This is a genomic window from Litorimonas taeanensis, from assembly GCF_003634015.1.
In the GTDB taxonomy this organism is placed as follows: domain Bacteria; phylum Pseudomonadota; class Alphaproteobacteria; order Caulobacterales; family Maricaulaceae; genus Litorimonas; species Litorimonas taeanensis.
The window spans coordinates 1-115,343 of record NZ_RBII01000002.1; the positions used below are offsets into that span (position 1 = coordinate 1).

Consider the following 115,343-nt stretch of genomic DNA (forward strand, 5'->3'; position numbering starts at 1 on the left):
GCGGCCGTTAGCGTCGTCTTACCATGGTCAACGTGACCAATCGTACCAATATTGGCATGAGGCTTATTACGCTCAAATTTCTCTTTTGCCATTTTACTTCTCACAAGCTGTGGGCACAGACCATTCATCTGCAACCCGGTTTAATGTCTGACCCCTAAGTGGGGCTGCCTCGCTCCGTTTCAAGAGCACCCCTCTTATATGAGACAAGCTCGGAGGGAGAATTTGGAGCGGGCGGCGAGAATCGAACTCGCGTCATCAGCTTGGAAGGCTGAGGTCTTACCACTACACAACGCCCGCGGTAAGTATTTTGTCTTCTGTTGAAGGTGGTGGAGGGGATTGGATTCGAACCAATGTACACATAGTGATCAGATTTACAGTCTGACGCCTTTAACCACTCGGCCACCCCTCCTACCGTATGACTTCATTCTGGCCGCAGAATAAAGTCGGAGTTTCGTTGCCTCCAACAAAAAACGCTCTGTCAGTTAGGCGGTAGCTGTGTTAGCCGCTTCATTCACAGAGACAGTGTTCAATAATTAGCGGACGTATAGAGACCATGACATCATCACGCAATAGCGGATTTCAAAGAAAATCAGGTCGAAAAGGCCGACATACAGGTGAATCTGCAGAGTCTGGCGCCGCAAGGCCCAAAAAGGCCTATGGTTCACGCCAACATGGGGCCACATCACGCCCAAAATCACCTAAATCACGCCATAAAGGCGACTCACCCTCTGCGGATAAACGTCCTCGCCGTGCGGGCGCCAGCCGAGAAGGCGGTGCAGGTTGGATTTGGGGAACCCATGCAGCGCTCGCAGCACTTTCTAACCCGCGCCGAACCATACATGAGGTCTTAATTACAGAAGGCGCTGCAGGCCGAATTCGCCTCCCTCAAGGTACACCGCCGCCAACAGTGGTGATTCCTTCTGTTTTGAATAAGCTCGTGGGCGCGGATACAGCCCACCAAGGGATCGCCGTCAAAGCCGCGCCGCTTGAATGGCCCAATTTGGAACTCCTCGCAGATTCGGATTTTGAAGAGACGAATGGTAATGGCCTTATTTTGGTGCTTGACCAAATAACTGACCCCCACAATGTAGGCGCTATGCTTCGTCTTTGTTCAGCCTTTGGCGTGACGGCCCTTGTGATGCAAACGCGAAAAGCACCGCCCTTATCTGGGGCCCTTGCGAAAGTCGCCGTAGGCTGCCTTGAAACAGTCCCTGTCTGCCTTGAAACCAATATCAGTAACACCTTGCAAAACTTACAGCGCATAGGCTGGATTGTGACAGGCCTTGCTGGCGAAACAGAACTCTCTCTTTCAAAAGCGCTATCAGGCGGCGGGCGGCACGTCATTGTTATGGGGGCAGAAGGCCCAGGGTTACGTGACCGCGTCAGAAAAAATTGTGATCAACTGGCTAAGATTCCAATGCTCAGCAGCAATGTTCCCGGACAAGCGGAGAGCCTGAATGTCGCAACAGCCGCCGGCATTGCGTTATATGAGGCTAGGCGCGACTAAGTCTATATGGATTTGATGTCCTATCGGCGGCATCAAATCACTCGAATCGTATAAAATGACCCGCTAGCCCCGTTTATATTTGGGGTTAGCCCCATAACGGTTTGCCCACCTGTCGCCGTCCTTTACCAAATTATAAAGTATCCAGACAAAATATGCCCAATAAAGCACGGCTAGCACCAATTCGGCGCCGCTCTTTGCCAAGCCACTAACAATAAAATCATCATAACCCGGGATGTACGATATATATGTCAAATAAAGCGGGAGCTGCGCCCAGCCCGTCAACCCGACATCATGAAGCCTGCGCGCCATCAAAGCCGCCATTGGGATTAATGTTACGACCTCAACCAATAAAATAAATGGTGTTAGCCCATCTTCTGCTGAAAGCCCCAAGACGGAATAATCCAGACTGATCGCAACAGCCGTCACCATTATATAAGCAAACTGTACCCACCAAAACTCTGATCGCCGTGAACGCGTTTGAAAATTCGCCCATTGATCAATGAAAGATCGCAATGCTGAGTACATATTCATAAAACAGGCCTAAGCCCTTTTGACGCAAAATCCAAATTTTTGCCTTAGCAACATTTTGCCTTAGCAACGGAATGACATAAAAAAACCCGCCTCAAAGGACGGGTCTTTTAAAGTCATATGGAAGAACAACTTAAGCCGCTTCAACTTCGGCTTGGCTCTTCAAAACAGCTTTTTTGATTTTCTTAGCCTTATCAGTGAGCTTGTGATTCTTTGTTCCAAGAAGGAAAGAATCAAGACCACCTTTGAAATCAACTGTACGAAGCGTTTTCGCTGCAATACGCAGCTTATACTTCTGACCTAATGTATCTGACATCAATGTCACATTACATAGGTTTACTTCAAAACGACGACGTGTGTGCACTTTAGAGTGAGACACGTTATTACCTGACATCGGGCCAGTATCTAATAAATCACAACGACGGGACATAATTGCACCTAAAAACATAAAAGGCCCGCGCAAAGTGGCTGCGGGCAGAATTGAAGGGCGAATTAGAGGCATGCGCCGCGAACGTCAACCCCTTATCCCCTTAGAAACTGCCAAACCTTAAGAGAATTCGCCAAAGACCCGCGCCAGACCCCAGAAACTGTGGCCATTTTGTCACGACCCAGAAAGTAATCCGTAAGACTGCGTTCAGTCTATAGCCACCTAAATTATGTCATGGCAGAAAACAAATAGCTTCACGGGAAAACAATGCCGCTTACAACCTTACAAAGCCTGACAAAAACAAAGGGGTTCAGACGTCTCGCCGCCCCTCTTGCCGCGATGATGACATTGACAGCATTGACATCATCAATACCCGCCTCGGCAACAGATATCCTGCTTTCAGAGCGTAACATCGCAAACCTCAATGCGCGAAACCTCACTGAAACCCAATATACACTGCCCTCCCCCGACCAAAGCGCCACCCAATTTGCTTTCGTATTAAAGGGTTATGTTTTTGGACTGCGTATGATTCGTGCGAACTATACAGGTTGGTATGACGAATCAGATTATGTGCTTTACGCAGATATAAAGACATCGGGTCTGGGGGCCTTGCTCAAGAAAATGGAAATATGGGCCGTTTCTCGCGGTCAACATGACCAAAAAGGCTTTCAACCCGATTTCCACATTCAGCAAAATTTAGATAAAAAAAGTCGGCGCGTCGAAATGAACTACGCCAACCCCGCAGGCCCTGTTGATGTCAATATTATCCCCAGCCTCGGCAGTCAGGGCATACCTCCGGCGAGCCCCGCGGAACGATTCTTAGCTGATGACACGCTTTCTGCGATACTCAATCTTATGATGCGTGGCCCTGCTCAAAAAAATGATTTTTGCCAAGGATCAATCAAAGTTTTTGATTCCAAACAACATTACGCGCTTCGATTAGAACCCAACGGGTCGAAACGGTTGAAATTTGACGGCGAAAAGTTCGAATCTTTGCGATGTGATATATATTATGTACCGATTTCAGGCTTTGACCCAGAAGACCTGCCAGAAGACGAGGAAGAGGCCACACCTGTTAAAGCCTATTTCCAATACAGGCCAGAGCTTGACCTCTATGTCCCTCTTCGGTTCACTTATAAAATTAGCGGTTTTACTGCGGTGGTAAAAGTTGACGAAATCAAGCTTATTGAATCGGGGAGCGACGTCATCCAGAAATTAGATGATTAACCCAGGGCGATTAAGCCTTATTATTGTCTTTGGCTTGTCTTGCTGATGTGAATCAGTGAAAAGACTTCATGCCCTCTCCGCTTAATCCCGCCACAGTAACCGCTGTCCTTGGCCCCACAAATACGGGCAAAACGCATTACGCCGTAGAGCGTATGCTGGCGCGGTCATCAGGCGTTATTGGCCTGCCTCTTCGCTTACTCGCCCGAGAAATTTACGACAGAATTGTGGCTCTGAAAGGCGCCGCGCAATGCGCCTTAATTACTGGCGAAGAAAAGATCTTGCCAAAGACCGCAAGATTCTTTGTGTGCACGGTCGAAGCCATGCCTGTGGATCGTAACTTTGCCTTTCTGGCCGTCGATGAAGTTCAAATGATGGCCAACCCTGAACGCGGACATATTTTTACCGATAGAGTTCTGCACGCACGCGGCATGGAAGAAACATTATTTCTTGGCGCTGAAACCGCGCGTTCCGTTTTAAAAACACTCATACCAAAAATACGCGTGGAACACCGCGAGCGTTTTTCGACCTTAGTATATGACGGCCCAAAAAAACTGACACGATTACCGAAACGCTCTGTCATTGTGGCCTTTTCAGCGTCTGAAGTTTACGCTCTCGCTGAACTGATTCGGCGATATCGAGGCGGCGCAGCGGTTGTTATGGGCGGGCTTTCCCCGCGTACCCGCAATGCACAGGCCGAAATGTTCCAAAATGGGGATGTCGACTTCCTGATTGCCACAGATGCGGTGGGCATGGGGCTCAATTTGGATACAGATCATGTCGCCTTCGCGGGCCTCTCAAAATATGATGGGCGCCGAAAACGATACCTCACGCCAATGGAAGCAGGACAAATCGCAGGCCGAGCAGGACGTTTTCGTAATGATGGAACATTCGGGACAACGGGAGACTGTCCCGCAATGGATGATGAATTTATAAAACGCATCGAAGATCATGATTTCGAACCTCTCGAATATGTCGAATGGCGAAATTCTGACTTAGATTTCTCATCTTTAAACGCTCTGACGGAAACCCTTCACGCCCCGCGCCCTACTTCGCGCCTACGGCGCATAAAAGGGGCAGAAGATGAAGCCGCCTTAGAACGGTTTATGGCCATTGATGAAATCGCATCTGGTATAAAAGTCCCGGCCCAAGTTCGGCAATTATGGGATATTTGCCAAATCCCCGACTTTCGCAATCTTACCATCGATACGCATTTTAAACTTTTACAAGATATATACGGTATCTTAGTCAAAGGGGGCGGCACGCTCTCCACTGACTTTATGATGGGGCGTATCAATCGATTGGACGATATCAGCGGCGGTGTACATCAACTTTCTTCTAGGCTTGCGCATATCCGAACTTGGACCTATTGCGCTTCAAAATCGAATTGGATGCCTAAATCTGAAAGATTAGGCGGAAAAACACTCGCCAACTACGCACGCGAGGTTGAAGACAGGCTATCAGATGCGCTACACGAAAGACTGATTGCGCGATTTGTTGATAAGCGTACGAGTAAGCTATTAAAAGGCATAGGAGCCGACGCCTATATGAGCGCAACTATAAAAGATAACGGAGAGGTCTATGTAGATGACCTCCTCATCGGTCAGTTAGAGGGTTTAACCTTCAAAGCAGATGCGAGTGGCTCAGGCCTAGAAGCCAAGGCTCTTGACGCCGCGGCCGCCAAAGCCGTCGCGCCTGAAATTGATAGGCGCCTAACGAGTCTGTGCGGCGGAACTCACGCCATCTTCACCTTGTCAGATAAAGGCGAAATTCTTTGGGGCGGTATGACCGTTGGACGGATCGCGCCAAGTGGCTCCATCTTTACGCCTGACGCCGAAGTACTCAGTAGTGATTTGGGCAGCCCAGCTCTTAAATCTTTGGCGTCCGATCGCATGCGGGAATTTTTGCGCGCCGAAGTGGCGACGCATCTTGCGCCTCTAAAGGCTTTGAAAGACTTTAAAGACAAAGAAGAAGCCCTGCCCGACGCAAAAGGATTTGCTTATATTCTTCTTGAAGGACATGGCTCCTTAGAACGCCGTGAACATTTAAAAACTATTCAGAATCTAGAACAAGATGCGCGGCGTCAATTACGTGAATTGGGTGTGCAGTTTGGTTTCTATAATGTCTATATGCCAGACATGCTTAAGCCAAAACCCGCGCGGCTCTTAAGCCTTCTCAATGCGTATGGCGCGGGCGGCGATAAAAACCCCTTTATACCATTTGCAGGCATGACATCCCTTGCCAATGACGGCGATATGAAAAGCGATAATTTCGGCAAAGATGCTCTAGCTTTGGCAGGGTATCGCGCTGTTGGCTCTCGTATCGTGCGACTTGATATCCTCAACCGCCTCAGCCTGATGATACGTCAAGCGCAGGAACAATTCTCAAAAATACCGGGAAGTGACACACGCGGACGCCCTTTCCAAATCATGCAAGAAATGCTCTCGCTGATTGGGGGAACCTATGAGGATATGCAAAATGTCCTCAACGCTCTGTCTTATAAATCAGAAATTCGTGAGGATTTACCCGCGCCTGCCAATGCGGCAGAAACGGCGACAGCAGAAACCTCGACAGAAGACTCTCTTACGAAGGGCACCCCTGAGGAAAAACCAAAGACGGAAGAAACATCAGCAACAGACGCCGCCGAAATTACATCAGCCGAAGGCGCTGGGGCCGAAAACCAAACGGCGTCAACGCCCGCAACGCCGCCTGCTAAGTCTTTTGTTTCAAAAAAGTCCAAGAAAGCCTCTGACCTGACATTATATAATAATCGGGTTCAAAATGAGGATGGAACGACAACCGAAGTCATCAACAAAGAAGTCTGGTTAATCCCAGCCAGAGGACAAAAGGGCTTTAACCCCAAGTCTCAAGGCGGACGGCGCAACACCTCTCGCGATAAATTCAAAGGTCGTAACAACAACCAAAGACACGCCGCAAAAACAGGTGCAAATCGTTCTTTGTCTCAGGGCAAAGGTAAAGCCTCGATTAAAAACTCACCTTTTGCTGCCTTGGCCGCATTACAAATAGATAGCGGCGACAAAAAGAAAGATGATAAATCTTGAGCAGAAGCGTGCGAGCGAAAGATACTTCCTCTCACGCCTCTGAAAGTGATGCCTGCCGTCTAGATATATGGCTGTATCGAACTCGGCTTTTAAAAACGCGCGCCCTTGCGGGGCATCTCATATCAAAGGGCAAAATTCGTTTGCGCAGAAACGGGCAAATGGAACGTATAAAAAAGCCTCACGCCCTTATTCGCCCAGGCGATCAAGTCACGTTTATGCGCGGTACGGAATTGATTAATGCCGAAATGATTGCCTCAGGCACAAGGCGCGGGCCTGCATCTGAGGCTCAAACGCTCTATTTAAGGCTAGATGACACAGAATCAGCGTCATAATGTGAGCTTATATTGACAATTCGCTCTCTAATCGGCAGAGGCTAGCCGAAATTTATATTCGGAGATCTCTGCGTGACTTATATCGTCAAAGACGAATGTGTGAAATGCAAATTCATGGACTGTGTTGAAGTCTGTCCTGTTGATTGTTTTTACGAAGGTGAAAACATGCTCGTCATCCACCCTGATGAGTGTATTGATTGCGGTGTGTGTGAGCCTGAATGCCCTGTTGATGCGATCGTTCCTGACACCGAAGATGACCCAGATGGGAAATGGCTGGCTATTAACTCAAAATATGCTGAAATCTGGCCTGTTATCACAGTTAAAAAAGAGCCCCCCGCTGACCGCGAGGACTTCGAATCAGAAACAGGTAAATTTGAAAAATATTTTTCTGAAAAGCCTGGCACAGGCGACGAATAGCTCGAAGTTTCAGGGATTCTCTCTCTCACGACAGAAATGTGACGGGTGAGTCGCTTTTTCTGTTTTTTTATGATATAGACATGTTTCGAAAGCGGTGCCGCTCTCTTTGAGAGGCACCGTTTCTTTATAAATTATACAGCTTACCCGCGGTGGACATACCCACTGGACAAGCAAGTTATGACGAAAAAGGCTGTTCGCTTTATGGCAACTGATAAAAAAACAACGACCTCTAAAAAGAAAGCTTCCGCTAAAAAAACTTCCAAACGTGCCTTCCGACCCGGTCAGCACATTGTTTACCCCGCCCATGGCGTTGGTGAAGTCATTGGCATTGAGCAACAAGTCATCGCTGGTTTTGACATCGAAGTTTATGTCGTTCTCTTTGAACAAGATAAAATGACCCTTCGCGTTCCTACGGATAAAGCCGAAAATTCTGGGATGCGCGCTTTATCAAACGAACTTATTTTGAAAGACTCATTCACAACCCTCAAAGGTCGCGCCCGTATTAAACGCACTATGTGGTCTCGTCGCGCCCAAGAATATGAAGCCAAAATCAACTCTGGTGATTTGATTTTAGTTTCAGAAGTTGTTCGTGATTTACATCGTACAGATGCCCAACCTGAACAAAGCTATTCTGAACGTCAGCTCTATGAAGCGGCCATAGACAGAATGGTACGCGAAGTCGCGGCCATTAAGAAATGTTCCCGTGATGTGGCGCTGGGCGAAGTTTTAGAAACTCTTACGGTTGCCCGTAATCGTCAGGCCGCTAAAGCCGCTAAAGATGCCGAGAAAGCGGCCTCTGAAAGTGATGACGGCGAAGATACAGCCGCCGCGTAAATAGATTTCATTGTTTTGAAAAGGCCCTCAATTGAAGGGCCTTTTTTTTGGCCTCAAAATTTTTGGACTCAATATGGTTCTTTTTTGATAATAAATGCACAATCAATCATAGGGTGTACCCTCTGGCAAAGTTTTTGCAGTGTTATCTGAGAACCCACCTTGCCTCTTCGTAATCTGAAGACGATATTATAATTATAGTAAATGAGCGTTAACTTATGAGACCATCACCCCTGACCTTGTCCACACGAAGCCTTTTAGTAAGCGTGGCCGCCTTTACGTTAACCGCTTGTGGTGGAGGTTCTTCTAGCAGCCCAAGTCAAACACTTCCGCCGCCGCCGACGCCCCCCGTCAGCTCGGCACCGACTTGGACAAAAGGTGTTTTCGAAGACCAGATGCAGTTCAAAAACCGCTGTGAAGTGGTACGCACGGGGACGGATTCCGAAGGGAATAGCTTTCCGGACGTCGCGGGCTCAACACTACAAGAAAACCATTGGCTTCGGTCTTGGTCGAATGAGACTTACCTGTGGAACCGAGAAATCGAAGATCAAAACCCTGCTAACTTTACGAGTCCTGTCGGGTATTTTGCAGAACTGAAAACCTTTGCCACAACGGCCTCTGGTGAGAGCAAAGACGACTTCCATTTCAGCCAACCTACGGCAGACTTTTTAGACAGCCGTAATAATACGGCCAGTTCTGGCTATGGCGTTCGGTTTCGGGCTTTCCAATCCTCTCCGCCCAACCGTGACTTTCGCGTTCTTTACACAGAAAGTAATTCACCTGCCTCAGAAGTCGTCAATGGCAAAGTTCAATTTGCCCGCGGTGCCAGAATATTAGAGGTAGACGGAGCTGACCTGCTTAATGGCAATGATATTGACACTCTCAATGCTGGATTATTTCCGGCCACGGCGGGTGAAACACATACCTTCCGTATCCAAGACCCGGATGGTTCCGCCCCGCGCACAATTACGATTATTTCTGAAGACATAGCCGCAGAACCCGTGAACCGTACGAAGGTCATAACCACACCTACGGGTAAGGTTGGATATATGTTATTCAACACCTTTAGTCCTTATGCCTCTGAAAAGTCTCTGGCGGATGGAATAACGGCCCTTAGCAATCAAGGCGTGAATGATTTCGTATTGGATTTGCGCTATAACGGCGGAGGGCTTTTGGCCGTCGCCGCTCAGCTAGGTTATATGGTCGCCGGCGATGCCAGAACAGCGGGTAAAACCTTTGAGCTTCTTCAATATAATGAAGACGCGAATGGTACTGACCCAACAAGCAGCAGCAATGAGCAAGTACAGCCTTACCCATTTTATGATCAAGGCTTGGGCTTTTCACTGCCGCAGGGCCGCGACCTTGACACCCTCAACTTGCCAAGAGTCTTTGTACTTTCAACTGGCAGTACCTGTTCAGCCAGTGAAGCCGTTATTAACGGTTTACGGGGCATAGACGTTGAGGTCATCTTAATCGGCGATATTACTTGCGGTAAACCTTATGGATTTTTACCGACAAGTAATTGCGGCGAGACCTATTACACAATTCAATTTCGGGGTGTGAACGAGAAGAATTTTGGTGACTTTTCCGATGGATTTGTCCCCAATGATAATAGTTTTGGGTTTGGCGTTCGCTTAAATGGGTGTTCAGTCTCGGATGATCTGAGCACCGAACTCGGTGATGAAAATGAAGCACTTTTAAAAACGGCTTTATATTATCGCGATAATAATAGCTGTCCTACTCAGGCCGTGACGAAGGCGTCTTCGAAATATTTACCACCGCCTTCTATACACAATGATTACACGGATGCGTTTTCAATCTTCGTCCCTGAAGACAGGCCAGAAAATAGCCTTCCAAGACAAATTAAAGATGTCTCAATGCCAGGTGACAGTCGCTAACGACATCAGAGATGCTTAAGAGTCATTGTAAACCCCTCTTCGGAGGGGTTTACTTTTAGATTTAACTCAGAGCTGAGTTTAATTGCTCAATGGCCTGAGGGTGATCTAGCCAAATGACGGGGCCATTATAGAGCTCCACCCAACCTCTAACGCGAAGTCTTAGCCCTTCCATATTTGCCAAATCAAACCCGGCCTTTTCAAAGGTCTTTTTATGTTTTCGGGCAATAGAGACTGTAAAATCAGTCTTATAATTTGAGCCAAAATTCAGATATGTCTGTCCACGGATTTGGGCACTGGAAATAACCAAGCCCTCGACAATTTGAAAGCTATCAACATCCTGCGCTAATATATTCGGAGCAGGTGAGCGAATAGAATAGTCTGCACTTTGCCATAACCCTCTTTGCGCGTCTCTGGCTTGGGCTTCCAATTTCAAGAGTTCATCTATCCGCCAAGCTGTCCCAGCATAAGAGCGTACCCGCGCATAGCCCATTCGTACCATTTCTGCCTGCACCCATTGGTCTGGCGTGCCGTCAGGGCGTAACGTGAAAAGCTGTGCTAACGCACGGTCATATCGGTCTCGCTTGGCGCCTTGATAAAACAAACCAAGGGGGCGCGAATTTAAGAGTGTTAATATCGCATTTTTGGCTTCTGCAGAGAAGTCTGTCTTTAATTCGGGCGCAAAAATATTGGCCAAGCGAACACGTAATCCAGACTTTAAAACGATGCTATGTCCGTTGATGACGCGGGCCAACCGCCCATAGTCTTCGGGTTCAATGTCATCAGCAACACTCAGTTGAGGCAGCGAGGCATAAGCGATACCGCATATTACGACGCCGCGCCGCGTCAGAGCTATGTTGCGTTTCTCTCTCACACCGCCTTATGAAAGCAAAAATGAAAAGAGTCGAATCGCGCATCGCCGAAAATGATAGAGGAAAAGCGGGGCGGATAAGTTAGGCCGCCCCATGAACGGCGTTAATCGGCCTTTTTAAATTCCACCTCGACTGTGATTTCAACATCATCGCCAACATGCGGCACATATTTACCGACATTAAAATCAGAGCGTTTCAAGCTGGCGGTTGCGGAAATCCCAAACATATCGACTTGGCTACGAGAGTCTTTCCCGACCTTGTTCACACGCCCTGAAAAGACAACAGGCTTGGTGACGCCTTTAATGGTCATATCTCCAGTGACAGAGCCAGAGCCCATAAGCACATGGTTTATCTCCGTGCTTTCAAATGTAATTTCTGGAAAAGCTTCGGCTTCGAAGAAATCAGCGCTTTTTAAATGATCATCAAAAGCCGCGACCCCACTATCGATGGACTCAACGGGAATAGTCACTGTCAAAGCTGAGTTCTCTGGGTTGTCATTGTCGAAAATCACTGTCGCATTTGTTTCGCCCCATCTTAAAATTGGTTTTGAATAACCTTGGTGAGAATAGCTAAACGCTACATAGGCATGGCCTTGGTCAGACGTATATGTTCCTGAAGGCAGGGCTTCTAAATCGGCTCCTGGCTTGTCGATTTTCGACGCAATATCTGTTGTGACTTCTGAGGCTTTGGTTTTCGCTGCGGTAACAGCATCTTTTGTTGCTTCGCTCGCAGAAGTCGCCGTCTCTTGTACCTGATCAGCAAAGGCTTCGGCTTGTTGCTCGGCTTGGGAACACCCTATTAAAACCGTAAGGGCCGTACCCGTTACAGCCAGTTTCGATAAACTACTTATTTGACGATTAATATTTCCAAGTTTCATAAATTCACTCCTTTAGTTTTATACGTGACTCAGAGCGTATCGTTCCGAAACATCACATTCATATTGAAGACCTGTCATAGCTATTTAATTTTCCTTCAAAAGCCGTCCAATCATCGTGTTCTGCAATAGGTTCCCATAAAGCCCCTATGTCTTCATAAATAAGGCTCGCTGGCACCTCAGCCATCGGCTTAGCCTTACAAATATCATATGCTGAATAGGCCTGTTTCCAATCCGAAAAAGCGGCCCCGTAAAGACCATCATCTTCGGGCGCGCCGCCGCACCAATCATGCCAAAATTGCGGCCAGCTTACTTGGCTTTCTTCCAGAATTTGAAACGTCGAAAGAACGAACTCTGTATCTGTTTTTAACGCTTTGGGCACAAGGCCGAGGCGCGCAAAGACATGATTACGAAGTGATGTTTGATAGGCCGAAGAATACCGTTCAAGCGATTTCAACAAATCCTGATCATCCACGATTAAAGATAAGCTCTGTGCCAATTGTGCTAAATTCCAATACATAATTTCAGGCTGGCGAGAGAAGCGGTATAAGCCGTTATGATCAAAATATGCCGCAGTCATATGTGGCTTCATTGTTGGCAAAAACCGATACGGCCCATAATCAAAACTTTCGCCCGTTATGTTCATATTGTCCGTGTTCATTACGCCGTGAACAAATCCCGCAGCCATCCATCCTGCAACCATATCGGCACTTGTTTCGCAGACCTGTTCTAAGAGGTCGGCTCCGTTTTTGGCCTCTGGATAAAAATGGCGGATACAATAATGGATGAGGCTCTCTAACCCGTCTACATCTTCTAAAAAAGCCAGACGTTGAAACGTTCCAAACCGTATATGGCTATGATTACAGCGCACCATTACGGCCGAGCGCGTCGGTGACGGTTCATCTCCGCGTATAAGCGCCTCTCCTGTTTCTATGAGGCTAAGCGTACGCGAGGTATTCATCCCTAAATGTTCAAGATAGCGCGTGGCTAAAACTTCTCTCACCCCGCCTAACAGGGTCAAGCGTCCATCACCCCGCCGTGAATATGGCGTTTGTCCAGACCCTTTCGTCCCCAAATCTAACAAACGCCCCTTTGCGTCCAAGAGCTGGGCAAATAAAAACCCACGCCCATCCCCTAATTCTGGATTATATTGTCGAAATTGATGGCCATGATATCGCATAGCCAATGGCTGTGATAAGCTATTCGGCAAGGGCGAGAATCGTCCAAAGTGCTTTACCCAATCACTGTCCGATATCGGCAACCCTAGAGCTGCGGCCAAAGATTTATCAGCATATCGAATTTGGGTTTTCGGGAAATCAGCCGCGCTCACAGGGTCATAAAACCCTTCACCCAATTCATAAATCGCCGTGGAAGGTTGGTAGGTTATACAGAAGCCTTTTTGTCTGAAGTTGATGCCACGTCAGAGGTAGAGCCATAGGTGCCCGCTGGGATATATTTGCGTACGAATTCAGCAACATCAAGCGGGATGGTTCGCCCTTTTGGAAAGGCTCGAGAGAAATTTAAAAAGCCATGTGGCATAGCTTTCTCGTGGTGGTAATGTACCTGAACGCCTTGTCGACGAAGATTATCCGCATAGAGCTTTCCTTCATCACGCAGCGGATCCAACCCACATGTCAAAACATAAGCGGGCGGAAGATTTTTCAAATCGGTTTCGAATAAAGGGGATAAGCGGGTTTCTTTAGGGTCGGCTCCGGCCACATAATGCTCATCGATAAATTTCAAGGCCATAAAACCAAGTTGTAGCCAGTCTTGCGGCCCAGGTTTTGGAGGTTTGAAATTCACCAATTGCATAAGCGGGTACAGCAAGATTTGTAATTGTAAGTCCTTGCGATATTTTTGCGCCAAATAAGCGCTCATATTACCGCCTGCGCTATCACCGCCAATTGAGAGTTGTTTTGGATCTATGCCGTAAGCATCCGCGCCCTTACCCTCTAAGGCCCATTTTAAAACGTGCTCACAATCCATCGGGCCCGCTGGGTAAGGGTGTTCAGGTGCCAAACGGTAATCTACAGATAACACACGTATATTCGCGCCATTGGCAATCCGCAGTGCGATGCCTTCATGACTTTCAATCGAGCATGTAACAAACCCGCCGCCATGTAAGTAAATCAATGTAGGCCCAGCTTCTGCGCTTGCGCCGAATGGAATATATAGCCGCACAGGGACATCGCAATCATCGCAAGCCTCGCTCGGGACATTAAAATCAAGCGTATCCCGCATTTTCGGGCCGGGATGATCAAACTGATTGGTTAAGCGACGTAAATTATTGTGAATCGCATATATACGGTCAGGATCGAATTTTAATCGATCCAATTTTTCTCGCAAATTTTCAGCAAACTCTCTGGGCGTAATCATAGCCTCTCTATACCGTTAAGGCGAATAAGCGCATAGCACGAAGTGCAATAAAGCTACAATTTTGCCAGTTCGACAGTATTAGGGCGCATATCCACCATTCGCTAAAAACGCGTTTTCTTCAGGCGTAGATTCTCGCCCTAATGCCGCATTGCGGTGAGGAAAACGGCCGAACTCTCGAATAAGCTTTCGATGCGCCTTTGCGTGAAATAAGGTATTCGCGTCATCAAGGCGCGCATCGCAAAGCCTGACGCATTGATCTTGCATCCCAATATCTTCGCTATGCATGAACGGCATATAGATAAAAGCGCGCCGCGCTTGGGGAACTTTCAAATCCCATGTTTTATCAACGCAGCGCTGCGCGACACCCAGCGCCAAGTCATCCCAAACAAAGGCGCCCCGCGTGCCGCGATACATATTTCGAGGAAATTGATCGAGGAGAATAACTAAGGCTAGGGCTGAATCAGGCGAGCCTTCCCATTGATGCGTTGCGTGTTTCATCAGTGCCGAGGCCTCGGTCATAGCGGCTGATTCGAAACGACGGCGGATTAATCCATCAAACGCATCAGTCGCTTTAAACCAGAGTTTAGAGTCTATCTCTTCGAACCAAAACTTTAGAACAGACGATGGATTATTCATGATCGTGGATTATTCATGGCGACACATTGACGAATTAAAGCCGTATGTCACCATTATTAATTTTTTCAAATGTCTCCGCATCAATCGGCTTAAACATGCCACTGGCCGTATCAGCATAATATAGTGGCTCGGATACATTAGCAGGATCAAACCCCGCTTTGACCAAATTCGTTTTTTTGAACTTAAATGTAGAGGTCGTATCTGATTCATTTGAAAGACGCAGGAAGACGGGACGCGCATAAAATGGCAATTGAGCGTTAATAATGTCCCATAACTTCTCTAGATCAATTTCGACTTCGCTAACCAGAGATGCCATACCCGCCCGTCCATCATAACCAGGCACTTCAACACCATAGACATTGGCTTGGGTTATACCTTCATACTTCGACAAAACAGCCGCGACTTCGCCTGTTGCCACGTTCTCGGCTTTCCAGCGATAAGTATCGCCAACGCGGTCCATGAAATAATAATACCCCAGCTTATCCCGCTTCATCAGGTCGCCTGTACGGAACCAAGCATCATCCTTTTTGAAAACATTATGTAAGATTTTCTTTTGCGTTGCGGATTTATTCTCATATCCATCAAAACGGAAGCGCGCATCATCAGACCGTATCTCGCCGATAACTTCGCCCACTTCATCAACATCAGCTCTGACGCAGAAACCATCAGACCCGCGCGGGTTTTCTTCTGTGTCCACATCAAATCGGATGATGTCGATATTAAACTTAAACTTCAGATAGTCAGGAACGCGCCCTACCGCGCCAATCGGCCCGTCGACATTAATCAGGCTCACATTGCCTTCTGTCGCGCCGTAAAATTCAATGACATGCGGAATATTAAAGCGTTTTACAAAACCTTCCCATACCTCTGGGCGCAATCCATTACCGATAGCCCATTTGATTTTATGTTCACGCTCCAACGGGTGAGCAGGAGTCGATAATAAAAACCGGCATAGTTCTCCGACATACGTAAATTGCGTCGCACCGTGACGGACTGCTTCGTCCCAAAATTTTGTAGCTGAGAATTTTGATTGAACGATAACAGCGCCGCCATTTGTCAAAGCGCAGCCTACCCCCACCAAGCCGCCCGTGGCATGATAAAGCGGGAGAACCATCATCATACGGTCTGTCGGCCCTGATTTTGCGCCCGATCCAAGCCCGCGCATATAATTCTGAGCCCGCACATGTGTGACCTTGGCCGCCTTTGGCAAGCCTGTCGTACCAGAGGTAAACATTTTCATTGCCATACCGCCCGCTGTCAAACCTTCGCGTAAGGCTTTTTCAGGGCGATGCGGAACGATCTCACTCACGGCGTGATCGAAACTCTCATAGCCGCTTAATTCACCGAAAGCGGCCCACACTTTTAATTCAACTTTCAGCTCTTTCTTGGCCGTTTCCCATTGGTCGACCATTTCGTGATCCATAATCAAATGGGCCGCTTCAGAAATATTGACGCAATGCGCAAGAGCAGAGCCTGAGAGTTGAAAGTTAAGCAAAGCTGGCGTGACACCTAATTTAGATAAACCAAACCAGAGCGCAACATACTCCAGCCGGTTCCTTACAAAAACAGCAACCGTGTCTCCTGCTTTCAAACTTAGTTTTTGCCCCCAACCGGCTACTTTATTGGCATATGTTTCGAACTCATCATATGTCCATTGACGGTCGTCCTCTATAAAGGCGATATTAGAGCCAAACGCATCCACGCGGCGCTCAAGTTCATCGGCAATTAAGTGATTACTCTCTGCATCCACATCTTTAACAGATTTCAGCATTCGCAATAAGCCACCTATATATTTGGCTTCACGTTTTACTGTCTTGAGAATCCCCATGGTTTTTCCGATCAATGTCATATTTACGGGCCATTAAGCCCTGTTTTTTGCGGACAATAAAGCCCTGTGGTAATGGGTCAAGCAAACGGCATTATTCAACACAGCATAGCTTGTGTTCAAAGAGCTATGGCAAATTTAGCTTAAGGTTTGAACAAAGAAAAACCCGGTTGCTTATGCGGGCAACCGGGTTGAATTTCTAACCTAATGAGCAATAGGCTTCAGTGGGAGCTGAAACCCATCGTGAGAATGTCAGAGTTATGCGGCTCCGATATTCCCTTTTATAATTGCAAAGCCCATGCCAAGTTTTTTAGGCGAAAATAATTCAAATTAACGCCCAAAAAGAGAGGGTTTGAACAAAACGGGACAATAGCTGTGCCGTTTTGAAACAAAATCTTACGCTTCTTCAAAAATCTTAGGGATAGCGTCCAGAATCGAGCAAACAACTGCCATCAGGCTGTTTCGTTGACCCAGACGGGCATGGTGCCTGAATAGTGTCAGAGTGAACAGGTTCTCGGTAAACGGGGCGCGAATAATCAGCCCCTGTTACTCGACGTCCTGCTGAAACGGAAAACCAGGAATGAACGGCTTGCTGAAATCCCTCAATATAGTTTGGCGGAATAAAGATAGGATATTCTTGTCCGTTTTGATCGAGCGCCAGAACAGTTAGGCCATCGAAACGCGCGGCATCCAAACGTTCATTTGGTATGAAAATGCTCAGCATTTCTTCCCGAGCGCAATCAACATCAACGCTACGCACAACATCGCGGCTATAGCTTGTGCTCGCAGGGAAGAAATTTAACACGCTGCGGTTTGATATACGGCTGCGGCTTTGCACTGAGTCAGGGCGAGATTTAGGTAGAGACCGCGCCTTAGGCTGCGGACGCGCTTTGGTCTCAGAACGCTGTTTGGGCGCGGAGCGCACTTTTGGCGTCGACCTTACATTTGGCGTTGAACGTGATTTCGGCCCAGAATTAGAGGTCGATGCTTGTCGCCTTGGATGTTTACGATCCGAAACGCCTATATCTCTGTGAACCCGTGTCACCTTAGGCTCTTGGACCCGAGTCGGAGCAACCGTGCGTGTGCGATTATTACGATTTTCTACATTCCGATTTCGGTTTGTATTTCGATTACGACTAGAGCGATCTGTATCATTTCGGCGCGTCCGCGTTTGCGTCCGATTCGTCCGTGTACGAGTGGATGCATTATCACGGCGTTCCGTCTGACGCGCGTCATCGCGGCGATTATCTCTATTTCGTTCATTACTAGCCCGCGGGTTCGTGCGTGTCGTGCCCCGCATATTGCCCCGTCTATCGGTGCGTATCACAGGCGATGGCGTGGTAGTGCGGTTGCGATCGCGCGCGTCTCTGCCCTCTCGATTGTCACGGCGACGATTATCAGAGCGGTCATTACGATTCGAGTCTCTGCGATCATCACGTGTCGCGCGTCCACGATGTGAACCATACCCATAATCGCGGCGAGGAGATGTTCGGCCCCAGCCTGTGTATCGCCCTGCATGGCGATTGCGATAATAAGGCCTATCAAAACGCCCATAGCCTCTATGTCCTGAATAGTGACGATACGGTCTATGGAAACCAAAACTCAAAAATATAGGAGCCGTATAGTAAGTGTGATCATAAACGACATCACGCACATTAGTAGAACACTCTAAAACGCGGTTATCCCGCAAGACAGCCGGCGCAATAGAGCCTGAAAGAAAGGCGATATCGTTAAACCCTCTAATATCATACGGGTCGTTACTGGTTGAATTATAGAAAAAGTTGACGTCTAAAATTGCGCCGTCCTGAAGCGAAACCCCATCAATCGATGTCAGCGGCCCATCAATGGCGCGCAAATTGACCGAGCCAGCCAGAGTACGGTCTTCTTCGAAGGGATCGAAAGTAGGGGCAATAAGCTCTTCCGCCCCAGTGCGTCTATTGACTTCAAGCGTAACGTCACTGGCAATTTCAGAGGGGCTGAGGTTGGGGAGTGAGCTATTCGACTCTTGCGCCAAAGTCCCCGTTCCAAATGCTGTTGAAAAAAGAAGGGCGGAACTAAACAGTCCTGCGCGTATATAAGATAGGTTTTTCATAAACTCTGTCTAGCATAACAGAGTTAGGCCTAGGCTGAAAGTTATGTTCACATTTGGTTCATGAATAGCCTTTGATTCTTTTATGTTTTTTTATTTAACACAGTAAGAAATCTAAAAATTATCCTTGGCTGCGCGTATTTGACCTAAAATTTCAGGGGTCTCAGCCCGCATAAATGGGTTGGTTTCCAATTCTTTCGAAATTGTGGTTGGAATGGTTGGGACAGCCTTAGTGCGTTTCGTTTTCGCATCGCCAAGCGCGGCTCTAAGCGCGGGGTTTTCAGATTCCACTGTTATAGCAAACTCCCCATTAGAAACCGTGTATTCATGGGCACAATAGACTTTGGTTTCTGGTGGCAAGCTCGCCAATTTTTTTAGGCTTTCAAACATTTGAAGGGGCGTTCCCTCAAACAAACGCCCGCACCCCATAGCAAATAACGTATCCCCCACAAAGATAGCCTCTGCATCGGGTACATAATATACGATATGGTCTTTTGTGTGCCCCGGCGTATGCCAGACTTTAACGTCATGATGGCCAAATTGGAAAATATCCGCCTCACCAACACCAATATCCAATCCCGGAATACGGCCCTCAATCATGTTCGGCCCTGTAATATTGACGCCATACTTTTCTTTTAAGGCTAAGTTTCCACCCGTATGGTCCCAATGATGGTGTGTGTTCCAAATATCTGTCAGACCCCAGTTGCGCGCCTCACATTGTCTCGTGATTTCATCTGCATCAGGCGTATCTATCGCCGCAGTCTTCCCAGACTGTGGGTCATGTATCAGCAATCCATAATTATCTGACAAGCAAGGAAAGAGAGCAATTTCGAGTTTAGACATTTGAGCCGCCCTGAATATCCGCTTCTTTAAACTTTGCGATAACACCCATTAATATGACGCAAATAAAGGGCCATACCATAAGGAACATGCTAAGTCCCAAATTGGCCATGCCGTCATTTTTCTCAATCTGATATCCCCAACCTGAAATCGCATATGACATCCACACTAGGCCTGTCAAAAAGGCTGTGACCCACAGCGCGAGCGTTACAGAACGACGAGGCCGCATCACCGCACCGATAACGAGGAAGGGGAAAGCCGCAAAGACTGCATTTCCTATCAAGATGGCAGGGGCTTGCAAAACCTTATCGCTTTGCCCTGACCCGCCAAAGATTATCACATCACATAAAAAGGGCAGTAAAAACACAAATAGGGTGGGTAAGATGGCTTGCTTATTCATGCCTGCCTTATGCTTAACTCTGCGCCTAATAACAAGCCGCAGCTGTTTTTCGCCGACACTATTCGGAATTGACTTCTGCCCCTCGCCGCGCCAAATTAAACCCCAGCTTAAACTTATTATTTCGTCTCCTTTCGAATGGGGTTTGGGCTTGGGCGACAGGGTGGCACCCCTGTCGCCATTTTATCCGGAAAATGGCGCCCCTCCTCTTTTTACTCTATTGCCTTCTATTTTATCGCCTATGTAATCTTGGATAAATCTGATGGTTTTGCGGCTAAAGTGACTTGAATTTTATGACCCTGCCCCCATATCCATCGCTACAAATTATAACCAAAGCCATCAGCATGACAGATTATGCTTGACGCTTTGAGGCTAAACCTTATGGGTCTTGCCTGAACTTTTTTTTGCGAACGGAATGATGATTATGCAAAAATATCCGATGACTGTAGTCGGCCATGCTGCCCTCGAAGCTGAGTTAAAACACTTAAAAACGACGGAACGCCCCGAAATCATTCAAGCGATTTCTGTTGCTCGGGAACATGGCGACTTGTCTGAAAATGCCGAATACCATGCGGCCAAAGAAAAACAGGGCTTTATTGAAGGCCGCATTCAAGAGCTTGAGTCAAAACTCTCTTTGGCACAAGTTATCGACCCGTCTACGATGTCGGGCGACACTGTGCGCTTTGGCGCGACAGTGAAAATTGTCAATGAAGACACAGACGAGGAAAGTGTTTACCAAATCGTTGGTGAAGACGAAGCCAGCATTAAAAATGGCAAAGTTTCTATCACATCGCCCATTGCACGCGCTATGATTTCCAAAGAAGTCGGCGATGTTTTTGAAGTCATCGCGCCCGGCGGCTCAAAAGGCTATGAAATCTTGGAAGTTAGCTTCGGGTAAATATGGCCGATGCAAATGCGGCCTTGTTTGATGACCCCCTTGATTGCTGGGTTATCAGCGATGGTCGGCGGGGCATAGAAAATCAAGCATGGGGACTGGCCGAAGCGCTTTCAGATTTTCGGCCCGTTGAAATTGATAAACATGTCTTAAGGTCGGGGCGTGCCTTCAGCGCCCTTACGCCTCAAATACAATTTGGACTCCAATCTTCGCCCAAAGATTACGGTCTCCCTCAGACTGCACCTGACATAGCCATTGGCTGCGGACGCCAAGCCATAGCCCCTTTGCTCGCATTAAAAAAATCAGATCCAAAATGTTTTACGGTTTATGTGCAAGATCCAAAGATTGCGCCCCATCGATTTGATCTTGTCATCGCCCCTGAACATGATGATTTATCGGGGTCTAATGTAGAAACAATGATTGGCGCGCCTAACCGCGTCACACGTGATCGCATTATCAAAGACACACTGGCTTTTGAAAGCCGCCTCGAAACCCTCCCTATGCCGCGGGCCGCATTTCTGATAGGGGGGCCATCCAAGACGTTTCAATTTTCCAGAGCCGATCACGATAACCACCTCGCCGCCGCCCGTGATTTGGCTAATCAAGGATACAGCCTATTAATCACCCCATCGCGCCGCACGCCTGAATGGGCCATTTCAGATTATAAACAGCTCGCCCAGAGCTTGCCGCATATTTGGCTCCATCAAGATGGCGACGATAATCCCTATTTCGCCTTTCTTGGCGGCGCGGAAATCATCTTAGTCACGGCTGAAAGCACGAATATGCTGACCGAAAGCTGTAGCACCGGTAAGCCCGTATTTATGCTGCCCTTATCCGGCCATGCAGGGAAATTTGAACACTTACACAAGGCGCTAGAATCGCGCTGTAATCTTAGACCTTATAGCGGCAACCCCATTGCGCCTGATTATAGACCGCTTAATGAAACAAAACGAATGGCCGAAAGACTCTGGGCGCATTACGACAAACGCAATGCATCAATTAATTAGGATAGATAATCAGGTCATTAAATGAGACTGAACAGATATTTAATTAGGACAAAAACGTCCTTCTAAATCCACGTCTCTGCGAACCCAAGCCATTGCATTTCTTAGCAAGGTTTGATGTGCTTCGTCATCATAAGCACCGGCCGCATGCCCCAAAGCGGAATAGACCATACGGCCTGTCCCAGTTCTTTGGCCTAAGCATTTTGCCCAGACTATAGGGTGATCGGACGGGTTGGGGCCCATTCTGAGATCAGATATATCCCCATAAACTGTATTTATGGGCGAATAGCTACTCTCATCCAGCCCTGCCAAGACTGTCACTTTGCCCTTCACAGGGCCATCAAAACTATACCATTCATCGATATGTTCAAACCCCTCAGCAAGGCCTTCCATAACAGGATGCTCTGGCGCCAAAGTGACAATGCGGGCTTTTTGCAATTGCGGCGCCATCGGATGAGACGTAAATTTTGTTCCAATGATGTCTTGCAGCCACGGCCATTTTTCCGCAGCGCTCCAATCACCGCTACCATGCAGTAGAATAAGCCCGCCGCCATTGGCCACAAATAATTCTATCGCTTTATGATGCTTGGGCTGCAACACCTCGGCGCCTGTGACAGAGTTTAAAATTATAACAGAGAATTTTTCGAGAGTGTCGGCCGCAAAAATGTCTGGCAATTCTGTTGTGAATAGCCCTGTTCCCATTGAATCGGATTCTTTCGCCCAAAAAGCCAAAGACCCAGAGATCCCTGAATCATGACGCCAATCTTGCGTACCCGAAAAGACTAAAACAGAATTTTCGGGCAGATATTGAAAGCTTCTTGGGCGCTTAAAGGCTGTTTCAGTTTCTATCATGAGGGCGGCTTCAATGGGCTCTTCTATATTGTGCTGTTCTGTGTATTCCTCCTGAATAGAAGGTTGGCACGCGGCCAATAATAACGCGCCGAACAAAGCTACAAAATGGAATAGATTTCTCATAAATCAGACTTTGCAAAAGCCCTCATAAATTGCAAGTCCTAGCACAATACGCGTCTGCCCCGCTTTATCCCCGCTATAATTAAGCACCGAGTTGCGAATCCTAGACCTTATCCCTATTTACAAATGAAAGGGTTTAGCCCCATAGAGTTTCTAAGGTAAAATGACATGAGCGATACGGTTCACCATAAAGTTTTGATTATTGGGTCTGGCCCAGCGGGTTATACGGCAGCCGTCTATGCCGCTCGCGCTATGCTTGAACCTGGAATTGTTGCAGGCCTTCAACCCGGCGGACAATTGACGATTACGACAGACGTTGAAAACTATCCTGGATTCCCAGAAATAATGGGCCCAGAATTAATGGACAAATTCAAAGAGCATGCTTTGAAATTTGGCACCGCTTTTCATGAAGACACCATCATTGATGTCGACTTCACAAAACGCCCTTTCACAATGAAAGGAGATAGCGGGACAGTTTACACAGCTGATGCCGTTATTATTGCCACAGGCGCGCAAGCCAAATGGCTAGGCCTACCTTCCGAAGACAAGTTCCAAGGCTTTGGCGTTTCGGCATGTGCGACATGTGACGGGTTCTTTTATCGTGGCAAAGAAGTCGTCGTTGTTGGCGGCGGCAATACAGCCGTAGAAGAAGCGTTATTCCTTACAAATTTTGCTTCCAAGGTCACATTAGTGCATCGCCGCGACACACTTCGCGCCGAAAAAATCCTTCAAGAGCGACTTTTCAACAATGAAAAAGTTGAAATCCTTTGGGATACGGCCTTAGAAGAAATTCTTGGCGATGAAGACCCACTTGGCGTGACTGGTGTACAATTGAAAAACACCAAAACGGGTGAACTTTTCAAGCGTGATACGCATGGTGTGTTCATTGCAATTGGTCATAAACCTTCGACAGCGGTTTTCGAAGGCCATGTTCAGATGAATGAAGGCGGATATATCACAACAGCCCCGGACAGCACAGCGACAAACATTCCAGGTGTCTTTGCGACTGGCGACGTCTCAGACGAAACGTATCGCCAAGCCGTCACCGCCGCAGGTTTGGGCTGTATGGGCGCCTTAGAAGCCGAGCGTTTCTTAGCAGAGCATCAAATCGCTTCTGTGCAAGAAGCCGCCGAATAGATGCCAGACACCCTCGATTGGGATAAGGTTAAAACCTTCCACGCAGCGGCAGAGCAAGGGTCCTTGACCGCTGCCGCTGATATTTTACGGATTTCCCAATCGGCTGTGTCACGACAGATTACCGCCCTCGAGCAAGAGCTAGATACGTCGCTTTTCCATCGTCATGCGCGCGGCCTGACCCTGACTGAGCAAGGACACATCCTTTATAAAGCGGCACAAGATATGGCGCATAAGGTCGCTTTAGCGCGATCTTCCTTATTAGATAGTCGTGAAAAGCCACAAGGCCTGCTGAGAGTCTCCTCTCCGATATCGCTCGGGTCTAATTGGCTTACCTCTGTCCTGCCTGACTTTATGCGCACTTATCCAGATATTGATGTGCAGCTAATACTAGAGGACGAAGAACACGACCTCTCGGCATTTGATGTTGACTGCGCCTTACGCCCTTGGCCCACAACTGAAGGCGACGTCATTGAACGTAAACTCGGACAAATCACACAAAGCATTTATGCCAGTCATGGCTATTTAGCGGAATATGGCGCCCCCCTATCTGCCGAAGATTTGGACAATCACCGAATTGTCGCTTTTGGTGAACTGATTCCTAAAAATCTCAGAAGCTCTAATTGGCTGTTAGGCGCGGGCACAGCTACGCCACGGAAACCTATTTTAAGCGTGAATAATCTGCACGGCATAATGCGCGCTGCAGAAGCTGGAATCGGCCTTGCAGGTCTGCCAGATTACATGACTGTTCTCTCTCGCCGGCTCGTGAAAGTCCTGCCTTCCGTATCTGGGGAGCCTTTTGACTTGTATTTCGTGTATCCGACTCAGTTACGCGGTTCAGTGCGCGCCAAAGTCTTTCGTGAGTTCTTGCAAACGGCGACTCGAAACTGGGCTAATCGGTCAAATTCCAACAGGCCCAACTAAAAAACACGCGAAAATGCACCGAAAACCCGAGCTATGCTTTTTTGCATAAGTCCTTTGCGGCCCTGTCGGTTCCCCTTTTGAAGAAAATCCTTAGATACAGTCAACGAAACACGGCGGCGTCCTCCCCTTTTGCCGCTATGTTTTTACCGCATACAGTTCTCCCCGATTTGTATAGCGAAGACTTCAAACCAGGTTGCAGATTTCTGCAAACCTGGTTTTTTTTTGGGCTTTGTTAACCTTAATCCTTCAAAGAGAGGCTCTAGAATCATCAATGTGATGTAACTTTAGTTTAGGCTGATCAATGAGCGACACTCCCCCCCTGCCCAAGCAGGTCAGTAAATCAGAAATAGACCAACAGATCTCGCCTGAATATCGCGATCAATTTTTAGATATATTATGTCGACACTTAGATGTCAGTGTCTCCATCTTGGATAAAGACCTCAATTACCAATTTATCTCAGATGCGGCCTATAAACAGCTCGGCATCACTCCAAAACAGTTAAAGGTTGGGGACCCTCTCTCACATTGTCATGATTTGATGATGGAAAACGGGCTACTGACTCAAAAAATTCTCGATAAGAACAAACTCTCTTCTGAAGAACAATCAAAAGCCGAAAAGACAGAGAAAGACGTCAAACGACAACTTATGACGCTCGGTAATGGCAGAACGCATCACCATGTCCGCAAGTCCCTGCCGAATGACTTTACCATTTCCATTTCAGAAGACGTCTCTGACCTCGTAGAAAAAGAGAAAATCCTTGAGCGCTCTTTAGCGATTGGGAACGCGGGATATTGGACATATAATTTCAATACAAAACAGTATCAATTTAGCACTTCACTCGTCACCTATTTTGGCAAAGAGAAAATCGCAATGATCCGCAAATACGGTATTTTGTCGATTGTTGAAGACGACGACAAAGAAAGATACCGTACGGCCATAGCAAACCTCGTAAAGCATGGTAAAAAATTCGACGTTATGGGCCGCTCCAAAACGGTGAATGGGAATGTGCGTTGGCATCACACGACAGCAGAACTCATTCGCGACGCCGCAGGCAGACCTTTACAAATTTGGTCGTTTGTTCAGGACAAAACCAGAGATAAATATCAAGCCGAGGCTCTTGAACACGCAAAAGACAAAGCTATCGCAGCCAGTAAAGCGAAGTCAGAGTTTCTCGCCAATATGAGCCATGAAATCCGCACACCCATGAACGGAATTTTGGGCATGGCAGAACTGCTCGCCAATACTAATATCGATGAACGTCAAAAAGAGTTTGTCGAAGTCATCAATAACAGCGCCGCTGCGCTCTTAACGATTATCAACGACATTTTAGACTTCTCTAAAATCGAGGCCGGCGCGCTTGAGCTGGACCCTATTCCGTTTGATTTGAAGACAGCTATCAATGATGTCACGTCACTCTTGGTGGCCAAAGCTCAAGAAAAGAATTTAGAACTCATTATCAATTACCCTCCCGACATGCCAAAGCATTTTATTGGGGACGGCGGGCGTCTACGCCAAGTGCTTACGAATTTGATTGGCAATGCTATTAAATTCACCAGTGAAGGCCATATTGCCATTAATGTGGATGTTTCCGAACCTAGAGACGGCACATGCTTCATTCGCTTGGATGTCGCCGATACTGGCATTGGTATTCCAAAAGAAAAGCTCGGCCATATCTTTGATAAGTTCACCCAAGCTGATGGCTCAACAACGCGCGTTTACGGCGGCACAGGCCTTGGTCTTGCCATCACGAAAAGCATCGTAGAAATGATGGGCGGACGTGTCAGCCTGACATCTGAACTGGGTGTAGGTTCAGTCTTCTCTGTTCAAGTGCCGCTTCCAATTGATGAGAATGCTGTACACCACCCCCTAAATTCCTCCTCTCTCTTTGGCAAACGGGCTTTGATCGTTGATGACATCAAGATCAACCGTCAAATTTTCACGGAGCAATTACGATGCTGGGGCGTGGACACAGAAACCGCAGAAGATGGTGTGGAAGGTCTTGCAAAACTTAAGACCAGCCTAGAAGAGAACAAACCCTTCGATTTTGTGGTACTCGACTATTTAATGCCGGGGATTAACGGCATTGAGTGGGCGCAAATGATTAGCCAAAACTCGACTATTCCCAATTTGCCTATCCTGATGCTCTCTTCCTGTGACCCCTCTATTTCTTCGGTCGATATGAAAAAAATTGGCATTGTTGGCCACCATGTAAAGCCTGTTCGTGAAGCTCGCCTGCACAAAGCTTTGCAAGAGTTAACCTCTATGCCGAAAATGGCTCAGCCCGCTCCACCGAGCCCGCAACCGCCTGTGGCTGAGACACAGCCGCCCATCGAAGACAAGCTTGAGACACGTATTATGCCGACGCCGGTACCAACTCGGGCCAGCCCAATCGCGTCCGAACAAAATAGCCCGCAAATAGAGGCCAAAGAGCCTGAACAGACGGCGAAGACTGAAATTTTATTTGCAGAAGATTTTCCTCTTAACCAAGAGGTCGTAAGGCTCATGCTCGTAGAATCACCCTACACACCTCATTTTGTCAATAACGGTCAAGAAGCGTTAAACCTTTATAAAGCCGATCCTGCCCGTTTCCCTGTCATTGTCATGGATGTATCTATGCCCGTCATGGATGGTTACGAAGCCTCTGGCCAGATCATAGCCTATGAGAAAGAGATGGGGCTAGAACATACGCCCATTATCGCTTTAACAGGTCACGCGCTCAAAAATGATCGCCAAGCCTGTATTGATGCAGGGATGGATGATTTTCTCTCTAAGCCGGTCAAACAAACTGAATTATTCGACCGGATTAAGTTTCATCTAAATCAGCTTAATGCCAACCCCATAGCGAAAGCGGGCTAGGCATTAAGTCACTAAAAGCTTTAAGTCACATAAGACCTTAAGCCGCTGTTGCGCGAAGCATCCAAGCTGTTTTCTCATGTAAAGTGACGCGCGGCGCAACAATATCAGCCGTAGCGTCGTCCCCTGCCTCCTCGGCGACACGTAACACATCTCTAGCTGTTTTAGCCACTTGTTCATGCCCTTTAGCAAGCGTCGTCACCATTGCTTTCCAGTCTGGACGGCCAGATTCTTCTGTCAAATTCGACAAGGCCGCCATCTCTGCATAAGACCCCGGCGCATAATGCCCTAAGGCACGAATACGCTCGGCCAACTCATCAACGGCAGTCCACATTTCTGTATACTGTTCCATAAATTGAATATGAAGTTGTTGGAAATGTGGCCCTTCGACGTTCCAGTGATAACCATGGGTCTTTAAATAGAGCGTATATGTATCCGCCAAGAGACGACTAACGGCTTCTGCAGACACTTTTCTGTCCGCCGCTTTAATACCAATATTAATATCCATGATTTTTACCTTTCCAATAACTCTCTCTACTTAAACTGACAAGAACCCCGAAACCACGCTGCGAAGTGGGCTTGAAGAATAACAGCCAATGACTTTCAAGAATGACGTATTATTCGCCAGTTCAGACAAAGCTTTTTCACCCAGCTCTGAAAATCGATTGACGGCTATATCCACGTAAAATGTAGGCGCTTCTCTAAGGCCAGAAACCATATAGGTTTCAAGTTTCACCACATTCACATCATTTTCAGCGATAGCGCTCAGGGCCTTAAGTAACGATCCGGGCGTATGTTTCACTTGGAAAATTACAGTCGTAATAGCCCGTAAATTCGCAAGATTGTCGGGCTGTACGGGCTGGCGGCTTAGCACATGGAATCTGGTGTAATTTTGTTTGATATTTTGAATATCTTCCGCGACGACCGATAAATTATAGATATCCGCCGCGCGTTTAGAGCAAATAGCCGCTTTCGTTTCTAATGCGGTTTCGGATACATATTTTGCTGAACTTGCCGTATCTGACATGCTCACAGCTTCGGCGTCTGGTAATTTACTCGACATCCAATCACGGCACTGCATCAGAGCCTGCTTGTGACTATAGACATTTTCGATTTCTTTAAGGTCTATCTCTTTATCTTTGTCCGAAGGTGTTGGCACAGCCAAACAATGCGCAATTTCTACGAAATGTTCCGCCACAATGCTAAGGTTTATCAAATCAAGAATTTGATAAAGATCTGCAACTCGGCCCGCTATGGAATTTTCTACGGGTACGACCCCCTTATCCACCACGCCTTGCTCCGTGGCTTCAACAATTTCATGAATACTTGCAAACCCGACTAACTTTTCGTTTTTAAAAAGTTCCTCGGCCGCTTGATGGGTATAAGACCCTTTTGACCCTAAATACCCAATTCGAGATTGACGCGCATTCATAGTGTTACCTTAATTTTTGACGCTCATTTTTTGCAAGATTTATAGTCTGCATGACACGTTCTGAATCAGAATTCTCAATCGTTTCGACAAAATCATTTACCACTCGTAAAACATCTTTCAAAGACTTAAGAATTTTGCCTTTATTATATTCGAAAATGTCCACCCACATGGCAGGATCACTTTGGGCGATACGAGTAAAATCGTAAAACCCGCCCGCGCAAAAATCAATATAGTCGACACCCTCATCGGTTTTAAACTCTGTGCCAGCCTTCATGTAAGAAAATGCCAATAAATGCGGTAAATGCGACACATAGGCCATTATCTCATCATGAGCATCTGGCGCCATAGAGACGACATCGGCGCCCAGCATTTCGAAAAATTCTACTGTTTTACGACAGGCGTCTTCATCAACAGTCTCAGGCGGTGTGAGGATTATTTTCCGGCTATCAAACATATCTGAACGGCCATGTAATGGGCCAGCCAAATGGCTACCAGCCATAGGGTGAGCGGGAATAAACCGGTTAAATTCGGGCCGTACTTCAAGCAATCTATTATAGACAACGCTCTTTACCGAACCCACATCCAGAACAATTGTCTTTGGCCCAGACAAATCGATAGCTTCGGGTAATATTTTAACGATGGCACTCAGAGGTGTTGCTAAAATTATAAAATCAAAATCTTCGGTTATATCGTGAATATCATTGGAGGTTGCATGGCATAAGTCATGTTCCAAAGCTTGTTTCAGAACATCGTCACTCGCATCGACGGCCAGAATGTGCGCAGAGGTCTCTGCACGCATAACCGCCCTAGCAATTGATGACCCAATCAACCCTAAGCCAATGATTGCGACTTTCATGATACGCCGCTTGGTCTTTCCAGAGAAGATTGCATAGAAGTTGGATAACTTCTCATGAAGTTAAGGTTACACAGGTATTTCGTTGCGACGGCAAAATCTTTCAAAAATTCATCCACGCGTGACATATCCATATCAAGCTGAATGACGTTTCTTGAAATTGTGTTTCTTACGATAACGCTGTTAAAGTCTGACACTTGATCAAATTGAAGCGGCAAGGTCATACCGTCACAGCTGACTGTGGTCGCCAAAGATGACTTCTGAACAACTTCAAATTTACGGAACCGTTCTTCCCCATCAAAAACGCCGCCTATGGAAATACTGGCTTCCGCCACTTCTAAATCAAAAGATGATAGAGTTTGCGTTGACGTCGTTTGTAGGAAGCTTTGAATTTCTGAATATTTGCTCATGCCAGCGATTTCGTCACTACTGTCCAAACCGAGCATGTGACACCACTGCTTTAGATTTTTAAAAGAAGCAAACCCACCGCTTAAGAGAGCGCGGCCATAGTTCAAAGCTCCATAAGATTGCCCATCTGAAAATCTGGACCCGACGCCGACTAAATCAATCAATTTTGTCATACGGCCTGAACCGCTTCCGATTAAGAGATAGTTAGATAACAACATTGAACAAAAGACGACATCCAAGACAGCTTGGCTCGGTTCCGTTATCTTATAGCGAACGACAAGCAAGCGTGAATCACCGTTTGAAAACGCGTTTAAGTCTTCTTTCAATGTCTGGATTTCTTCGCTGGTGTAAGCTTTGGGCCCGTTTTTCATATTGATAAGCTTTGACATAACTTCACCATAATGGGTTCAATGAATAGAATGAGGGTTTGGCCTCTAATGCATTTACCTTGATGGTACAACACTTTGTGGTTACGAAGAACATCAAGTCTGCCCTTAATGTATGGCTGAATTAGGGGAGCATAGGCAATTTAGAGGGGTAAATTTTGTCATGAACAGACAACAAATCAACAGTGCATCTGCCTTTGGAACCTCTTTAATATTAGCGGCTACCTCTGTTATACTGGCTCCGAAAGTCAGCCAAATGGCCCTGCTCCCTCAAATTATATATGCTCTTTTTGCAACGATAGGATTCTATTCGATTTTCACTCTCTTGAAACGAGGGCTCACGCGATATTACTTACGCGGCATTCTTGGTAAATGGTATTATGTGACGGCCCCCTTTAGCTTCTCTTCGTTCAAAGACGCAAATTACGCTGTGATGACGTTTTACATCTCGGCAAAGGGCAATCTTGATTACAAAGTCGATTTATACCCAACAAGAAAAGGGCTAGAAGAGCCGGGTTCAGAGAGAAGCCGCGGACATGCTTATACAAAATCTTGTCGTTATCACGAAGCCGATCGCAAATTAGATCTGGTCTTTAATGTCAATTATGCTGGTGAAACAGGACAGGCGACACGGGACGGCAGATTATTTTTACGCTTTGTTGAAGCGGGACATCTTGAGGGCGATTGGGTCAGTGAAGTGTCTCTGCATACAGATGACAGCCTTCAAGAGAGGCAATTATCAACAGGCCGCATGATTGCGGCCCGGCCCGATAAATTTTTTGAAATCACAGATAAGGCCCTTAAAAACGCCATAGATACGAAAGTGTAACGCCCCATTAAGTCATATCCCTTCATGTCTGACTAATTTTTAACACCCGTTAGAGTATTCTTCTGCCAACACCCTCTTGGCGGATGTTAGACTTACCCTTATGGCTAAGAGATTAGGGTTGCTAATTTGGCGGCGATATTAGGGTTCCAACGCGTGTGAAGGGGTCAATGACATATACTGACCACTACCCCTTGCCTCCTCATCATGGCGATTTCTCTCCCTATTTGGATGATGATCCCGTCATAGATTTCTTTGAGGACGATGCGCAGCGCGTTACATCGATTATCGCAGCTGTTATGGCCGTGCATGTGGCATTGATTTTGGTTCTATCGCCAAATTTCATTTTGCCTGATTTGATAACTGAAGAGCCCGAAGTAGTTCCAGTTCAAATCGTGACTTTTGACCCAACGCCGCCAGAAGAACCAACTCCAGCGCCTGAACCAGAAGTCTTGCGCCCTGCAACCCCTGCTCCAGCCGTGACCCCACGCCCCAAGCCCAGACCGAAACCCGAACCCATTGCGCCACAACCTCCGGCTCCAGAACCTATAGCTGAACCAGAACCAGAACCTGAACCTGAACCCCTACCAGAACCTATAGCTGAACCCGAGCCTATTCCTGAACCTATTATCGAGCCAGAGCCTATAGTTGAACCAGAACCTGAAATTATACCGCCTACGCCTGAAATCATCTCTCAACCAATGGTCGAGCCCGAGCCCACAATAGAGCCTTTGCCCGTTGAACGGCTTAACCCTGAGCCAGAGCCTGAACCTATTCCTGAGCCTGAACCTATTCCTGAGCCAGAGCCCATTCCTGAGCCAGAGCCCATTCCTGAGCCAGAGCCCATTCCAGAGCCTGTTCCTGAACCAGAACCCATTATCGAACCAGACCCGATTGCCGAGCCAGAAGTAATTCTAGAAGAATTGCCAATTGAAGAAGCGCCAATCATAGAAGACTTTCCAGAGTCTCTTGATTCACCGCTTATCGAAGACCCTCTCCCCGAGGCCCCCATCGTGGATGCCCCATTGATTGAACCAGAGCCTGACTTAGAGCTTGCCCCCCTCATCACGCCTGACCCAATTGACGAAGCGCCAATAGCGGGCCCCGTCATCGAAGAAGAAATATTGCCAGAAGAGCCCGAAGACATCTTAGCGCCCATTACGCCTGAGCCCATTATCGAGCCAAACCCAGTGCCGCCAACACCCGAAACAATTGACCCGCCTGATGTCGCAGAGCCAGCACCTATTGCTCCAGAAACCTTGACCACGGCACCCACTATTTTGGCATCACCCGATGCACCCGTCACACCTGACGAAATAGAAACAGCCATACCGCAATCACAATCAAGCCCGATGGAAGACTTGCTCCGCCGCCCCGTTGGGTTACCTCCAACCACACCCGGGCAAGGCGGACCTACGAGCAGGAATCCCTTAATAGCTGGACCGAGTACTGGCGGCGGGAACGGAATTCCGCCCAGCGGCGGAACACGCCGTACTGCACCGGGCGCAAATGGCTGGACGCTAGCCCCTGGACCCTCGAGCCCTGGCGCAGGCTATGACGGTCTCGTGTTGGATATTCGATGCCGCGAGGCCAACAGAACGCATGAAAACTGCCCTGAATATTTACGAACCTATCAAGGCCGCAACAGCGCCGGATGGGAAAGTTTCAATGGTATGGCCGGAACTGGCACTGATCGCGGTGAAACTAGCGCAAATGGTCTAACGAGGCGTCCAGACACTGCCGGACAAGTTGGCGGAGGACAGAATATCTGGAAGGTACCCCTTGGTGATAATTCCTTTAATGGCGGCGGCCCTTCCACCACGGTATTGGATGATGTCGGCGGTTTTAATAATACATTCCGCTCCAATCCTGTTCGTAGTACAAATAAATTTCTCGAACCTGTCGAAGTCCCTAAAACAGATGCCATTGATCCCAATAATTGGGCCTTAAAGTTAAACGCCCCTGAACCAGAATCCCGTGTGACAAATACCCTTGAAACTGACACAGACGAATCTGAGTCCGTTCAACCCCTGCCCGATTGGATGCGCGCCGAAACCGTACCAGACCCCTAAAGGCACTCTTTCCTAAAATAGCGCTTTTTGCGTTAGTCCCGATTGGCTTCTACGATAGTTCTCAACCGTAATAACGCAGCATCTAAATCTCGTTCACGACCAGATTTAACGAGGTATTGCCTTAATCGCCCAAGATAAGGAAACCCAGGTTGCGGAAAGGCGTGATTGGATAAGACAGTTACAGTCTCATCTTGGTTTGATGTTAACGCATGGGTCATTAAACTACTCTTGCCCGCAATATTTAAACTAATTTGGACAAATTCTCCCGCTTGAGATTGAACGATTTCGCGGCTACCAAACTCAAAATTTTCAGGGCCATTTTGCCAGGCTTGCGTTTGCCCTGTCCCATAATCTGCGCCTCCGGTAATAATGGCTGTATTCCCCAGATAGAGATCAAGCGCCGCCCAATTTTGATGTTGCTCGAGATCTTCTAGATAAGGGAAAACATCATCAATATAAGCGTCCATGACAATGGACCGCTCTACTGTCAGCGTATTTGGCATAAAAAAACCAGCAACGCACCCACCGATGAAAATCAGAAAAATGCTCAATACAGATATTAAAAAAAGCTTCATCAGTGTTATCCTTAGGTTGAGCTTAGGCAATGATATAATAATATTCCCTAAATCCATCCCCACTTTGATACATTAGGTTATTGTCATGGATTATCACGTCATAGGCTATGCCAGACGACTTGCCGAGCCTCAATATCAAGCGCATAAGTCAACAGAATACCAACTAAGGATGAGAAACATCTAAATGCTCTCAAATCGCTCATTTAATCTTACTTTTCAGGTGGATCTCACCCCTATGGAACATGCGACGAGCTTTGCCATGCGGGGATTAAATCTTCTGGGGTCGCTTTTCCTGTTTGTCATTGGAATGTTGGTCATCACAGGCTTGATATTCTTCATTATCGATATCACCCAGACAAAAAGTGCCATCCGACGAAACTACCCAGTTATAGGGCGGTTTCGGACTGTGTTTTCAAAACTCGGGGAATTTTTTAGACAATATTTTTTCGCTCAGGATCGTGAAGAAATGCCCTTCAACCGCGCAGAGCGAGAATGGGTAAACCATGTTGCCGATCATGGCGCTGATGTTGTTCCCTTCGGTTCAACGAAAGTCCTCTCGCCCGGCACACCTATTTTCGCCAATGGTTTATTTCCAAAACTTCAAGACGAGCATGAAAACCTGCCTGCCTTTATTATTGGGAAAAACACGCGGCACCCATATGCCCCCAAAAGTTTCTTTAATATTTCCGCCATGAGCTATGGCAGTCTATCCAAACCTGCTGTCCAAGCCCTCTCTCATGGGGCCGCTTTGGCAGGATGTTATTTAAATACGGGCGAAGGCGGTGTGTCTCCTTATCATTTAGAGGGTAAATGCGACGTCATTTATCAGCTTGGGACAGCAAAATTTGGGGCACGAAACCCAGACGGCACATTGAATGAAGAGAGGCTTAGAAAAATTTGCGAAAACCCGCATATTCGCATGGTAGAAATTAAACTCTCCCAAGGGGCAAAGCCCGGTAAAGGCGGTATATTACCCGGCAAAAAAGTGACGGCTGAAATTGCAGAGATACGCCACATTCCCGAAGGGTTAGATGCTATCTCTCCTAACCGGCATATTGATGCCGCTAACCCAGAAGAGCTGCTTGACCTTGTGCATAACGTAAGAGAAGTCTCTGGGCGGCCAACGGGGCTCAAATTTTGTATTGGGAATCCCCTACCCATTATCGATCTAATGAAAGCCATTAAACAACGAGGCGAAGAGAGTGCGCCAGATTATATCGTTATTGATGGCGGCGAAGGCGGAACGGGTGCCGCGCCCCTCCCTCTCATCGACAATACAGGTTTAACTATACGTGAGAGTTTACCCTTAATGGATGACCTCTTGCGTGAATATGGATTACGAGACCGCGTCGCCCTAATTGCCAGCGGCAAACTTATTACACCCGCCGATGTCGCATGGGCCTTTTGCGCGGGCGCTGATCTTGTTAATGCCGCGCGGGGCTTCATGTTTGCCTTGGGCTGCATCCAAGCCTTGAAATGCGACAAAAATACGTGCCCCACGGGAATTACGACACATAATCACCGCCTTCAGCGCGGTTTGGACCCTTCGAACAAGGCCGTACGCGTTCGTAATTATGTCAAAAGCATAAAAAAAGAAGTCGAAGTCATCTCGCATGCCTGCGGCGTAGATGGTCCGCGAAATCTAACACGGGAACATCTTATGATTATTCAACCTTCGGGGCGGAGCAAGCCCTTTAATCAAGTATGGGATCGTTCACGCTATCAAGATTGAAGCCTTTCAATTTATTGTGAAAGCGCCCTGCCTTGATGATACAGCAAACGACCTTACATTTTCCCTAAACAGAGAGAACCATTATGACTGATATCTATACCCCACCAAAAGTCTGGACATGGGACAAAAGTTCAGGCGGGAAATTCGCCAATATAAACAGACCTATTTCAGGCGCCACGTCTGAAAAAGACTTACCCGTAGGCGAGCACCCGCTGCAGCTCTACTCTTTGGCAACACCCAATGGCGTGAAAGTGACAATCATGCTCGAAGAATTACTCGCCGCCGGGCATTCAGGCGCCGAATATGATGCTTGGGTCACGAATATCCAAGAAGGCGATCAATTCACAAGCGGCTTCGTCTCTGTAAATCCAAATTCTAAAATTCCTGCGCTAATGGATCACAGTACAAACCCGCCCCAGCGCGTTTTTGAATCAGGCTCAATTTTAATGTATCTGGCTGAGAAATTTGGGGCCTTCCTCCCCACAGATTTCACCGCCCGTACTGAGGCGATTTCATGGCTTATGTGGCAAATGGGTAGCGGTCCGTATCTAGGCGGTGGTTTCGGTCACTTCTATGCCTATGCCCCCGAGAAATGGGAGTATCCCATCAACCGTTTTGCTATGGAAGTAAAACGCCAACTCGACGTATTGGATAAACACCTAGCAAAGCATGAATATTTCGCAGGTGATGAATATTCTATCGCAGATATGGCCATATGGCCATGGTATGGCCAGCTCGCTTTGGGCAATATTTACGAAGCAGGAGAGTTTTTGCAAACTCAGGATTATAAAAACGTCCTGCGTTGGACAAACCAAATTGGCGAACGTAAAGCCGTTCAGCGCGGTCGCCGTGTTAACCGAATGTGGGGCCCCGAAGAAGAGCGCGTCCCTAATCGGCATAGCGCTTCTGACCTTGATTAATCGAGTCTTTGCTTAGTCGAGGCCAAGTTCAATCTAATCTGGATCAGATTGATATAAGCCCATAAAAAAGGCGGCTCTGAAATTTAATTCAGAGCCGCCTTCTGAATTATTTAATTCAATTTACTCATCGCCTTCTAGCGTCGCTAAAGCTTCGTCTGTCATATTAAAGCTATGGAATACATTTGAAACATCATCGACATCTTCGAGTGCATCCGTGAGACGAACGACCGCTGCCGCCTGTTCAGGATTATCAATTTCGTTTTGGGCTTTCCAAACCAGATTGACGGATTTGGCTTCACCAAATGTCTTTTCTAGTTCTGCGGCAACATTCCCAAGATCATCACGGGCCGTCCAGATTGTATGAACGGGCTCATACTCATCCCACTGGTCTTCGGCTTCTTCATCTGTCTCGCAATCTTCAGCGCCAGCTTCGATAGCCGCCTCCATCATTGAGTCTTCATCTGTGACCGCTAGAGGGTATTCAATCTTACCCAATTGGTCGAACATGAAAGCAACAGAACCTGTCTCTCCCAAAGCACCGCCATTTTTAGAAAAGGCCGTCCGCACAGCCATCGCAGCGCGGTTCTTATTGTCTGTGCTGGCTTCGACGATGAAACCAATACCGCCGGGACCAAATCCCTCATAACGGATTTCTTCGTAATCATCTCCGTCGCCGCCTGCACCCTTATCAACAGCACGTTGAATATTATCCTTCGGCATGGATTGGCCTTTGGCGTTAGCAATAGCGAGGCGCAAACGCGGATTCATATCAGGGTCAGGGCCGCCCATTTTAGACGCAATCGCAATATCTTTCGCGAGTTTAGAAAAAAGTTTCGAGCGAAGTTTATCCTGACGCCCCTTACGGTGCTGGATATTCGCCCATTTTGAATGGCCTGCCATGGCGAGTCCTTTATACTAAAAATTATTCTGCCCGCCTCTTAACAGATGAGAAGGGCTTATCAAGCTATCTCATCCCTCCCTTCTGTGAGAAAGGGGGCCTTATCCTGTGCATCATGGGCATTGACTCACCTTTTCCCTATACAGTTCGCCCTAAACACCATAGGGGGCGGGGCTTGGGCGTTTAGTATATGATACGCGATGAGGCGGGGCGAATATGCGCCTATACCGAATAGCCCCCGAAAGAAATTATGACAGATATGTCCCCGACCCCTTCCGAAGCGACAGAGGCAGATGCCCCTACAGGCAAAACAGACACCGCTTTGCCCGATACGGTTCACCCTTCTTTGGCGGCCGCTTTGGCGAAAAAGGGATATAAAACTCTGACGCCTGTTCAGTCTGCTGTGCTTGACCCAAAAATCTCTCATTCTGATTTGCTCGTCTCGGCCCAAACGGGTTCAGGAAAAACGGTTGCCTTTGGCCTGGCCCTGGCGCCGACCCTGTTGGGCAAAGAAGACGAATTTGCGCCAACAGAGAGCGCGCTCATAGTAGCGATTGCGCCAACACGTGAGCTAGCCTTGCAGGTCAAACGCGAAATGGAATGGCTATATGGCCAAGCAGGCGCCATTCTGGCGACCTGTGTTGGCGGGATGGATATGCGCACGGAACGCCGCGCATTGGAACGCGGTGCCCATATCGTCGTCGGCACGCCCGGGCGATTATGCGACCACATTAAACGCGGCTCGCTAGATATGAGCGGCGTGAAAGCCGTCGTCCTCGACGAAGCGGATGAAATGTTAAAAATGGGCTTCCGCGAGGAATTAGAGCTCATCCTCAACGCCGCCCCCGAAAACCACCGCAGCCTTATGTTCTCGGCCACTATGCCGGCCTCTATCACCAGCTTGACCAAGAAATACCAAAAAGATGCAGTCCGATTAAAAGTCGTCGCCGACACAAAACAACATCTGGACATTGAATATCGCGCCTTGACGATTGCGCCCGCTGATAGTGAAAATGCCATTTCAAACCTGTTACAATATCATGATGCGAAAAATGCCATCGTGTTCTGCGATACCCGTATGGCCGTCAACCGCATGACGAGCCGATTTGGAAATCGCGGATTCTCGGTTGTGGCCCTATCCGGAGAATTAAGCCAAGCCGAACGTAGCCATGCTATCCAAGCCATGCGAGACGGACGCGCCAAAGTCTGCATCGCCACTGATGTGGCGGCGCGCGGTCTTGACTTGCCTGATCTTGAACTCGTTATCCACGCCTCTATTCCCAAAAACCCCGAAGCCCTGCTCCACCGTTCTGGCCGAACAGGACGCGCCGGACGAAAAGGCATTAGCGCGCTCATCGTGCCCTATAAGGCACAAAGACGAACAGAACGATTACTCCGCGACGCCAAAATAACCGCCAATTGGGGCAAGCCCCCTTCGGCGGAAGAAGTCCTCGCCAAAGACGATGAACGTATGCTCGCCTCTCTCGTGCTCGATACGCCTGTCTCTGATGAAGAACGCGCCATTGTCGATACATTACTGGCCGAGCATTCATCTGAATCTATCGCAATGGCTTTCATCCGCCAATATCGCGCGACGCGCTCTGCGCCAGAGGAATTATCGGCGGCCAATAGCTATAACCCCGCGGATGATAAACGCGGCGGCGAGAGGCGTTCGCGTGAACACCGCGAAACCAGAGGCCGCGATGATTTCGAGGGCGGTATTTGGTTCTGCCTCAATTTGGGCCGCAAACAAAAAGCCGAGCCCCGCTGGATCCTCCCTATGTTATGCAAATCGGGCGAGCTGAAAAAAGGCGAAATCGGCAATATTAAAATTACCGATACGCAGACCTTTGTCGAAGTTGCGCCCAAAGGTGTGGAGCGTTTTGTGGCCGCCATTGGCCCCGAAGGTAAAATCGAAAAAGCCATTACCGCAACCCGGATTGAAGGCAAGCCAGACTTTCAGGCCTCGCGCGGACAAAGAGGCCAAGAGCCCCGCGAACCGCGCGCCAAAAGAGACGGAGCGCCCAAAGGGAAGTCGAATTATAAAGGCAAGTCTGATTACAAGGACAAGTCTGATTATAAGGGAAAGTCTGATTATAAAGGCAAAGCCCCCCGTAAAGATAAACCCAAATATCACGGCAAGTCAGATTACCAAGACAGCCCAGAAAACGCCCGTACACCCGGCCCCGCCCATGACGGCCCCAAAGATGGGATGAATTTCGACAGCAAACCGAAAAAACCGCATAAGAAAAAGCTAGCCCGCGCAGCGGCCAGAGCCGCCGGAAATGCACAAGGCAAAACAGGCGGGAAGCCCCCTAGTAAATCCACTGGTAAATCCACTGGAAAACCCTCTGGTAAACCGTCAGGAAAGACTGGCGGTGGCCGTTCAAATCGTGGCCCCAATAGCGGCCCAAATTCGGAAAGACCCAGCGGAAAACGAACGCCCCCAAACCGCAATAGCGGCGGCACAGGTAAATTAATGCGAAAAGGCCGAAAGCCCGCGAAAAAACGCTAACCCTCCGAACGACATCTCGTGTAGCGAGCAATAGAGGATGCGGCCCCGTATCTTTCTCGATCTATATTAACCTCCGCCCCCAAGTGGCCGCGCAAGCGCGCCATTCATTGGGGCTCGCATTTGGACTGGCATTGGTGCTGGCATTTGGGCGGGGTATTTATATTTAATTACCTCATCTTAAATTCTCTCATTTGCGTCTCTCTTATTTCCTCTCTTGGATGAAAGTGGGCGTCCGTGTGGTCATCGGGTTACGGGCTGGGGAACCCTGGCTAGCGAAAGTTATTTTTGTAACCTTACGGCCACACGGTGACATGTTTCATCCAGATTACTGATGGCCAAAAGACCCCTCATTACAAGGCGTTGATAGCACGCATCAGGCCGCCTCATAACTTTGGGCGCGTTACAACCCAAAGCGTTCAACGACGCATGTCATCTTTATGCCAATCCAACGTACGATCAGGCCCGCCATAAAGAACAAACCTAATTTACCCTCGCTTTGAAGGGCGGGAATTAAAAAACTAAATTTGTCGGTTTTATGGAGGATAGAGCGACAGACCAAAGAGGAATTAAGGGTATTGAAGGGGCTTGGCGGACCATAGGCGAAGCCTAAAAATCGTTCCTCTGAATCGATTTTAGTCGAATAAGGCCACGGCAGTGACATAACGGACTTTGGAAGTAATTGCATAATTGTAAAACGGACTAGTTGCTATCTTTCCGTAGTCGCTGTTAAGCTACCTAACTTGCGAGGTACTAATTTTATGCTTGATACAATCGGTGACAACGAAACCCTAAGCTTGGCGGCAAAGCAAGATTTTGTCAAAAAAACTGTAAATTCAAGTAACCCAGTAAAAGTAATTTCTGAACTCATCTGGAATTCATTGGATGCCGATGCGTCTAACGTATTTGTCACAACTAAGGTAAATGAGCTTGGCGGGGTGGATGAAATTACGGTGAAGGACGATGGAACGGGAATTAACACTCAACAAGCGGTGGAGGCTTTTCAAAAAGTTGGGGGTTCATGGAAGGCACAAAAACAAACTACAGTAGGTAAACGTGCATTACACGGCAAAGAAGGTAAGGGCAGACTACACTTTCATTCCATCGCAGGTTTTGCCAACTGGGAAAGTGTGTCTATGGTAGATGGCACTCTCGAAGCAATTGCAATAGAAATTAAGTCCCTAAATTTAGAAAAGACCGAAATCACAAAAATCCCTGTGAAAGGCGACAAAACTGGCACAATAGCTAAACTATCCGCACTATCGTTAGTTTTTGATGAACTTGACCATCCTGAGATAATAACGCAACTATCTCACATTTTTGCACCTTACTTAATTCGGTATTCAGGCGTGCAGATACACTTTAATGGCGTAAAACTTAATCCCAATATTGACATCGAAAACCGTCGACTAATTCCTGAGTTCAAAGTGACCAGCAACGGTAAAACCATAGTAGTTAACAAGGTCGATTTAGTAATATGGAAGCGTTCAAATGATGAGAGAAAAATATATTATGGCTCTCGACCTGGAGTAATTTTGGACTCACAGCCAGCTAACGTAACTGCGCCAGGTATTTCATTTTCTGCATATGCATACTCTGACTATTTCAATGAAGCCCATGAGAAAGGCTTGTTAGGGCTTGGAGACCTAAATGAGCCAATATTAATTGAAACATTTGAAAAAATACGCGAACGACTTAACAATGTTTTTAGAGAAATTCAGGCGAATTTAAACTCAGGCCTTATCGAAGAGTATAAAAAAAAAGGTATATACCCCTACAAACAAGACCCGCAGAACGCCGCAGAAAAGGCAGAACAGGAAGTCTTCGCTGTAACGACTAGGGTCGCCAGCACATATTCCAAAACCTTCAGAGAGGCTCATGACTCACAAAAAGAAATGATGCTTTCGCTTTTAAAGCAAGCCTTTATCAGTAATCCAGACTCGCTAACTACAATCTTATCTGCCGTTTTCGGTTTACCTAAAAACAAACAAGACGACTTCGCGGATTTGTTGGAAAAAACAGAGTTAGTAAATATAGTAGAAACCGCACAGTTCATTTATGAAAGAATTACGATAATCGAAGTTCTAAAAAAAGTCGTATTTGATAAAGACCTCAGAAAGCATGTCAAAGAACGGGGGCAACTAGACACTCTAATACAGAACAACACTTGGTTATTTGGTGAGAACTTTCACATAACTTTACATGAAGCTGGATTAACTCGCATTATGAACCGTGTTTGCTCAGATATGGGAAAAAAACGCAAAGGCCGTAAGCCAGTTAAAACTATCAAAGGTAAATCTGCTAGAGTCGATACTTTTTTAGGAAGAAGTGTTCCTCACCCTGACGCTGAAAAAAAAGAATTTCTTGTTATTGAGCTGAAGGCCCCAAAGATTAAACTTACTAAAAAAGAAGCTGACCAAATTGAGAACTATGCTTTGACGCTATCCAAACAACATGACTTCAAAGGTACAAATACGGATTGGAATTTCTACTTAATCGGTACTGAATATGATGATTATGTCCGAGATAAAATAACTGAAGACAATAGGCCACAAGGTGTCTTTTACATAAAAAACGGTGTCACTATTTGGATTAAAACTTGGGCGGAAATAATTCGTGCTTGTGAGGGACGATTAGCTTTTATACAGATGAAACTAAACTTAACTATCTCAGATGAAGAAATAAAAAGTCGTATTGACGAGTTGACCGCAAAAATTGCACCACGTAGTTAATTGGTTCTAACCTCACTTTGGGCATAAACCCATTCCATTATTAATCATTCACGATGGATTGTAACAACAGGGCCAACCTGCCGAGCGGTCGATGGTGGGCCCTGCCCTTACATTTGATAGTGTAAAGTGATTTTCTTCAGGAACGCGACATCAGCGGCAAAGCGGACACCCCAATAGTGCGATCGGTATTGGGGTATCTATTTTCATTTCGGCCGTAAATATTATGGCCTTGTCTTTCTTTGGAATGACGTGCTTAGGATGCGTAAGCCCCACTTGAATAAATCAGCTCATAACTATGGCTGTAGATTTCAAATACGATACCAAACGGGTCTTCGACATAGCACATACGATAGGGTTTCTCTCCTGGGTAATATTCTCTGATTGGCATACGTTGCCTGCCCCCTGCCGCCACAATCTTTTCAACAATGCCTTCGACATCTGGGTCTTGGATACAAAAATGAAATGTGCCGTGTTGGCGATAATTCAGGTTTTTATCTGGTGCATGATTTTCAGGAAATTCAAAGATTTCGATTCCAACACGATCGGCCGTCGATAAATGCGCAATACGCAATTTGTTCCAACCGGCCCCAAACACATCCGTGCACATCTGGCCTATGGCACTGTCGTCTTCGACGACTTCGTTCGGCGGCATGATTGTATAGAATCCGAAAACATCGGTATAAAACTTCACCGCGGCCTCTAAATCCGGAACTGACAGGCCAATATGGGAAAATGTACGGGGTGTAGACATCAAATAGTCTCCTCTTGAAATTGAGAACCCCATATGAGCCTTGCTTGCACAAATATAAAATTATGATTTGTGATAAATTTGATAATCTTTTATTATGATAAAATGATAAATGCCACTTGGTTAGAGACTTTCACGACCCTGTGTGAAACCGAACATTTCACACAGGCGGCAAAGCGATTGAACATGACACAGCCGGGCGTGTCGCAACATCTACGCAAATTGGAACAATATTTTGGTTACCCTTTAATCTCTCAAGATGGCAAAAGTTTTTCTCTTACGCAGCAAGGAGACGCTATCTTTGCTTTAGGGCTTTCAAGAAGACGAGAAGAAAAACAACTGCGCGAAACCATAGAAGCCGATGACCCTAATATCGGAGAGATTCGACTTGCCTGTTCTGGCAGTTTTGCCATGCTACTTTATCCCAAATTATTGCCCTGGATGAATACAGCGCCGAATTTAAGAATTGATCTTGAGGCGGCGCCACAAACAAACATCCTAAGCGGCCTTATCGCTGGGGACTATGATTTGGGGGTCGTGAGCGAAAAACCAAATCACAGCCGTATTAAGGCACAAGCGCTAGGCCGTGAAGAGTTATGCCTACTCCTGCCAAAATCGGCGATTGGGATTAATATAACCTATGCCGAATTACAAAGGCGCGGTCTTGTCGCGCATCCAGATGCCTATGCGTTCGCCGATAAGCTGTTACCCCTCAACTTTCCCAATGAATATTTAGGCTCTAATGCCTTACGCATTAGAGGGTATATAAATCAAATAGGGCAAATACCCACTCCCGTTGCCGCCGGCATAGGGTACACCATCCTGCCGCGCAGCGGATTAGAAGCTTTTCCTCATTCGAAACAGCTTATGGTCGCAAAATTAGACACCCCTCAATCACAGAATTTGTGGCTCATATCTCGTAAGGGTCGGGTGATGTCATCCAAATTGAAACGCTTGATACAGACAATCACAGAAACAGCTGAGCAAATAACCACTATTTAAAAATCACAGCGTGTATTGTGTCAGCCTCATTGGCACCCGCACTCATTCAATTGCGATCTTGCTTATTTTCATTCCCACTAAGCAGCCCCAAGAGCCGCCCAAGCCGCCATTTCATCATCGGCTATTGTAAGAGTTGATTGCACCCTTGAATGAATTTGGGCTCGGCTTAATGGATTAAACCGAGCCCATATTAATGGTAATAAATATTTATGGTTATAGATATTTTTGACGCTCCAAACGCGCCAAAGTAATCAATATATGTGCGTTCACAGCCCTGCATCATTATAATTTGGCAGCGCATTTGTGGGCTCTGCCGCCTCATATTTCAAATTAGGAAAGAGACGCGGATAATACCAAGCCCTAAGCCCAGCATGGAAATCGCGAACAGCTATTTCATAAGCCATCGCCGATTTCATATCTGTATTGGCCAAACCTTCTATTGTTCGCTGCATAAGCGTGGCCGGAGATATGAAGCTCGCATGCCCTGCTAGTGTGTCACGTTTTTCACGGCCTTGGCGATATGCCAGACTCAGAGGTTCAGCCGTTTGATCGCCGACTTGTTGAAAGGCATAATACCATTTCCATTCAAAGGCCTCACTGTCCCATTTTGTATAGCCTGCCCATTCAGGGTGGCGTTCCATAAAGGCAGCATATGTTTCCTCTTTCGGAATATCCCATGCATCATTTACGGCTTCGCGCTGAACCAATACAATCTCCCCGCCATCAGGAAGCGGAACAGATTTATTAATTATTTGCGTCAAACTTGCAGGTATAACGGCACAAACAAAAAGCCAGACACCCAACATTATGGTGAGGTTATAAGCCCCAGTCCGTATGGCTGGCGTGAGCCAAAGCGTAAGCCCCATCCAAAACAAGAGATAGACACACACCGCACCAGCACAAGCCAGAAGCGTTGTGATGGCTGTTCCCGAGATTACGCCCGCCGCCAAGAGAGGCAGGCATAAAGCCAAAATCAAGGCGCCCACACGTAAGCCCGCCCGGCTCCACCAGAGACGACGCACAGATGACGCACTAGCCTCAATCAGGCGCAAGCGCCCTGCGGCTTGCTCCCCCGAGCGCAGGTCAAATAAAAGCAGAATGACTAAAAGCGGCGCGATGAGCGTGGCCACAAAGGCGAAATCAAATCGGCCAATTAAGGCAAAGTCAGGGTTATTCGCATCGGTTTCATAGATTTGGCCTTCTAAAGCCAACATCCGAATACGGTGTTTCCAAGGGCTTACATCCCGTTGGCCTATGGCGGCGAAAGCAAAATCAGACGGCGCATCATAGGTCAGGTGAAAGGTGTAATAAGCCGCAGACCCCCAATCCGATTGCTTGCCGAGCACGACTTCGCGTTCAACTTCATCCAGCTGTTTAAGCTCTGCAATCTCGGCGCGCTGTTGCGAGATTTCATTCATCCCAAGCGTGACGGCCAAGACAGAGAAAAGAAACGCTAAGGAGAGCCAAACCCACACCGCCTTATCGCGGAACATAAATCGTAATTCGCGCATCATGGTGTCAACCTCCGTGCTGAATAAACCCCTGCCCCAAGTAAGGCGACGAACCAAAGCAGTAGCGCAAGAATTTTAGGCAGAGCGCGTTCCACCCGTATGGCCGCTTTGTCAGGCGTGAATCTAAAGTCCTTCAAGACCTGCCAATTACCGGCATCTACTCGCGCGCGGCGCCAGCCTTCTTCACCCTTGTTACGGTTCATATCAGCCTCATATGACAGCTGCTCGACATGGGCTTTGTTGAGCCCCTGAACGAAATCATAACGCAACGCTTCGGCCTCACGTAGGAAACGATGATGCGTAGCAAGATCGGTGCCTGCAACATTCCGAGAGACACCGCTAATGGCCAAATATGGAGACACCCAAGAATAACCAGACAAATGCGAGGCCTGCTCGGCTTCTCGCGTCAACCGCTTTTCAGCATATTGATTAAGAGTCTGAGTCAGTTTTTCTTCGCCTGCTGACGCCACAATACCGCGATAATTAACCGGTAAATCTTCTATGCGTTCAACACCATATTTCTTTAGTGTATCAGCTCTCAATTTTGCAAAAGCCGGATCAGAAGCGTTATGCCCATCGCCGAGTTTGCGAAGGTCATCATTCATCCGCATATCCGTTAAAATTTTTCCTTCCGTTGGAAGCGCTGCACTTGCCGAAGTCACGCCAATACGGGGTATGACTAATACTGTAAGCACCCAAACAGCCAAAAGTACGCCCAAAGCAACGCCGCGCGAGCGCGTGGCCACAGAAACCAACAAAGCAAGCCCAGCCCAAATAAAGAGATAAATTAAATGCCCTAGATAAAGCACCAACCCTGCCAATAGGCTTTCACCAGAGAGACTAGCGACAAAAGCAGAGAACAACGCCGGAAGCGATAATATCATGATAAGAACGGACAAAGCCAATAACTTACCCCGATAAAGCCGAACCCCGCTAACCCCTTGAGAGAGCAGAGGCCCCAATGTGCGCGCCTCTCTTTCTCGCAAAATTACGCCATGGCCGAGGGCAATGATAAGCAGAGGTAAAAAGAAGTGATAAACCTTGGCCGGAGAGAGCGCGCCAAACCCGCCTGTTCTGGCTTCTGCGCGCGCATCCGCAAACATCGCTGAATTTTGTTTGTGACCTTCAAGGAATATGGACTGTCCTGTTACAGCATCAACGCCCGGATCAAAAATAGCCAGCGCTGGCGGTGCACGAAACACGTAATGACCGTAATGCACCATACGATGTGGGTGACGATCAGGTTGATCAAGAAATGTCTGCTCGGCCTGCTCTTGCTGATGCAGCCTCTCGTGACGGGCCTCTTGGGCATCAATCAGAGTTAGAACCGTTGTGAAAACAAGAAGAATAGAAAATACGATCATACTGACCATAGCAAGGCGGGAGCGCCGCCATTGCCGCCATTCTTCACGGGCAATTGTCAATGAAGTGGTCATGCCGCTGCCCTTTCTGCAAAGGCCGCATGGACAATTTCTGTATCAATTCGCGCCCCAGCTTGGGCATCAAAACTGCCGACCAATTCACCGCGCCGCAAAAGCCCAATCCGATCGGCCACTTGGCAGGCACCATAAACGTCATGGGTCACCATCAAAATCGTCTTACCTTGCCCTGAGAGCTTTCGAACCAAGGCATTAAATTCATCAATGGCGACAGGGTCCAGTCCTGATGTAGGTTCATCCAATAACAGAACAGGTGTCTCGCGCAGTATGGAGAGCGCGATGGCAACCTTTTGGCGCATGCCTTTGGAATAATTATCCATATGACGCGCCCGCGCATCGACCTGAAGTCCGACCTCATCTAAGGCTGTATCAAGTTCAGCTCTCGTTTTTTTATTGCCAGCCAATTCCAGAAAATAGCTGAGATTTTCATAGGCATTCAGGTGCGGATAAAGTGTCGCCGCTTCTGGCAAATAGGCGATAGTGTGACGGATTTTGGCAATGTCTTTGGTCACGTCATGTCCTAAAACTGTGACGCTCCCGCTATCGGGCTTTAAAAAGCCCAATAGAGTCAATAGTGAGGTTGATTTACCCGCCCCATTACCACCAAGGAGTGCATAAACACTCCCTGGCTGCACCTCAAAAGAGATGCTCTGTAACACCTTGCTGTCGCCACGGCTGACGACAAGGTTTTTAATTGTAATTGCTGTCATAGAATTCCTCTTAAAAGCTATATCTAGCGGAAACGCGAAAGCTCCGCGGCGCACCAGGCTGTGTCCAAACACTGGCGAATGAATCTGTGTAATAGGTTTCATCAAATAGATTATCGACACTGAGCCGAAGTGCGATATTCTCAATGGGCTCGACTTCACCAAACAAACGAACGGTCAGATAATCGGGCAAAGTATAATCCGTGCCGAGCTCACCAGAGCGAGCTCCTACATATAAAATACCGCCGCCTAATTCTGCGGGTATCTCTGCAAATTCAAAACCCTTTGACATCTGCAGGCTAAGTTGATGATCAGGAGAATTGACCAAGGGCGACCCCGGTTCAAACTCTGTGAATGTCGATGTGTCGACACCCTGATTTGTGTATTCACCATCGGTATAAGCATATGACAGCCATAGGCTTATGTCGTTTTCAAAGATTAGATTAGCGTCTAGCTCCAATCCTTTACTCTCGGCCTCACCCGCAGGAATTGGGTCCGTGAAGTTTCCTCCAAAGACAAGGATATTGCTCTGCTCAACTTTGAATAAGGTTGCTGACGCCGTACCTTCGACATTTTGGAAAAGCCCCCCTAGGTCAGCTTTAACCCCAAACTCTGCAGACTTTGTTTTATTGGGGTCAAATGCATTTCCGTCTGGGTCGTTTCCAGAGAGTTGTCGTATGCCCTCTCCGTAAGAGGCATAGACACTAACGGCATCCGTGGCTCTATATACGGCGCCGAATTGCGGAGAAAAATAGTCATTTGATGACTCTTCTATTACATTAGAGCTGCGATTATCTAATTCTTGATCAAAACTGTCATAACGCCCACCAAAACGGATTTGAAATTTATCTGTCAGGTCAATTTGATCTTGGAAATAAAGCCCAATTCCACTTAGATTTTCAAAACGGTCAATCTGTAAAGCTGCATCGGGGCGATCATATAGGCCATATTGCGGATTATCGACATCCACTAATAAATAGGTCTCTGCGTCAAGACTGCTGCTCGCTGCACCGCCAATACTCCCTTGACGGAAGCGGTTAGCCACTTGGTCATTGTCAAAACTATCATAGTCTACGCCTGCGATCAGACGATGTTTCAATCCGCCCGTATTGAACTCACCTGTCACCTCTCCGCGTAGAACGAAATAATCTGTTTCATAATCACGGAAACGGAAGAAACGCGAAATGGTCTCACCATCCACGAAATAAGGCTGTCGACTGCCAAAGTTTGTTTCATAGGCATCACCGAATAAAGAGGTTTCACGATAGCCCGCGCCCAGTAAGACACTCCAATCGTCAGAGAAATCATGCTGAAACTCAACGCGGTGCCCTAAGACTTCTGTGTCAATTAAGGCATCAGGTTCCCCAACAAATAATTCTCGCGGGCTATAGCCAAACTCTTCGGAGTAGATAACGCCGCGATCCTGCGGCAGCTCTTGCTTTGTATATTCTAGCTCATAGGATATAGTCGACGCTTCGCCGAGGTCTAAACGTAGCGATGGATAGAAACCATATTTTTGCGTTTCCTTTTCGTCGCGGAAACTCTCCGCATCTTCAAAAAAACCAATGAGACGTAACCCCGCACTACCATCCCCAAAAACTATATCGGAATCGCCTTCGACGCGGAATTCGTTCCAGCTCCCGTAAGAGGCTTGAACATAGCCACCATTTTCGAGCGTGGGTCGTTTCGTAACAAGGTTGATTGTACCGCCGGGTTCGCCGCGGCCATAAAGGGCAGAGCGAGGCCCTTTGAGGACTTCCACGGTTTCAATTCCCACAATGTCTCTGGGGCCTGCAAAGCCGCGCCCTGCATTAAAACCATTGACAAGAAAACCGCTTGGCAAGTTAATATCGCCTGAGAAGCCACGAATAGAAAAGCTATTCCAAAGACCACCGAAATTGTTTTGCCGGGCAACAGAGGCTGACAGATCAAGGGCGGCATCAAGAGTAAAAGCGCCCGCATCCTCTAAGAGCTCAGATGTAATGGCTTGATTAATTTGAGGGACTTCGAGCGTTTCAAACTCCCCTTGATAGGCTTGGCGAATGCCGGTTGTAACGATTTCGTCCTCGGACGTTTGCGCATAGGCGGGATGAGATACAGCCATAAGGCCTAGTCCTGCAAATAGTAGGGAAGAAAGATTCAAAGGACGCACAGGTCACTCCATTTATATATTTAAAATCACAACGGTGAGCGCACACATTTCGGGTGACGCCTTTATATTTTCGATGTTTTGGTAGAAATCGTTTTCAGGTTTTAAATATAAATTGGAGGCGCGCGGGGTGCAGGACACGTTAATATCGGCACCCGTGCCGGCGCGAATAAATTTGTGACAACCGTCGGCACGCGCGCGGGTTGAGCCTGCGATAAGGCTAACCCGCTCTTGCTTAACTGAGCATCAAAATGACAATTATTCATGTCATCCTGACGGTCTCCATCGCCAACGTTATCTTCAATATCTTCATCATGCGTCGCCAGAATACAGACTGAGCAAGCTGGCTCATTGGGCTCATCATCATGCGATGGATGGGCATGAGACACAGCCGAAAATTGACTAAATGATATTACAAAAGCGAGACAGACAAGCATTTGGCGAACGATTAAACGTCCCCAATCCGCCTTATTCATATGTCTATCAACACGTTTCACGGCGGCTCTTTAACGTGATGTGATAACATAGACAAGTTATGATTTGGGTTTCAGGCTCTTTCTGTTTCAAGCTTTGTTTCAAGCCCTTAGCAACCAAGTAGTCATGGGTATGGGGTCAGCGAACGTGCTCTGACATACTTAAAACCCCAAACCCAAATCTCTTTTAATCCGTCCTAACTAAAGTCAAAAAAGCAAAGCTTATTACCCTCGGGGTCCTTAACATACGCACCGTAGAATTGCCCTTCGATACGCGGCCCCGGTTCACCGTCACATGTGGCGCCAAGTGCGATGGCTTTGTTATATAGGCTGGCGGCGCCTTCTTTAGATCCGCCAGGAAAGGCCACCATGACACCGTTTCCCGGATGAGGCTCTTGTTCATTATGTGGAATACATACAGCAATCATTGGCTGCTCTGTAGACTTTCCAATCATGGCAAGTCGTCCAATATCCACCAAAACCTTAGCCTCAAATAGCGCGCAATAAAATGCTTTTGCGGCTTCCATGTCTTTGACGCCGAGTGTTGTATAACCAATCATGTTTTGTCCTTTCAGGAACGAGGTTTAGGTAATTAAAAATCAAGCTATGGGTAAGTGACCCGTCTTTACGTAAATAAGACAGCCCTCATCCGTATAAGGATGATGCTTTGACAGATGTGGACTCCGTAGCCATGTGCCTTTGGGGTAAGATCCTTTATCATCAGAGAACGTTCCCTCTAGAACCAGAATTTCTTCTCCGCCCCAATGTGTATGGGCGTTAAATACCGTCCCTGGTGCCCAGCGTACCAGAGCACAGGATTCACCCTCAAAGCTATGGAGCGGTAAAACCGTTAGACCAGGCACAGCGCCGGGGAGAAACGCTGCATTTTTCGTATCGATAGAAAACTGAGTCGTGTCTCTTTTATCAAATTGATGAAGTTTGACGAAAATAATGCAACCTTCATCACTATGAGGTTTGTGGGTGGAGCCTATGGGATTGCGAACATAGGTTCCCGCGGGGTAATCCCCGTGTTCATCCGAGAATACCCCCTCTAAAACCAAGAACTCTTCACCTCCACTATGGGTATGGGGCGAAAAATAGGATTTGGGATCATATTTTACGATCGTGGTCGCACGCGCAACTTCATCTCCAATACGGTCAAGCTTGCGCCGATATACACCTGCCATAGGCGAGTTTTCCCACGGCATAGCCTCTGTATCTATTTTTACACGTTCAGAAAAATTAGCATTCAACTTCATATTGTCATTCTTAACTGTCTATCTACCTAGTGATAGATAGATGCCTCATCAGAGTATGATATGCAAGAGAATTGTGATAGAAATTTTTTCAAACACAGAAAGTTGATAGCTGACCATGAATAGTGCCTCTCAAATACTCGACACTGCTGAACGCCGAATGCGCACATCTGGCTATAATGCCGTCAGCTACCGCGATATTGCGGCAGAAATCGGAATTAAAAGCTCTAGCTTACACTACCACTTCCCCAAGAAAGAAGATTTAGGGGTGGCTTTGGTGAGGCGTTACACTGAGAACTTTCGCAATCGCCTTACAGAAAACACAGCAAATGACACTCGCTCTGAACAGTCTATCTCCGCTTTCATCGATATGTTTCGGTATGCGTTAGAAGAACAGCGTTTGGTTTGTTTATGCGCTATTTTTGGTGCCGAAGCTCCGGGCCTTCCACATTCCGTCACCACAGAAGTAAAAAGTTTTTTCAAAGAGAATACAGCGTGGCTATCTGCGCGTTATGAAGATCTGGGGCATAAGCCCCCCCTAGAAAAGGCCAACACGACACTCGCCTTACTTCAGGGTGCAATGATCATGAGCTCTGTTAATGGGGACAACAGCATCTTCGGGGCGGCCGTGAAAGCAATTGAACAAGATTTGAATTAAGCCCCATAAAGCCTTCATTGCTTCAAGAGCCAAGGCTCTGGGTAAATGTCATTTCATCATGACATGGCTCAAAAAGCCTATTGCGAGAAAGGGTTCTGATGACATCGTCTCGTCACACCCCCTCATACTCTCAATAGCCTCCTTCCCACTAGCAATGGCCCATCTGTCTTGCCCGCTCGCCATCAAGGGCCGAGCCAATCATCGATTTAGTCGGATATGGCCACAGCGCTGGCAAAGCGGCCTCAGATATAACCGCGTCTGCGTATATATTACTAAATTGAATTCAGTTCAGTTTTGTGATAATGTCTTCGCATGGAAAAAATCACAACAGCAGAGCGCATTTTAGATGCCGCTGAAAAAGAGCTGATTGTAAATGGTGGGTTTTTGGAAATGGCGTCCGTCGCATCCAGAGCCAATGTCTCCGTCGGTCTTGCTTACCATCATTTTGGCTCAAAGACTGGCATGATTGCGGCTACAATTGATCGTTTTTATGGCCCCATCAGAAACATAGCGTTAGGTGACGTGATCCCTGTTGATACAGAGTGGCTAGAACGAGAGAAGTCCAGAGCAAAAACGTTGATTGATTACTATTACCAGCACCCCTTAGCGCCGCTTGTTGCAGGGCGTTTGGCAAGGGAGCCGGAAATCCTTGATATCGAAAAAGCTCATTTAGATGCGTTGCTGCAATTGGGGGAACGCAACATTATTCAGGGTCAAAAACTTGGTATTGTCGATGCGGACCTATCACCCACGACAACCGTCGCATTATTGATGGGAGGACTCCGGCTTGCGATCTACAGGGCCTTACAAATGGAGCACCGGCCCAAGAAAAACGAATTACTTGAACAAATATGGTTGTTCACTGAGAACGCCTTGCAGCCAAAACACAATCATCACAAACAGTAATAAGGATGCAGAGTGACTCATAACCCCGAGGCAGAGCAATACCAAAACAAGGATCACGCCCGAACCCACAAACAGTTACGACCTAGAAGCGAACGCCGTTCAGCTGATATTGATGCGGATTTCGAAGTACTTATGGAGCATGGCTATGTGATAATCGAAAACCTTATAACCCGTGAGATTTGCGAGGAGATTAAGGCCGAATGCGTGGGCTTATTGGGGCATACTGGACGAAACGCGTTTGAGGGTCACAAAACCCAACGTGTATACAACGTGTTATCAAAAACCCGACAAACAGACCGGCTCGCCACACACCCAAGAGTACTGGGATTGATGGATAAGTTTTTTGAACCGGGTTTTCTTCTATCGCAAAGTCAAATTATCAATATCCAACCCGGCGAAGCGCCGCAGGGCTTGCACACTGATGACGCCTTTTACCGGCTTCCCCGTCCGCGTCAGCCCTTAGGCGCAGCTACTATTTGGGCCATTGATGAATTTACTGAAACCAACGGCGCCACAGTTGTTATCCCGGGTAGTCACAAATGGGATGACAAAAGAGCCGGTCAACCCGATGAGGCCATACCTGCTGTGATGCCGCAAGGATCCGTCATCTTCTTTCTAGGCACGACTTGGCATGGCGGGGGACAGAACGGGTCTGTAGACGCGCGTCTTGCTATTACGCATCAATATTGCGAAGCCTATATGCGGCAACAAGAAAATTACCTACTGGAGCTATCCAAAGAAACCGTCCGCGGTTTATCGCCGGAATTACAGTCTCTCGTTGGTTACTCTATTTATCCGCCTTTCATGGGCATGGTGGAGGGAATGCATCCTTTGCGTACGCTTAATGTGAACTAGAGCCACCTTTGGGAACAGACCCACGCCATTACGACGCGACAATGATTTATGGCAAGGATGACCATAAGGCAAATAATCAACCCGACACGTATTGCGACTAAACGCTTATTACGTATAGGGGCTTCGTATGTACTGAACCGGCCTGTCAAAATATAATCTTTAAAACTATAAAGCGGCCCCGCCCCGCCAGCGCCTTCTCACTCCCTGAAAATTATCACAAAAAACTCACAAAAAATCTCTGTCGACGCCTTGAACCCTTTGCGCCTCTACCCACATAGCACTCATTAGCAGTCCCGAGCGGGGAGTGCTAAAGCTTATAAATTTAAACTGGTTCATTTTAACAAGAGAGATTGACGCATGAAATTTCGTCCCCTCCACGACCGTGTTGTCGTAGAACGTGTCAAAGAAGACACAAAATCCGCTGGCGGCATCATCATCCCTGATACAGCCACTGAAAAACCATCCGAAGGTAAAGTCGTTGCTGTTGGCCCCGGCGCCCGCGGCGAAGATGGCAAAACTATTGCGCTTGACGTGAAAAAAGGCGACCGCGTCTTATTCGGCAAATGGGGCGGTACAGAAGTCAAGATTGACGGCAAAGACCTTCTTATCATGAAAGAGTCGGACATCATGGGCGTGATTGGATAATTTTCGCAACGCGAAAATCATCCAAATCCGGCGAGAGCAATTGCGAAGCAAATGCGGGCCGGCCCTGATTTCAATTACTGCGAACTCATAACGCAAACGGTTGATTTTTTGCAGCGCAAACTATCAACGAACGGCGTTAAATTCAAAGACGCATAAAATAGCAAATTCCCGATTGAGTTCGGGAAGCAAAAATTCAACTAGGAGATTTTATTATGGCGGCTAAAGACGTCAAATTCGGTAGCGAAGCTCGCGCCAAAATGCTCGAAGGTGTAGATATTCTCGCCAATGCAGTAAAAGTTACACTCGGCCCAAAAGGTCGTAACGTAGTCATCGAAAAATCTTTCGGCGCACCGCGCACGACCAAAGATGGTGTGTCTGTTGCCAAAGAAATCGAACTTGAAGATCGTTATCAGAACCTCGGCGCGATGATGCTCCGTGAAGTGTCTTCAAAAACAAATGACAAAGCCGGTGACGGCACAACAACAGCGACTGTTTTGGCACAAGCCATCGTTCGCGAAGGCCTAAAGCGCGTTGCCGCAGGCATGAACCCAATGGATCTTAAGCGCGGTATCGACAAAGCGTCATCAGAAATCGCGAATGACCTTTTGAACAAAGCCAAGAAAATCACGAAGTCTGAGGAAATTGCTCAGGTCGGTACGATTTCTGCCAATGGCGAAGCCTCTATCGGTGCCATGATTGCCGAAGCCATGGGCAAAGTCGGTAATGAAGGCGTTATCACTGTTGAAGAAGGCAAAACAGCCGAGACAGAGCTTGACGTTGTTGAAGGTATGCAGTTCGACCGTGGTTATCTGTCACCTTACTTCATCACTGATGCAGAAAAAATGAAATGCGAAATGGATGACCCTTACATCCTATTGAACGAAGGCAAATTGACATCTCTACAGTCTATGCTCCCAATTTTGGAAGCGGTTGTTCAGACTGGCAAGCCTTTGCTTATCATCGCAGAAGACATTGAAGGCGAAGCGCTTGCGACTCTCGTCGTCAACAAATTGCGTGGTGGATTGAAAATCGCAGCGGTTAAGGCCCCTGGTTTCGGTGATCGCCGCAAAGCCATGTTGCAAGACATTGCCATCCTTACGGGCGGTACAGTGATTTCAGAAGATCTTGGCATCAAGCTAGAAAACGTCACTTTGAAAGACCTCGGCACAGCGAAACACGTCCACATTTCTAAGGATGATACAGTTGTTGTTGACGGCGCGGGTAAGAAAAAAGACATCAAAGCCCGTGTTGAGCAAATTCGCGCTCAGGCAGACGCAACGTCTTCTGATTATGACCGCGAAAAGCTACAAGAGCGCCTAGCGAAACTGGCTGGTGGTGTGGCTGTCATCAAAGTTGGCGGTTCAACAGAAATCGAAGTGAAAGAGCGCAAAGACCGCGTTGATGACGCGCTTAACGCGACACGCGCAGCGGTTGAAGAAGGCATCGTCCCAGGCGGCGGTACTGCGCTTCTTCGGGCCTCACGTTTCATCGACGTCAAAGGCGCCAATGATGATGAACAAGCCGGTATCGAAATCGTCAAAGCGGCGCTTCAATACCCAGTTCGTCAGATTTCTGACAATGCCGGCGTCGAAGGCGCGGTTGTTGTTGGCAATATCATTGCCGAAAACAAAGCCAATTACGGTTATGACGCGCAAAACGACAAATATGTCGACATGGTCAAAGCCGGTATTATCGACCCAGTGAAAGTTGTGCGTACAGCGCTTCTTGACGCGGCCTCTGTTGCAGGTCTTATCCTGACAACTGAAGCGGCTATCGTTGAAGCGCCAAAGAAAGACGCTGGCGCCCCTGCTATGCCTGACATGGGCGGAATGGGCGGCATGGGCGGCATGATGTAGTTTCTGTGATTTGATCGTTTGAATCAAATCGCGGCGCTACCGCAAAGCTGATGATGTATCATCAGCGCAGCGGCTCCAAGCCATACACATTAAGAAGGGCCGCTCGATAGAGTGGCCCTTTTTTGTTGGGGCGAATGGCGAAGCCCAAAAGCATAAAGACCGCTTCCGCGCCCACAAAATACGCAAAAATCCACACCCTCAACATCCCCGATGAGTATCAATACGGCGATCCAGAATTGATGGACATTTTAAGGGAAAGTACGAAACCGTTTATTGAGAGGGATTAGGGGTGATAGGTTGGGGTAAAACTACCAATCGAAGAAAGCATCCACCGATTGTAGAGGGGCAATTCTAAATATTTGTTTTTAGAGCACTTAATTATAATCTTTCCCGACTCACAAATGATTAACTAGATCTTGCAACCCATCATTGAGTATGATCTAAAAAAGAAAATGCAGGGAAAATTTGATGAACGACCCAAAAACAAAAACAGTGGGAGAAATTTTTACTACTCAAACACAGTTGACGATTCCTAAGTATCAACGAGGCTATGATTGGAAGTATGACAAACAAGTCACCGAATTATTTTCAGATATAGAGGATTGCATCCGTGCAAAAGGAAAGAAGAAGTTATTCCTAGGGACGACAATCTTAGATATCTCTGGAGCTGAAAGTGATAAAATTGAGATCATTGATGGACAGCAAAGAACCACAACACTTCTAATCTTGCTAATAGCATTACGCAGCTATGCAAAGAATGTATTATCCGATGATGAATCAGTAGACTTCTTACATGAATTCATAGTCTGGAAAAAACCATTTTCAAGAAAACCACAGGTAAATAGGTTTGCCCCATCTCCACAAATTGAGAATATATTTAATTATATGAGTAAAAAAAATTGGGATGGCAATTTCCCTCCGAAGGTCAATAATATTGCAGGAACTAAAGAGATAGGTGTTAAACTAGAGAACAATCGTGTGCGACCCGTTTACAACGCCCTCTATCAGAAAATTGTAAATTATTGTGAAGACGACCCAATCGACAATTTCGAGATACTCTGCAACCAAATTGTCTACGAAACTTATATCATTCAAATAGAGATTGAAGATAAATCAGAGGCATTCGAAATTTTTGAAAGAACAAATGCCAGAGGGAAAACGTTAGAAATTTCAGATCTGTTAAAGAACTATTTATTTTCTAAGTACCCATCAGAAGAAGTAGTTAGAATTGAAAAAATTTGGTATAAAATTTCCAAGAATGCTGGCTCATCAATGCTCAGAATGTTGAAGTATTTTTGGGTTTCAAGAAAGAGTCTAGTACCAAACCGTGAACTTTATAGCGAATTAAGAGAGTACGCTAGAAAGAAAGGCGTCACTAAATTTACTCAAGACATCTTAGACTTTTCTGAATTCTATGCTGCTTTCAACTCTAAGAAACGAGGGGAATTCCAAAGCTGGATAGAATCAGAAACGGACTTCCCAGAAAACAGTATGTATGTGAACGAAATCGTTCGTATAAGAAATGCTTTTCGACTGTTTGGAATTACACAAGTTACTCCAGTAATATTTTCCTCAATTCAAAAATTTAGTGAATCTAGTTCACTTCACTCAAAAACAAGGCGATACATAAATTTTTTGAGATATTTAGAAGGCTATCATTTTGTAAACAATAAAGTTTGCAACCGAATTGGTAACGAGGTTGAAAAGCTATACGGTGAATACGGCAAAGCATTTCTCGATACTGATAACTTCTTTGAAACATGTGACGACTTAATGAAACTGCTAAATAAACAAAAAGTAAAAGAAGATGAATTTGTTACTTCTTTCGAATATCTCACCTATGGCAAGAAAACTGAAGGGCCATTTATCCGTTATATATTTGATAGAATTGTTAACATCGGAGTACGCCAAAGTAACAGAATAATGCTATTTGATTATTTTGATAAAAGACCAGGTTATGATATCGACCACCTTCTCTGTCAAAAGGAAGCAAAGACAACAGTGTCCGAAACCACTATGCATGAATTAGGGAATTTGTTAGTTATTCCCAATCAAATAAATAGCATTTTGAATGACGATAACTTCGAAGTTAAAATTAAAAAATTTAAAGACCCACTAAAATACGGAGGTAAGATTAATCATACTCCGGATTACGTTAAATCATTTGCCCTTCAATACGAGAACAAACAAAAATTTACGACAAAAGACATCAACGAACGCACAAAAAAGTTAGCTAAGTTAGCTTATTCCTCGGCAACTGATAAAGTTAACTACTAACTAAACTCTCTGAGCACCAAATTAACATCATCCCGCCTTTAACCACATTATCGCCTTGGCGCGGTCTTTGGTTTCATAGGCTTTGATTTTCAGATTGGGGATAAGGGCACCTTCTATGGCGGCGGCGGCGCGGATGAATTGGCTTTCAGAGATGACGGCGGCTTTGGGGACGGATTTCAACATCTCAAAAACTTCGTCCAAACGAGAGAGTTCTTCTTTGGCCGCGCCGAGGCTGGGCATATTTAATTTATGCATCGTCACGCACAGATTAAATTGTGCGTGTTCATCGGTTTGCACGCCCAACCAATCCAGCGCCGTCGACATTTCGGTTTCGGTCAAACGCCCGCCTATGCCTATATAGGCAATGCCGTCTTTGACGTCTAATTCCATATTATGGGTTTTTATCATGGCGCGCTCCGATTTGTGTTTTCAGCTCTGATTGTTTTCGCGGCCCGTTTGGGCGTTATCCTCTTGGCCATATGGATAATAGGCATATGGATCAAAGGCTGATTTTTTCCATATTCAGGGCGTCCCAAGCGCTCCCTGCTGTGTCCTCATCGCTGACGGATGGGGCCTCGTCATTGTCTTCTTGGAGGAGCGGTTGACCCTTAAGCCAACGCGTGGCCGGTATGGCTTCGTTTAAATCAAAACTGCGTAAATCAAGGCCCGGAATGACAGAGCCTTCGACTCGGGCGGAATTTCGTAAAAATGTACTATCGGTTAAAACGGCGCATTTCGTGGCCTCTGTGCAGTGGCGTAATAATGTGCCGATACGGGTAAATTGTTGACGCAATTGGCCCAAGCCCGAAAAGTCGCCTTCGGCCATATCAACGCGCAGGACATAGCTTTGGCCTGCGTCTTTATCTGGCCCTGTGTCTGGCCCTGTGTTTTGCTTTGTGTCGCTTGTTTGCAATGACGCCTGCAAAGCCTCTACCCATTCCAAACCCGCATCTAGGCTCTCTTGTGCGATAGCGCCGGTCACTGTCACTTGGACAATTTGGTCAGCGCGTGTAAGTTCAAGGTTCTCTGTTTTAAGAGGCGTCATAAAAAGGGTTCTCCATATGGGGCAATATTTTGATGTAATGGAAAAACTATGGGCAAAGCCGCAAATGGTTCCGAAAAATTTACAGTCTTGGCGTGCCTGTCATCAGGCGTAATAAAGTTTATTTAATTCCCGTCTGAAGATAGGCGGCATTGAATAAAAGGGGTGGGGCAAAATGAAAGATATACTCAAGGCGCATTTATTCAGGGCGGGTAAGTTCAGGGCTTGGCGAGCGGCCTTTATGGGGTTTGGGGCTATAGCCTGTTTCTGGCCCGTTCTGGCGGCCGCGCAAAATACGGGCGGTGTCTCCACCCCCGTCGTCAATATTGACCATCGCAGCGCACAATACCGCATAACCCTTGACCCTGATGATAATGGCCAGACGGGCTTTGCCCAGCGCCTACATTATCAACAGGCCATAAATGATGATATGATGTGGCGCGTGGTGGGGCAGACCCGTAAAACAGCCGAGTCTGATTTTGATTTTGACTTCGTGCAGGCCGAATTATTCTGGCAAGTCACCCCCAATGCGATGGATTACCAAACGGGGTTGCGTGTTGACGCCCGCTTTCGCGGTGGCGATCGCCCTGAACAGATTGGCGCTAATTGGCTCAATCTCTGGACGCTCTCTGATAGATGGCAAGCGCGGGCCAGCGCGATGACACATGTGCAAATGGGCGATAACGCCGCAAAGGGTCTGGCCCTGCAAACACGGGCCCAGCTCATGCATAGCCTCCCTGAGGGCCGCTCTATCGGCGTGGAAATTTTCAATGATTATGGGCGGACCGGCTCTGTTCAGGGCTTTGATAAACAAAACCACGCTCTGGGCCCTTTCGTCACCATGCCCATTACGGATAATATCAGCGTCTATAGCAGCGTCTTATTTGGCCTCTCAGAGGCAGCCGCAGATACAGAATTACGGTTTTGGATTATTCGATCCTTTGACTAAGCCGCAGGGCCTATGGCTCTAGCGCCCCGTCATTATGCCTAATAATAAAGGCGAGACAAAACTGTCTCGCCTTTATCCTTTCAGAGGGGATTATGCGTGAACGCCCCCTTGAAAAATGCGCCCCGTATCAGGTGTGTTTGAAACGGGTTATATGATTATTCGACTGTGTCGCTTTCGCCTGACATGTCTGTCTCTGTCTCAATCTTGGTTTCAGACTCAACTTTGAAATCAGATTTTTTATCAACGCTTGGTAATTTAATAGCGCCCTCTTCGGCTGTCATAGGCTCTAACCGCGCGCTAAGCTCTTCTTTATCAAGGCGAGCATTGGCATCCGCATCATGCGTGTTGAACGCAGAATCATAGGCGCCCTTTTCACGGATCATAGAAAAATAGCTATCGCCTGCGCCGGCTTTTAATAAAGCGAATGTCACAAATTCTTCGCGGTCTAGGCTTTTATCCGCATTCACATCAGCCGAGGCAAACATGTCCATCGCGTCTGAGTTAAGGGATGTCTGTGTCTGGGATGTTACGTCCAAATTAACGTCTTGCACCTGCGCAACCAGAGCTGTCTCACCTTTTAAAAGCGCGTCTTGGGCTGTGGCCGATGCGGCCGCGCCAATGAAAAGCGTTGATGTCATAAGGCTAATAAATGTCTTCGTTTGCATGTGGGTCTCTCCTAATTTCATGCTGGCTCCCCAACCTTGAACGCAGACTGTTTCAGTTTTCCCCGAAGGTAAAGTGAACTGGATTTAAGGTTATGGAGAGAAAAAACCCGCCTTTATTTCGGCCCATTTTCTAACTCTGCCCATGAAATCAACCCTGTAGCCTTGCCCCATTTTCATCACCTTTTCGAAAGGCTGTCGTAAGGTCACATTACAAATGAAAAGGAGACAGATTTTTTCGCGCTTAAATTTGGAATTTTACATCACCAAATCAGCAAGATTTTATTGATACAGCCCTCCATCGCATCAGGCCTGTGGAACGGGCTCTTGGAATTTTTCGCATTTTCACATGAAAAAAAGATAGTAACATATCGTTTTTCGATATATAGTCGGAACGAAATGCAAGGCTGTACGACTATAAACTGCGTAGCGGAGAGACAAAATGACGTATCTTAAAACCTTATTAGGCAGTGCGGCCCTTATCGGTTTTCTTACGGCCCCAAGCCAAGCCGCCACCAGTGGAACCCTGGACCATAGCCAAGCGGCCTCTATTCGCTCAGCCTCGGTCATGGATCAATTCTCACAGTTTAAACCCAATCCCTCCAGCTACACCCGCCTTGATTTCGAAGTTATGGATCTATTGGTCGAACGCATCGTTCTTTATATGGGCCCCTCTCTGCGCAAAATGGCCACACGCCCAGACGCTTTTACTGGAACACGTGTGGTAAAAAAACACACGTCACCTTATCGTCTGGAAGGTAATAAAATTATCTATTCAATGTTTGATAACACCCAGAAAAACATTGTCCGTGACTATCTCAAAGATTTGACAGAAATCCCTGACAAAGTCGATCTGACAAGCCTCTCCCGCAATGACCAGCTCTCTTATTGGTTTAATTTGCACAATCTGGCGCTGATTAAAGAGATCATGGAGGTGTATCCCAAAGTTAACCCAAAAGATATCAAGCCTCGGGCCAATTCTGATGCAAAGCTTCACGACGCTAAAATTCTTGTCGTCAAAGGCGTGCCTTTATCTCTGCGCGATATACGTGAGAACATTGTCTATCGTTATTGGGATAACCCTATTGTGATTTATGGTTTCCATGATGGGACGCTTGGCTCGCCAAGTTTGCCGGCTGTGGCATTTGACAGAAATAATATTGATTACACTTTGCGTCAAAATGCAGAAGAATTTATCAATTCTCTACGGGGTTTTGGTTTTGGTAAAATTGCGCCTTATTACAAAGAAGTCGCTCCGCGTTATTTCCCAAATTTAGAAGCGGATTTACGGCAACATTTTAAGAGATATATGCGGCCCGAAGTCTATGCCGAAGTTGAAAAGACATCCGCGTTTAAATACCACCGAACAATGGATATTATTTCTGATACGACTGGCGGATACGGAAAATATGCGGCGCCTCAGAATTTATATATAAATAACGAAGCCACCGATATTGGCATTCCCACAGGCACTGTAGATTTTGTTCGCCAAAGAGCGCGCAAAGTTCAGCAATTGCAAGAAACAGAATGGTTCTTAAACAACACCGTCATCATCGAAGACATTGATACGATTGATCCGGACCTAGACCTACCAAAGCCGCGTGACCCCGGTGTTGACGTCGATATTCACGAATAGGTCTTTTCACTATTGCGCGATTAAATAATCAATCAGGGACAGGGCTTCTGTGCTGTCCCATTCCGCCTCGCCAGAGAGGCGGGCGACTTCGCGGCCTTGCCGGTTATAAAGCACCGTCGTCGGCAAACCCGGAAGACGCAATTTCCCGTTAATCTCATACGTCCCATCATGCCATTGCGGCAGAGCATCAATACCGTTTTTCTCAAAAAACTCTGTGATTTGAGATTTCTTATTATCTAAACTGATGGTCACGACTTGAAAGTCATCGCCGCCGCGCGCTTTTTGCAGCGCATTAAGAGAGGGCATTTCCGCCACGCAAGGCGGGCACCACGTCGCCCAAGCATTAACTAAAACCACTTTTCCAGAATACTCTGATAATTGCATGGTCTCGCCCTGCGGAGAGGTAAACTCTATGACTGGCTGCGGCGGCGGGCTTTCTAATTCGGTTAATTTCGACAAAGATTTAACGCTAAACCTATCTAATGCCGATTTTGGCTTTTGACAGGATTGCACTACCACTAAAAACACGGCTATGAGGCCGATAAACACCATGGCCCGTATCAGGTTACCAAGGCTGAACATTGAAGAGACGTTAAACATGAGCGACCCTGTAAATAAAAAAGACGCTAAAGGCCAGACTATGTGGGGGGGACGTTTCAGCGCACAACCCGGCGCGCTGATGCAAGCCATTAACGTCTGTATTCAATATGATAAACGCCTCGCCAATCAAGACATCCAAGGCTCCAAAGCACATGCAGCTATGCTTGCCGCCCAAGGGATAATCACTGAAGACGATTACAAAGCCATAGATGCCGGCTTGGATGAAATCAAAATCGAAATCCAAGAGGGCAAATTCCCGTTCAAAGACGAACTGGAAGACATTCATTTGAACATTGAAAATCGCTTAAAAGAAAAAATTGGTGAAGCTGCTGGACGCCTTCACACTGGCCGATCACGTAATGACCAAGTCGCCACGGATTTCCGCCTTTGGGTCAGAAATCATTTAAATCTGTTCGATGCCCAGCTGACGGACTTAATGGCCGCGCTTCTCGGTCAAGCCGAAGCCAATACGGACACAATCATGCCGGGCTTTACCCATCTACAAAGCGCGCAGCCCGTGACCTTTGGTCATCATATGCTGGCCTATCTTGAAATGTTTGCCAGAGATCGCGCCCGTTTCAAAGATTGCTATAAACGCGTGAATGAGAGCCCGCTCGGCGCAGCAGCATTGGCGGGAACGCCTTATCCAATTGACCGCGAAGCCACAGCCAATGCGCTCGGCTTTGCGCGGCCCATGGCCAACTCACTCGACGCCGTATCGGCACGCGACTTTGCGCTAGAGGCACTCTCTGCCGCAACGATATGCGCAACCCATCTGTCCCGTCTGGCCGAAGAAATGGTCATTTGGACCAGCGCGCAATTTCAATTCATCGCGCTCTCGGATGCCTTTACAACAGGCAGTTCTATCATGCCGCAAAAGCGTAACCCAGATGCGGCCGAGCTTGTTCGGGCCAAGGTAGGACGCATTATGGGCGCGCTGACCACGCTCACCCTCGTCATGAAAGGCCTGCCTCTTGCCTACTCCAAAGACATGCAAGAGGATAAAGAACCTGTCTTTGATGCCTTTGATGCCCTCGAAGTGGGCCTCGCCGCTATGACGGGTATGATCTCTGATATGACGCCAAATAAGCCGCGCCTCGCCGAAGCCGCAGGCGCTGCCTTCTCGACAGCGACAGACCTTGCTGATTGGCTCGTTATGTCGCTTAACATGCCCTTCCGTGACGCCCACCACGTGACAGGCCGCGTTGTGGCTATGGCCGAAAAACAAGACAAAACTCTGGATGCCTTGTCGCTCTCTGACCTACAATCCGTAGAACCGCGCATAACGGATGATATCTTCCGCGTCCTCTCCCCCCTCGCCTCAGCCTCTAGCCGCACAAGCTATGGCGGCACAGCGCCAAGTGAAGTCGCAAAACAAGTCGCACGATGGAAAGCGGAATTGGGTTAACACTGAAAACTTGCCGCGCTGAAATATATCACAAGGAAAATTCATAACAACGGACAGAAAACCAAAGGTTATTTGCCCCAGCAGTTTTACGTTTCCAATTTCCCTGCGGCTTTCAATGTGTCTAGGCGAGCCTTTAACTGCGTCATGATGAAGGCGCGTTCGGCGCGGCTATAGCCCATCCAAGCCCCGATTTCATCGCGGCTACGGCCGCACCCCGTGCAAAGGCGCGTTTCCAAATCAAGTTTGCATATTAACTTGCATGGACTTTCAATAGTTTCAGATTGGCGCAACATTATGTTATTCAACCTTTCTCTTGGCCTTTTTATCTCGCAAATGTTCGATACGTTCTTCTTTGCGTGATCTCAGGAACCACCATTCTTCACCATTTCGTTCAATCCGTTGTGCGTCAATTTCATGTAAAAGCTGACGGATTTCATCATCGGAATAGCCGCCAATGGGTTGTTTCAAGGCGTCAAATGAGCGATCAGTATATCCCTTATGATTTAGCATTTCTTTGAGCAAAGCTTTGACGACTTGGAGACTTTTATTCTCCAAATCAAACATCTCTTTCTCATGATTAAATTGGCTTTTCTGTAAGGCGTAACTAATAACGCCCGACAATATAGTGCCAATCACTACGCCTATTAACGCCCATATAGCTGAATCCATCTGACTCTGTTTCGTTCTAATTTATGCCGCGGGCAGTCACTAAATAAGTGGCAAAACTGGCAAGCCAATGCGAACCCGAATAATGCTCGTCTGATATCGCCGCAATACCTACACGTTCATGCAGCTGGGCCGACGCAATTAAGCTCGCGCGGCGCGGGTCTGTTTCTGGTAAGACTGAAGCGAGATTATAAAGATTCCAAGCGCGAGATAAATTCACACCGTCAAGATGTACCAGCTTTCCATCGCTCGCATCTTTGACGATACCCGGCGCAAGCCAATCATCCGACCCATCCACGGGAATAGAAGGCATAAAGTCAGAGAGCCATTTGGAAAAAGCGTCTTGGCTGAGAACGCGCCGCATTAAATCCGCTTCCATAAGGCAAGGCGAGAGAAAATCTTCACCGCTAGGTTCATAGGCCAAGGGACAATTCACATCTGATTGATGAAAAGCCAAACTGCGCTCTTTCAATAGGGCCAGCATGTCATCGTCTTTGGCTGTTTCTGCCCAATCCCACATCAAGCCAAATGCAAATGCACTTTGATTATGGGTTCCCAGACGGACAGGATAGGCCAGTTTTGGAAGCCATTCATTGAGGCTTTGCGCGATATCCGCTTCTAAAGGTTCTAAGCGTTCAAGCCAGACTTTGCCCTGCGGATCATCCCACTCCCGTAGCTCTGCGGTCAATTGTAAGAACCAAGCCAAGCCATAGGGGCGCTCCCATGCCCCACGGGCTGGACGGGCAAAATTCGCAATCTCGCCGTCTATATTTTCCACAGAGAAATTCTCTTCGAGTTTGGCTCGTGCCTCGTCTTTCCATGCACCGTCGGGCGCCATACGGATGAGACGAATGAGTAACCAATGACCATGTACGGCGCTGTGCCAATCAAAACAGCCATAAAAAACGGGAAAGATGTCTTGTGGCCGGCCAATTTCTTCGGCGGTATCAGTTGTACGGGAAATTTTATTTGGGAACTCTCTTTGCACACAATCCAGCGCAAGGGTCGAAAATTGCGTTGCCAATTCACTGGATATTTCGCCCTTATAGTCGAATGGTATCGCGGGGTTTTCAGCAAGGGTCTCGGTCGCTGAATTTACAGATAAATTAGTGGTAGTATTATCTGATAAAGTATCCGGAGCATTTGCGGGTGAACAGCCCCATGCAATAAGGGTTGTGGCTAAAAGAAGTGAGGATTTAAATAGTTTCATATCTGCTCTTATAATTACCTGCACATATAATAAAGGGCCTCTTTTGAGAAAGACTCTCTATAGACCGCTGATGTCTCTCTTGCGCATTGAGGATTAATGCTGCCCCATCATTGTATCGTCTTTCATTCGCCGATGGCCTGATTATTCTGCGTTGCTGCATCTGCGGACTCGGCCTTGGCGGCTAAATCAGCAAGCCGCTTGGCTTCAGCGTCTTCTAGATCAGCCTCGTCATATTTGAAGAACGCCTCAAGCTGGTAATCACCAGAGAGTTTAATCGTGTCCGCCTTGGACTGTTTCAAGGCTTTTAATTTAAAGAACTGAGCTTGCCCCACCTTTGTGATTTTTGGGCCTTCTATGGGCGCTCCCTCTTTCCAAAAACTTATCTGCGGCGTCTCTCCATCATCTTGACGGGGCTTTAAGACGATAGACTTCAAACCGGGGACAACAAAACCCAAGCCACCTGGTGCTAAGGCCTTCATCACTTTGGACCCATCCTTTGCGCCTTCATATAGCGCTTCGGCGCTATGCTCTCCCGAACTCTGTTTAAACGGAAAGCTAAAACTCAGATCGGCTTGTCCTGTGGGCGCGTCTGTTTCTTCGACCAAGTGGCCATCAATTAATTTACACAACTTGCCCTCTTTATTGAAATTGACGGCATTTTCGAGGTTCAAAACTTTTCCTGTTTCATCCAGAGGGAAATCATGTGTTTCTGCCTCATAGATATACCGTATCCCGCTTGGTTGTGGATTGTCTCCCACGGCCGTAAGTTTGATAGATAGTTCAGGTTGAATAATATTCGTAAGATCTGCATCGGCTTGGTGAAAGGCCTTAATTACATTTAAAAACCCTTTGGCTTCTGTACAGTCAGGTTTCGCCATTGCCGTCATTGGAACCGCTAAGAGGCTCGCCGCTATTCCAAACCCAAAAACAGGCGCAAAGAGTGTTTTCCGCATAAATGACCTTTCGATAAAGTGACGGTCTAGCGCAGGAATGCCTCTTGCTAAATTAATAAACTGTCAGGAAGTCGCCTTGTCATGGTTCTTATCTGTCAAAGCACGCCATTGTGAGGTTTAAACCCCCTTTAAGACTCGACGAGGCCTGCACGAGCGATTATCCCAGTCACAGTAATGACAAGGAACGACTCCATGCCCGCTATGCTCAACGGCACATTAAAACCTCTCGCCATCACAGGGCTCTATTGCGGCCTATTGGGCCTCAGCGCTTGCGGCATAAAAGGCCCGCTTGAAACCCCTCCACCAGTTTGGGGCGAAGAAAAACCTAATCCCGACATGGCAAGTGATACAATGGCAAAAGATACAAAAGCGGATAAGGCTGAGAAAGCTAAAGACGACTCAATCTTTGACAGCAGCCCGATTGATAACAAGAATGACGAAAATGATATTTTCGGTGACAGCTATCTTGAAAGCGACGAACCCTTTTAATCACCCTATTTCTCTAACGGCCCTGCCAAGACGGAACCCCTAAGACCATGCGCCATTTCGACTATAAAGACGGCGAAATTTACGCCGAAAATGTCCCCCTACGGACAATTGCAAAAGCCGTAGGCACGCCTGTTTATGTTTATTCTACGGCAACATTTGAACGCCATTACTCAGTCTTTGCCGAGAGTTTTAAAGGCATAGAGGCCCTTGTCGCTTATTCCGTCAAAGCTAATTCTAACATTGCTGTTTTGGCGACCCTTGCCAAGCTTGGCGCTGGCGCAGATGTTGTTAGCGGCGGCGAGCTTGCCCGCGCCTTAATGGCAGGCATCCCCGCTCATAAAATTGTTTTCTCTGGCGTTGGTAAAACGCGCGCAGAAATGCGTGACGCCCTAAGAGCTGGCATTCGCGTCTTTAATGTGGAAAGCGAACCGGAATTAAATGTTCTCAACGATGTCGCACTTGAAATGGGTACAAAAGCCCCCATCGCCTTTCGCGTGAACCCTGATGTCACCGCTGGCGGGCATGACAAAATCTCTACGGGCAAGAAAGAAAATAAATTTGGCATTGCTTGGTCTTCCGCAGAAGCCGCATATGCCCATGCAGCGACATTACCGGGCATTGAGATTGTCGGCGTTGATGTACATATCGGTTCGCAAATTGACGATTTAGCGCCTTTCGAAGCCGCCATCGCAAAAGTCGGCGGGTTAATTTCTCGCCTTCGTCAAGCAGGCCATACGATTAAAAGTTTTGATATTGGCGGCGGTCTCGGCATTCCATATGGCGACAATAATAAAACGCCGCCACCGCCGTCTGAATATGGCCAAATGGTCAAAAACCTTACGCGCGATATGGATGTCGAAATGATTTTCGAGCCGGGCCGTATGATCGCAGGAAATTCAGGCGTGCTTTTGTCCGAAGTCCTCTATGTCAAAAAGGGTGAAGACCGAGATTTCCTTATTCTGGACGCGGCCATGAACGACCTTATCCGCCCTGCTCTTTATGACGCCTATCATGATATAGAGCCTGTTCTCGCGCCGGGGTCTGATGCCGCGGAAGCCACTTATGATGTTGTAGGCCCCATTTGCGAAAGCGGTGACACCTTTACCAAAGGCCGCGACATGCCTGCGCTAAAGTCGGGCGAGCTAGTTATTATGCATTCCGCTGGAGCCTATGGCGCCGTTCAAGCCAGCCAATATAACACCCGCCCTCTTATCCCCGAAGTGCTTGTTAAAGGCGACAAATTCGAAATCATCCGCGAGCGTCCAACCGTCGCTGAAATTTTAAAATCCGAGCGCCTACCAGACTGGCTGAAATAACCTATGCAGGCGCAAACTGTAGCTTGGCTAAAATTTAACACGACAGCGGCCAAGCGCGCTTTATAGTCGAGCTATATGACAGATTCATCTGAACATAGTCCTGCGATAAAGAAGCCTTCTGCCGCGCAAAAGGATGGGCCGCTACAAACGCGGTTATACCGCTATATTTGCACAGCGCGGATTTGGCTTTTTTGGGAACGCTATGTCCCTGTCTTCCTCCTTGCGGCGCTTATTATTGGGTTATTTCTCATCGGTGTGTTTTCAGGGCTTTGGGAACGCATAGGCGACCCATGGCGCGGGATTGCCTTTATCGGGGCTTTATATGTTTTAGTACGCGCCGCCTATGCGGCTCAAAAACGCCCCTTACCGTCAATCTCTGATGCCAAAAGACGCGTGGAACGGGATTCTGGTCAACGTCATCGTCCGCTTGATGTTTTAGACGACAAACCAGCTATTGGCGCAGAAGGATGGTCAGCCCATTACGAACGCGCCGTATCGCAATCTAAATCATTAAACAGCCCGAAACTTATCCCGACTGTGCAGCCGCGAGATCCGTATTATTTACGGTATGCTTTGCCGGTCATGATTGCAGGGGCCATGATAATGGGGTCTGGGAATAATATGGAACGTCTGCGACGCTCTGTTTTACCTGTCTGGCAATCGGGCATTAATCCTGCAGAGGTTTCTTTCGAAGCTTGGATAGACCCGCCTGACTATACGGGCCGTCCGCCCATTTATTTCAAAGGACAAGATATTGATTCAATCCCAGAAGGCAGTGAATGGGTCGCGCGTATGAACGGGGCTAAAACCCCTACGCGTCCGCAACTTCGCCTTGGCGGAAAATCACACTATCTGCGCCTCACAAAATTAGGTCCAAAAAGCTTTGAAGCCCGCGCGGCAATCGATCGCTCAGGAGAGGCGATATGGCGCATTGGCTCCAAACGTCAAACTTGGCCGTTAAATGTCGTGGCCGACAGCCCGCCTAATGTGACCCTTGAAGGCGTCCCCGAAGCCGATAAACAAGACCGGTTGGTTGTCACTTATTCGCTAGAGGACGATTACGGCGTCACCGAATTGCGTTTGCAAATGGCCGAAATTCAAGCCGATTCCGTCGATCCATTTGCACAATCGAGCTCGATTACAATCCCTCTAAGCAGTGGGTCTTTGCCCAAAGCAGTAAATGTAGAAACAAAGCAAGATCTGACACGCCACCCGCTCGCAGGGAAAAAAGTCATTGCACGATTAGTGGCTGTTGACGGGGCAAATCAAACTGCGTTTTCGGATGAAACCTATTTCAGAGTCCCTGATAAAATATTTGTCGAACCGCTTGCCAAAGCCGTGATTGAGCAACGCAATCTTGTCCTCTCTGCGATTGATACGGAATACGCCCCCGAACCCCAGACCCTAAACAGAGCTGGCATCATTTATGATACCTACCAACCTGAAATGCGGTTGGAGAGGGCACCAGAAAACATAGAGCGCGCGGCCTTGCTTATCGAAGCTGTCACCGATCGCCCAGAAGGTTTATTCCAAGACCCCACCGTTTATCTCGGTCTGCGCAATGTGCGAGCGCGTCTACGTTATGCACGCGAGGCCTCAGTTTTGGCCCCTATCCCAGATGAGCTTTGGTCAATTGCCTTACGAGCAGAATTTGGAATTTTAGGCACGGCTCTCGAAGAAATGCGAGAAGCCGAAGTCGCACTTCGCGAGGGCATGGCGCGCCGTGCGCCACAACGCGAAATCGATACGTTATTTGAACGCTATAACAGAGCCGTCGAAGCTTATACTGAGGAATTACGCCGCCAAGCCCTAGAAGAAGGTAACTTCGCTGAAGGCGGCAATGGCGGCGGCGGGGGGTTACAGTCCACCGACGAAATCGAAGAATTACTGAAAGCTATCGAAGAAGCCAATAGAGCCGGAGACGTGGAAGGCGCCAGACGAGCCCTCGCCCAATTGGCAGAAGTCTTAGAAAATATGAAAATCCAGCTATCACAGTCGCAAGGCGGCGGTGATGGAGAAGGCATGCAGGGTGAAATGAGCGAAGAGATGAAAGAAAATCTCGAAGAGCTTGCCGACTTGCTGGGGGAACAACGTGAGCTTCAAGATGAAACCGAAGAGTCTCAACGCAATGCAGAACAAGAAGGCGGGGACGGTGAAAACTCAGCCCTCAGCCCAGGTGAACTCGCCGCGCGCCAAGAACAATTACAGGACCTCCTAACAGAGTTAGGCAAGGACGCTGAAAAATTTGGCTTGTTCGAAGGTGACAATAGCTCTGACAACGAGGCGATAGCGGGTCAGGACGGAGAAGACGACAGCCAAACCGGCGGTGGATCGGAACAAGGTGATGAAGGAGACGGCACTGGCCGTTCTGAAAACGCCGAAGACGCTTTGTCTCGCGCGCAAGAAGCCATGTCTGGCGCGGCGGGCGCCTTAAGAAATGGTGATTTAGAACAGGCGGGTGACGCCCAAGCTGAGGCTATTCAAGCTCTGCGCCAAGCCGGACAATCAATGGCCGAAGCAGCCCTTGCGAGATCAGGTCAGCAAAACGCCGAAAATGGTGAGGAATCAGATCCATTAGGCCGAGAAAATGGGGGCGCAAATTCCGAGGATTCAGATATCGATATTGATAACAGAGACAATGCCCAGCGGTCTCGGGAATTAATGGAAGAGCTACGTCGCCGCGCCGCCGAACAAGACCGTGCCCAAGAAGAACGAGATTATCTCGAACGTCTGCTGAAAAGATTTTAAATACCAGACCTCGCGCAATTGCAGCCTTAGCGTTTTCTCTTAACGCTTTATATCGGCTAATCGAAACTGGAGATGGTCACTGTCTGGCGGCGGGTTCACATATTCCGTTCTATATTCAACTTCTGAATATGCCGGTAAAACCTTTTGTTCAAATGTGTATTCCCAACGCGTCACTTCTTCTCCTGCGGGGTTATGCAAGGTTAATATCACAGGCGGTAAAGGTTTGGCCTTTTGCGTGAGATTTTTAACTTTGCCTACAATTTCAATCACGGCCCCATTATCCCGCTCTGCAATGAGCATTTGCGGGGCTTCGATTTTCAGCCCAGTATGGCTCACATTAATATTCATTGCGTTATAATAAGGAACGCTAGCGGGGAAGCGCTCGGCAATTGATTCCCGCGCGACAAATAAAACGACGCAAAGCCCAAAAATGAAAAGCAAAGGGATAAACCAAATCATCAAGATAACCCGTTGCCGTGCGCGGCGTTTCTCCGCCTCGACTTTATCCCGCATTAATGCATCCGCACCGCGAGCGGCCAATGACGCCCCTTGAATATCGGGCTCTGGGGTGTCCTCTGATGTAAAAGCAGGCGTTTCGCCAAACGCCTTAGTCGGTGATTGAGTATCTTTTGAAAGCACGGAATCAATAGATTTTGCTGATTCTCGCTCAATATCTTGGAGCTGCAAATCATCTGGCGTTCCCAATTCTTCTGCGGGCGGGGACACGAACCAAGCATTTGAGCATTTTGCACAGCGCACCGTACGGCCATTCGGGCCAATAGCCGATTCTTTTGCCATATAACGGGTGGAACATTTTGGACAGGTCAGTATCATAAGATTCTTTTTAAGAGTAGAACTACATTTTGACATGGACAGTCTTAAACGCCAAGACTTCTCCTGAATAATGATTGTCCCCGGAGTAAAAATGCATCCAGACATTATCAGCTTCCGCGATGTCGGTCTGCGGTATGGTCGTGGGCCAGAAGTCCTCTCCGATGTAAACCTTTCCCTGCCCCAAGGTAGCTTTACTTTCCTCACGGGGCCATCAGGCGCTGGTAAATCCAGCCTTTTAAAGCTCTGCTATCTCGCACTTGCACCGTCACGAGGACAAATCACAGCCTTTGGTCACGATGCCGCCTTATTAAGCAATGCTGAAATTCAAGCCGTACGGCGCCGCATTGGGGTGGTTTTACAAGATTTCACTCTTATCGATCATCTCAACGTGTTTGAAAATGTTGCCTTGCCTCTGCGTGTCGTCGGACAATCGCGGGCGGATTATTCACAAGATGTCATCGAGCTTTTGCAATGGGTCGGGCTTGGTCATCGGCTACAAGCCTTTCCTTCCACATTATCAGGGGGGGAGAAACAACGCGCGGCCATTGCCCGAGCCGTCATCGCAAAGCCGAATTTATTGATTGCAGATGAACCCACAGGCAATGTCGATCCGGAAATTGGACGTCGGTTATTACGTCTTTTTGCTGAAATGAACCGTGTGGGCACGACCGTTATGATTGCCACTCATGATATACACCTCATCCAAGAATTAGACGCCAGAGTGCTTCGCATTGAAAATGGGCGAGTCTTTAAAGGGCTTAACATAACGGCAACAGGGGATATCGGAATATGACGCCCCAAACCGCTCCACTCTCTGCTCAGCAATCTATCCTTATGCCCGGCGGCCATAATATGCGCACGCTGATTGGCGTTATCGCGATTATGGCATTCCTTGCGGGGTTGGCGCTCTTATTCTCAAGAGCTACGCTGCGCTTATCCGGGGATTGGAACACTCAGCTCTCACGCTCCATGACGGTGCAGGTCTCGCTTTCCCCTCTTGCCGCGGAAAATAATTTTGACACGCAAATGCGAGTCGCAGCCGACAGTCTGCGCGGTATTATAGGCGATAAAGCCAAGATTTCTATTGTCGATCAATCCGCCTCTCAGGCGCTGATTAAACCATGGATCGGGAATTTAGAACTCCCCGAGAGTCTAACCTTGCCTGGCCTCATCTCCATTGAGATGGCCGAGGACGGATCATTGCCCTCTATCAATCGACTGGAAAGTCAGTTGCAACAGGCAGGAATCGTCGCTTCGATTGATGACCATTCTCGTTGGGCTAATCAAATACAAGATACTGCGCGGAACTTTGTTCTAAGCGGTATAGCGCTTTTGGCGCTTTTATTAATGGCCGCCATCGGTGTGAACTTATTCGCCACTCGCGCCTCTATGGCGGCGCAGCGATCTATCATTTCAGTCCTCGCACAAGTCGGCGCGACTGATAGCTTCATTGCAAAGCTCTTTATTGGACAAGCCGCCAGACGCAGCGCAATCGGCGCAGGCATAGGCCTCTTAATGCTTATTTTGGTTTGGTCTCTTCTCTCATTTTCGCTAATCAGTGAAGCTATGTTCTGGTCTTCACTTAATCCTATCTTTGCCGATATTATGTGGATCAGCGGGCTATGGATTGCCTTTATTCTATTTTGCTCTTTGGCCGCTGGCGTGGCGACAAAACGCGCTTTAATCCAAGACCGAAAACGGGCTTAATTGATGTCGCCCCGTAAGAAAAACATGTCTTCACCTATGGGCCATTCGAAACAGGCTAAGAAGAAACGCGGCTGGCTTAAATTTTTCGCGCTCTTACTGGGTGTTATATTACTTATACTTGTCGCTGGTTTTATTGCCTTCGCCGATAGGGTCGACAGCATGCGTGCCCCCCGTGATGTGGCCAAAGCGGACGGCATTGTTGTTTGGACGGGCCCCGGCGGCGGACGGTTAGAAGCGGCCGCAGAACTACTGAAAGCCGGAAAAGGCGAACGGTTATTAATCTCTGGTGTGAATACGGATTTAACCTCTGAAACCGTGTTGAATTTGTTGGATATAGACGCGGATATTAAAAATTGTTGTGTGGATTTGGATTATGCTGCCGAAGACACAATTGGCAATGCAAGAGAGACAGCTATTTGGGCGAAAGCCTTGGGCTATGACCATATTCTATTGGTCACATCGGCGTACCATATGCCTCGCGCTCAAAGCGAAATTGCGGTGGCCACAGGCCGAATACGCATTACGGCTTACCCTGTCCGTGCGAGCGAAGACCTGAATTGGTACTCAGATAAAGCCCGGTTTAAGCGTCTTTTAAATGAATATGCGAAACTTATCTTAACAATGCTAAGAGGGACAAATACACGCGTTAGAGAAAGCGCGCCTGATGTGCCATTACCGGAAAAATCCGATACGCCTTAATCATCTCGTCCAAAGTTAGGCGTGCTACTGTCTTGCCCTGCATCCACAATATGGCGGCGGATATCTCTCGTTTTGGCAAAATGCTCCAGCAATGTTTCGCCGTCCTCCCACCTTATCGCTCGCTTCAGCGCTGTTAAGTCTTCGATAAAGCGGTCGACCACCTCTAGCGTAGCCTCACGGTTTGAGAGGAATACATCACGCCACATAATAGGGTCAGAAGCGGCAATACGGGTGAAATCCCGAAATCCACCCGCCGAAAATTTTACGACTTCGTTTTGCGTCACGGTTTCCATATCCACCGCCGTCCCAACAAGCGTATAAGCAATTAAATGCGGCACATGTGACGTGGTTGCCAAGACGATATCATGTCGCTCTGGCGTCATAATCGCAACATCACTGCCTAGCCCCTCCCAGAACGTCTTTAAAATTTGTGTTTGCTCTAATCCCTCTTCTGTTGGGGTGAGAACGCACCAACGGTCTTTGAATATCTCAGCAAAGCCTGCTTCGGGCCCGCTATGTTCTGTCCCTGCAATCGGGTGCCCCGCGACAAAACATATGTCTTTGCGTAAATGGGGTTTAACAGCCTCTATGACAGCGCCTTTTATGGAACCAACATCCGATAAGATGGCGCCCGATTTCATATTCGGAATGACTTTCTCGGCAACATCCCCCATGCGCCCCGGCGGAACACAAAGGATAACTAAATCTGCTTGCGCGGCATAAAAATCGGCTTGTCCCTCACTGACCCCATCGGCAAAGCCTAAGCGTTCAATGGCGGTACAAGCCTCTGGTGAGTTATCCATCACATAGACCGTTTTAGCCTGCCCATAAGCTTTCGCCGCGCGTGCGATTGAGCTGCCGATAAGGCCGCCGCCAATAATTAATAGCGTTTCAATTGTCATGGGTTCATTCCGCAATGCGAGTTAAAAAACGAGCTTAGCCAATAGGCCGCGGTAAAGCCCCAATTATTTTTGCACTTGGGTCCAACCTAAGGACATCCCTAGGCACGCTATCCAAATAACCTGTCAGACTATATAAGAAAAATTCCCCGGCCTCCGCCCGTAATTCAGCGCTCGCATTGATAGCGCGTAAATCTGCACGGCACATTATCAAGGTATCATCATTGCCAGATGGCTGAATATCCGCGGTGGCCACGGCTACGGCGACAGGCCATTCGAGTTCTCCCGTTCTAGGGAGGCCCGCTAATATATGCATATCCGCCATAGCGCCGCCCGGTCCAAGGGCCGTCCACCAACTATGCATCCCCCCTGGCGACGGCAAGATGGCTACGCCTTCAGGATCAGCATAGGTCGCCGCCATAGCGCTGCTAGCCGTAGGATAGGTATAAGTCGGAATGGAGGCCCCAAAGCGGTCTCTGACCAATGCCAGTGACGCCATTGAATCATTTTCTAAAGCGACATGGAGCCCCATTGGGCCCTGCATGGCCAAGCTCGCGCTCATGAGTTCGGCCCAAATTCGGCTGACAAGTGGGCGCGGCGTATCCGAAGTCGCGGCGGCCAAAGCGCGGACATGGCTATCCTCGCGTGAGGGTCGCCAAACACGCACGCCCGATTTTGCGCGTCGCACCGCTTTGGAGAGTTCTAGGCGTTCCGCAATCAGACTTAATAGCGCCTTATCAACGCGGTCTATTTCAGCGCGGACCTGATTAATGTCTGTAAAATCACTCATACTCGTCATGTCTCGCCGTCTTATCCCTTAAAATCTCTATGCGTGGACGGCGTGCGGTTTGCAATGGGCGAGCCGCCAAATCGAGGTATTGCTACAAGAGATTTAGCTTTTTCACCTTGATGTGGTTCAATATAAAGCCGTTTTATTCCTTCTACGAGAATTAGCCCTGAAAAACCCGGCCAGACTGTCTCTCCGAATCGTTCAGAGCCTCGCAGAATTCCGCTTTTCGCAAAGGATTTAAGCGGCGGTGCATAGAGAGCACCTGACCAAATTGTTGGATGAAATCCCACTTCACGCATAGCGCTTCGCATCTGAGATCGTGAAAAGGGACGGCCTGCTCCAAAAGGGCTTCGGTCTGATCGTGCCCACAAGCCCCCACGATTAGAGGCTATAATCACAACATGTCCTTCGGGGCGGCACACTCTCCATAGCTCTGACATCAAGTCTCTGAGATTTGGCGTCTCCTCTACGCCGTGAACACAAAGCACTGTATCAAATGTATTATTAGCAAAAGGCAGAAGATTTTCTTCGGTCAGACAGGTGATGACACCGCGCTTGCCTTTATGCGCCAAAGCCCCCTGCCCGCTCGGCATGGCCAAAACAATACGATTAGCGCTGGCTTGGTAAGGTTCTAGATAAGGGCCGCAAAAACCAAAGCCCAAAACATTTCGGCCCGATAAATCTGGCCAAAGCGTTGATAGACGGCGGCTCACCATTTCACGCGCAGCAAGCCCCAAAGGGCTGGCGTAAAACTTTTCTAATCTGAGGACGCTTTCTCTCACGTCTTTAGTTTAAAGAGAATAGTCCGAACGAACAGCCCTTTATTTAAGATGTCACCGCATTAAATTGTGATGACGCTATTTTGGCGTCACATAAGAAGGCTCGGACAGCGGCATACCGAATAGATAGCCTTGAAAATAGTCAACGCCTAAACGTCGTAGCAATGCGGCATCAGCGGGGTCCTCTACCATTTCTGCCACAGTCTTGACCGAAAAGGTCTGCGCAAGGTCAACCATCATCCGCACAAAAGTTTGCATCTGCGGTTTGGTAGAGATGCCATTGATTTGGCTGCCATCAATTTTGATGGTCTCGGCTTCGATAGCCATCAAGTTTCGGAAACTCGTATGCCCAGATCCAAAATCATCAATGGCAAATTCACATCCCAAAGCCCTGGCTTCGCTGGAAAATTTCGCGGCTAATGACGGGTCATTGAGCGCCGCTGTTTCGGTTAACTCTATGACAATACGGCGCGTTAATGGCCCTAAGACTTTTAAGGCTTTTATATAATTTGCTGCAACGGCTGTATCTTTCACTGTTTCAGCAGAAACATTTAATGCAAGGCGTAATTCAGAATCACTTTGGAGCTTCGCCGCTGCAATTTCTAAGGCGCGGCGATCTAATATATGCACGAGACCAAGCTGTTCTGCCTTCATTATCATACGACCCGCACTGACAAATTCGCCGGTTTTCTCTCTTAATCGTAAAAGACATTCATAATGGCACAACGCACCAGACTTAGCGTGGATGATAGGTTGATAAGCTAATGAAACACGGTTTTCATTTAAAGCCGCGAAAATATCCTCTTTCTTAAACTCTATCACTGGCCGCGAAGATGGCAGGCCCATCATAGGATTATAGGCGGTAATTTGCGCATTTGGTTCTGCGCCCAAAGCTCTGGCTGTCTGAGCCATAAGAGTTTCAACATCACGGCCACGTTGCGGGAATATAGTATGCGCTATCGCAAGGTCGAGCTTTATCGCCCCTTGAGGCGTTTGGAAGGGCCGCTCTGAGAGAGCCAGTTTAAGGCGCCTCGCTAATATTTCAGGGTTACTATCGGGTCCGCGCAACCCCATCACACCAATAAAGAAATCTCCGTCGCTGTCTTTACCGGCGCAATCTGGCGCGTGAATGATTTGGCGGAGGCGGTCTGCGAAAGCTGAAAGAAGCCGCTCGCCAGTTTCATAACCATAAATTTGATGAATATCATCAAGGTTTTCAACATGAATTCGAAAGAGCCGCCCTTCTGCGTTCAAGCGCTGCGCTATCGCGGATAACCCCCATACGCTTTCCATGAATTTGGTTTTATTGGGCAGGCCTGTCACCAAGTCATGCGATGATAATTTAAGAGAGCGTTCCAAATTATCACGCTCATCGGTAATATCACGTAAGACGCCAATGGCTATTCTCTCGCCTTGTTGCTCCGATTGTCTTTGAACTGTCATTTCCAAGGTAATCCAACGGTCTTCACCGGTCTGCACGCGGAAATGCTGCGTCGTTTTTGCGCCGTCCCAGCTTAAGGCATTTAGTGCATTATCCATTTGCCTTTTATCGGCCTCATGGATGTGGTTTCGCCAATCTTGCCATTTTTGAGGCAGCTCTGAAGGCGCAATACGTATCAATGCCGCAGCGCGTAGACGGTCTGGCCAAATCATAGACTGGCCTTCGAGCCTAAACACAGAGGCCTTTAATAATTCTAATTCAGCCTGGCTGATGTTCGATGACTGTGTCGCGACATCAATAGACGGTATTTCCATCAAGACAGAGGTCATATCGGTTATGTTATCCGACATTTTGGTTTTGCCCCATATCTGAAACGTTGTTTTTCAACTGACCCTATCCATCCCCAACGGCAAAATCACGACGGGCGCTTGCAATCGTCACCATAAATCCAGCCATTACATCAAGTAAAGCCATAAGGCCGATTAAGAAGAAAACGGAGGTTCCAAAGGCTGGAAACATTAAAAATTCGACCAAACAAATGATGAAGAGAAGCATTGAAAAAGCGTGGTTCATTACCGCCGCGCGGTCTGTACCCGTAGATTTAATAAGCTCAAAAAATAACATCAATAAGGACAATGCAATCAACATATGTCCGGGTGTGATAAACCAAACAGAACCAGACATCATATCAATAGATAAAAAATCTTGATCTAATCGTGCACGGATTTGTTCAGCCGTCGCAAAGGCTGTGCCGCTGAAAGCCAGAATATTGTAAAGTGCGACCGGCATAATCATCAAAGGAAAGACGAGAAAAAACCGCATATCGTGTCACTCCTAGATTGCCAGAATCACAGACATAGCGACCCCTAAAGATTACTTAAGACTTTCTAAAGAGAAATGGCTTGTAAAAGGTTAACGTGAAGGCTTTTAAAGCGCTATTCTGGTTTAAATTTCGTCCCACCCTTTGGGGTTTCGTGAGCGTGAATTAAGCCACATTACGCCTCGCAAATCTGAAAAAGAGACCATTAAGCGACCAAAATTTGTATATTTGGATTCTCCGGCAATACGCGCTCTGTGGCTCACATCTGCGAACTCAATTTTATAGCCCTCACGCAGCATCAAGGCGGGGATGTAACGATGAATATGGTCAAAATAGGGAAGACGTAAAAAGGCTTCCCGTTTGAACAGTTTAAGGCCGCACCCAGTATCGTCGGCCTCGTCTTTGAGTAATTTCTTTCGAATGCCATTGGCCCATTTAGAAGCCCATAATTTGGCTTGGCTATCTTGACGTTTCACGCGGCGGCCGCCGACTAACATAAGATCTTTGGGGGCATCCACGCGCAAGATTTGATCCCGTAGTTTGGGAATATCAGCCGGGTTATTTTGCCCGTCCCCATCTAAGGTCGCAATAAGTTCAGAGCGCGCCGCCAAAACACCTGTCCGCAGAGCCCGCGACTGACCTGCATTTGCGCGGTGACTTAAAACCCGTAATTCAGAATATTGACTTTTCAAGTCGCGCAACACATTGGCTGTGTCATCCGTACTGGCATCATTAACGAAAATCATTTCGTAAGACGTCGCGAAAAGAGCTTTGGCAATTTCTTCGACTAATTGCGCCACATTTTCCGCTTCGTTATATACGGGCACGACAACAGATAGCCTTGGCTCTGCATTCATTTTAGAATTTTTTGGCGTAATTGACATGGTCTGCTATTGCCATGTGCAAGGAGTCTATTCAATTCGCAATCACTGTTTATCTCATCACAGACGATGCCGTTTTGTAACGCCAGCCCCGAAAAATCAGCGTTAGCAAAAGAAATTATAGCGACAAAGCCCACTAAATTCAGTAATCAAAACACATCATGATACGTGCTTTACTGACTTCCCCAATATCGCAAAGCAAAGCCATTTTCGTCTTGGTGATCTTGACGCTTCTTGTCACTTTACCGGGGCTAGCGAGCCTATCCGTCTTGGATCGCGACGAAGCCCGCTACGCACAGGCCAGTGTGCAAATGGCGGAAAGCGGCGATTATTTGAACATCAGATTTCAAGACGAAGCCCGCAATAAAAAACCCGCTGGCATATATTGGCTTCAAGTCGCAGCCATTAAAACCTTCAGCGCTCCAGAGACCCGAAACATCTGGGTGCAGCGACTGCCATCTGTTTTAGGGGCCCTCCTTGCCGTCTTAGCGACTTATTTCGCCGGCGCGAAATTAATTGGACGACAGGCAGGCTTCATCGGCGCAGTCACCCTCGCCTTATCAATGATGATGATATTTGAAGGACATATTGCCAAAACGGACGCAGTTTTATGCGCTATGGGAGCGCTCTGCTTTTCTGCTATCGCCCATATCAGAACTGAAACCGCAGGGCTTTCCCTGTGGAAGGCCCGCCCGGCTGTTTGGATTTTTTGGGTAGCGCTTGGCTTTTCTATTTTGATTAAAGGCCCCGTTATTCCGACCTTGGTGGCGCTTTCTATGGGGACGTTATTACTGTGGGAGAGGCGAGGTTATGGCATGCGCCAATTCGTCAATATTCCTGCTATCGCAGCCTGTTTTATAATCTTTCTACCTTGGGCCATCGCCATTGGTATAGAAACCAATGGCGCCTTTTTCACCGAAAGTTTGGGCCATGACCTAGGCGGTAAAATGGTCTCTGCGCAAGAAAGTCACCCTGGGCCATTTGGCTATCACCTTGCGCTTCTGAGCGTGACCTTTTGGCCGGGTTCTATATTCTTACTCCCCGCCTTTGCCTTGGCCATTCGTACCGTAGGGCGTAGCGGCCATAAAACCAGTGATTTGGCCAAAGCTGTACGGCTATGTTTAGCTTGGATTCTACCCTATTGGATTTTAATCGAGGTCATGCCGACGAAATTGCCGCATTATTCATTGCCTGTATTTCCGGCTTTGGCTTTGCTGGTGGGTATGGTTTTTACGCATCTCGTCGCGATTAAAGATTTTAAAATTCTGCGTTTCATAAACGGTTCTCTATTTTTAATCGTTTCCGCAGGGCTTTTATACGGGTTGGTTTATGCCCAAGCGGTTTTCTCTGGTACGGGCCTACCGACGAGTTTGTTGCTTACGCTCTGCCTTGCGGGAGTTTTGGCGTTATTGGCAGGTTTTGCGATTTGGTCGAATGCTATTCAGCTCTCATTTTTATCGGCGGGCTTGTGTGCCATAATTCTTAATATTACGGCGTATGGCGTTATTTTGCCCAGCTTAACCTCTCTGCGTTTAACGGATCAATTAGAGGCTGGATTTCGAGAGTACAATATCCCACTGCCGCGAGAAGGCGGGCCATTGGTTCAAGCCATTAATTTCACGGAGCCGAGCCTTGTTTACCGCTTTGGCAAAGACATACGCCTTGGCGATCAGATTGATTTAAATAGTCCAGAAACATGGCGGGTGGGACAGTTATTTATTCTGGATACCCTGCATAAAAAAGGCGCGGCGCTGGAGCGCCTGCGCGATGCGAAAAACGCACAGGGCGCCTGCCTAGACCTGCGTTTTTCTGTTGAGGGATTAAACTATTCACGCGGCGATACCGTCGACCTCCGCGTGTTAGAAATCGTGCCTTGCGATTAATTATCCGCTTTTAAACGCCGTAAATCAGGGGCCAGAGATTCTTCGGAGAGCGCCTGAATGGCTTCGTTCAAATCCAATATCGTTTGATCGCGCGAGCCAAGGCGGCGAAGGGCGAGCTTGCCCTCTTCGGCCTCTTTCATACCGACCACGGCGATGACAGGAATTTTGCGATCCGCAGATAATTCACGAATTTTGTAATTAATTTTTTCGTTCCGCAAATCCGTTTCCACACGCAGCCCCGCCGCGCGCATTTTAGCCGCGACTTGCTCCGCATATTCATCCGCACCGCCCGTAATCGTGGCAATCACGACCTGCACAGGGGCGAGCCAAAGCGGAAAACGCCCCGCATAGTTTTCAATCAAAATACCGAGGAAACGCTCAAACGACCCCAGCACTGCGCGGTGAAGCATAAGCGGTGCATGTTTCGCATCATCCGACCCAATATAAGAGGCGCCGAGGCGTTCGGGCAAGTTCGGGTCAAGCTGTATCGTACCGGCCTGCCATTCACGGCCAATCGCGTCTTTCAAAACGAAATCAAGTTTCGGGCCGTAAAACGCCCCGTCCCCTGCGTTTAAGACAATTTCCAAACCCGATTGTTTCGCCGCTTCTTCGAGCGCATCTTCGGCCATATCCCAATATTCATCTGAACCCACACGCATGTCAGGACGGGTCGAGAACATGACTTTGACATCATTAAAGCCCAAATCGGCATAAACGCTTTTCAGCAATTCAGTGAACAGTTTCACCTCATCCGTGACTTGTTCCAGCGTACAGAAAATATGCCCGTCATCTTGGGTAAAGGCGCGTACGCGCATCAGTCCATGCAAAGCGCCCGAAGGTTCATATCGATGGCAAGAGCCAAATTCCGCCATACGCAATGGCAGGTCACGATAGGATTTCTGCCCATGATTAAAGACCTGAATATGACACGGGCAATTCATAGGCTTGAGCGAGAGAACTTTGTCTTCTTCGGCGATTTCCGCGACAAACATATTTTCGCGATATTTTTCCCAATGACCAGAGGCTTCCCAAAACTTACGATCCATGAGCATGGGCGTTTTAATTTCTTGATAGCCATATTCGGCTTGGCGGCGGCGCATATATTCTTGCAACAGGCGATAGAGCTGCCAGCCATGAGCGTGCCAGAACGCTTGGCCTTGGGCTTCTTCTTGGAAATGGAACAAATCTAGTTCCCGGCCAAGACGTCGGTGATCGCGTTTTTCGGCTTCGGCGAGTTGATGCAAATGCGCGTCGAGGTCTTCTTGTGTGGCCCAAGCCGTGCCGTAAATCCGTTGTAGCTGTGGATTTTTCGCATCCCCGCGCCAATAAGCGCCGGCGACCTTCATCAATTTAAAGGCTTTGCCGACCTTACCCGTAGAGGGCAAATGCGGGCCACGGCAGAGGTCAAACCATTTGCCCTGTTTATAAACGGTGATGGTTTCGCTCTCGGGCAAATCTTGGATAAGCTCGGCCTTAAATGTCTCGCCCATATCGGTGAACATTTTTATGGCCTCATTGCGGTCCATGACTAGGCGTTCAAATTTATCATTGCGGTTAATGATGAAAGCCATTTTCTTTTCTATCGCGGCGAAGTCGTCTTCGGAAAACGGTTCTTCGCGGAAAAAATCATAATAAAACCCGTTTTCAATAACGGGGCCGATTGTGACCTGCGTACCGGGGAAAAGCTCTTGCACCGCTTCGGCCAAAACATGGGCGGCGTCATGGCGGATAAGCTCTAGCCCTTCGGGGTCTTCGGCGGTGACGAGTTCGATTTTGGCGTTGGCTTCGATCGGCAGGCTGGCATCCACTAAAACGCCGTCGAGCTTGGCCGCTAAAACCTTTTTCGCGAGGCCCTTGGATATGGACTTTGCGATTTCCATGGCCGTCGTGCCGCTGTCGTAATCGCGTGCGGCACCATCGGGGAATGTCAAAGTGACTGTCATTTTAAATCCGTCTTCACTTCACCCGTCTGGGACGGGTTATTAACCGAACGCCAACGGCCATATCGCCACGGCGCCCATAAAGGGGCCTTCGTAATATGTTCCGGCACATTATCAACCCCGCTTGTGGCCCCCAAAGCGGTAAAAGGATGACAGCGCAGCAGCCTCGCCAGCGTCATCCACCCCCCCGCCCAAGGCCCATGCCGCTCTATCGCTTCGACGGAATAGGCCGAACAAGAGGGGTAATGCCGGCATTTAATACCAAACACAGACAGAACGGGCGAAATAAACCGCCGATACACCCATAAAAGGCCCAACATAGGATATGAAAAAAGGCGGCGCATAGGGGGAAGATAGGCGGTTTTTGACGGCGTTGGTAGAGCTATTCCATCCGAACGACACGAAGCGTAGCGAAGTTAGTGAGGATGCCCTTTCTGTATCTTGTCCTATCCGAAACCTGTTGGTTTCGGCGCTTCATTCACCCGCCCATGCGCGCCTTGCCGCACGCCATCTGGGGCCGAGCCAATCAGGGAAATCCGATAAAGAGGACATGCCCGCGGGGCGGTTTCCTTACCGGAGACCGTATGCATAAGTGTTTCGTAAGGGCCATACCCCACGGCAGCGGTTTTTGATGAAGCGGCCGTGGTATCGACCCCACAGTACGTCACCTGCGAATTAGTTGTTTAGAAATCTAAACAACGACCTAGGCAACGGTGGTAATGCACACACTCCAAAAGACCCGGCACAGTCGCCCTGTCAAAAGCGATGCTCAATCCCGCTGTCTCATACTCCAGAAGGTGACGTCTTCCTGTCCACGAGCAAAAGAACAAGTTTGAATATAAGGGCAATAGGGTACGTGCGGACGCATTTTTTGATTTTAGAGGTAAGGTTTTGGGGGAATGCGGTTTTATATAAGGATAAGCGGGGATTAATGTATCTAGCGCTCCGCTCATCCCGCCGAAGGGCGGGATCCAGAAACCCCGCCCTTGCCCTTTTGGGTACGCAGAGCGGGGCGGGGTGAACGGGTTTAGGGGGAGGAGCATTGACCCACATTTCCACTTTCCCACTCTCACATCATTAACCCGTCATTCGAATGCATTTTATAAAATGCATGACTAGATCGAGGAATCCATGCGGTGCACTCTCCATGTTTGAGAATTAGCGTTGACCTGTGCGTTTGCCGTATAGTCCCATAACAAACAACGTAACAAACGCTACCTTCACCGTAAATAAACCATTTTTAAAATCCGACCTTGGCTATATTTAAAATACATCCCCATAGGTCAGTTTTTGATGTTTTTGGGATTCAACTGGAGAGTTAAGTAGCTCAAATAGCTCAGCCAAACAAATAACTTTTATTTGGGTGTTAGAAGAGTCTAATAAGTGAGTAAGGCCATGGTGCTGTCTATGTTGAATGTTGTCAAAATCAAGAAGTGAGGTCACCCCATAGTCACGCTTATATTCTTCACCCATTTCCCAAAAGACTGCTAAATCAATGTCTTTCTCATTTTTAACACCGCTCTCAAATTCCCGGATAAGTCCGTCTAAGCTAAATTTATATTCAACGACTTTCGGAGGAGCAATATACGGTTTAATCAATTGCTCGGTTAAAATCCCCAGAGGATTAGATATCTGATTAAAGACATGATTATCTAAGGGTTCTTCCGCGCAAAATTGGAATACACCATCGTATTGTGAAACTTGTGAGGTTGCTAACAGTCTAATGCCTCGAATAACTCCACCAGCGAGCAATTGATTAAATAACGCTATTGCATCCTGCTCAGAACGAGGAATCGCACCAATCGAAATCTTTTTCGTGGGAAGAAAGAAATTATCATTTTCAAGTTTCAGTGGATGCTCTTGAGCATGTCTTTCTTGGTCTTTCATCCAATCGTGGAATTTAATGTCTTTTTCAATATCAACTTGAGCTCCGCTATCAGATTTGAGTATTTTTCTCTGAGCACTCAACTTTCCGACTATCATCACAGAAATTTTTTCAGCTAAGCTCTTTAATTCAGGTTGAAAGCCTTTTCGCCCAAGGTCTGGGTCTGCGTCAGTAAAATGCACAATAACATGGGTCTGGTTTTGGTGACCTATGCTCTTAGTAAGAGGAATAGTTATAAGTTCCCCCTGAATCATGTTGTTGTTTGCAAGTTGCAGACCGCCTTTTATAATCCGAAGGCCCTTCCTTAGTTTTGCTTTCTTATCATTCAATTGATCCCAAACTTCTGTCGAATATGTGAAATAACCATATGCGACTACGTTGTATAGTTCAGCAAGCTCACGTTCCTCGTCATCCAAGTTCCGAATGGACTTTATTGATTCATTTGGGAAGAAGTCATAAATTCCGTTTGACCTTGTATATTTTTTAATTGCTAGATTAGGATCCTTACCGTTATCTATTGCCTTTTTTTGTAATTTTACAATAGCATTTAGCTCTTGACTGGCTGCTATTTCATTGTGTGGAAATTTATACTTTGCACTACAGTCTAGTTCCGAAGAAGTCTGTCCATTTATGTCCGTGACATGAACATCGAATTTAATTTCAGATTCGGATTGATCTAATAAATTTAAATACCCAAGCGGCGTCTTAGTTAGAAGTAAATATTTCCATTGATGCGGAGTAGTAGCGTTATACCAAAATAGCTTCTTCGGACGCGTATTATCACCTCCAAAAATTATCTTAAAGCTAGCTCCTTTATCAATACTAGAAAACCATTGACTTTTGGAACTAATGGGTATGGCTTTTGGACGTATTTGTTGCGCATTACGGTCATCCACCCAGAGTCTACCATTCTTGATTTGCCTTCCATCATGGAAGTTATCGTTCTTTGTTCGAATGGTTAAATCGTTGAACCCATAAGCAACATAAGTAACTCCGACACCTTTATTACCTCGAGTCCCACCTCCGTCTTTGAAAGATATACTGGGGGCTAAAAAAGACCTAAACTGTTCCTCCTCGAAACCAACCCCATTGTCGACCACCTCCAAAGAGTTATTTTTCAGGTCAATATGAACTAAAATTTTAGGCTTAAAATTGTTCCCTTCAATTGAAATGCGCTTTTCAATAGAATCCATTGCATTTTGAATTAGTTCTGCAAAGGAATCATACTTACCAACATAAGATTTTAATATATTTTTTATTTCGCGCTTTTTCGCAGCAATTAACATTTCTTGGTCTGAATTTGTAATCGTCTCTAATGGGTCCCATGCGAATCGCTCGTTCATTTTATTCTCGTTTCTGTCTTTGATGTGCTATTTATTAAATTATAGTCTAGTCAACACTCGTCTACTAAAAGTTTCGACCAGAACTACTCCGCCACTTCTCACGCCCCGCGCAACTCCGCCGCCCGCTCTTCCACTGACCTTACGATATCGTCTATCATATCCTCATTATCCGTCTTCCCCGTCTTCTTCCCTGCGTGATACATCATGCCGTATCCTGCGCTGCCGCCTGTAAAACCGATATCGGTGAACATGGCTTCGCCGGGGCCGTTGACGACGCAGCCTATGATGGACAGCGAAATGGGTTCTGAGATATGGGCGAGTCTGTCTTCGAGAGTTTTGACGGTTTCGATGACGTTAAACCCTTGCCGCGCGCAGGACGGGCAGGAAATAATATTGACCCCGCGTGTGCGCAGGCCGAGCGATTTTAGCATATCAAAGCCGACTTTGATTTCCTCCACCGGATCAGCGGACAGGCTGACCCGTATCGTGTCGCCTATCCCCGCCCAGAGCAGGTTCCCCATACCGATAGAGGATTTAACCGTACCAATGCGCGTGCCGCCCGCCTCTGTAATGCCTAAGTGCAAGGGCGCGTCTGTGGCCTCGGCCAATTGGTGATAGGCCGCGACGGTCAAAAATATATCGGACGCTTTGACCGAGATTTTATAATCGTGGAAATTTTCATCATCGAGCATACGCGCATGCATCAGCGCGCTCTCGACCATAGCGTCGGGGCATGGCTCGCCATATTTTTCCAGCAATTCCCGCTCTAGGCTGCCACCATTCACGCCGATACGGATAGAGCATCCATTGGCGCGCGCCGCGGCGACGACTTCGCGCACTCTGTCTTGGCCGCCAATATTGCCCGGATTAATGCGCAGGCAGGCCGCGCCGTTTTCCGCCGCCTCTATCCCGCGTTTATAATGGAAATGGATATCCGCCACGAGGGGGACTTGCACTTGGTCAACAATAGCGCGCAGGGCGGCGCTGCTGTCGGGGTCGGGCACAGAGACGCGGACGATATCGGCGCCTGCCTCTTGCAGGGCAAGGGTTTGGCCCACTGTGGCCTCTATGTCATGGGTCAGCGTATTCGTCATGGACTGCACGGCGATGGGGGCGTCGCCGCCAACCTCGACACTGCCGACGCGGATTTTACGCGATTTGCGCCGCTCTATTGTGCGCCAAGGGCGGATGGAATTTATGTCTTTGGGTGCTGCGCTCATGAAACGCTATGTGCCACGACAGGATGACAGAATAAAGACGAAAAGGCGGGTGAAAGTAAGGCGGGCTGATATGGGCCTAACGCGGGAAAGGCACATCTTTGAGCGCTTGGCCCATTTCGCCCAGCGCGCCGAGGTTTTCCTTGCCGATATAAATATCAACCGCGCCCGCATCACGGACACTAAAAGTCAAATCGGAACCGCGAATAGCGCTATAGGTTTCGCCCGTCACAAATATGCGGCTGATGATAGTTTTGCCCTTACCATCTGTGACTTGCACCCAGCTGGGCGCGGACGCTTTCAACGTCACCAAATTAGGGTCAATCGGAGCCTCTTTCATCTGTGTGTCGGTTTGGCTGTCCACGCTCAACAAAGCGGGATTGGCCGCTTGGCTCGCCATTGTTCCGCCATACCAAACGCTCAACATGACAGCAAAGCCCAACACGCCCAGTGCAGGGATAAAGCCGCGCGGCAATTTGATTTTATTCTTCGGTACAAAATGCGGGAGATGGCTCACGCATATATTCTCTGGCGCTGCAATCTCGGCCTTATATCGGGCCACAGCTTCATCGGCATTCAGCCCCAAAAACTTGGCATAGCTTCGCACATAGCCCAGCACATAACCAATAGACGGCAAGGCATCCGCATTCAGCGTTTCTATCGCTCTGATATAATCCACACGCAAATGGATGGCCTCAAAAACGTCTTGCGGCGTTAAGTCGAGGGCCATGCGCCTATCGCGCAGGACATGTCCAATATGTTCCGGTGATGCGTCCATCATTCTACTTTAGATAAATCTTCTCACGGCTTCGTTAACGCCTTGCGTAAAAATATGAAAGGTCTTTCATATAACAGGCGAGGCAAAATGCAGTTACACCCCCCATAAACGGCCTGTAACGGCAGGAAACTCAATAACTTAGTTAATAAAAGGTTCATAGGGGGAATGACAGAACGCCCGAAAGAGAGATGTCTTCAGAGACATCTTTTATGAAAAATACATCTATGATGCCGTAATCTTGTGCAGCCTCCCTTAGGCAGCGCTGTATGCGATGCTGAGAAAGCTTACCAATCTGTCGCATGACATTTCTCTTTGACCTGATTATAGACAAGATATGAAAAACTCTGCCCTTCTTCGCTCGCCTTATGCTGCGCCGCTCTTTGCTCTTTTACTCTCAGGCGGCTTGCTGATTGGGGCGTGGGTTTCGCAATATGGCTTTGGTTATCATCCTTGCACAATGTGTTACTGGCAACGCCATGTGCATAAGGCCGTGGTCGTGGTGGCATTGCTCGCGCTTTTAATGGTGCGGATGGGCCTGCCCATGCAAAAAACGCTCACCTATTTATTGGTGCTCTTGCTCTTGGGCAGTGCGGGTCTGGCTTTTTATCATTCAGGCGTCGAGTTTAAGTTATGGGCAGGGCCGCAAACGTGTTCTGGCGGCGGGGCAAATTTATCGCGATTTTCCACAGAGAACTTGCTTGACCAATTAGATCAAAAAATAAAACCGCCCTCTTGTGATGAAGCTGTCTGGATATTCCTTGGTCTTTCTATGGCGACATGGAACGGGATTGCCTCACTATTCGGGGCAGGCGTCACAGCCTTTCTAGGGAGCCGCAAACATGACTAAGGCCAAGACTAAAAACCCCCGCATTGCTGAAATGCTCCGTGTTGACCATGCCGGTGAATATGCCGCTGTAGCCATTTATAAAGGGCAAAAAGCCGTGTTTGGCGCGAACCCAAAAACACAGCACATGGCCGTTCAATTGCAAGACATGCAAGACGAAGAACAAAAACACTTGGATGCGTTTGATAAATTACTTGTCGAAAGAGAGGTGCGCCCCACCGCCATGACGCCAATTTGGAATGTCGCCGGCTATGGCCTCGGTGTTGTGACAGCGCTGATGGGCGAGAAAGCCGCCCACGCCTGTACCGAGGCTGTCGAAACTGTGATTGAACAACATTATGACGCGCAATCCAAAGAGATTGCTGAGGAAGAGCCAGAGCTGTCTGCAACCTTCCGAGAATTTCGCGAAGATGAACTTCACCACCGCGATATTGCCCTCGAAGGCGGCGCAAAAGAAGCGCCCGCTTACGGTCTTTTATCTGGCATTATTCGCGCAGGCTGCCTCGCCGCGATACGGATTACTGAAAAAGTCTAACCTTCGGGCTCTCAACACATTCAAGGGCTATCGAGGGAATGGGTATTTAACGCTTGAGGGTAATGCCGCACCAAGGGCAATTGGAAATCGGAACATAGGCCCGACCGCCATCGCGAATGGGTAATCCATATTCCCCTGCCCCAGTTTGCACGAGCATAGTGTCTGAACACTCCCAAGCTGTTTCATGTGCCTCGCAATCATGTTGCACGTGATAGGCGATATGAACACAGGGATAATTTCGCCAATCAATGCCTTTTGCCTCCAAGCCCTTTTGCTTCATGACATCATTACAGTCTTGGCAATTTTGGAAATGCACTCTACAGGCCTCCTCCAAAATTTCAGGGGTTTTGGAATATAAAGGCCACTCCGCAATATGATCGCGAAAAACATCACAGGAAATTTGGCAATTCGGGCAGTTATGCAAATGGTCTTGTGCCTGACCTAAAAGTGCTTCGCCAATGTAATCACCCTGACGTTCAGCCTTAATCGCCATTTGATAGTCTTTGCAATCAATGGCGGCATATTTAATTGCGTCGTCCATCCCATTACTTCCATTAGGCCGCTCAGTCTTTCTCGACCTAACGGTTATTTAATTCCAAAATCTGTATTGCCTTATTTCATATAGGGCGTGGAGTCATTAACACTCTAAAGAATAGAGAGGCCTATTCCCGTGAGGACCCCATATGAAACATTCATCCCTTGTCGCGCTCAGCGCGCTTTCCCTGTTGGGCTTATCAGCCTGCGCCACAGGCGGCGCCGCACATAACCCGATAATCGACGGCCCCAAAGATGCCGTCTATCACGAAGACCTCGCCGCATGCCGAAGCTATGCCGAGGAACGGCGTTATGATAATTCAGATGTGCGAACCCAAGCGCTTATCGGGGCCGGCATTGGCGGCGTTTTGGGATTACTGGATGCTCACCATGCTGATGAAGGTGACTTTTTCACCGGCGCCATAATTGGCGGGCTTATAGGGGGCGGATCCGAAGCCTTAGAGACTCGGGGCCAAAGACGTGACATTTTGCTGAATTGTTTGGCGGGTCGCGGCCATAATGTCTTAGGTTAAACCTGCAAATTAAACTAAACGGCTTTCAAGCCGCCCAAACAAATAAACCCGCCAAAGGGCGGGTTTTGATGCTTAAATCAATTTCTTGTCACTTCTTCGGCTTTATCGCCAGCGCTCTCAAGGTCTTGGCCAACGCCTTCAACAGTATTACAGGCCGTTAGGGAAAAAGCGCCGAGCGCCACCAAAGTCGCTAAAAAATTCTTTGCGTTTAAATGTTCCATTTTTATATCTCCATGAAAACAATACCCAATAAACGCCCTTTCAATTCTTAGGTTCCCATTTATTTTCTAAATATGAGGGATAATAGGCACGGTTAAATCCAAACCATACCCGCCTTCAACGGGGCCTTTCTCCATAATACCGCCGATTTGGGATGCTGACGCCTCCATGAGCTTTAGCCCTAATCCCTCTACAGAATTGCCGCCATCCTCTCTATCATCGCTGGTTCCGCCAATGCCATTATCACGGCAATTGACAATTAATTGCCCTTCACTATCCCGCTTAATTGAGAATGAGATTTCACCTTCCCGTCCCTCTGGAAAGGCGTGTTTGATTGAATTCGCAGAGAATTCACTGATAATAACACCAATGGCTGTCGCTTGATGCGAGGGCACCGTCATTTGAGTGCATTCCATATTGTGGGTGATTTGCTTTGGCGAAGATTGTTCCAGCAATCGATTCACCTTTTTTAAAAATGTATCTAACTTGACCGATTCAATTTCATCGGTTTGGTAGAGTTCTTCATGTAGCAGAGCGATTGATTCCACGCGCCTTTTAATGGCGCGAAAGGCCTCTCTTCCCATAGGGCTTAGATTTCTGTCCGTATCCGCTTTTGATGCATATAATCGGATAAGAGAAATGACAGATTGCAATGAGTTTTTGACGCGATGATCCATTTCATCATGTAAAATCTGTTGGTTATAAATATGCCGATTTAATTCGATTAAGGTGACAACTTGAGACGCCATAACCTTGAGCAGTTTTTGCTCAATCGGAGAGAATTCTCTGGGCTTGTAATCAAGAATACAAAGTGACCCTAGCGGATTATTTTTCTCATCAAATAAAGGCATGCCCGCATAAAATCGAAAAGGCTTCCCCTCCATATATTCATTCGTACATAAAGGATTGTCGCGCGTTCTCTCATCTTCCCATGTATCGGGGACGATGAATATTTCAGACTGTAATATGGCATGCGCACAAATTGATTGGTCTCTTGGTGTTTCGCAAATCTCTAAACCATGATTAGATTTGAACCACTGCCGGTTCTTATCGACCAAGCTGACGAGAACGACGGGCGCCTTACAAAATTCAGAAATATATTCTGTTATCGCATCAAAACGCGGGTCTGGTGGCGTGTCAAGAATATGCGACGCACGTAGCGCCTCTATCCGCACATCTTCCCAAGGAAGGAGATCTGCCTTCATAATATTCCCATTCGCCACTGCCTTGTATTATTAACATAACTTAAGCTAGACGATTAAAAAGATAAAGACTCAGGCTCACTTAAATATTTTGGGTAAAGTCACAGTGACCTTAACACAGAAAATAAAAGGATTTCGTTCGTTTAAACTGTTAGAGATTTATAGCGCGACCCATTAAACCCAGTGTATTCAAAGCCTGCATATGCCGCGCATTTGAGAGTTTTGAATAATTAACACGAATGAGACAAAAGAATATGACCTTAACCCATCTATCTGAATGGACATCTTTTGGCGGGACACTCTCTGTCTATGAGCATGAAAGTGTCATAACGCGCACGCCTATGACTTTTGCTGTTTACACCCCCAAAGGCGAAGGCCCTTTTCCTGTCTTATGGTACTTATCTGGCCTGACCTGCACATGGGCAAATGTCATGGAAAAGGCAGGGCTGCAAAGGATGGCAGCCGAGCTTGGCTTAATGATTATCGCCCCAGACACGTCTCCGCGCGGTGATGAAGTCCCTAATGATACGAGTTATGATTTGGGCCAAGGCGCTGGGTTTTACCTCTCCGCAACACAAGCCCCCTGGGCAGAGCATTACCATATGGACCGCTATATCACAGAAGAGCTAACCCAAATCATTGCGGATAATTTCCAATCGGATATGTCGCGCCAAGGGATTACAGGGCACAGCATGGGCGGCCACGGGGCGATTACGCTCCACCTTAAAAACCCGGAACAGTTTAAATCTTGTTCCGCTTTTTCGCCGATAACCTCACCCTCACGCGTCCCTTGGGGCCAAAAAGCTTTCACCGCTTATTTAGGGAAAGATGAAACAATATGGAAAGCTTATGACGCGAGCGCTCTGGTTAAGTCTGGGCACACATCTAGCGCGCATATTTTAATTGATACAGGTACGGCCGATAACTTCCGCGAGGAACAATTAAAACCTGAACTCTTTGTGCAGGCCTGTGAGGCATCTGAGCAAAAGCTCACATCACGTCTGCAAGACGGCTATGATCACAGCTATTATTTTGTCGCAAGTTTCATCGAAGACCATTTGCGCTGGCATGCCGAGGCTTTGGGTTAGCAGCTGAGTCAGCCCAAATAGCAGCGCTATATATACGCCTATAAAAAAAGGAGCCGAAGCTCCTTTTAAATCTTATACTATAGAATGGCTTTACTCGCCGTCTTTAAGCTTTTGCATCAAATATACATGTTGCAAGGCCAGACGTTTCGCCGTTTCTTTCAAATTCGCCGCCGCAGAATGACCGCCATCAATATTTTCGTAATAGAGGAAATCATGACCTTGGTCTTCCATCCGCTTTGCCGCTTTGCGGGCATGTGCAGGATGAACACGATCATCTTTGGTCGATGTAATAAAGAACACTTCGGGGTAGTCCCCTTCTGGCGCAATATTATGATATGGCGAAATAGAGCGTAGGAATTTGCCTTCGACAGCATCTTCTGGATTACCATACTCACCCATCCATGACGCACCAGCCAAGAGTGTGTGGAAACGCATCATATCAAGCAATGGCACGGCAACAATGGCTGCATTGAACAAGTCAGGGCGCTGTGTGTACATCACACCCGTCAGCAAACCGCCATTCGACCCACCTTCGACACCTAAATGCGCCGGTGAAGTTATGTCTTTGGCAATCAAATCTTCGGCAACTGAGATAAAGTCATCATAGATACGTTGACGATTAGTTTTCAAACCGGCTTGGTGCCATTTCGGACCATATTCTCCGCCGCCGCGAATATTTGCCAATACATAAACGCCGCCGCGTTCTAGCCAAAGCTTACCACGCGTGGCGCTATAGCTTGGATTCAAAGAGATTTCGAAGCCGCCATAACCATAGAGCAAAGTCGGGTTCGTGCCGTCCATTTTCGTCTCTTTATTACGGACAACAAAATAAGGGACTTTCGTTCCATCTGTTGACGTAGCAAAGAATTGCTCGGCCACCATATTCGACGCATCAAACCATGATGGCAGGGATTTAGCCTCAGCCTTTTCCATCGTGTTTGTATTAAATGTCCATAGCGTGTCGGGGGTCAGAAAGCTCTCAGTGCTGATGAAAGCCACATCTTCTTTGTCATTCGTCGCCCCAATATTGACAGAGCCATTCGCCGGGAAATCTAGCGTTTCACTCGTCCATTCTTTGCCGTCCCAATCAAAAGCATAAGCCGTTCCAGCAACATCGCGAGACACGCTCATGAGGACTTTTGATTTTGTAGCGCCGTAACCATTCAGCGAAGATTTCTCATCAGGGCTGAACACCAAATTTACATCTTTGATTTCGCCGTCGGCCATAAAGTCATCAATAGAGAAACTGACCAAGTCACCTGATTTAAATCCGCGCCAATCTTCGTTTAGAGACAAAAGCACTTGGCCTTTAAATTCGCTGCCTAAGTTTGACTTCTGTGGAATAGGGAATTTCACAGGCGAGCCAATTTTGCCATCTTTAACGGGGACCCAGAATGTCTCTGAATCATAAAAGGTGACAGAACGCGATACAACAATTTCGCGGCGGCCATCAGAGAGCTCAAAAACGCCGGGCCAATAACCCACATCAGTTTTCTCTCCGCGGCCCAATTCTATGGCCTCTGATAGAGGTGTCCCGCGTTTCCATAATTTTGCAATCATGGGGTAGCCTGAATCTGTCATCGTGCCTTCACCGAAATCGACACCGATAACCAAGCTATCTTCATCAAGCCACGACGTCGTGCCTTTGCTTTCTTCGGTCACAAATCCGCCCTCTACGAATTCGCCCGTATCGGCATTAAATTCGCGGCGAATAACGGCGTCTTTACCGCCATCAGAAAGGCTTACCATACATTTTGTATAATCAGGCCCCAAGCAATCATTGCCTTTATAGACCCAGTTTTTATCTTCAGCCTTGGCGAGCGCATCAAAATCTAACACCGTTGCCCAAACCGTATTATCGCCGAGATAGCTGTCCAAAGTTGATTTGCGCCAGATGCCGCGCACATGATCAGCATCTTGCCAGAAATTATGCACCTCTCCGCCGCGATAAGACACATAAGGAATCTTATCTTTTGAGTTTAATATTTCGAGAGCTTCTGCCTGCATGGGCTCAAAACGCGGATCGGCCATTAAGCGGTCAAGGGTTGATTGATTCCAAGCTTTCACTTCGGCAAGCGCTTTTTCGCCTAAGACTTCTTCCAGATAAAGATGGTCTGCATCTGTCTGACCTGGCGTTTCGTAATTTATCATTGTGTAGGCTTTATCTTTCATCTTATTGGCCGCGTTTTCGGCTGTTTCATCCAAGCTGTTACCGCTGCAAGCTGTAAGCAGGAATGCTGCCCCTGCGAGCAGGCTAGTTTTTAGTTTTGACAATTGCATTGTCATCTCCCTTTTCTATTCATTGGCCTCTTTTGGCATTTTTACAGCCTTGAGCAAAGCGGAGTTTGCGCCTCGCTGTCAGGCACCCTATATGCAAGGCATGAAATTCTTAATCATGAATGGCGCAGGTAATAGATTTGCTGTTTTCGATGCCCGAGAACAAAGCGATTTCACCCTGTCTGATGCACAAACGGCGGCTATTTGTGCGCCTGGCAGTGATATTATGGGGCCAAAGGGCGCCGATCAGCTTATTATCATGCGCGCGCCAAAATCAGGTGACGCCGATATATTCATGGAAATTCGCAATCAAAAAGGCTTTGAAGTTGATGCCTGCGGCAATGCGACCCGCTGTATAGCTTGGCTTTTTATGCGCGATGCTGAAACGGACAATTGTGTTGTCCAAACCAATGATGCGCTTTTGCAGTGTAAACTGGTCGATACGTACCAAGTCGCCGTTGATATGGGCCCTCCAAAACTTGAATGGGATCAAATTCCACTCGAAGAACCCATGCATACCCATCATATTGATGTAAAAGTCGGCCCTATTGATGAGCCCGTCTTGCATAATCCCGGCGCGGTTAGCATGGGCAATCCGCATTGTGTTTTCTTTGTCGAGGACTTTACGACTGCGAAACCAGAAAAAGTCGGTCCCATGATAGAGTTTCACCCTCTCTTTCCCCAGCAAGCGAATGTTGGCTTTGCCAAAGTCGAGAGCAAAGAAAAGATTCGTTTAAAAGTCTGGGAACGCGGCGTGGGCATGACTCTCGCTTGCGGTACGGGAGCCTGCGCCGCAGTTGTCGCCGCGCACAGACAAAAACGTACAGGCCGTAAAGTAGAGGTCGTCGTTGATGGTGGCACATTATATATTGATTGGCAGGAAAATGATAATCACGTCATTATGACGGGCCCAGTTGCTTTGGAAAAAGAAGGCGTGATTTAAATAAATTTCCCTCACAAACGACTTGTTACGGCCTAACTCTTTATCGCCGCCATTCTGAGATCATTTTCATAAGGATGATTGAGGCGAAATCTTACTTTCATATTTGGGCGAATAACATTACGCCCAATTTATGTCTGATTTGTTTCGCAAAGAAGCCCTCGAAAATCGTTCCCGCTCTTTATATGGAGAGGTCGTACTCCGTAGCGCATTAAGTACATGGGTTCTGACAGGCCTTATTTTGCTTATCGCTCTCCTCGCTCTATTCATCTTGTTCGGCCTCCAAGTAGAGACTGAAGCTGGCTCTATGAGCGTGATTAAATGGTTACTCACTCTCGGATGACTTTATTTTCTAACCATAAGCTTCCCGTCATTCTTCAAACCGAAATGACAGAATGTGGATTGGCCTGTATGGCCATGATTGGCCGTTATTATGGTCATGATATTGATTTAAATGTCATGCGGCGTCGGCATTTAATTTCCATGACAGGGAGTTCGCTGGGTAGTTTGATGAAAATTGCCGGTACGTTAGATCTCGCCCCTCGGCCTTTGCGCGTCGAATTAGATCAGCTTGAAAAAGTACAAACGCCAGCCATTTTGCATTGGGATTTAAATCATTATGTCGTGTTGAAATCGGTTAAAGGTGACAAAGTCACTCTTATCGATCCCGGTATCGGTTTGCGTGTCATGTCATTATCCAAAGTGTCAAAGCACTTTACGGGTGTAGCCATGGAGTTAACGCCTACAGCAGAGTTCTCAGCGCAAGATGATAGGCTGCGCCCGCATCTCTCACTGTTATGGTCGCGCCTTGTCGGTTTAAAACGCGCGATTTTTCAAACTCTCAGCCTCTCAATAGTCCTGCAATTAATCATTATTGCCAGCCCATTCTATCTACAATTAGTTGTTGATGGCGCCCTAGCAAATAAGGATGTCGGCCTGTTACTGGGACTGGCTCTGGGCTTTGGCGGGCTTGCAATTTTACGGGCCGTCAGTGAAGCCGTTCGAGGCTGGGCCATTTTAATCTATGGCAATCAGATGAGCCTGCAAATGGTCGGAAACGTCTTCCGGCATTTAATACGATTGCCCACACGTTATTTTGAAAAACGTCATGTCGGCGACATCATCAGCCGCATGAGCAGCACCAAACCCATTCAAGAAGCTCTCACACAATCCGTTGTCTCTGTATTAATTGATGGCGTTATGGCGGCGTTAATGTTGGTGGTCATGTTTCTTTATGCCCCCATATTAGGCATGATTGTCCTCGCGAGTGCGGCCTTGCTTATCATAGCAACTTTACTGATTTATCCGCATTTGCGCCGCACACAAGAAGAAGCCATTTTTGCCAAAGCCGTAGAAAACACGCATGTCATTGAATCTATTCGGGCCAATACCACAGTTAAGCTCTTTGGCCGAGAGTCTGAGCGCGAGGCCGCTTGGCGCAATCTTTACACAGACTTCATCAATGCGAGCGTTGATTATGGCCGCTATCTAATTTTACAAAAATTTGCCGAAACGCTCATTAATGGTCTTCAGATCGTTATTGTTGTTTGGGCGGCGGCGACGTTAATGATGGCAGAGGGTAGCCTTTTCACACTTGGTATGTTGGTGGCCTTTCTGGCCTATCGCCAATATTTCACGGATAGTCTCTCTCAGCTTTTGCAAAAAGGGATAGAGTTTCGTTTGCTTTCGCTTCATCTGGATCGCCTGTCCGATATTATATTTGAAACCGCGGAAACCCAAAAAAGCGTCTCTGCTGAACCGCATAAAATTCAAGGTGATATTCGCCTCAGCGATGTTAGCTTTCGCTATGCCGAATCTGATCCTTGGGTCTTAGAAAACACCTCTTTGCATATTCCTGCGGGCGCTATGGTGACCTTAACCGGGGAAAGCGGAGGCGGAAAAACAACCTTAATGAAACTCATGCTAGGCCTTTACGCGCCTAATAGCGGACGCCTTGAAATTGACGGTAAAGCCTTGGAGGATATTGGCCTTAATCACTGGCGGTCACAGATAGGGGTCGTCATGCAGGATGATCGCCTCTTATCAGGTACTATCGCCGATAATATTAGTTTTTTCGACCCGGAAATGGATATGAGGCGTGTTCAAATGGCGGCCGCTTCGGCGCAAATCCACAAAACTATCGCCAAATTACCGATGAACTATCTCTCGGTTGTGGGCGATATGGGCTCTATTTTATCAGGCGGACAAAAACAAAGGCTCCTCTTGGCCAGAGCTTTATACCAAAATCCAAAGGTACTTTTCTTGGATGAAGGCACAGCTAATTTGGATGTAGAGACGGAAAAAACCATTGTTGAGGTGATTAAAGATCTGAACATTACGCGCGTTATCGTCGCGCATCGCCCCGCATTTATAGAGGCTTCAGATTCTGTCATCACGATTAATTAATTCGCCTATAAGTTTAATTTATAAGCCTTAATTCCCCAAAAAATATAGTTAATGCGCGTATAGTGTTTGAAATTTCAACCAAAACAATGCGTTAACCATAGTTTGTGCCCAATTGGGACGATTTATTCTTGATTTAAATTATGGTTTCTGGTGTCTTAATGGTGAGTATCAATAGGGGTACTTATAATAGTTGAGAAAGATAGTATTATGCGTGAGCTAACTCTCGAAGAAATCGAAGTCGTAACTGGCGGACAGCCAATCATCGTTGGTGACTTTTAATCGAATTTAAAAACTTTAAATAGAACCCGCCTCTAGGCGGGTTTTTTCATGATTAATATTTATTTCAGCCACTATATTTTAATCTTTTTTATTTATTAATGGGCCTCATATTATAGAGGCACATATGGCATTTTGCCAAAACGCATTCATAGGTTTAGTTGCAACGATCTTTTTGACAGCTACTACAGCGTCATTAAGTCATGCCCAAACCTTACCTTCAGATACTGTGGAAAGTGAAACAATTCCTACAGTGGCTGATATTGCTCGCCTTATTGAAGACCAATCACTCGTACTTACTAACTCAGCCTCGACTGCAGAACAGCCAAACACTGTATCCGAAGCCGTTTCACAGATTGTAAATATTCTACCCCTTGGCGACCGGGCAAAGTTCTCAAGCGCACTTGAAAACCTTGAGCAATTAGCCATCAAAAATGAAAATCCATATGACGAAGGAATTCTAAAGTTATTCACGCATTACTCTGAGTATTTTAATTTCAACAGAGTCACAGATAACTACGAAACCATTGTTCATTACCTTGAAGAGATACCTGAGACGGAACACTGGTTAGTGCGGTTTCATGCCATGCGCTTATTATCTGTCACTCACACGCATAATAGAAACAATGCTCTGGCATTACAAATTGCTGAATCTGCATTAAATTTAATACCAAATGAAATATCATCCGAAGCCATTGATACGCGAATAAGCGCTACAGGCCTAATTGCTTACTTGCAAAACTTACAGCTCAATAAAGAAATTGCTTTAGTAAATACACGGCGCCTCATTGAACTCAAACTAGCCGCCAATCAACCTGTTGATGGTATCGAGCTACTGAATAATTTGATGTATTCCCATAATGCATGGCGTGACAATGAAGTCCGCCTTTATCTCGTGCAAACTCTTGTGCGCCTAGAAGACAAATATGGCTCGACCAGCCCAGGTCTTTCCTATTTGCATGCTTCGGGCATTTATATTGATATCGGCCAATATCAAAAAGCGAAAACCGCGGCGGAAAAAGCACTTTCCCAAGTTAAGCACGAAACACTGAAAACCGCGGCGCTTATGAATTTGGCTTCGGCTCATGCTGGATTAGGAGAGACCGCCCAAGCAAGGTCGCTTCTAAAATCAATACCCGAAAGCGCTAACTCCAGCGCTAAGGGCCTTTATACACAGGCCCTCATTGCCTTAAAAGAAGGGCGAGCTGATGACGCTCTTACCTTGATGAATAAGCGTTATGATGATCGGGTTAAGCGCTTTTTGATGGATGGCAGCAACAACACGATTGAGCTCCTCGCCAGCCTTGAAAACTCAAGCGAGCGCCAAGCCGAACGTGAATCCGCATTAAAACGCGAAGCGGCGCTTATTCAGACACGGCTCGATCAACAACAAAAAATCTCGCGCCTTCTTATGGCGCTATCCGCCTTAGCTTTGTCGATGGGCGTTATTGCGATACTTTTCGCCCGTCACCGCGACAAACTTTCAAAAATGCTAAAGATAAAAACGGAAGAAGCCGAAAGCGCTGACCGCATGAAAACCGAATTCCTAGGATTAGTCAGCCATGAACTGCGGACGCCTTTGAACGGGATTATCGGATTAGCTGATATTATGGCGTCTCATTCATCCGACGAGCAGACGCGCGGGCGGGCCGAAATTATTTTGGATTCTGGCAATATTCTCTTTAATCTTATCGAGAGCATCATCGATATGTCCCGTTTGGATGGCGGTAAGATGGAGCTTGTCGCGCAAGAGATGTCGGTCGGCAGCATCGCTCGTGAACTCGCGATAAAGTGGAACAAAGAGGCTGTCGCCAAAGGGTTAACCTTTACATATCACATCCCCAAAACCGTTGATACGCACGTTGAATTGGATCCAGTTCGCGTGTCACAATGTATCGATACGCTGTTATCCAATGCAGTACGGTTTACCGAACAAGGCCGTGTGCATTTACACCTAGACGCGGCCACAGATCCACAGACGGGCCAAGTTAAATTCTCCGTCATTGTCGCCGACACAGGGCAAGGGATTAGCGAAGATGTTCAAAGCAAGCTCTTCACACCTTTCCTACAAGCCGATGCCTCTATGACACGCAAACATGGTGGTTCTGGACTTCGTCTTGCCATCGCGCGCGCTATGGCCCGCATGATGGACGGCGATGTCACCGTGATAAGCCGCGAAGGCCGCGGTTCTGAATTTACGCTCACGTTCTCTGGCCCTCAGGCCGTACCGTTTGAACAACAAGGCTTTGAGGTAGCGCCATTTGCCCCCACAAAAATAAACCGAGGAGAAAGACGGAAAAAAATAAGAGAGGATGCGAGCGCTGACCGCCGCACCATTCGCCGCCCACAGACACGTTTGAACCCTGATATCGGCGCTGAAGAATATGTGTATAGCGCTTTGGATGCGACCTCGCAGTCAAACCCCTCAAAAACTGACCTTGCGCTAGAAGAGCCTCTCTCAAAGATAGACCTCGTCACAGATGAGGACAGTGTCTTCGAACTGACGGACCAAGATGAAATCATAATAGATGATTTTGATGCGTTAAATGCGTTTGCATCCAAGGCGCCAGCCCCCACCGCTCCGCCTGCCTCGTCGCCAACCGAAAACACAGACTCCACAAAGGCCATTCAACCCGCGCCGCTGCGTAAACAACAGCCCTTACCGCCCGCCCTTGCTGATATTCCAGAAATGAAGACGGTTATAGCATCGCTTAAAAACAGCCGCATTCTCATCGTCGATGACGTTGCGTCCAATCAGGACGTCATTGAATTAATGCTAAATGCCGCTCATATTAATTGCTACGCGGTAGATAATGGGCCGGACGCCCTCAAATTATTAGAAGACTATGATTTTGATGTCGTTATTATGGACATCAGAATGCCCGGCATGAACGGCGTAGAAACGATACGTCGAATTCGTCAAAGCGGCCAGTCATGGGCCAACACCCCTGTTTTGGCGCTCACAGCCGATGCCGCAGCTGAAAACAATATTGCTTGTATCGAAGCCGGCGCAAATGTCTTTTTGACTAAACCTGTTATCACCAAAGACCTGCTTATCGCTCTTGAATATTTAAAAGGTGAAGCAGCAAAAGATCAAAATCACAGCGCATCATCACAGCCGCGCATGACGATTGACTTAATGGATAAAGAAGCGAGCTAGAGCACTAAATTCATTATCATTACGGGGACAGAGAAACTCAGCAGCAACCCCAAAGCGATGAATACACCATCCCGGCCTGTTATGCCTAAGCCAAGCAAACCAATGATAAAGGCGGGCACGACAACCCCAAAAGGAACAACGCCCAGAGGCGCCATCGTGATAGCCAATAAGATTGATACAATCGCAACAATCAACAGCATAGGCCCACGGGCAAGCCATTCCGCCCGAGGCTTGACGACATTATCAATACGATCAAGCCACGGCCCCGCAAATTTATCGGCGCGGTCTAGTGCTTTGGGCGTGATTTTCACTTTGGCTAATATTTCAGGCATCCAAGGATGAGGCCGCCTAAAGAGAAGTTGTAGGGCGAATAAAATCACGATCAAACCAAAGGCTATCGGGACACCCGGCAACATGCCCAGAGGGGTCAGTAAAAACAGCGAACAGAGTAAGAGAATAGGCCCAAAGGCACGATTGCCAAAGGCTTCTATGACTGTCTTCAAATCCACAGTCTGCCCTCTCGCGGTTTCTCTGACCTGAGAGAATATACCTTTAAGGGGGGCGTCTGTCTGCGCCTTATCGGCCCCATCATAGGCCTTGTTATCTTGGTTAGTTTCCACGCCATACCGCTATCACAGACCGTTTGTATTTCCCAAACAATTGCGATGAAATATCACTTTTTCTCACCAAGCCATTGCGGTTGAGGTTCGGCGACGACAATCAATTCTATCTGAGATTTGCATTGCTTGAATCTCTGGAACAAGGCATTCACCACTGGGGTTATAGAGCTCTGTAATTGGCTAGAAAGCGGATAACTTTATGTCGGTTGATGTTTGGCTTGCCCTTGTGGCCTTATTTTTTGTCGGCGGCCTGACCCCTGGCCCAGCTGTCATGCTTGTCTTGGCCTCTTCTTTTCGATATGGGTTCAAACCTGCCCTTTTGCCTGCGATGGGAGTGGCCTCAGCGAATGTCATCTGGCTGTTATTAGCGGCCTCTGGAACGGCTGTGCTGTTTGAACTCTACCCGACTGCAATGTTTGCGCTCAAAATATTGGGCTTAGTTGTCCTGCTTTGGATGGGGCTATCGACCATGTTTGGGCCTCTCCCTAGTTTGGATGTTAATGCAGACGACGCGCCTCGCCGCTCTCGCCTATATGCCAAAGGGGTCTTACTGCAAATCACCTCCCCTATGCCCGTCGTATATTTTGGTATGCTTCTCCCACAATTTTTTGACGCTGATCTCGCCCTTGCACCGCAATTTTTTACGATGCTTGTCACCATTACTCTGTTGGAAATGTTTGGTCTTTCTGTTTATGCGGCGGGGGCCCAATGGATAAAGCGCCTTTTACGCGGACCAAAGGCGGCACGCATATTTAACGTCCTGATTGGCATCATCATGATAACCTCTGGGGCTTGGGCGGTATTTGCGACAACGTGACCACTCTATTTTCTCTGTCCTCTATTGCATCATGAGTAAAGCGCGCTAGAACTCGCAAGAACAAGGGCTTTGGCCCATTATGTAAACCCCGAAATTGGGAAAAACGCATGAAAATGAATAAAATCAAGGCTGGGGAAAACCCGCCTTCTGATATTAACGTAATTATAGAAGTCCCTCTGGGCGGCGAGCCAATCAAATATGAGATGGATAAAAAGTCCGGCGCCATGTTTGTAGACCGCTTTTTATACACCTCAATGCGTTATCCTTGTAACTATGGGTTTATTCCCCATACGCTTTCTGATGATGGCGATCCAACAGACGTCTTAGTCGTTGGCCAACGGGCGCTTATGCCTGGGTGCGTTGTTCGCGCTCGCCCTGTCGGTGTTTTAATGATGGAAGATGAAGCTGGAATTGATGAGAAAATCGTCGCTGTTCCGCATTATAAATTGACGCAATATTACGACAATATCCAATCTTACAAAGACTTGCCGCAAGTCCTACAAGATCGCATTCCGCATTTCTTTGGACATTATAAAGACTTGGAAAAAGACAAATGGGTCAAAATTTTGGGTTGGGAAGATAAAGCCAAAGCAGAAGAGCTTATCCTCCAAGGTATTAAATCAGCCCAAAAGACATAATACCCCTGAATATATTTCACAAAAAAGGCCCCTTGATTTTACATCAAGGGGCCTTTTTTATGGCCTAAGATTTAAGTCTTAGGCGACGTATTAAATCAGCAAAAACTAGGCGCGTTCCACCATCATCTTTTTGACATCTGCAATTGCCTTAGCGGGGTTTAGTCCTTTTGGACAAACATTGGCGCAGTTCATAATTGTGTGGCAACGATAGAGCTTGAAAGGGTCTTCGAGCTTATCAAGACGTTCGTCTTTTGCATCATCGCGTGAATCAACGAGCCAACGATAGGCCTGAAGCAAGGCCGCTGGCCCAAGATAGCGGTCGCCATTCCACCAATATGACGGACATGATGTTGAACAAGACGCACAAAGAATACACTCGTAATATCCATCAAGCTTCTCTCGATCCGCTGGCGTCTGCTTAATTTCTTCGGTGGGAAGAGGCGTCGACGTATGGAGCCAAGGTTCAATAGAGGCGTATTGTGTGTAGAAATTAGATAAATCTGGAACAAGGTCACGGACAACAGGCAAATGCGGAAGCGGTGAAATAGTAATTGTGTCATTACCGCCAACTTCATCAATACCTTTGGTACAAGCCAAAGTATTTCGCCCGCCAATATTCATGGCGCAAGAGCCGCAAACGCCTTCACGGCAAGACCGACGGAACGCTAGTGTGGGGTCAATTTCATTTTTAATTTTGAACAAGGCATCCAAAATCATGGGGCCGCATTCATCCAAATCAATTTCATAATGATCCCAATAAGGGTTACCACCATCGGTAGGATCGTAACGGTAAATTTTAAACGTCTTTACGCGCGTGCCACCAGATTTGGCTGGCCACGTTTTGCCCTTACGGACTTTGGAGTTCTTGGGTAGGGTGAGCTGAACCATTATTGACCTTATACCTTCGTAATTCGGCTACACTATACAGTGGCTCGCTTTAAAAACGAAGGGGAAACCGCTTATGCTTCCCCTTCATTTTCGTATTTTTTTACGTTTTTCTAGGGCTTTAGCGCAATTCGGACTTATCCCCATACCAGTTGAGATTGCGTGTCAAATACATCGTGCCTGCAATAGCCACAAAACTTGTTAAGGCACCAATCATCAGCGCAAAATCTTGCATACGCATCAAGACAAAGAGCAAGCCATACACTAAGGCAAAGACGATAGCTGTTCGTAAAATATACTTACGGCTTCCAAATACGGCGCCTGCATAGCCTGCTGTTGCCATGACTGTAGCCGCCGAGGATAACATGAACGCGGCCGTAAATCCGATATGCTCTGAAAAAGCGAGTAAGAGGAGATAGAAAATCGCTTGCGCCAAACCAATCAACAAATATTGAGCGGGGTGCACTGGCGCGCCGATTATGACTTCCAAAAGGAAATAGGCCAAAAAGACCAGGCCAATAAAGAGTACAGAATATTTCAAGGCCCGATTGACCGTTTGATATGGATTGCTCGTCGCGACAAAGTTGACGCCCATTAGTCCATTAGCTTTCATCAAAGACGATAGAACGTCTGTGTCACCCTGCCCGCGAATACCACGTCGCAAATACGGGATATTCCACTCCGCCTGAAACCCTGTATCTGATATTTCGCGGTTATCAGGTGGAAGGTCACCGATAAAACCAGGATCAGGCCAATCTGAAGAGAGTTTAACCTGGGTGGAACGGGCATAAGGGCGAATGCTAAACGTCTTAGCCCCGCCAAGCTCGAGAGACACCTCGACAGATAAAGGTTCTCCAGATTGAATTAAGTCCTGCGCGGGCACGGAAAGAAAGGTTTGATTCCCATTCACACGATTTAACCCATAAAGTGAGGCATCTTTTGCATAGACAACATCGCCCAGTGGAAGATGAGCCGTGTCAGCAGGCTCGAACCGCCGTAAGCCGGCCTGACCCGTAACGCGCAGCTCTATGTCTTTTTTTAATCCTCTGACGTCAGATAGCGCGATTAAGAGACGTGATCTTTCCCATAATAATTCTAAATTTCCATCTGGCTCTATTTCAGCGGGGTTATCAAAATGCGCCGTCATCACACCCTTTGCCGTAAAGATTGGCACTCGGAATAATGATAGTTTGCGGGTCTGGGTTTCTATATTATCGAATGAGGCCAACCCCTGATCGGCGAAGATAATATATTCCCCGCTACGGCTTATCCTGCCCTCACTATCTTTGGACACATAGGGCACAGCCAATATAGGGCCCGTCACTGTTTGCGGACCGCCATAGCGATTAGAGACTGTGCGCGTCACCTCCTCGGCGCGGTGTGATCGGTCATAACTGATAAAGGAAATAAACATGGCCGGAATGGCCATTAATAGAACAAGGAAACATATAAGAATCAGCTTCAGGCCTCGGGAGCGTTTAAAAGCTCCATTAGGTATAGGTGGCGGCGTGGTCATCTGGGTCATAGCATTGGCTTTCGTCAGTCATCTGAACAGTCAGATAGAGTAAGATTAGACGAAAGGAGTGCGAGAAGAAAATGGCAAAAAACAGCCGAGCTTGGCGCGGCTTTATGGTGTTTTCATGGTTTTATTCTGCGGCGAAAGCCGTATTTTCTCTATCATTTAATGCGGCGCGAAAGTCAGGAATTTCGCAATCCAAAGTCGCAGCACCTTGTACGCGTTCAGCCCACATAAAAGAGAGTGCATCGCGCTTGCAATTTAATGTATCCGCCATGTCGCTCTGAACAGATTCTCTGATTTTTTGCGTGGTATTTTCTACGGCGCGTAAAGCCCCTGAAATGAATTCCGCACCATCATGAATTGGTGAGGGGGTAAGGTCGTTATCCGGTACACCCTGTTTAAACAGTTTAAAAGTCAGCAGTCCTTCGCGTGTCATAAGTGCCCCTTATGCGAAATTGACGGTGTTTTCATTATTATAACGACCTCCCCTCTTGTCAAAAACTATATAGGAAAACCCCTCATAATACTAATTGATATTTCAATTAATTTCAGTTTTGACCGATTCACACCTTATCACAGGTGAAAAAGACACCGCCCTTTCGCCTGCGCGCTGAATTATTCATCGCCACATTGAAACGCGTTAGAGATTCGCCGCCCCGAATACACGGCGTAAAATCTCGCTTGTACGTTTGGCGGGGTTCTCGCGAATCGCTTTTTCTTCATCACCGATATATGTAAATACACCCTTCAGTCCATAATCCACACCATGTTGGATGAGGCTTGTCTTCGCATCCGCGCCCAAGCTCGGCGCAAAGGGAACACTATTTAGTCGTCCCGCCAGTTGATCCATTAACTGTAACGCACCTGTTTGTTGAAGCGCATTGCCCATTATCGGAGAAAACAAATCTGTTAAACGCGCCGATGTTTTTTCCTGAAGATATGATGTCGCCGCATTATCTGGGCCCCGAACGATTGAAATCGCATCTTGGATAGATAATCCCGACACGGCATCAACAAAAATATCCTTAGCGACTGGAGCCGCTTTTTCAGCGCCGTGGTTTAGCTGCGCCTGTAAATCATTAAGCAAACCACCCGCGCCAATCGGCTGCAACACATTTTGTATGTCTTGTAAAAATTGCGGCAGAGGAATTTTAATACGGCTATTATTTAAAAACCCGCCATCTTGCCCAACGGTGCTGATGGCATGGCCGATGCCATTATTTAATGCCGCTCGGATACCAGAGGCCGCCTCCGCTTGGGATAACATACCTGAACCTAAGACGCCTTCTAGGATAGCAGGATCTAAAGTTTCACAGGCAGCAAGACTAAGGCTTGGAAGCGCAATCAATATATGGCGACGATTAAGAGGCATGACATTTTCCTTTATGTTTGCGTAGCCTCAGCTCATTCAGAATAATCTTTGAATTCTGGGCTACGCTTTTCAAAGAAGGCCGTTACCCCTTCTCTACAGTCTTCAGATACAAACGCTTTTTCTAATAAAACGCTTTCTTCTATATGCGCTTTAAATGGCGCTTCGTCCATAGCGCCAAACCCTTGCATTGAATGTCGTAATAAGCGCTTATTATTGATTGTAGACGTCGGAGAACAGTTTTGGGCAATATCACGGGCGACATTCAGCGCATGAGGCAAGACTTCTTCTGGGGCTTTTAATTCACTTATGAGCCCCGCAGAAACAAGTTCATCCGCTTTCAATATACTGCCCTTCAAAATCCATTCTTGGGCTTTGGCAAACCCGACCAAGCGAGGCAGGAACCAGCTCGAGGCGCCGTCAAAAGCAATGCCGCGGCGCGCAAATGGAAAGGCAAATTTGGACGTGACAGAGGCAATACGTAAATCCATCGGCAAGAGCATTGTCGCACCAATCCCCACAGCCGCGCCATTAATGGCGCCGATAATTGGGGTTTCGCAATCATACATGCTTAAAACAAGCTCACCGCCTCTGTCCCGGGCGACACCTTCATGGTAATTGGCGCCTGCGACGGTTGCAAAGCCTTGTGAAATATCGGCGCCGGCACAAAAGGCACGCCCTGCGCCTGTCACAACGATAATCCGGACGGACCTATCTGCGTCCAACGTTTTATACGCTTCGATGAGCTCTTCGCACATTTGAATATTAAAACTATTCATCGCTTCTGGGCGATTAAGGGTAAGGATAGCAACCGAAGAATTTTCTACGTCGCGGGATATATTAAGGGTTTCCATAGCGCTCTCTTTTTTGGCAGACTATTCAACACCATCAAGAGAATACAAGCCTCAATCCCAACTGTACTGAGGCTATGCAATAATTTTAGGTACAAAAAACCCCGCCATAAGCGGGGTTAAATGCAAATAAATCAGAACCTAATAAACGCGTTTCTTAGGGACAATATAGTCAATGCCGTCTGTCATCGTGTAATCATGAACTGGACGGTAATTGATTTTGACTTTGTTTTTCTCACTATCATACCAAGCCAATGTATGTTTCATCCACTCGCCATCATTGCGATCTGGGTAATCTTCATGGGCATGCGCACCACGAGATTCCTTGCGATTGTCAGCAGACGTAATCGTCACCATGGCTTGGCACAGAAGGTTTTCAAGCTCTAAAGTTTCCATCAAATCCGTGTTCCAAACCATTGTGGTATCAGAGACATTGACGTCTTTCAGCGACGCCGCAATCTTGGTCACTTCTTTCACGCCTTCTGCCAAACTCTCTTCGGTCCGGAAAACAGAACAATGCGACTGCATCGCTTTTTGAAGCTCAAGACGAATCTCCGCTGTTTTCTTAGGGCCCTTTGCATTCCGGAATTTCTCAATCCGTTTCAAAGATAAATCACCTGCATCAGCCGGTAACGGACGCTGCTCAGCATTCGGCGTACAGGTTTCGCCTACACGTAATCCAGCCGCGCGGCCAAAGACGACAAGGTCAATCAAAGAGTTTGACCCCAAACGGTTCGCCCCATGCACAGACACACATGCCGCCTCGCCGACAGCCATGAGGCCTTTTACAACGCTATCAGGGTTCTTCCCTTTTTTCGTGACGACTTCGCCGTGATAATTGGTTTGGATACCGCCCATATTATAATGGCAGGTCGGCAAAACGGGGATAGGCTCTTTGGTGACATCCACACCCGCAAAGATCTTAGCTGTCTCTGAAATCCCTGGCAGACGTTCAGCCAAAATTGCAGGGTCAAGATGATCGAGATGCAAGAAAATATGATCTTTATTCGGGCCGACGCCGCGGCCTTCGCGAATTTCGATGGTCATAGCGCGCGATACAACATCACGGGATGCCAAATCCTTGGCCGATGGGGCGTAACGCTCCATAAAGCGTTCCCCCTCTGAGTTTGTAAGATACCCGCCCTCACCGCGAGACCCTTCGGTAATCAAACAGCCCGCGCCGTAAATCCCTGTGGGGTGGAACTGAATAAATTCCATATCTTGAACAGGCAGACCCGCCCGTAAAACCATCGCATTACCATCGCCCGTACATGTATGCGCAGAGGTTGCAGAGAAAAACACACGGCCATAACCGCCCGTTGCCAAAATCACTGTCTGAGCGCGGAAACGGTGGAGCGTACCATCATCAAGCTTCCAAGCCGTGATACCGCGGCATTCACCGTCTTCCATAATCAAATCGAGGGCAAAATATTCGATAAAGAACTCTGCATCATGGCGAAGCGATTGACCGTAAAGTGTGTGAAGCATGGCATGACCTGTCCGGTCAGCCGCAGCACATGTACGCTGCGCTTCGGGGCCTGCACCCATATTCTGCATCATACCGCCGAATGGACGCTGATAGATTTTACCTTCTTCTGTACGCGAGAAAGGCATACCCCAATGCTCTAGTTCATAAACAGCTTTGGGCGCTTCGCGGCAAAGATATTCGATTGAGTCTTGGTCACCCAGCCAATCAGACCCTTTAACCGTATCATACATATGCCAGCGCCAATCATCTGGCCCCATATTGCCAAGCGAGGCCGCAATACCGCCCTGCGCCGCAACTGTATGTGAACGGGTTGGGAAAACCTTGGTAACACAGGCTGTCTTCAGGCCCGACTGCGCCGACCCCAGCGTTGCACGAAGGCCAGAGCCACCCGCGCCAACAACGACAACATCAAATGTATGATCAATCCATTTAGTCATATGACTATCCTAAATATTGTTATTCTGTGTCTAAGCGTTCTAGGCCTAGAGAAAGGCCAATTTAATGACCGCATAGGCAAGCGCCGCCCAAATCAAAAAGGCGACAATTTTATTTTTCAGTAAACCGAATTTTTGGAGGCTTCCTCCAAAGTAATCCATAATGACTTCGTCCATTTCAAGTTTGCAATACCAGATGGCCGCCGTTGCAAAGGCCAAGAGCCCCAATGCGCCAACAGGCGACGACAACCATGATATGAAACCCGCAGATGGCGAAATATCCGTACCAGAGTTAACGGCGCAAATCGCACAACACAGTGCGAAAGGCAGGCCAATTATTAATCCCCAACCCACAAAACCGTGAAGCTTGTGATGAGAAGTCCCTTTTCCGTGTGCCATGATCCGCCCCTTAAATTACCAAGCCGACGCAAATGCCGGAGACTAAAACAGCCAAACCAATCATGCCGAAAGAGAGCTTGTTATTAAGCTCTGGGTTTAGCATCGCGCCGCGATCCCAAATGGCATGGCGAAGCTGTGCAAGCGCCATAAAGACAAAGGCAAAAACAAAGATTGCAAATCCAATAACGCCTAATGGGCTAAAAATCAGTCCTTCTAGCGGGAGCGCGCCTGTACAAGCCAGACACACTAGGCCTACCGCAACAAGGAAAAGCGCGACATAGCTTATGATTGCACTGGCGCGATGAAGAATTGAGGAAAGCATGGCGGGATGCCAACGCCAAACCTGCAAATGCGGCGACATTGGCCGTTTGTCATTCCACGATGAAGACATAGAAAGGTCCTTATTAAACTTGAGCGCAACCTAAAACTCTGTCCGATATAGTCAACGCATAACCCTTTGAAAATCGCGTATATTACCCGCGCAAATGTGAAGGGCCGTTAAAAACGAACGTAAACTTGCGACTGACTATTAAGAGCGCCGTTTTAAAGACAACCTTAGTACGATTAATGTGAATTTTGCGCCGCTAAATCGAACTCAGCCCGAAAATGGCGTCCCTCGCGATTGAGTTCATAAGCAAAAATTTTATTCGGGATGATTTCAAGACTCCAAACATTGGTCACTGAAGCGTCAAGACCATGAGTAGCGAAGAGTGTTTTTGAATAGTTATCAGCAGGAAAATGCTGTTTGGTCGCTGTGCCTATATCTTCAGTCGTGCCGCCATAAGCTGTGACAGGATCAGGAGAGCCATCTTTGAGAGTATGGGCATGAGACAATTTCAATCCGTTTTCTTGTTTTGAAATTGTCCAAACGCGGCTTTTGTCTTCACCGACTGCCAATGGCATGACAGCCCCCATTTCAGTACAATCAATCGGGCCCACCGTTAAAGCTTCTGCTCGCCAGTCCACATCTTGCGGATCTTGGCTTACGAC

The 115,343-nt window shown here is 47.5% G+C and carries 107 protein-coding genes and 2 tRNA genes (1 of these 109 running past the window's edge); 45 read left to right on the forward strand and 64 right to left on the reverse strand.

The genetic code is table 11. The features are described from left to right. The 3 genes from DES40_RS07855 to DES40_RS07865 form a co-directional block, all read right to left on the reverse strand. On the reverse strand, positions 1-92 hold a 92-nt coding region (locus DES40_RS07855; RefSeq protein WP_147405872.1), incomplete at its 3' end, for a GTP-binding protein. Between the two features lie 131 nt (positions 93-223). Next, positions 224-297: transfer RNA gene (locus DES40_RS07860), tRNA-Gly, on the reverse strand. 27 nt (positions 298-324) lie between these two features. Beyond that, a tRNA-Tyr gene (locus tag DES40_RS07865) sits at positions 325-409 on the reverse strand. 144 nt (positions 410-553) lie between these two features. Here DES40_RS07865 and DES40_RS07870 point away from each other — a divergent pair. Beyond that, positions 554-1,507: a TrmH family RNA methyltransferase gene (locus tag DES40_RS07870; protein ID WP_121100539.1), complete on the forward strand. Its 954-nt coding sequence runs from the start codon at positions 554-556 to the stop codon at positions 1,505-1,507. A gap of 63 nt (positions 1,508-1,570) precedes the next feature. Here the strand turns inward: DES40_RS07870 and DES40_RS07875 are convergent, their stop codons facing one another. Then, positions 1,571-2,038, reverse strand: coding sequence for a DUF805 domain-containing protein (locus DES40_RS07875; RefSeq protein ID WP_121100541.1), 468 nt, complete (start codon positions 2,036-2,038; stop codon positions 1,571-1,573). A gap of 130 nt (positions 2,039-2,168) precedes the next feature. Continuing rightward, on the reverse strand, positions 2,169-2,465 hold the full coding sequence (gene rpmB, locus DES40_RS07880; RefSeq protein WP_121102857.1) for a 50S ribosomal protein L28: 297 nt from the start codon (positions 2,463-2,465) through the stop codon (positions 2,169-2,171). Positions 2,466-2,729: 264 nt separating this feature from the next. Between rpmB and DES40_RS07885 the strand changes: the two genes are divergently transcribed. From DES40_RS07885 to DES40_RS07910, 6 genes are all read left to right on the forward strand, one after another. Continuing rightward, positions 2,730-3,689 (forward strand): DUF3108 domain-containing protein, encoded by a 960-nt coding sequence (locus DES40_RS07885; RefSeq protein ID WP_121100543.1) that lies wholly within the window; start codon positions 2,730-2,732, stop codon positions 3,687-3,689. 68 nt (positions 3,690-3,757) lie between these two features. Then, positions 3,758-6,748, forward strand: a complete 2,991-nt coding sequence (locus tag DES40_RS07890) for a helicase-related protein (protein WP_121100545.1) — start codon at positions 3,758-3,760, stop codon at positions 6,746-6,748. 8 nt (positions 6,749-6,756) lie between these two features. After that, complete coding sequence (locus tag DES40_RS13440; protein WP_121100547.1) at positions 6,757-7,080, forward strand: S4 domain-containing protein; 324 nt, start codon at positions 6,757-6,759, stop codon at positions 7,078-7,080. Positions 7,081-7,152: 72 nt separating this feature from the next. Next, positions 7,153-7,497, forward strand: coding sequence for a ferredoxin FdxA (gene fdxA, locus DES40_RS07900; protein WP_121100549.1), 345 nt, complete (start codon positions 7,153-7,155; stop codon positions 7,495-7,497). Positions 7,498-7,698: 201 nt separating this feature from the next. After that, positions 7,699-8,331: a CarD family transcriptional regulator gene (locus DES40_RS07905; protein ID WP_121102859.1), complete on the forward strand. Its 633-nt coding sequence runs from the start codon at positions 7,699-7,701 to the stop codon at positions 8,329-8,331. Positions 8,332-8,546: 215 nt separating this feature from the next. Then, on the forward strand, positions 8,547-10,226 hold the full coding sequence (locus tag DES40_RS07910) for a S41 family peptidase (RefSeq protein WP_121100551.1): 1,680 nt from the start codon (positions 8,547-8,549) through the stop codon (positions 10,224-10,226). 61 nt (positions 10,227-10,287) lie between these two features. Here DES40_RS07910 and DES40_RS07915 read toward each other — a convergent pair whose 3' ends face one another. From DES40_RS07915 to DES40_RS07955, 9 genes are all read right to left on the reverse strand, one after another. Further along, positions 10,288-11,097: a thermonuclease family protein gene (locus DES40_RS07915; protein WP_121100553.1), complete on the reverse strand. Its 810-nt coding sequence runs from the start codon at positions 11,095-11,097 to the stop codon at positions 10,288-10,290. Between the two features lie 101 nt (positions 11,098-11,198). Continuing rightward, positions 11,199-11,972 (reverse strand): YceI family protein, encoded by a 774-nt coding sequence (locus tag DES40_RS07920; RefSeq protein WP_121100555.1) that lies wholly within the window; start codon positions 11,970-11,972, stop codon positions 11,199-11,201. A gap of 58 nt (positions 11,973-12,030) precedes the next feature. Next, entirely contained in the window at positions 12,031-13,383 is a 1,353-nt protein-coding gene (locus tag DES40_RS07925; protein WP_325051280.1) for a protein adenylyltransferase SelO, read from the reverse strand. Next, positions 13,353-14,345: an alpha/beta hydrolase gene (locus DES40_RS07930; protein ID WP_121100559.1), complete on the reverse strand. Its 993-nt coding sequence runs from the start codon at positions 14,343-14,345 to the stop codon at positions 13,353-13,355. The genes DES40_RS07925 and DES40_RS07930 overlap by 31 nt, the downstream gene beginning before the upstream one ends. A 78-nt stretch (positions 14,346-14,423) precedes the next feature. Further along, positions 14,424-14,981 carry a DUF924 family protein gene (locus tag DES40_RS07935; RefSeq protein ID WP_121100561.1) on the reverse strand — a complete coding sequence of 186 codons (558 nt, stop codon included), beginning with the start codon at positions 14,979-14,981 and terminating at the stop codon, positions 14,424-14,426. Positions 14,982-15,015: 34 nt separating this feature from the next. Then, a complete protein-coding gene (locus DES40_RS07940) occupies positions 15,016-16,809 on the reverse strand; it encodes a long-chain-acyl-CoA synthetase (protein WP_121102861.1) in 1,794 nt (597 codons plus the stop codon). 412 nt (positions 16,810-17,221) lie between these two features. Beyond that, complete coding sequence (locus DES40_RS07945; RefSeq protein ID WP_121100563.1) at positions 17,222-18,898, reverse strand: hypothetical protein; 1,677 nt, start codon at positions 18,896-18,898, stop codon at positions 17,222-17,224. A 111-nt stretch (positions 18,899-19,009) separates the two neighbouring features. Next, positions 19,010-19,738, reverse strand: a complete 729-nt coding sequence (gene gloB / locus DES40_RS07950; protein WP_121100565.1) for a hydroxyacylglutathione hydrolase — start codon at positions 19,736-19,738, stop codon at positions 19,010-19,012. Beyond that, entirely contained in the window at positions 19,731-20,135 is a 405-nt protein-coding gene (locus DES40_RS07955; protein ID WP_121100567.1) for a hypothetical protein, read from the reverse strand. Before DES40_RS07955 ends, gloB begins: the two co-directional genes overlap by 8 nt. A 421-nt stretch (positions 20,136-20,556) precedes the next feature. Here DES40_RS07955 and greA point away from each other — a divergent pair, with 421 nt between their 5' ends. Then, entirely contained in the window at positions 20,557-21,030 is a 474-nt protein-coding gene (gene greA / locus DES40_RS07960) for a transcription elongation factor GreA (protein ID WP_121102863.1), read from the forward strand. A gap of 2 nt (positions 21,031-21,032) precedes the next feature. After that, entirely contained in the window at positions 21,033-22,034 is a 1,002-nt protein-coding gene (locus DES40_RS07965; RefSeq protein WP_121100569.1) for a mitochondrial fission ELM1 family protein, read from the forward strand. A gap of 39 nt (positions 22,035-22,073) precedes the next feature. Here the strand turns inward: DES40_RS07965 and DES40_RS07970 are convergent, their stop codons facing one another. Continuing rightward, the gene (locus DES40_RS07970; RefSeq protein WP_121100571.1) at positions 22,074-23,006 is read right to left on the reverse strand and encodes a ThuA domain-containing protein; all 933 of its coding nucleotides are present in this window, start codon (positions 23,004-23,006) and stop codon (positions 22,074-22,076) included. Between the two features lie 165 nt (positions 23,007-23,171). Here DES40_RS07970 and trxB point away from each other — a divergent pair, with 165 nt between their 5' ends. The 3 genes from trxB (at position 23,172) to DES40_RS07985 (ending at position 27,918) form a co-directional block, all read left to right on the forward strand. Then, positions 23,172-24,140, forward strand: a complete 969-nt coding sequence (trxB, locus tag DES40_RS07975) for a thioredoxin-disulfide reductase (RefSeq protein ID WP_121100572.1) — start codon at positions 23,172-23,174, stop codon at positions 24,138-24,140. After that, positions 24,141-25,061, forward strand: coding sequence for a LysR family transcriptional regulator (locus tag DES40_RS07980; protein ID WP_121100574.1), 921 nt, complete (start codon positions 24,141-24,143; stop codon positions 25,059-25,061). Positions 25,062-25,362: 301 nt separating this feature from the next. Next, entirely contained in the window at positions 25,363-27,918 is a 2,556-nt protein-coding gene (locus DES40_RS07985) for a PAS domain-containing hybrid sensor histidine kinase/response regulator (protein WP_121100576.1), read from the forward strand. 37 nt (positions 27,919-27,955) lie between these two features. Here DES40_RS07985 and DES40_RS07990 read toward each other — a convergent pair whose 3' ends face one another. From DES40_RS07990 to DES40_RS08005, 4 genes are read right to left on the reverse strand one after another with little or no spacing between them, the layout of a single operon-like run. Next, a complete protein-coding gene (locus DES40_RS07990; protein ID WP_121100577.1) occupies positions 27,956-28,423 on the reverse strand; it encodes a Dps family protein in 468 nt (155 codons plus the stop codon). 30 nt (positions 28,424-28,453) lie between these two features. Continuing rightward, a complete protein-coding gene (locus DES40_RS07995) occupies positions 28,454-29,347 on the reverse strand; it encodes a prephenate dehydratase (RefSeq protein WP_121100579.1) in 894 nt (297 codons plus the stop codon). A gap of 4 nt (positions 29,348-29,351) precedes the next feature. Continuing rightward, positions 29,352-30,203 (reverse strand): prephenate dehydrogenase, encoded by an 852-nt coding sequence (locus DES40_RS08000; protein ID WP_121100581.1) that lies wholly within the window; start codon positions 30,201-30,203, stop codon positions 29,352-29,354. Next, a complete protein-coding gene (locus tag DES40_RS08005; protein ID WP_121100583.1) occupies positions 30,200-30,997 on the reverse strand; it encodes a hypothetical protein in 798 nt (265 codons plus the stop codon). The genes DES40_RS08000 and DES40_RS08005 overlap by 4 nt, the downstream gene beginning before the upstream one ends. Before the next feature lie 160 nt (positions 30,998-31,157). On the opposite strand from DES40_RS08005, the gene DES40_RS08010 reads away from it, so the two are divergent. Next, positions 31,158-31,823: a hypothetical protein gene (locus tag DES40_RS08010; protein ID WP_121100585.1), complete on the forward strand. Its 666-nt coding sequence runs from the start codon at positions 31,158-31,160 to the stop codon at positions 31,821-31,823. A gap of 167 nt (positions 31,824-31,990) precedes the next feature. Next, entirely contained in the window at positions 31,991-33,892 is a 1,902-nt protein-coding gene (locus DES40_RS13190) for a hypothetical protein (RefSeq protein ID WP_170144932.1), read from the forward strand. A gap of 32 nt (positions 33,893-33,924) precedes the next feature. On the opposite strand, the gene DES40_RS08030 is transcribed toward DES40_RS13190, so the two are convergent. Next, positions 33,925-34,467: an SRPBCC family protein gene (locus DES40_RS08030; RefSeq protein ID WP_121100592.1), complete on the reverse strand. Its 543-nt coding sequence runs from the start codon at positions 34,465-34,467 to the stop codon at positions 33,925-33,927. A gap of 235 nt (positions 34,468-34,702) precedes the next feature. Here DES40_RS08030 and DES40_RS08035 point away from each other — a divergent pair, with 235 nt between their 5' ends. Together DES40_RS08035 and yghU are read left to right on the forward strand one after the other, a co-directional pair. Further along, positions 34,703-36,199: an FMN-binding glutamate synthase family protein gene (locus DES40_RS08035; protein WP_407656788.1), complete on the forward strand. Its 1,497-nt coding sequence runs from the start codon at positions 34,703-34,705 to the stop codon at positions 36,197-36,199. An 83-nt stretch (positions 36,200-36,282) separates the two neighbouring features. Next, positions 36,283-37,119, forward strand: a complete 837-nt coding sequence (yghU, locus tag DES40_RS08040; RefSeq protein WP_121100594.1) for a glutathione-dependent disulfide-bond oxidoreductase — start codon at positions 36,283-36,285, stop codon at positions 37,117-37,119. Between the two features lie 120 nt (positions 37,120-37,239). Here yghU and DES40_RS08045 read toward each other — a convergent pair whose 3' ends face one another. After that, entirely contained in the window at positions 37,240-38,019 is a 780-nt protein-coding gene (locus DES40_RS08045; protein WP_121100596.1) for a YebC/PmpR family DNA-binding transcriptional regulator, read from the reverse strand. A gap of 248 nt (positions 38,020-38,267) precedes the next feature. Here DES40_RS08045 and DES40_RS08050 point away from each other — a divergent pair, with 248 nt between their 5' ends. Next, positions 38,268-40,532, forward strand: coding sequence for a DEAD/DEAH box helicase (locus DES40_RS08050; protein ID WP_233345528.1), 2,265 nt, complete (start codon positions 38,268-38,270; stop codon positions 40,530-40,532). Between the two features lie 758 nt (positions 40,533-41,290). Beyond that, the gene (locus DES40_RS08060) at positions 41,291-43,261 is read left to right on the forward strand and encodes an ATP-binding protein (protein ID WP_121100600.1); all 1,971 of its coding nucleotides are present in this window, start codon (positions 41,291-41,293) and stop codon (positions 43,259-43,261) included. 253 nt (positions 43,262-43,514) lie between these two features. Here DES40_RS08060 and DES40_RS08065 read toward each other — a convergent pair whose 3' ends face one another. Next, complete coding sequence (locus DES40_RS08065) at positions 43,515-44,015, reverse strand: lactoylglutathione lyase family protein (protein ID WP_121102869.1); 501 nt, start codon at positions 44,013-44,015, stop codon at positions 43,515-43,517. Positions 44,016-44,114: 99 nt separating this feature from the next. Here DES40_RS08065 and DES40_RS08070 point away from each other — a divergent pair, with 99 nt between their 5' ends. Beyond that, positions 44,115-45,011, forward strand: a complete 897-nt coding sequence (locus tag DES40_RS08070; RefSeq protein WP_121102871.1) for a LysR family transcriptional regulator — start codon at positions 44,115-44,117, stop codon at positions 45,009-45,011. A 266-nt stretch (positions 45,012-45,277) separates the two neighbouring features. Here the strand turns inward: DES40_RS08070 and DES40_RS08075 are convergent, their stop codons facing one another. From DES40_RS08075 to DES40_RS08105, 7 genes are all read right to left on the reverse strand, one after another. Next, positions 45,278-46,525: a DUF3526 domain-containing protein gene (locus DES40_RS08075; protein ID WP_233345532.1), complete on the reverse strand. Its 1,248-nt coding sequence runs from the start codon at positions 46,523-46,525 to the stop codon at positions 45,278-45,280. Beyond that, positions 46,522-47,958, reverse strand: a complete 1,437-nt coding sequence (locus tag DES40_RS08080; RefSeq protein WP_121100602.1) for an ABC transporter permease — start codon at positions 47,956-47,958, stop codon at positions 46,522-46,524. The genes DES40_RS08075 and DES40_RS08080 overlap by 4 nt, the downstream gene beginning before the upstream one ends. Next, positions 47,955-48,671: an ABC transporter ATP-binding protein gene (locus DES40_RS08085; protein WP_121100604.1), complete on the reverse strand. Its 717-nt coding sequence runs from the start codon at positions 48,669-48,671 to the stop codon at positions 47,955-47,957. The genes DES40_RS08080 and DES40_RS08085 overlap by 4 nt, the downstream gene beginning before the upstream one ends. Positions 48,672-48,681: 10 nt before the next feature. Then, positions 48,682-50,820: a TonB-dependent siderophore receptor gene (locus DES40_RS08090; RefSeq protein ID WP_233345534.1), complete on the reverse strand. Its 2,139-nt coding sequence runs from the start codon at positions 50,818-50,820 to the stop codon at positions 48,682-48,684. Between the two features lie 101 nt (positions 50,821-50,921). Next, a complete protein-coding gene (locus DES40_RS08095) occupies positions 50,922-51,314 on the reverse strand; it encodes a hypothetical protein (RefSeq protein WP_147405873.1) in 393 nt (130 codons plus the stop codon). 173 nt (positions 51,315-51,487) lie between these two features. Continuing rightward, positions 51,488-51,850, reverse strand: a complete 363-nt coding sequence (locus DES40_RS08100) for a VOC family protein (protein ID WP_121100608.1) — start codon at positions 51,848-51,850, stop codon at positions 51,488-51,490. Positions 51,851-51,889: 39 nt separating this feature from the next. Next, positions 51,890-52,549: a cupin domain-containing protein gene (locus DES40_RS08105; RefSeq protein ID WP_121100611.1), complete on the reverse strand. Its 660-nt coding sequence runs from the start codon at positions 52,547-52,549 to the stop codon at positions 51,890-51,892. Positions 52,550-52,664: 115 nt separating this feature from the next. On the opposite strand from DES40_RS08105, the gene DES40_RS08110 reads away from it, so the two are divergent. The 6 genes from DES40_RS08110 (at position 52,665) to DES40_RS08135 (ending at position 59,743) form a co-directional block, all read left to right on the forward strand. Continuing rightward, the gene (locus DES40_RS08110) at positions 52,665-53,204 is read left to right on the forward strand and encodes a TetR/AcrR family transcriptional regulator (RefSeq protein ID WP_121100613.1); all 540 of its coding nucleotides are present in this window, start codon (positions 52,665-52,667) and stop codon (positions 53,202-53,204) included. A 312-nt stretch (positions 53,205-53,516) separates the two neighbouring features. Beyond that, complete coding sequence (locus DES40_RS08115; protein WP_121100615.1) at positions 53,517-54,110, forward strand: TetR/AcrR family transcriptional regulator; 594 nt, start codon at positions 53,517-53,519, stop codon at positions 54,108-54,110. Positions 54,111-54,122: 12 nt separating this feature from the next. After that, the gene (locus DES40_RS08120) at positions 54,123-54,965 is read left to right on the forward strand and encodes a phytanoyl-CoA dioxygenase family protein (protein ID WP_121100617.1); all 843 of its coding nucleotides are present in this window, start codon (positions 54,123-54,125) and stop codon (positions 54,963-54,965) included. A 357-nt stretch (positions 54,966-55,322) separates the two neighbouring features. Further along, a complete protein-coding gene (locus DES40_RS08125) occupies positions 55,323-55,610 on the forward strand; it encodes a co-chaperone GroES (RefSeq protein ID WP_121100619.1) in 288 nt (95 codons plus the stop codon). A gap of 212 nt (positions 55,611-55,822) precedes the next feature. Continuing rightward, positions 55,823-57,466, forward strand: coding sequence for a chaperonin GroEL (groL, locus tag DES40_RS08130; RefSeq protein WP_121100621.1), 1,644 nt, complete (start codon positions 55,823-55,825; stop codon positions 57,464-57,466). 468 nt (positions 57,467-57,934) lie between these two features. Next, positions 57,935-59,743 carry a DUF262 domain-containing protein gene (locus DES40_RS08135; protein WP_121100623.1) on the forward strand — a complete coding sequence of 603 codons (1,809 nt, stop codon included), beginning with the start codon at positions 57,935-57,937 and terminating at the stop codon, positions 59,741-59,743. Positions 59,744-59,770: 27 nt separating this feature from the next. On the opposite strand, the gene DES40_RS08140 is transcribed toward DES40_RS08135, so the two are convergent. Further along, positions 59,771-60,151 carry an STAS/SEC14 domain-containing protein gene (locus DES40_RS08140; protein ID WP_121100625.1) on the reverse strand — a complete coding sequence of 127 codons (381 nt, stop codon included), beginning with the start codon at positions 60,149-60,151 and terminating at the stop codon, positions 59,771-59,773. A 91-nt stretch (positions 60,152-60,242) separates the two neighbouring features. Beyond that, a complete protein-coding gene (locus DES40_RS08145) occupies positions 60,243-60,788 on the reverse strand; it encodes a SpoIIAA family protein (protein ID WP_121100627.1) in 546 nt (181 codons plus the stop codon). A gap of 172 nt (positions 60,789-60,960) precedes the next feature. Between DES40_RS08145 and DES40_RS08150 the strand changes: the two genes are divergently transcribed. Further along, positions 60,961-61,734, forward strand: coding sequence for a transporter (locus DES40_RS08150; protein WP_121100629.1), 774 nt, complete (start codon positions 60,961-60,963; stop codon positions 61,732-61,734). A gap of 155 nt (positions 61,735-61,889) precedes the next feature. Here the strand turns inward: DES40_RS08150 and DES40_RS08155 are convergent, their stop codons facing one another. Further along, positions 61,890-62,399 (reverse strand): EF-hand domain-containing protein, encoded by a 510-nt coding sequence (locus DES40_RS08155; protein WP_121100632.1) that lies wholly within the window; start codon positions 62,397-62,399, stop codon positions 61,890-61,892. Positions 62,400-62,838: 439 nt separating this feature from the next. Here DES40_RS08155 and DES40_RS08160 point away from each other — a divergent pair, with 439 nt between their 5' ends. After that, positions 62,839-64,032, forward strand: coding sequence for a DUF547 domain-containing protein (locus tag DES40_RS08160; RefSeq protein WP_121100634.1), 1,194 nt, complete (start codon positions 62,839-62,841; stop codon positions 64,030-64,032). 9 nt (positions 64,033-64,041) lie between these two features. On the opposite strand, the gene DES40_RS08165 is transcribed toward DES40_RS08160, so the two are convergent. Then, positions 64,042-64,632 (reverse strand): TlpA family protein disulfide reductase, encoded by a 591-nt coding sequence (locus DES40_RS08165; RefSeq protein WP_170144933.1) that lies wholly within the window; start codon positions 64,630-64,632, stop codon positions 64,042-64,044. On the opposite strand from DES40_RS08165, the gene argH reads away from it, so the two are divergent. Next, entirely contained in the window at positions 64,631-66,040 is a 1,410-nt protein-coding gene (gene argH, locus DES40_RS08170) for an argininosuccinate lyase (protein ID WP_233345536.1), read from the forward strand. The genes DES40_RS08165 and argH overlap by 2 nt on opposite strands. 86 nt (positions 66,041-66,126) lie before the next feature. On the opposite strand, the gene DES40_RS08175 is transcribed toward argH, so the two are convergent. From DES40_RS08175 to DES40_RS08190, 4 genes are all read right to left on the reverse strand, one after another. Beyond that, positions 66,127-66,333, reverse strand: a complete 207-nt coding sequence (locus DES40_RS08175) for a DUF1289 domain-containing protein (protein ID WP_121100638.1) — start codon at positions 66,331-66,333, stop codon at positions 66,127-66,129. Between the two features lie 4 nt (positions 66,334-66,337). After that, the gene (locus DES40_RS08180; RefSeq protein WP_121100640.1) at positions 66,338-66,709 is read right to left on the reverse strand and encodes a hypothetical protein; all 372 of its coding nucleotides are present in this window, start codon (positions 66,707-66,709) and stop codon (positions 66,338-66,340) included. Positions 66,710-66,725: 16 nt separating this feature from the next. Beyond that, on the reverse strand, positions 66,726-67,916 hold the full coding sequence (locus DES40_RS08185; RefSeq protein ID WP_121100642.1) for a DUF2891 domain-containing protein: 1,191 nt from the start codon (positions 67,914-67,916) through the stop codon (positions 66,726-66,728). A gap of 122 nt (positions 67,917-68,038) precedes the next feature. Further along, positions 68,039-68,869 carry a hypothetical protein gene (locus DES40_RS08190; protein WP_121100644.1) on the reverse strand — a complete coding sequence of 277 codons (831 nt, stop codon included), beginning with the start codon at positions 68,867-68,869 and terminating at the stop codon, positions 68,039-68,041. A 192-nt stretch (positions 68,870-69,061) separates the two neighbouring features. On the opposite strand from DES40_RS08190, the gene DES40_RS08195 reads away from it, so the two are divergent. From DES40_RS08195 to DES40_RS08205, 3 genes are all read left to right on the forward strand, one after another. Next, on the forward strand, positions 69,062-69,358 hold the full coding sequence (locus tag DES40_RS08195) for a lipoprotein (protein ID WP_121100646.1): 297 nt from the start codon (positions 69,062-69,064) through the stop codon (positions 69,356-69,358). A gap of 47 nt (positions 69,359-69,405) precedes the next feature. Beyond that, positions 69,406-70,674 (forward strand): diaminopimelate decarboxylase, encoded by a 1,269-nt coding sequence (lysA, locus tag DES40_RS08200; protein ID WP_121100648.1) that lies wholly within the window; start codon positions 69,406-69,408, stop codon positions 70,672-70,674. A 75-nt stretch (positions 70,675-70,749) separates the two neighbouring features. Continuing rightward, on the forward strand, positions 70,750-73,422 hold the full coding sequence (locus DES40_RS08205) for a DUF4175 domain-containing protein (protein WP_121100650.1): 2,673 nt from the start codon (positions 70,750-70,752) through the stop codon (positions 73,420-73,422). Between the two features lie 39 nt (positions 73,423-73,461). On the opposite strand, the gene DES40_RS08210 is transcribed toward DES40_RS08205, so the two are convergent. Further along, on the reverse strand, positions 73,462-74,292 hold the full coding sequence (locus DES40_RS08210; protein ID WP_170144934.1) for an MJ0042-type zinc finger domain-containing protein: 831 nt from the start codon (positions 74,290-74,292) through the stop codon (positions 73,462-73,464). 55 nt (positions 74,293-74,347) lie between these two features. Between DES40_RS08210 and ftsE the strand changes: the two genes are divergently transcribed. The 3 genes from ftsE to DES40_RS08225 all read left to right on the forward strand — a co-directional run bounded on the left by ftsE (position 74,348) and on the right by DES40_RS08225 (position 76,662). Further along, a complete protein-coding gene (ftsE, locus tag DES40_RS08215; protein WP_121102878.1) occupies positions 74,348-75,049 on the forward strand; it encodes a cell division ATP-binding protein FtsE in 702 nt (233 codons plus the stop codon). Then, entirely contained in the window at positions 75,046-75,963 is a 918-nt protein-coding gene (locus DES40_RS08220; RefSeq protein WP_121100654.1) for a cell division protein FtsX, read from the forward strand. Before ftsE ends, DES40_RS08220 begins: the two co-directional genes overlap by 4 nt. Before the next feature lie 159 nt (positions 75,964-76,122). Further along, positions 76,123-76,662: a YdcF family protein gene (locus DES40_RS08225; RefSeq protein ID WP_233345538.1), complete on the forward strand. Its 540-nt coding sequence runs from the start codon at positions 76,123-76,125 to the stop codon at positions 76,660-76,662. Here the strand turns inward: DES40_RS08225 and DES40_RS08230 are convergent. From DES40_RS08230 to DES40_RS08255, 6 genes are all read right to left on the reverse strand, one after another. Continuing rightward, positions 76,659-77,564 (reverse strand): prephenate/arogenate dehydrogenase family protein, encoded by a 906-nt coding sequence (locus DES40_RS08230; protein ID WP_121100658.1) that lies wholly within the window; start codon positions 77,562-77,564, stop codon positions 76,659-76,661. The genes DES40_RS08225 and DES40_RS08230 overlap by 4 nt on opposite strands. 34 nt (positions 77,565-77,598) lie before the next feature. Next, positions 77,599-78,360 carry a chorismate mutase gene (locus tag DES40_RS08235; protein ID WP_121100659.1) on the reverse strand — a complete coding sequence of 254 codons (762 nt, stop codon included), beginning with the start codon at positions 78,358-78,360 and terminating at the stop codon, positions 77,599-77,601. Positions 78,361-78,371: 11 nt separating this feature from the next. After that, positions 78,372-79,067, reverse strand: a complete 696-nt coding sequence (locus DES40_RS08240) for a class I SAM-dependent methyltransferase (protein ID WP_147405874.1) — start codon at positions 79,065-79,067, stop codon at positions 78,372-78,374. Positions 79,068-79,208: 141 nt separating this feature from the next. Then, complete coding sequence (locus tag DES40_RS08245) at positions 79,209-80,921, reverse strand: EAL domain-containing protein (RefSeq protein ID WP_121100663.1); 1,713 nt, start codon at positions 80,919-80,921, stop codon at positions 79,209-79,211. Positions 80,922-80,964: 43 nt separating this feature from the next. Continuing rightward, on the reverse strand, positions 80,965-81,393 hold the full coding sequence (locus DES40_RS08250; protein WP_121100665.1) for a hypothetical protein: 429 nt from the start codon (positions 81,391-81,393) through the stop codon (positions 80,965-80,967). A gap of 123 nt (positions 81,394-81,516) precedes the next feature. Further along, positions 81,517-82,275: a glycosyltransferase family 2 protein gene (locus DES40_RS08255; protein ID WP_233345539.1), complete on the reverse strand. Its 759-nt coding sequence runs from the start codon at positions 82,273-82,275 to the stop codon at positions 81,517-81,519. A 158-nt stretch (positions 82,276-82,433) separates the two neighbouring features. Here DES40_RS08255 and DES40_RS08260 point away from each other — a divergent pair, with 158 nt between their 5' ends. Continuing rightward, a complete protein-coding gene (locus tag DES40_RS08260; protein WP_121100667.1) occupies positions 82,434-84,155 on the forward strand; it encodes an ArnT family glycosyltransferase in 1,722 nt (573 codons plus the stop codon). On the opposite strand, the gene thrS is transcribed toward DES40_RS08260, so the two are convergent. The 6 genes from thrS to DES40_RS08285 form a co-directional block, all read right to left on the reverse strand. Further along, positions 84,152-86,098, reverse strand: a complete 1,947-nt coding sequence (gene thrS, locus DES40_RS08265) for a threonine--tRNA ligase (protein ID WP_121100669.1) — start codon at positions 86,096-86,098, stop codon at positions 84,152-84,154. The genes DES40_RS08260 and thrS overlap by 4 nt on opposite strands. Further along, the gene (gene yidD, locus DES40_RS13445; RefSeq protein ID WP_121100671.1) at positions 86,095-86,439 is read right to left on the reverse strand and encodes a membrane protein insertion efficiency factor YidD; all 345 of its coding nucleotides are present in this window, start codon (positions 86,437-86,439) and stop codon (positions 86,095-86,097) included. The genes thrS and yidD overlap by 4 nt, the downstream gene beginning before the upstream one ends. Before the next feature lie 102 nt (positions 86,440-86,541). Continuing rightward, the gene (locus DES40_RS13195) at positions 86,542-86,685 is read right to left on the reverse strand and encodes a hypothetical protein (RefSeq protein WP_170144936.1); all 144 of its coding nucleotides are present in this window, start codon (positions 86,683-86,685) and stop codon (positions 86,542-86,544) included. 673 nt (positions 86,686-87,358) lie between these two features. Continuing rightward, positions 87,359-89,323, reverse strand: coding sequence for an ATP-binding protein (locus tag DES40_RS08275; RefSeq protein WP_121100673.1), 1,965 nt, complete (start codon positions 89,321-89,323; stop codon positions 87,359-87,361). Positions 89,324-89,421: 98 nt separating this feature from the next. Further along, positions 89,422-90,543 (reverse strand): flavodoxin-dependent (E)-4-hydroxy-3-methylbut-2-enyl-diphosphate synthase, encoded by a 1,122-nt coding sequence (ispG, locus tag DES40_RS08280; RefSeq protein ID WP_121100675.1) that lies wholly within the window; start codon positions 90,541-90,543, stop codon positions 89,422-89,424. Positions 90,544-90,619: 76 nt separating this feature from the next. Then, entirely contained in the window at positions 90,620-91,321 is a 702-nt protein-coding gene (locus DES40_RS08285) for a helix-turn-helix domain-containing protein (RefSeq protein ID WP_121100676.1), read from the reverse strand. Positions 91,322-91,652: 331 nt separating this feature from the next. Between DES40_RS08285 and DES40_RS08290 the strand changes: the two genes are divergently transcribed. After that, positions 91,653-92,165 (forward strand): disulfide bond formation protein B, encoded by a 513-nt coding sequence (locus DES40_RS08290; protein WP_121100678.1) that lies wholly within the window; start codon positions 91,653-91,655, stop codon positions 92,163-92,165. Continuing rightward, on the forward strand, positions 92,158-92,697 hold the full coding sequence (locus DES40_RS08295; protein ID WP_121100680.1) for a demethoxyubiquinone hydroxylase family protein: 540 nt from the start codon (positions 92,158-92,160) through the stop codon (positions 92,695-92,697). The genes DES40_RS08290 and DES40_RS08295 overlap by 8 nt, the downstream gene beginning before the upstream one ends. Positions 92,698-92,743: 46 nt before the next feature. On the opposite strand, the gene DES40_RS08300 is transcribed toward DES40_RS08295, so the two are convergent. After that, a complete protein-coding gene (locus DES40_RS08300) occupies positions 92,744-93,238 on the reverse strand; it encodes a DUF6980 family protein (RefSeq protein WP_121100682.1) in 495 nt (164 codons plus the stop codon). Between the two features lie 142 nt (positions 93,239-93,380). Here DES40_RS08300 and DES40_RS08305 point away from each other — a divergent pair, with 142 nt between their 5' ends. Next, positions 93,381-93,764: a glycine zipper family protein gene (locus tag DES40_RS08305; protein WP_121100684.1), complete on the forward strand. Its 384-nt coding sequence runs from the start codon at positions 93,381-93,383 to the stop codon at positions 93,762-93,764. A 77-nt stretch (positions 93,765-93,841) separates the two neighbouring features. On the opposite strand, the gene DES40_RS08310 is transcribed toward DES40_RS08305, so the two are convergent. Both DES40_RS08310 and DES40_RS08315 read right to left on the reverse strand, forming a co-directional pair. Beyond that, on the reverse strand, positions 93,842-93,985 hold the full coding sequence (locus DES40_RS08310) for an entericidin A/B family lipoprotein (RefSeq protein WP_121100686.1): 144 nt from the start codon (positions 93,983-93,985) through the stop codon (positions 93,842-93,844). A 66-nt stretch (positions 93,986-94,051) separates the two neighbouring features. Continuing rightward, positions 94,052-95,188 (reverse strand): histidine kinase dimerization/phosphoacceptor domain -containing protein, encoded by a 1,137-nt coding sequence (locus DES40_RS08315; protein WP_121100688.1) that lies wholly within the window; start codon positions 95,186-95,188, stop codon positions 94,052-94,054. A 251-nt stretch (positions 95,189-95,439) separates the two neighbouring features. Between DES40_RS08315 and fghA the strand changes: the two genes are divergently transcribed. Then, positions 95,440-96,273 (forward strand): S-formylglutathione hydrolase, encoded by an 834-nt coding sequence (fghA, locus tag DES40_RS08320; protein WP_121100690.1) that lies wholly within the window; start codon positions 95,440-95,442, stop codon positions 96,271-96,273. Between the two features lie 90 nt (positions 96,274-96,363). Here fghA and DES40_RS08325 read toward each other — a convergent pair whose 3' ends face one another. Next, entirely contained in the window at positions 96,364-98,553 is a 2,190-nt protein-coding gene (locus DES40_RS08325; protein ID WP_121100692.1) for a prolyl oligopeptidase family serine peptidase, read from the reverse strand. Positions 98,554-98,653: 100 nt separating this feature from the next. Between DES40_RS08325 and dapF the strand changes: the two genes are divergently transcribed. The 4 genes from dapF to DES40_RS08345 all read left to right on the forward strand — a co-directional run bounded on the left by dapF (position 98,654) and on the right by DES40_RS08345 (position 105,332). Then, complete coding sequence (gene dapF, locus DES40_RS08330) at positions 98,654-99,493, forward strand: diaminopimelate epimerase (RefSeq protein WP_121102882.1); 840 nt, start codon at positions 98,654-98,656, stop codon at positions 99,491-99,493. Between the two features lie 130 nt (positions 99,494-99,623). Then, positions 99,624-99,833, forward strand: coding sequence for a hypothetical protein (locus DES40_RS08335; protein ID WP_121100694.1), 210 nt, complete (start codon positions 99,624-99,626; stop codon positions 99,831-99,833). Beyond that, positions 99,812-101,896, forward strand: a complete 2,085-nt coding sequence (locus DES40_RS08340; RefSeq protein WP_233345540.1) for a peptidase domain-containing ABC transporter — start codon at positions 99,812-99,814, stop codon at positions 101,894-101,896. Before DES40_RS08335 ends, DES40_RS08340 begins: the two co-directional genes overlap by 22 nt. Before the next feature lie 403 nt (positions 101,897-102,299). Then, the gene (locus DES40_RS08345; protein WP_121100698.1) at positions 102,300-105,332 is read left to right on the forward strand and encodes a response regulator; all 3,033 of its coding nucleotides are present in this window, start codon (positions 102,300-102,302) and stop codon (positions 105,330-105,332) included. Here DES40_RS08345 and DES40_RS08350 read toward each other — a convergent pair. Beyond that, on the reverse strand, positions 105,329-105,952 hold the full coding sequence (locus DES40_RS08350) for an exopolysaccharide biosynthesis protein (RefSeq protein WP_121100700.1): 624 nt from the start codon (positions 105,950-105,952) through the stop codon (positions 105,329-105,331). The two genes, DES40_RS08345 and DES40_RS08350, sit on opposite strands and share 4 nt — an antisense overlap. 199 nt (positions 105,953-106,151) lie before the next feature. Between DES40_RS08350 and DES40_RS08355 the strand changes: the two genes are divergently transcribed. Further along, entirely contained in the window at positions 106,152-106,769 is a 618-nt protein-coding gene (locus DES40_RS08355) for a LysE family translocator (protein WP_121100702.1), read from the forward strand. Positions 106,770-106,876: 107 nt separating this feature from the next. Further along, entirely contained in the window at positions 106,877-107,407 is a 531-nt protein-coding gene (gene ppa, locus DES40_RS08360) for an inorganic diphosphatase (RefSeq protein WP_121100704.1), read from the forward strand. Positions 107,408-107,512: 105 nt separating this feature from the next. Here the strand turns inward: ppa and DES40_RS08365 are convergent, their stop codons facing one another. From DES40_RS08365 to DES40_RS08405, 9 genes are all read right to left on the reverse strand, one after another. Further along, on the reverse strand, positions 107,513-108,295 hold the full coding sequence (locus tag DES40_RS08365; RefSeq protein WP_121100706.1) for a succinate dehydrogenase iron-sulfur subunit: 783 nt from the start codon (positions 108,293-108,295) through the stop codon (positions 107,513-107,515). Between the two features lie 118 nt (positions 108,296-108,413). Further along, positions 108,414-109,817, reverse strand: coding sequence for a cell envelope integrity protein CreD (gene creD, locus DES40_RS08370; RefSeq protein WP_121100708.1), 1,404 nt, complete (start codon positions 109,815-109,817; stop codon positions 108,414-108,416). 121 nt (positions 109,818-109,938) lie between these two features. After that, positions 109,939-110,247 (reverse strand): hypothetical protein, encoded by a 309-nt coding sequence (locus tag DES40_RS08375; protein ID WP_121100710.1) that lies wholly within the window; start codon positions 110,245-110,247, stop codon positions 109,939-109,941. 204 nt (positions 110,248-110,451) lie between these two features. Further along, the gene (locus tag DES40_RS08380) at positions 110,452-111,183 is read right to left on the reverse strand and encodes a DUF4197 domain-containing protein (RefSeq protein WP_121100712.1); all 732 of its coding nucleotides are present in this window, start codon (positions 111,181-111,183) and stop codon (positions 110,452-110,454) included. A 32-nt stretch (positions 111,184-111,215) separates the two neighbouring features. Then, the gene (locus DES40_RS08385) at positions 111,216-112,034 is read right to left on the reverse strand and encodes an enoyl-CoA hydratase-related protein (RefSeq protein WP_121100714.1); all 819 of its coding nucleotides are present in this window, start codon (positions 112,032-112,034) and stop codon (positions 111,216-111,218) included. 138 nt (positions 112,035-112,172) lie between these two features. Next, positions 112,173-113,957 carry a succinate dehydrogenase flavoprotein subunit gene (gene sdhA, locus DES40_RS08390; protein WP_121100716.1) on the reverse strand — a complete coding sequence of 595 codons (1,785 nt, stop codon included), beginning with the start codon at positions 113,955-113,957 and terminating at the stop codon, positions 112,173-112,175. Between the two features lie 45 nt (positions 113,958-114,002). Continuing rightward, entirely contained in the window at positions 114,003-114,353 is a 351-nt protein-coding gene (locus DES40_RS08395) for a hypothetical protein (RefSeq protein ID WP_121100718.1), read from the reverse strand. A gap of 10 nt (positions 114,354-114,363) precedes the next feature. Further along, positions 114,364-114,744: a succinate dehydrogenase, cytochrome b556 subunit gene (sdhC, locus tag DES40_RS08400; protein ID WP_121100720.1), complete on the reverse strand. Its 381-nt coding sequence runs from the start codon at positions 114,742-114,744 to the stop codon at positions 114,364-114,366. A gap of 173 nt (positions 114,745-114,917) precedes the next feature. Next, a protein-coding gene (locus tag DES40_RS08405) for a hypothetical protein (protein ID WP_121100722.1) crosses the window boundary here: on the reverse strand, positions 114,918-115,343 show its 3' portion. 186 nt of this gene lie beyond the right edge of the window; only the last 426 of its 612 coding nucleotides appear in the window; the start codon falls outside the window, past its right edge; the stop codon is at positions 114,918-114,920.

Excerpts from the sequence above, each read along its gene's own strand:
- DES40_RS08225 (WP_233345538.1), top strand. The coding sequence starts at position 76,123 with ATGCGTGCCCCCCGTGATGTGGCCAAAGCGGACGGCATTGTTGTTTGG.
- DES40_RS08235 (WP_121100659.1), bottom strand. The coding sequence starts at position 78,360 with ATGACGAGTATGAGTGATTTTACAGACATTAATCAGGTCCGCGCTGAA.
- DES40_RS08135 (WP_121100623.1), top strand. The coding sequence starts at position 57,935 with ATGAACGACCCAAAAACAAAAACAGTGGGAGAAATTTTTACTACTCAA.
- DES40_RS08230 (WP_121100658.1), bottom strand. The coding sequence starts at position 77,564 with ATGACAATTGAAACGCTATTAATTATTGGCGGCGGCCTTATCGGCAGC.
- lysA (WP_121100648.1), top strand. The coding sequence starts at position 69,406 with ATGCGCCATTTCGACTATAAAGACGGCGAAATTTACGCCGAAAATGTC.
- dapF (WP_121102882.1), top strand. The coding sequence starts at position 98,654 with ATGAAATTCTTAATCATGAATGGCGCAGGTAATAGATTTGCTGTTTTC.
- DES40_RS13195 (WP_170144936.1), bottom strand. The coding sequence starts at position 86,685 with ATGCATACGGTCTCCGGTAAGGAAACCGCCCCGCGGGCATGTCCTCTT.
- thrS (WP_121100669.1), bottom strand. The coding sequence starts at position 86,098 with ATGACAGTCACTTTGACATTCCCCGATGGTGCCGCACGCGATTACGAC.
- fghA (WP_121100690.1), top strand. The coding sequence starts at position 95,440 with ATGACCTTAACCCATCTATCTGAATGGACATCTTTTGGCGGGACACTC.
- DES40_RS08345 (WP_121100698.1), top strand. The coding sequence starts at position 102,300 with ATGGCATTTTGCCAAAACGCATTCATAGGTTTAGTTGCAACGATCTTT.
- DES40_RS08155 (WP_121100632.1), bottom strand. The coding sequence starts at position 62,399 with ATGCAAACGAAGACATTTATTAGCCTTATGACATCAACGCTTTTCATT.
- DES40_RS08380 (WP_121100712.1), bottom strand. The coding sequence starts at position 111,183 with ATGCCTCTTAATCGTCGCCATATATTGATTGCGCTTCCAAGCCTTAGT.
- groL (WP_121100621.1), top strand. The coding sequence starts at position 55,823 with ATGGCGGCTAAAGACGTCAAATTCGGTAGCGAAGCTCGCGCCAAAATG.
- DES40_RS07980 (WP_121100574.1), top strand. The coding sequence starts at position 24,141 with ATGCCAGACACCCTCGATTGGGATAAGGTTAAAACCTTCCACGCAGCG.
- DES40_RS08285 (WP_121100676.1), bottom strand. The coding sequence starts at position 91,321 with ATGATGGACGCATCACCGGAACATATTGGACATGTCCTGCGCGATAGG.
- DES40_RS08125 (WP_121100619.1), top strand. The coding sequence starts at position 55,323 with ATGAAATTTCGTCCCCTCCACGACCGTGTTGTCGTAGAACGTGTCAAA.
- DES40_RS07930 (WP_121100559.1), bottom strand. The coding sequence starts at position 14,345 with ATGATTACGCCCAGAGAGTTTGCTGAAAATTTGCGAGAAAAATTGGAT.
- DES40_RS08310 (WP_121100686.1), bottom strand. The coding sequence starts at position 93,985 with ATGGAACATTTAAACGCAAAGAATTTTTTAGCGACTTTGGTGGCGCTC.
- DES40_RS08030 (WP_121100592.1), bottom strand. The coding sequence starts at position 34,467 with ATGAAGCTTTTTTTAATATCTGTATTGAGCATTTTTCTGATTTTCATC.
- DES40_RS08275 (WP_121100673.1), bottom strand. The coding sequence starts at position 89,323 with ATGAACGAGCGATTCGCATGGGACCCATTAGAGACGATTACAAATTCA.
- DES40_RS07955 (WP_121100567.1), bottom strand. The coding sequence starts at position 20,135 with ATGAATAAGCAAGCCATCTTACCCACCCTATTTGTGTTTTTACTGCCC.
- DES40_RS08240 (WP_147405874.1), bottom strand. The coding sequence starts at position 79,067 with ATGGTGAGCCGCCGTCTATCAACGCTTTGGCCAGATTTATCGGGCCGA.
- DES40_RS08325 (WP_121100692.1), bottom strand. The coding sequence starts at position 98,553 with ATGCAATTGTCAAAACTAAAAACTAGCCTGCTCGCAGGGGCAGCATTC.
- DES40_RS08195 (WP_121100646.1), top strand. The coding sequence starts at position 69,062 with ATGCCCGCTATGCTCAACGGCACATTAAAACCTCTCGCCATCACAGGG.
- DES40_RS08305 (WP_121100684.1), top strand. The coding sequence starts at position 93,381 with ATGAAACATTCATCCCTTGTCGCGCTCAGCGCGCTTTCCCTGTTGGGC.
- DES40_RS08355 (WP_121100702.1), top strand. The coding sequence starts at position 106,152 with ATGTCGGTTGATGTTTGGCTTGCCCTTGTGGCCTTATTTTTTGTCGGC.
- creD (WP_121100708.1), bottom strand. The coding sequence starts at position 109,817 with ATGACCCAGATGACCACGCCGCCACCTATACCTAATGGAGCTTTTAAA.
- DES40_RS07885 (WP_121100543.1), top strand. The coding sequence starts at position 2,730 with ATGCCGCTTACAACCTTACAAAGCCTGACAAAAACAAAGGGGTTCAGA.
- DES40_RS08140 (WP_121100625.1), bottom strand. The coding sequence starts at position 60,151 with ATGATAAAAACCCATAATATGGAATTAGACGTCAAAGACGGCATTGCC.
- DES40_RS07910 (WP_121100551.1), top strand. The coding sequence starts at position 8,547 with ATGAGACCATCACCCCTGACCTTGTCCACACGAAGCCTTTTAGTAAGC.
- DES40_RS08115 (WP_121100615.1), top strand. The coding sequence starts at position 53,517 with ATGGAAAAAATCACAACAGCAGAGCGCATTTTAGATGCCGCTGAAAAA.
- DES40_RS08205 (WP_121100650.1), top strand. The coding sequence starts at position 70,750 with ATGACAGATTCATCTGAACATAGTCCTGCGATAAAGAAGCCTTCTGCC.
- ispG (WP_121100675.1), bottom strand. The coding sequence starts at position 90,543 with ATGAGCGCAGCACCCAAAGACATAAATTCCATCCGCCCTTGGCGCACA.
- DES40_RS07945 (WP_121100563.1), bottom strand. The coding sequence starts at position 18,898 with ATGAAAAACCTATCTTATATACGCGCAGGACTGTTTAGTTCCGCCCTT.
- DES40_RS08365 (WP_121100706.1), bottom strand. The coding sequence starts at position 108,295 with ATGGTTCAGCTCACCCTACCCAAGAACTCCAAAGTCCGTAAGGGCAAA.
- DES40_RS08045 (WP_121100596.1), bottom strand. The coding sequence starts at position 38,019 with ATGGCAGGCCATTCAAAATGGGCGAATATCCAGCACCGTAAGGGGCGT.
- DES40_RS08070 (WP_121102871.1), top strand. The coding sequence starts at position 44,115 with ATGATAAATGCCACTTGGTTAGAGACTTTCACGACCCTGTGTGAAACC.
- DES40_RS08105 (WP_121100611.1), bottom strand. The coding sequence starts at position 52,549 with ATGAAGTTGAATGCTAATTTTTCTGAACGTGTAAAAATAGATACAGAG.
- DES40_RS08145 (WP_121100627.1), bottom strand. The coding sequence starts at position 60,788 with ATGACGCCTCTTAAAACAGAGAACCTTGAACTTACACGCGCTGACCAA.
- DES40_RS08100 (WP_121100608.1), bottom strand. The coding sequence starts at position 51,850 with ATGATTGGTTATACAACACTCGGCGTCAAAGACATGGAAGCCGCAAAA.
- DES40_RS13190 (WP_170144932.1), top strand. The coding sequence starts at position 31,991 with ATGACATATACTGACCACTACCCCTTGCCTCCTCATCATGGCGATTTC.
- sdhC (WP_121100720.1), bottom strand. The coding sequence starts at position 114,744 with ATGTCTTCATCGTGGAATGACAAACGGCCAATGTCGCCGCATTTGCAG.
- DES40_RS08300 (WP_121100682.1), bottom strand. The coding sequence starts at position 93,238 with ATGGACGACGCAATTAAATATGCCGCCATTGATTGCAAAGACTATCAA.
- yidD (WP_121100671.1), bottom strand. The coding sequence starts at position 86,439 with ATGCGCCGCCTTTTTTCATATCCTATGTTGGGCCTTTTATGGGTGTAT.
- DES40_RS08260 (WP_121100667.1), top strand. The coding sequence starts at position 82,434 with ATGATACGTGCTTTACTGACTTCCCCAATATCGCAAAGCAAAGCCATT.
- DES40_RS08035 (WP_407656788.1), top strand. The coding sequence starts at position 34,703 with ATGGAACATGCGACGAGCTTTGCCATGCGGGGATTAAATCTTCTGGGG.
- DES40_RS07965 (WP_121100569.1), top strand. The coding sequence starts at position 21,033 with ATGGCCGATGCAAATGCGGCCTTGTTTGATGACCCCCTTGATTGCTGG.
- ppa (WP_121100704.1), top strand. The coding sequence starts at position 106,877 with ATGAAAATGAATAAAATCAAGGCTGGGGAAAACCCGCCTTCTGATATT.
- DES40_RS07890 (WP_121100545.1), top strand. The coding sequence starts at position 3,758 with ATGCCCTCTCCGCTTAATCCCGCCACAGTAACCGCTGTCCTTGGCCCC.
- greA (WP_121102863.1), top strand. The coding sequence starts at position 20,557 with ATGCAAAAATATCCGATGACTGTAGTCGGCCATGCTGCCCTCGAAGCT.
- DES40_RS07935 (WP_121100561.1), bottom strand. The coding sequence starts at position 14,981 with ATGAATAATCCATCGTCTGTTCTAAAGTTTTGGTTCGAAGAGATAGAC.
- gloB (WP_121100565.1), bottom strand. The coding sequence starts at position 19,738 with ATGTCTAAACTCGAAATTGCTCTCTTTCCTTGCTTGTCAGATAATTAT.
- DES40_RS08010 (WP_121100585.1), top strand. The coding sequence starts at position 31,158 with ATGAACAGACAACAAATCAACAGTGCATCTGCCTTTGGAACCTCTTTA.
- DES40_RS08335 (WP_121100694.1), top strand. The coding sequence starts at position 99,624 with ATGTCTGATTTGTTTCGCAAAGAAGCCCTCGAAAATCGTTCCCGCTCT.
- DES40_RS08340 (WP_233345540.1), top strand. The coding sequence starts at position 99,812 with ATGGTTACTCACTCTCGGATGACTTTATTTTCTAACCATAAGCTTCCC.
- DES40_RS08250 (WP_121100665.1), bottom strand. The coding sequence starts at position 81,393 with ATGCGGTTTTTTCTCGTCTTTCCTTTGATGATTATGCCGGTCGCACTT.
- DES40_RS08385 (WP_121100714.1), bottom strand. The coding sequence starts at position 112,034 with ATGGAAACCCTTAATATATCCCGCGACGTAGAAAATTCTTCGGTTGCT.
- DES40_RS07905 (WP_121102859.1), top strand. The coding sequence starts at position 7,699 with ATGGCAACTGATAAAAAAACAACGACCTCTAAAAAGAAAGCTTCCGCT.
- DES40_RS07920 (WP_121100555.1), bottom strand. The coding sequence starts at position 11,972 with ATGAAACTTGGAAATATTAATCGTCAAATAAGTAGTTTATCGAAACTG.
- argH (WP_233345536.1), top strand. The coding sequence starts at position 64,631 with ATGAGCGACCCTGTAAATAAAAAAGACGCTAAAGGCCAGACTATGTGG.
- DES40_RS08110 (WP_121100613.1), top strand. The coding sequence starts at position 52,665 with ATGAATAGTGCCTCTCAAATACTCGACACTGCTGAACGCCGAATGCGC.
- DES40_RS08255 (WP_233345539.1), bottom strand. The coding sequence starts at position 82,275 with ATGTCAATTACGCCAAAAAATTCTAAAATGAATGCAGAGCCAAGGCTA.
- DES40_RS08080 (WP_121100602.1), bottom strand. The coding sequence starts at position 47,958 with ATGACCACTTCATTGACAATTGCCCGTGAAGAATGGCGGCAATGGCGG.
- DES40_RS08295 (WP_121100680.1), top strand. The coding sequence starts at position 92,158 with ATGACTAAGGCCAAGACTAAAAACCCCCGCATTGCTGAAATGCTCCGT.
- DES40_RS07870 (WP_121100539.1), top strand. The coding sequence starts at position 554 with ATGACATCATCACGCAATAGCGGATTTCAAAGAAAATCAGGTCGAAAA.
- DES40_RS08075 (WP_233345532.1), bottom strand. The coding sequence starts at position 46,525 with ATGATGCGCGAATTACGATTTATGTTCCGCGATAAGGCGGTGTGGGTT.
- DES40_RS07990 (WP_121100577.1), bottom strand. The coding sequence starts at position 28,423 with ATGGATATTAATATTGGTATTAAAGCGGCGGACAGAAAAGTGTCTGCA.
- DES40_RS07970 (WP_121100571.1), bottom strand. The coding sequence starts at position 23,006 with ATGAGAAATCTATTCCATTTTGTAGCTTTGTTCGGCGCGTTATTATTG.
- DES40_RS08220 (WP_121100654.1), top strand. The coding sequence starts at position 75,046 with ATGACGCCCCAAACCGCTCCACTCTCTGCTCAGCAATCTATCCTTATG.
- DES40_RS08005 (WP_121100583.1), bottom strand. The coding sequence starts at position 30,997 with ATGTCAAAGCTTATCAATATGAAAAACGGGCCCAAAGCTTACACCAGC.
- DES40_RS08375 (WP_121100710.1), bottom strand. The coding sequence starts at position 110,247 with ATGACACGCGAAGGACTGCTGACTTTTAAACTGTTTAAACAGGGTGTA.
- DES40_RS08165 (WP_170144933.1), bottom strand. The coding sequence starts at position 64,632 with ATGTTTAACGTCTCTTCAATGTTCAGCCTTGGTAACCTGATACGGGCC.
- DES40_RS08180 (WP_121100640.1), bottom strand. The coding sequence starts at position 66,709 with ATGGATTCAGCTATATGGGCGTTAATAGGCGTAGTGATTGGCACTATA.
- DES40_RS08315 (WP_121100688.1), bottom strand. The coding sequence starts at position 95,188 with ATGAAGGCAGATCTCCTTCCTTGGGAAGATGTGCGGATAGAGGCGCTA.
- DES40_RS08160 (WP_121100634.1), top strand. The coding sequence starts at position 62,839 with ATGACGTATCTTAAAACCTTATTAGGCAGTGCGGCCCTTATCGGTTTT.
- ftsE (WP_121102878.1), top strand. The coding sequence starts at position 74,348 with ATGCATCCAGACATTATCAGCTTCCGCGATGTCGGTCTGCGGTATGGT.
- DES40_RS08175 (WP_121100638.1), bottom strand. The coding sequence starts at position 66,333 with ATGTTGCGCCAATCTGAAACTATTGAAAGTCCATGCAAGTTAATATGC.
- DES40_RS07985 (WP_121100576.1), top strand. The coding sequence starts at position 25,363 with ATGAGCGACACTCCCCCCCTGCCCAAGCAGGTCAGTAAATCAGAAATA.
- DES40_RS07940 (WP_121102861.1), bottom strand. The coding sequence starts at position 16,809 with ATGGGGATTCTCAAGACAGTAAAACGTGAAGCCAAATATATAGGTGGC.
- trxB (WP_121100572.1), top strand. The coding sequence starts at position 23,172 with ATGAGCGATACGGTTCACCATAAAGTTTTGATTATTGGGTCTGGCCCA.
- DES40_RS07875 (WP_121100541.1), bottom strand. The coding sequence starts at position 2,038 with ATGAATATGTACTCAGCATTGCGATCTTTCATTGATCAATGGGCGAAT.
- DES40_RS08085 (WP_121100604.1), bottom strand. The coding sequence starts at position 48,671 with ATGACAGCAATTACAATTAAAAACCTTGTCGTCAGCCGTGGCGACAGC.
- DES40_RS08190 (WP_121100644.1), bottom strand. The coding sequence starts at position 68,869 with ATGCGGAAAACACTCTTTGCGCCTGTTTTTGGGTTTGGAATAGCGGCG.
- DES40_RS08395 (WP_121100718.1), bottom strand. The coding sequence starts at position 114,353 with ATGGCACACGGAAAAGGGACTTCTCATCACAAGCTTCACGGTTTTGTG.
- rpmB (WP_121102857.1), bottom strand. The coding sequence starts at position 2,465 with ATGTCCCGTCGTTGTGATTTATTAGATACTGGCCCGATGTCAGGTAAT.
- DES40_RS08210 (WP_170144934.1), bottom strand. The coding sequence starts at position 74,292 with ATGTCAAAATGTAGTTCTACTCTTAAAAAGAATCTTATGATACTGACC.
- DES40_RS08000 (WP_121100581.1), bottom strand. The coding sequence starts at position 30,203 with ATGAAAGTCGCAATCATTGGCTTAGGGTTGATTGGGTCATCAATTGCT.
- DES40_RS07995 (WP_121100579.1), bottom strand. The coding sequence starts at position 29,347 with ATGAATGCGCGTCAATCTCGAATTGGGTATTTAGGGTCAAAAGGGTCT.
- DES40_RS08290 (WP_121100678.1), top strand. The coding sequence starts at position 91,653 with ATGAAAAACTCTGCCCTTCTTCGCTCGCCTTATGCTGCGCCGCTCTTT.
- DES40_RS08060 (WP_121100600.1), top strand. The coding sequence starts at position 41,291 with ATGCTTGATACAATCGGTGACAACGAAACCCTAAGCTTGGCGGCAAAG.
- DES40_RS08245 (WP_121100663.1), bottom strand. The coding sequence starts at position 80,921 with ATGTCGGATAACATAACCGATATGACCTCTGTCTTGATGGAAATACCG.
- DES40_RS08150 (WP_121100629.1), top strand. The coding sequence starts at position 60,961 with ATGAAAGATATACTCAAGGCGCATTTATTCAGGGCGGGTAAGTTCAGG.
- yghU (WP_121100594.1), top strand. The coding sequence starts at position 36,283 with ATGACTGATATCTATACCCCACCAAAAGTCTGGACATGGGACAAAAGT.
- sdhA (WP_121100716.1), bottom strand. The coding sequence starts at position 113,957 with ATGACTAAATGGATTGATCATACATTTGATGTTGTCGTTGTTGGCGCG.
- DES40_RS08050 (WP_233345528.1), top strand. The coding sequence starts at position 38,268 with ATGACAGATATGTCCCCGACCCCTTCCGAAGCGACAGAGGCAGATGCC.
- DES40_RS08185 (WP_121100642.1), bottom strand. The coding sequence starts at position 67,916 with ATGAAACTATTTAAATCCTCACTTCTTTTAGCCACAACCCTTATTGCA.